Raw genomic sequence first — 115,343 nt, forward strand, 5'->3', positions numbered from 1 at the left:
TCATGATGATCAATATTTATTTGTTAAACATGACATCAATTTACAAACATTCAATAACTTTGGTTGCAGCTGTCCGCCGAATGGCGGATTTAGTTCAACTATGTGCACAAACAAAAAAGTTGATTTCAACGAAGAACTCCTTAAGAAAGAGTTTAATCAAGTTTCGAGTTTCAAAATACCGGAATATTTTCAAACAAAATTTCCATCGAACTGGTTCGAACGGAATAAAGATATAATTTTACGTTACAACCCATCTTTCAAAATAGCCAATTTTGATTCGCTTGAATATCTTCTTGTTCCATCAATGAATATTCCGGTTGAGGCTTTGGAAAACTACAACGGGAATCTATTTAGCTACTTAAACACAGGGAAACTAGCAGTCAACAATAGTGAACTTCTTGTTTTTGAAAATGATGCTATGCTTATTCGGTTTACTGTCAGAGACGGGTATGGGGTTGGAAGAGATGGAATTTCTATATCTGATAATCATGAATATTTAAAAAATATCAATAGAAACATTTTAATAAATGCGAACTTGTATTTCAAAATTACACTGACTCAAAACACAGCAATTTTTCCAATTCCCGGAATAATTTTTGAAAAGAATAATAAATTTAAAGTGCTTGCTTCCAATGGAAAAGTATTTCCTGTCAGCGAAATCTATAAATTACTGTTTTCTTCTCAGAAAGATTTTGATCACTATATCAATAATATCGTGGAATTTTCTATACATTAACACTTCGCTCTCAGCACGCTTTTGTGAGAGTTGCAAATAATGCACAAAGCTCATCATTGAAGGGGTGAAGATAAATCAATTTAGAAAGAAACCTAAAACACAACTTTCAAAAACAAGCTTGGAGTCATTGGTATGGCCTCTGAAGAAAGCCAATCGTTCCTATTCATTATTGGTATTTGTATTCCGTAAGTTGCTGTTAATAAGAATTCTGGTTTTTAGGAAATAAAAACACTGACAAAAAAATCCGACCTGTAAAAGATCGGATTGTATTATTCTTGGATTGAAACAATTGAGGTCTCCTAAAAAACCGCCTCAACAATTTTTCGTGCATTGTCGGAAACACCGTAAGTGTACATATGCAAGCTGGGTACATTGTGCGCTACCAAATCTTTCGATTGGTGAATGGCCCATTCAGTACCTACAATTTTGGCATCGTCGTTATTCTTGCATTTTGCCAGCTCGGTTGACAACTCCTGAGGAAGATCGATTGAAAATATTTTTGGTAATACGGTCAACTGGTTTTTCGTGTTGATGGGTTTAACTCCCGGAATAATTGGCACTGTAATTCCATTTGCACGGCATTTTTCTACAAAGTTGTAATACACCTGATTATCGAAAAACATTTGAGTAACAATGTAATCAGCACCAGCATCCACTTTTTGTTTCAGGCGATCCATGTCTGTATCAAAGTTGGGTGATTCAAAATGCTTTTCGGGGTAGCCAGCAACTCCAATGCAAAAATCGAGTGGTGAATTATTCTTTAAATCCGGCTCTAAATATTTACCTTCGCGAAGGTTTACAATCTGCTCCACCAGTTCGTTGGCATTTCCATTACCATCAGGATTTGGACGAAAAATATGGTCTGTTTTTAAGCCGTCGCCACGCAAAGCCAACACATTATTAATTCCCATAAAGTTCAGGTCAATCAGCACGTGTTCGGTTTCGCTTTTCGAAAAACCACCGCACAAAATATGTGGCACGACCGGAATCCCGTATTTATGCTGAATAGCCGCTGCAATAGCCACTGTTCCGGGGCGTTTACGAACCGTTCGCTTTTCAATCGTTCCATCCGCCAATTCCTTAAAAACCATCTCATCGCGGTGTGTCGTAATGTTGATATACTTTGGATCGTAATCAATCAGACTTTCAATTGTCCTGTAAATATTACTTGCATCATTTCCCTTAAGGGGAGGGAGCAGCTCAAACGAAAAAACCGTTTTATCGCTGTTGTTGATGATGTCGCTAACTTTCATTTTGCCTACTTTTTAAACAGATTTTCTATTTTCTTTCCAGCCTTATTGGTTTCTCTTTCCAGTTGTTTTTCAACCGAGTTGTTGAAGTGAAAAACCATATCGAGCACAAACATAAACACCATTCCTATAACAAAAGCAATAAATGCCTTCTTTGCTGAATTATTCACTATCTTTTAATTTTTATACTCCTTTATAATTCAAGTTAACCGGTAAAAACTGCTCTACCAAATCAACTGAAACATCTTTGCGCGTAGCGTAATCTTCCACCTGATCTTTTCCAATCTTTTCCAAACTGAAATAACGTGATTCGGGATGTGCAAAGAACTGTCCGCACACAGCTGCCGTAGGATACATGGCGTAATGCTCTGAAAGCGTAATGCCTATTTTTTGAGCTCCGAGCACCTCAAACAGGTTTTCTTTTTCGTGGTGCTCCGGACAGGCCGGATAGCCCATCGCCGGGCGAATTCCCTGATAACGAACCTTCAGAATATCATCCCAACTCAACTCCTCTTCCGGCTTATATCCCCAGTATTCGCGGCGTACTTTTTCGTGCAACACTTCGGCAAAAGCTTCGGCCAGTCGATCAGCCAGTGCTTCGAGCATGATTGCGTTGTAATCGTCGTGGTCTGCCTTAAACTCAGCCATCCACTTTTCAATACCAATACCGGCAGTTACCGCAAAAGCGCCACAATAATCCGTTTTATCAATTTCCTTGGGAGCTACAAAATCTGCTAAACAGAAATTAGGCGAACCTTCGCGTTTCTTTTCCTGCTGTCGCAAATGATAGAATCTGCCCAGTTCCTTTTCACGTGCTTCATCATCAAACAAAACAATGTCGTCGCCTTCGGAATGAGCCGGCCAAATGCCATAAATTCCGTTTGCCTGAATCATTTTCTTTTCGATGATCTCATCCAACATTTTCTGAGCGTCTTCATAGACTTTTCGAGCTTGCTCTCCCTGGCGTTCATCTTCCAGTATATCAGGAAATTTGCCTCGCAATTCCCATACAAAGAAGAAGAAATTCCAATCGATGTACTTGCGCAATTCTTCAATCGGAAAATCGATCAACTCGAAAATACCGGTTTGTTTGGGTTTGTATATTTCATCTCTACTCCAATCAATCTGAAATTTATTGGCTCGAGCTTCATCCAAAGTCAGGTATTCCCTTTTCTTTTTTTGACTGTGGAACTCCCGTATTTTCGCGTATTCATCTTTTACCGACTGAATATATTCCTCATTATTCGCCAGTAAATTCGCTACAACATTCACCGTGCGGCTGGCATCTTTCACGTGAATAACCGGATGAGAATAGTTCGGTTCAATTTTTACTGCCGTATGAATTTTAGAGGTAGTAGCACCACCAACCAACAGCGGGAGATGAAAATTCTGACGCTCCATTTCGGTTGCTACACTGGCCATGATCTCAAGTGAGGGCGTAATCAATCCACTCAATCCAATAATATCAACATTTTCCTTTTTGGCAGTTTCCAGTATTTTTTGGGTTGGAACCATCACACCCAAATCAATGACTTCGTAGTTGTTACAACCCAGCACCACGCCCACAATATTTTTACCAATATCGTGCACATCACCTTTTACAGTGGCCATAAGTACTTTTTTCTGGCGACTTTGCTGGTTCTTATATTTTGCTTTGTCAGCCTCAACGTAAGGCAACAGAAAAGCCACTGCTTTTTTCATCACACGAGCCGATTTGATCACCTGTGGCAAGAACATTTTACCGGAACCAAACAGGTCGCCCACCACGTTCATGCCATCCATCAGCGGACCTTCAATGATATTCAATGTTGGCTGATATTGGGGCAATGCTTCGGCCAGATCCTGCTCAATAAACTCGGGCAATCCTTTTACCAGCGAGTGCTCCAAGCGCTTTTCAAGAGGCAGTTCGCGCCATTCATCTTTCCGGACAACTTTATTCGGATCCGCTTTCAAATCCTGCGCAAATTCCAGTAAACGCTCCGTGGCATCAGGACGTCGGTTCATCACCAAGTCCTCAACATACTCAAGAAGATCTCTGGGAATTTCATCGTAAATCTGCAACATACCCGGGTTCACGATTCCCATGTCCAGGCCGGCTTTGATGGCATGAAACAGAAACACCGAATGAATGGCTTCGCGTACCAGATTGTTTCCACGGAACGAAAACGACACATTACTGACACCACCACTGGTTTTGGCATGTGGCAGGTTATTTTTGATCCAGTTAATCGCCTTGATAAAATCAACCGCATAATTGTTATGCTCCTCCATTCCCGTACCAATAGTCAAAATATTGGGATCGAAAATGATATCTTCAGCAGGAAAGTTGATCTTTTCAGTCAGTAATTTGTAGGCACGTTCACAAATTTCAATGCGTCGCTCAAAGTTGTCGGCCTGTCCTTTTTCATCAAAAGCCATGACGACTACTGCCGCACCATAGCGTTTAACTTTGCGGGCTTGCTCCAGAAACTGCTCCTCGCCTTCTTTCATACTGATGGAGTTCACTATCGCCTTTCCCTGTAAGCATTTCAATCCGGCTTCAATCACTTCCCATTTCGACGAATCGACCATCACCGGTAATTTGGCAATATCAGGTTCCGCCATCAACAAGTTCAGAAAGGTGACCATTTCCTTTTTGGCATCCAACATCGCATCATCCAGATTCACATCAATCACCTGGGCACCATCTTCTACCTGAGCACGAGCTACCGCCAGTGCCTCTTCATATTTTTCGTCACGAATTAAGCGCGCAAACTTACGTGATCCAGAAACATTACATCGCTCACCAATATTCATAAAATTGGTGTTTTCGGTAATCGTAACAGGCTCCAGTCCACTGAATCGTGTTAACTCGTCATTCTTTTGTTTGATATGTGGTTCGGCCGCAGCAGCAATGCCGGCAAACTTGCGAATATGATCAGGCGTTGTGCCGCAACATCCGCCAATAATATTGACAAAATGGTTATCCAGAAAGTCTTTCACCTGCGTAGCCATTTCCTCGGGTGTTTCGTCGTACTCTCCAAATTGGTTCGGCAATCCGGCATTCGGATAAGCACTGATGTAAAACGGTGCCTTTTTCGACATTTCCTCTAAATAAGGACGCATATCTTTGGCTCCCAACGAACAGTTCAAGCCGATACTCAACAGGTCGATGTGCCTCATTGAATTCAGGAAAGCTTCCACCGTCTGCCCGGAAAGAGTCCGTCCACTGGCATCGGTAATTGTTCCGGAAACCATTACCGGAAGGCGAATTCCTCGTTTTTCCAATTCTTCTTCAACGGCAAACAGAGCAGCTTTGGCATTCAGCGTATCAAAAATGGTTTCGATCAACAACAAGTCAACGCCCCCATCCAGCAATCCTTCAAGCTGCTCGCGGTAAGCTTCTTTCACACTATCGAAAGAGGCAGCACGGTAGCCCGGATCATTCACATCGGGCGACAACGACAACGTTTTATTGGTTGGCCCCAAGGCACCAGCCACATAACGCGGTTTCGAGGGGTCTTTCTGCGTGTATTCATCAGCCACTGCTTTAGCAACTTCAGCCGACGCTTTATTCATTTTGTACACCCAATTCTCGGTGTGATAATCAGCCTGCGAAATGCGGTTGGCATTAAAGGTATTGGTTTCCAAAATGTCAGATCCGGCATCCAAAAACTCAGCATGAATACCACGAATAATCTCCGGATGAGTTAATGAAAGCATATCGTTATTTCCGAACATTTCATTGGTCAATTCAGCCATATCAGCTGTTCGAAAATCGTTCTCTTCCAGTTTGTATTTCTGAATCATGGTTCCCATGGCACCATCCAGCACCAACACCCTGTTTTTTAGTTCTTCGCGTATGTCGTTTTTCTTTGTCATCTTATTTTTTTTGGGCGGGTTTTAGTGAGCGGGTGACTCAGGGTCACCCGCTCACTTTGCCTCATTTTTCAACTTAAAAGTTTTATTTCAAATTCACCTCGAATGCCGATCTGATCATCGCAGATCAGCACAGCCGAGATAATTTCCTCAAAGCGTTCCGTGCGTTTTAATACTTTCTCCACATCGGCTGGCTTTTTAATCAGGTTACCAAACCCAGTGGTAAATGCATCAGCCAGTGCTGTTTCTTTACAAGCAATTATGACTGCATCGGCCTTTCCAAAATTCATTGGGCTTTGCCCTGTCTGAGCAAAAGTACAAATACCCAGTGGAGTTTGTTCAGCATCAATTTCTAACCCTACCATTCCCGACAGTGGCGATTCGCCTGCAAAAACAGTCATTACCAGCGAATTTTGAAGTTTCATGTAGGTATCACCTCCGTTGACAACAACCAATTCGTTGATTGAGAAGTTTTCCAAAAGCTCCCTACCGATCAACTCGCTAAACATGCCAGACACCGCAGCCATTGGACCAACGCCTGCTTTTTCAGCAGCCTGAGCCATCAACCTGACAAAATCTGGCGCATTTTCCTGTACGTCACAAGGTTTCAAACTTTTTTTAAAAAAACCGTCCCTAGCAATGTAAACTTCCAGTTCGTTCTGAATAGCCGTGAGTTTATTCAAAGCCACTTCACTCATCTCTTCTTTATCGGAAGCAGGATCAACTCCAATCCATAAATCGGAATCATTGCAGGTAATTACAAACGACTGAAAGCGTTCTTTCGAAAAACTGTTACGATATGTTCTGGGTTCAAAAATCATTTTTCTCTTTATGTTAGTCTTGTCTCTATTTAGCTTAGCCCTGATGATTTGAAATCAATCTGCCAAGCTATTTTGTAGATAACGGAAATATATGGCGCTGATCAACGCATACATCGGTTCGAAAAATGCATGAAGCTCAACAGGAAATGGAAGTTCGATTGTATTTTCACTCTTTTAAATTTTAGTTTCAATTATAATTCCGTTACCGGCTGGGTTTTGGCACCGTTCCCGTTGTTTAACAGAGGGTTGCCAGAGTTTCACAGAGCCCGTTCTCTCCACTCTTCTTTATAACCACAAATTCCCAATCACAGGGAACATTTAATAAATCGATGCAAATGTAGTGTCAAAAGTGATAATTATCAAGGAATAAGTAGGCTTAAGATTGGAATTGGCAGTACATCAAGCTGCAAAATGGATAAATAGCCCGACAGGCTAGTCCGAAAAAATCAGCTACTTTTGCACCCATGATAACCAAAATCAGCATCGGTGATTATTTTGCTCAGGAGCACCCACAGCCTCTGATTGATGTTCGTTCGCCCGGCGAATATGACAAAGGCCATATTCCGGGAGCGACCAACATTGCTCTATTTTCGAATGAAGAACGAGCAGATGTAGGAACGGTTTACGTGCAACAGTCGCGCGAAAAAGCGATTGAACTGGGTTATAAATACGTTACGCCGAAGCTGGATTTTTTTATTACCGAAAGCAGAAGAGTTGCGGGGAAATCAGCCATTGCCGTTCATTGCTGGCGGGGCGGCATGCGTAGCCAGGCATTTGCCGAACACTTGCACAGCAATGGTTTTGATGAAGTATACGTAATTACCGGAGGCTATAAAGCCTATCGCAATTATGTGCTGAACTTTTTTGACCAACCCTTTCGACTTCGGGTACTTGGAGGTTACACGGGTAGCGGAAAAACACAACTGCTTCACAAAATAAAAGAGATGGGACAACAGGTGATCAACCTGGAAGGATTGGCTCACCACAAAGGATCGGCTTTTGGTGCAATTGGCGAGGTCGCTCAACCAACTGTCGAGCAATTTGAAAACAAGCTACACCGAGAATTCAGTCAACTTAGTTTAAACAAAGCTATTTGGGTTGAAGACGAAAGTCATAGCATTGGGCGAGTAAAAATTCCCATTATGCTCTTTCTTCAAATTCGCGAACAGGTGGTTTATTTTATTGATATCCCCAAAGCTGAACGCGCAAAATTTCTAGTTGGTGACTACGCCTCCTATGGAAATGAGTTGCTGGCTTCGGCGATTGAAGGCATTAGCAAAAGGCTGGGCGGGCAAAACGTAAAACTCGCACATGATTACCTGGCTGAAAATAATCATTTTGAAGTAGCAAAGATTGCGCTTCAATACTACGACAAAGCGTACAACAAAGGGGTTGAACATCGCAAACCAACAAAGGTACATCGAATAAAGCTTTCGAAAATTGATACGCAGAAAAATGCTCAAATCCTCATAAAATTTGTAGAAGAATATGAACGAAATCAAGCTCACGCAATATAGCCATGGCGCCGGTTGTGGCTGTAAAATATCACCCAAAGTTTTAGGCACAATTTTACACAGCCAGTTGGCTACAGTCGACCATCCCAACTTACTTGTGGGAAATGATAGCCGCGATGATGCAGCCGTTTACGACATGCAAAACGGGACGGCCATTATTAGCACCACCGACTTTTTTATGCCCATTGTTGATGATCCGTTCACTTTTGGAAAAATTGCGGCAGCCAATGCCATCAGCGACGTGTACGCCATGGGTGGAAAGCCATTGCTGGCCATTGCAATTCTGGGCTGGCCGGTTAATAAACTAGCTCCGGAAATTGCTCAACAGGTATTGGATGGAGGTCGTCAATCATGTATCGAAGCGGGCATTCCGTTGGCAGGGGGCCACAGTATTGACAGCCCCGAGCCTATCTTTGGATTGGCGGTAACCGGACAAGTATCCATCAACGAGTTAAAGCGAAACGACACCGCTACCGAAGGTTGCCACTTGCTTTTAACCAAGCCACTTGGTGTTGGCATTCTGACCACTGCTCAAAAAAATGGCAAGCTTAAAGCTCAACACAGCCAGATTGCACCTGACTCGATGATGAAACTAAATAAAGTTGGAGCCGAACTAGCCACAATACCCGGTTTAAAAGCAATGACCGATGTGACCGGATTTGGACTGTTGGGGCACTTAACGGAGTTGTGTGAGGGAAGCAAATTGTCAACAGAAATTGAGCTGGACAAAATTCCACGCTTTGCTGAAGTGGCCGAATACATAGCGCAAGACTGCATACCCGGTGGTACTCATCGCAATTGGGACAGTTATGGTTGCCGCGTAAAGTTAAAGTCGGAAGATGACAAGTTGCTACTTTGCGATCCTCAAACTTCTGGCGGGCTATTACTTGCGGTAGAGGAAAGTTCATTGGATGAAGTGAAAGCCATCCTGGAACAAAACGAACTCAACACATCCGTTTTTGGCTACTTAACCAAGCAAAAAGAGGAGTTGATCAAGGTGATTTAATAATAATCCCCTAGTCCCGCCGGGATAATTTCGAAAGTCATGATTTGCTGAGTCTGTGCATCTTCTATTTCAGAATATTGAATTTCTCCACTCAGTAATTTTTCAACTACTTCCAGCTTTTGTGCATCCAATTCAATGGGTAAAGTTGCCGGCCGACGTTCAACAACAACTTCACTATCTTCATTTAGATAAATGGTCTGAAAATCGTTTAATCCGGTTGCCTGTGGAAAAATCTGGCTAACATGGTATTCAATAAATAAAGGCAATTGCAACGATTTTACCGCCTGCAGTTGTCCTTCGTGAAAGTCGAGCCGATTAATGGACGAACTAAAAGCCATTTTTCCTTCAGCCAATTCATTTTCAAATTGTTTCTGAATTGAATGATGATCATCAGCTTTCACTTTAACAAAGAGATTTCGGATGAACCCATTTCCGGTGATTTCTTCCCAGGAGTATTTTACGATGGAAGCATGTTTTTGACGATTGGCCGACTTTTGATGCCTGTTTTTATAAACAAACGAACAGTAGTTGATCGGCAGATCAATGCCTTCATCCAACGAAAAACGGATCAATCGCAACGCTGTCAATTCAGAATCCATCACGGTTACTTTTTCACCATGCGAGTAGGTATAATCGTGTTCAATCAGTTTATTAAAATTGTAGGGAGTCAGCCGCATTTGATGAAAATTCAGGTGATTCACGCCTAAATCCTTCAACTCTCGTATTTTTTGCTTCAGCAATTCTTCTTCGTGCGGAACAGCCGGTATTTCAACGGTCACTACGGGAATTCGCCCAACAGCTAACTTCAGTTGGTCAGTCTTGTAATCGGTAGCACCAATATCGAAACGAATTTCATTTAACCCGGCACTTTTTAATGCCTCTACTTTTTCCGGAGTTAACAAAATCCCATTGGTATACATCCAAACGTAAACTTCATCGGCAAAGGCGTTTTTAACTGCTGCCACAAACGACAGGCTCTTTTCGAATGAAATCAGCGGCTCGCCACCAGAAATACTCACGCCTTTAAAACCAAATTCACGAATATAATCGACATAGGTTTGCGGATCATCAAATAGGAGTGTGTTCGTCTCCGGCTGGCCCATATCAGACTGTTGCGTAGGACAATAAAAACATTTCCCGTTACACAAATTATTGATAAAGAGGCAAGACCATTGTCCTTCTCCACAAAGCTGACAACCTTTCGAAAGCTTCGAAACATCGACTTTGCTTTTATGAAATCCCCACTTGACCCTGCTTTCAATAACCGACAAAATTGCTTGTCGTTCTTGCATAGCAGTCGCTGCTTCTTCCGGTGACGGGAATTTCAAATAGTTGTATTTCACCTGGTACTCCTCCTGATTCTTCGTAAGGAGCCGCTCTTTTAAAGGCGTTAACCTATTCATTCAAAACATCAAATAACTGGCCGCAAATATAGGTGCAATTTTGAATGAAAAAACAAAGCCACTCATTTTTTCATTTCCCTGAAAATCAGCAAAACCATCACTCAAACAAATCAGGATTCTATAGAATCAAACAAACTTAACGGTTCGCGTGTCGTAGTAGTTGAAACTAATGAATACAATTGCTATGAAATATCGAATTGAAAAAGATACACTTGGCGAAGTAAACGTACCAGCTGATAAATATTGGGGAGCACAAACCCAACGTTCTGTTCAGAATTTCCCAATTGGACCGGCAGCCAGTATGCCCATTGAAATTATTCATGCCTTTGGCTACCTGAAAAAGGCAGCAGTCATCACCAACGAAAAGCTAGGTGTTTTACCCCAAGAAAAAAGTCACTTGATCCAACAAGTGTGTGATGAAATTATCACCGGTAAATTAGATGATGAGTTTCCGCTGGTGGTTTGGCAAACCGGATCAGGAACTCAAAGCAATATGAACGTGAATGAAGTCGTTTCTAACCGAGCGCATGTTTTGGCCGGTAACAAATTAGGCGAGGGTGACCGATTCATTCACCCCAATGACGACGTCAATAAATCGCAATCGTCAAACGACACCTTTCCAACAGCCATGCATATTGCTGCCTATAAAAAGCTAGTGGAACACACCATCCCCAACATTGAACTTTTGCGAGATATTCTAAAAGAGAAATCGGTCCAAATGATGGAGGTCGTAAAAATTGGCCGCACCCACTGGATGGATGCCACTCCCCTCACCCTTGGGCAAGAATTTTCGGGCTATGTTTCGCAACTCAATCATGGCTTGAAAGCCCTGAAAAATACGCTCCCACACCTGTCAGAATTGGCCTTGGGAGGAACTGCCGTAGGAACCGGGCTCAATACTCCTGATGGTTATGCCGAAGAAGTAGCGAAATCGATTGCTGATTTAACCGGACTACCCTTTATAACGGCCAAAAACAAGTTCGAATCGCTGGCCGCACACGATGCCATTGTCGAATCGCATGGGGCGTTAAAACAACTCGCCGTCAGCTTAATGAAAATTGCTAACGACATTCGCTTGCTGGCATCCGGTCCTCGCTCGGGAATTGGCGAAATCACCATCCCGGCCAACGAACCTGGCTCATCCATCATGCCTGGGAAAGTCAACCCTACGCAAGTGGAAGCATTGACTATGGTCTGCGCTCAAGTGATGGGAAACGATACCACCATTACAATCGCTGGCTCAAACGGACAATTCGAGCTGAATGTTTTTAAGCCCGTCATGATCAACGCTTTTCTACAATCAGCTACTTTGCTGGGCGATGCCTGCCAGGCTTTTAACGACAACTGCGCGGTTGGAATTGAGCCCAATCAATCCCGAATTGAAGAGCATTTAAATAACTCATTGATGTTGGTAACAGCACTGAACACACACATCGGTTATGAGAATGCTGCTAAAATTGCCAAAAAAGCTTATGCCGAAAATAAAACTTTAAAGGAAACGGCTGTAGAATTGGGATTATTGACAACCGAACAATTTGATAAGTGGGTTGATCCGAAAAAAATGGTCGGAAAATTAAATGATTAATAAGCTATTCCAAGAGTTGCTGTATGGCGTTCAGGGCACAGCCGTTCAGGAGAAATTTTCTACCTTTGCACAAATTTCTGGAATCAATGGAAAATCAGCTACAGATTTACAATACATTATCACGCAAAAAGGAAGTTTTTGAACCTCTTCATCCCGGTAAGGTTGGCTTGTATGTTTGCGGACCAACCGTTTACGGCAAGGCTCACTTAGGACATGCACGCCCTGCTGTTACTTACGATTTATTGTTTCGCTACCTGAAACACATTGGCTATAAAGTTCGCTATGTACGCAACATTACCGATGTGGGACACCTGGCCAACGATGCGGATGAAGGGGAAGATAAGATTGCAAAAAAGGCCCGACTGGATGAGTTGGAGCCGATGGAGGTTGTTCAAATTTACACGAACGACTACCACAAAAATATGCAGATGCTGAATGCCTTGCCACCAAGCATTGAACCTCGTGCAACCGGTCACATCATTGAACAAATACAAACTGTTGAGCAAATATTGGCTGCAGGCTATGCCTACGAAAGCAATGGATCGGTTTATTTCGATGTAGCAAAGTATGCCAAAGACTATCCTTACGGCGAGTTATCGGGTCGCAAGATTGAAGATCTGCAATGCAACACGCGAGTGTTAGATGGACAGGATGAAAAACGTTCGTCCTTGGATTTTGCCATTTGGAAAAAAGCTTCACCCGAACATATCATGCGTTGGCCTTCAAAATGGAGCGATGGTTTTCCGGGATGGCACCTCGAATGTACTGCCATGAGTTGTAAATATTTAGGTGAAACCTTTGATATTCATGGTGGTGGAATGGACTTGACTTTTCCTCACCACGAAGCGGAAATTGCCCAGGCAAAAGCTGCCCATGGGAAAGATGCCGTGCGTTATTGGATGCATAACAACATGATTACGCTCAACGGTCAAAAAATGGGAAAATCGTTGGGCAACGCCATTTCGCTGGAAGAATTTTTCACCGGAGAGCATCCGTTATTGGAAAAAGCATATAATCCAATGACCATCCGCTTTTTTATGCTGATGGCACACTATCGCAGCACGCTTGATTTTTCGAATGAAGCCTTGCAAGCTGCCGAGAAAGGAATGGAACGCCTGCTTAAGGCGGTTGAAACTTTGGATAAGCTGGAAGCAAAAGCGGAATCAACAGTTGACGTAAAAAGCTTGAGAAATAAATGCTACGAGGCAATGAATGATGATCTAAACAGTCCGATTGCCATTGCCCATTTGTTTGATGGGGTGAAAATGATCAATTCCATTGCTGATGGAAAAGCCAGCATTTCAGCTGACGATTTGGAACAACTTAAAAGCTTATACAGCACCTTTGTTTTCGACTTATTCGGTTTAAAAAAGGCTGAAGAACAAAGCAGCTCAAATAACGAAGCTTATGAGCATGCCATCGATTTATTGTTACAGTTACGCATGGAAGCAAAAGCCAATAAAGATTGGGCCACCTCAGATAAAATTCGCGATGAACTGGCCAAATTAGGCTTTGAAGTGAAAGACACCAAAGACGGCTTTAGTTGGGAATTGAAGTAAAAAACAATACTTTTCAAGAAAAAGCCCACTTTCATGAAAGTGGGCTTTTTCTTTCAATGGTTTTAATTTTTTAAACCACTTTGATATCAGCTTGTTCTATTGGTATAATTTTAAATGATTATACCATGAAAAGATCAATTATTCTAGTGCTATTTCTTAGCCTTATTACCTTCAACCTAAAAAGTTATGCCCATTGCGAAATTCCTTGTGGAATCTATGGCGACTCTCTCCGTATCGAACAAATTTCGGAGCACATCACAACCCTCGAAAAATCGATGAACCAGATTAACGAGCTGTCAAAAGCCGGCGACGAAAATTACAACCAGCTGGTGCGTTGGGTGGTGAACAAAGAAGAGCATGCTACGAAAATTCAGGACATTGTAAGTCAATATTTCTTACACCAACGAATTAAACCGGTCGATCCTACTGATGTTGAAGCGTATGCAAAATACACCAATCAACTGGCTTTGTTACATCATTTACTTGTGTTTTCGATGAAAGCCAAGCAAAGCACCGATTTGGAAGTGATTGAAAAGCTTAGAAGTACATTAGTGAAGTTTTCGCACAGCTACTTTCATGAACATGAACACTAAACATATAGTGATTAAAGCAGTAAACATTCACATTTTATAATAAACAAGGAGGTTTCCTGAAAAGAAAACCTCCTTGTTTATTTAATTGAACGCTTGACATCTACCTTTTTGAAAGATTATATCCAATATTTAACTCTATAATAGGCACAATACCAGAATTTCCTTTGAAATCGAAATAGAAGTATGGACCAACATCGAACAAAAGGTGAATCCGATTAAAAGAACGCTGTATTCCCCAAACCGGAGCAATAGCATAATCAACTTCTGTCGTTCTATAAAATGATTTACTCCTTGCTATCGCTGGTCCTCTCCCTAAAAAACGCATACCAATAAAATTAGCTGAGTTATAGCGAGTATTTTTATTTTGGGCAGCACGCTTCTTGAGGTTATAATAGTTACGAATTTGCATATCATAAAAAGGAGATAATAATATTGTATATCCAGGTTCAATACTTGTTAAATTTTTATATGATCCACCAACGCCTATGCCAACGTTTAGATCAATAGAAGATGACTTCGAAATTGGAAATTCATAATCAAATCCAGGATTAACGAAATTAATACGACTGCTGGTGGTAACTTTAACTTCTTCTTTTTGAGCTAAAGCTATAATACTTGTTCCCATCAATAACAATAATAGTATTTTTTTCATGATCATTTATATTTGTTAATTCTTAACTATTTCAGTTCTCCTTAATAACCCGGATCCCTTTCCATTCTGAACCAAGTCGTGCACACCCATATACCTCTCCCGTTTGAATATCAACATCAAAATTTAAAGCAGTCTGTTGTTGAGCTAACTTAAGAGCATAGCTCTTAAGAGAAGAGGGAAGAATAGCATCAGGCGTAAAGTTGTAATTCGCATTAAAAGCAGTCGTGAAAACGTGATTTAGTTGTTCAATATTCTGCCCAACTTTCTCATCAGAAACAAAGTAATATTCAATTTCTCCACCTCTATAGTTTTTTATAACTTCAATGTCTTTGTTTAATCCTTTACCAAGATCCTTAATTAAGTCCAATGCTGCTTTTGTTACATCATTGAATTGATCTGTTACGTCCCACTCCCAAAGTTCTACCATCCTCCAGAGCTTTGTATCATTTCCTGGAACGTAGTCATCAAGTACTCTACCGACTACCTTGGGTGGGTTTTCTGGGTAGGTTGCTCTTATTTCTATTGGTGGAGTAACTACTAGCTTTACATTGCGCCACCCTACTCTCAATTCATCAGCTCTACTATTGTCCCATCCAAACCAATTTCTCTTCTGAAAGGTACTCGTAACTCCGCATTCCTTATATCCCATATAATTATAATTATAAAAATTTACCTTTATACGTCTCCTACCTGAAGCAAATTCAACTTTTTCACCTTTGTTTCTTCCAAATATTGATTCAAAGAAACTCCCGAACCATGTTTGTGCTCCATAACTAAAGGTTCTAAAGCTATCATAATTTGGCTCGGTTGGCGTAGTTCCACTACCACCACTACCGCCACCACTACCACCGCCACCTGGATCTTCTGGAGGATAATACTGTAATTGATATGATGAAAATGTATCGTATCTGTAAATGTCGTCTTCAATTGAGTATGTCCGATCGCTAACCAAGGTTCCCAGAGGAGCTTCTTTATCTGAAGCTGACTTTAGGCTCTGATCTCCAGAGTTAGATTCAGGATATATCTGATAAAACCGTTCCCTTCGAGATTTAGGAAAATAGTAAGTTCCAAATGGCGTGATCTTATACACGGTATCAGACACCATGAATTCTCCTTTTGAGTTAAGCAATCTAGCAAATTCTCTATTAGGAACTAGCGTATCAAACCCTTCTGTTATATACACATCAATTTCTGCGGACTTGAGCAAGTCAGTATTTTTTACAAGAGCTCTAAAGTTTGCATTTTGCAATTCACTCATAAAACAAGATGATTCAATCTGCTTTTCTTCATTCAAGAAAGTATTAACAACATACTTTACTTCTTCTTTAGAAGAGAATGACAACATTTGATCTTCAACAAGAAAAGAACTCGTCTCTTTAATCTCTAATCCCTTGTCATCTAGCAACTTACCCTTCTGGCAAGCACTAAAGATTAACAAAACTAGCACCACATAGGCTAACAATCTAAAAATTTTCATAATTTTAAAATTTCTGGGAGGATGAGTTGCTTCTCAGCTCCCAATTATTATTAATACTTAATTAGCTAGATTCTTTCAAAAGAATCTAGCTTTTATCTCAATATTATTTATTATAATAATGCAAGAATACCTTTTTATATTCAAAACATAAAATATACTTGTTAAAACATAATCATTCTAAATAACATAAGTAATACTAATTAACCATCATAAACACGACAAATACCTACTTACTGGAAAAAGTAAGCTGTTTTTTAAAACTCTACTTCTAAAAGCACCATCCGTAAAATAATATAGCGTATAATAGCCTTGAAGTATTGAGTCGATTTAATTATCCGAAACATTTCAATTTTCGCTGTAATTATTTAGATAAAACTAAAAGCAAAACTTTTAAAAACTCAGTTTTCAAGAGAGAAGATCGCTGATGAGAAACAAAAACCACTCATATTTTACAATCAATCATTGCCGACAACACATGAGATTGAACGAGCTTCAAACATGACATTCATTCTATATTTTCCCTTCAAATTGCACTAACTTGCTAGGCAAAATCAAGGGATTATTTATGAAAGCAATCGTAAAAAGTAAACCCGAACGTGGTCTTTGGATGGAAGAGGTTCCGATGCCTAAAGTTGGTCACAACGATGTCTTAATCAAAATAAAGAAGGCTGCTGTTTGTGGCACTGATCTTCATATTTATAAATGGGATAAATGGGCACAAAACACAATTAAACCACCGGTAATCATTGGCCACGAATATATGGGCGAAGTCGTTGAAACAGGCTCAGAAGTTGATCGTGTTCACGTGGGTGAACGAGTCACTGTTGAAGGTCATATTTCCTGTGGATTTTGCCGTAATTGTCGTCGGGGTCGTCAGCATATTTGTGATCATACACTTGGAATTGGAGTTCAACGCGATGGCGGTTTTGCTGAATACATTTCCGTACCGGACAAAAACGTATTGAAAGTGGATCCTTCCATTCCTGACGAAATCATGGCCATTATGGACCCGTTGGGCAATGCAACACACACAGCTCTCTCCTTCCCTCTTTTAGGCGAAGATGTGCTAATAACCGGCATTGGAGGCCCTATTGGAGCAATGGCAACTGCGGTGAGCAAATTCGCCGGGGCCCGAAATATTGTTGGTACCGACCTGAGCAGTTACCGCCGTGATCTAGCCCGAAAAATGGGCGCCACCAAAGTTATCGATCCAACTAAAGAAAGTATTCACAATGCCATGGGCAGTCTGGGAATGGTGGCCGGTTTCGATATCGGCTTGGAATGCAGTGGCTCTCCCATCGCTTTTAAAGATATGGTAGAAAACATGTACAATGGCGGAAAAATTTCATTGCTTGGGCTACTTCCTGAAAATACCCAAATCAACTGGAGCAAACTTATTTTTAAAGGGCTGACGCTGAAAGGTATCTACGGTCGCGAAATGTATGAAACCTGGTACCACATGGAAATGATGCTGACATCGGGCTTAAACATTATGCCTGTAATTACCCACCGGATGAAAGCCGATGATTTCCAAAACGCATTTGACATTATGGAAGATGGAAGCTGTGGAAAAATTATTTTAGATTGGGAATAAGCAATTTATTTAACTTTTTGATAAAGTTTACGCATTTTTCAAAAGGCAACTAAGAGCCATATTGAATTGATTTCAGCATATTTTATGAAACCTTATTCGAAATTAAAACTGTTACTGAAACGAGTTCAGTACGACTGTGACCAGCACCCTTCAACTAAATTCGTCCTGTTTCCACGTGAAACATTTCATCGCTAAACATCCAGTTCAAGCCAAACCGGACAATGGTCTGAATGAACAACCTGCGCCAGTATTCCAGCATTTAAAATAGTGCTTTTCAGAGGTTCGGTTAGCATATGATAATCAATCCGCCAGCCCTTATTTCGTGCCCGCGATCCGGCCCGATAACTCCACCACGAGTATTGATGGGGCTCTTGAACAATCTCACGAAAACTATCACAATAACCATCATCAACAAATTGTTGAAACCATTCCCTTTCTTCGGGCAGAAAGCCGGATGTGTTGTGCTGCTTTTCAGGGTTATGAATGTCAATCCACAATCGACAAATATTGTAATCGCCTGAAATAACCAAATTTGGACGTGTTTTCCTCAGTTCATTTAAATAAGCATGAAAATCGGCCAGAAAATCCATTTTATAAGCCTGTCTGGGGCCTCCGGTAGTTCCCGACGGGAAATACGCACTTATCACGCTTAAATCGCCAAAATCGGCTCTAATCACCCTTCCTTCTGTATCATACTTTTCGTTTCCTATTCCGTACTCCACATGATCCGGTTTTTCCTTACAAAGAATGGCAACGCCACTATATCCTTTCTTTACGGCCGAATGAGCATAAATCTGATAACCCATTTCCGCAAAAGCCTCCTCACTCATTTGAACAGGTTGAGCTTTAGTTTCCTGCAAACAAATAATATCCGGATCTTCGTTCTTTAACCACCCCATAAAATCCTTTTTTATGGCTGCCCGAATGCCATTCACATTGTAGCTTAAAATACGTTTCACAATTTTTCTTAATTTTGAATTATCTTACAGATCGAAAGATAAACATTCTTCACTATAAAAATCGCAGAAATTGAATAAAGGAATTGTCATAAAATCGACAGGCAGCTGGTACACCGTACAATCAGAAAACGGTGAGAAAGTGGAATGCAAAATCAAAGGAAACTTCCGGTTGAAAGGGATTAAAAGTACCAATCCGATTGCAGTGGGCGACCATGTTGAATACAAAATGGTTGAAGAACAATCAGAAGACAACAAAAACATAATCAATGGTCTGATTACTACAATAGTAGAAAGAAAAAACTATATTATTCGTAAATCGCCTAACCTTTCGAAACAATCGCATATTATTGCTGCTAATATTGATCAAGCATTCCTTGTGATAACTATTAATTATCCGGTAACAACCACTACGTTCATTGACCGGTTTTTAGCTTCTGCAGAAGCTTATCGTATTCCCTGCACTTTGATTTTTAACAAAATTGACCGTTACCACATTGATCAGACCAAGCATTTGGATGAATTGATCGAGTTGTACCAAAATATTGGTTACCGTTGTTTAAAAACGTCAACCAAAAAGAATATTGGTATGGATACGCTAAAAAGTTGGATGGAAAATAAAACCAACGTTTTCGCCGGTCATTCCGGTGTTGGAAAATCAACCTTGATTAATACCGTTGAACCCAAACTAAATTTAAAAACCCGCGAAATCTCAAACTATCATCAAACAGGGAAACACACAACTACTTTTTCTGAAATGTTTGAATTGAGTTTTGGAGGTTACATTATTGACACACCAGGAATAAAAGGTTTTGGTTTGCTGGAAATGGAAAAAGAAGAAATCTCTCATTATTTTCCAGAAATTTTTAAGTTGCTCGAAAAATGTCAATACTACAATTGCACCCATACTCACGAACCGGGTTGCGAAGTCAAAAAATATGTTCAGGAAGGTGAAATTGCTGAAAGTCGGTACTATTCTTACCTCGGACTATTAAATGAAGACGAAAAGTACAGAAATTGATCTAGATTGATTTCAAAACGGGTATCGCTTTTTTGGGGACATTTAAAGAATACAAATTTCTATTTCAGCGCTTTAGCTTAAAATAATTGAATATTTTAACGGCCTTAGAATCGCCTATTTCCTTGGCAACTGTATCATAGGGTTGATTTTTTAAATTCTCAAGGCTTTTAAACTGCCTCAAAAGTGACTGAACGGTCTTATCCCCAATCCCGGGAATTTCTTCCAGTTCCGATTTAATAAAATTCTTCGAACGCAATTGACGATGAAAAGTAATTCCAAAACGGTGAGCTTCATCCCGAGCAAATTGAATCACTTTTAAACTTTCCGAACTTTTATCTAAATATAGCGGAACGGAATCTCCCGGGAAAAATATTTCTTCCAATTTCTTCGCAATTCCGATTATTGAAATCTTTCCTCTTAAATTTAATTGTTCTAGGGCATTCAGTGCCATTCCCAATTGCCCTTTTCCTCCATCAATAATAATTAGTTGCGGCAATGATTTTTCCTCGTCAATCAATCGCTTGTAGCGGCGGTAAACAATTTCCTGCATTGATGCAAAATCGTCTGGCCCTTCCACCGTCTTTACGTGAAAATGGCGATACTCCTTTTTTGCAGGCTTGCCATTTTTAAAAACCACACAAGCAGCAACCGGATTCGATCCTTGTAAATTCGAATTATCGAAACACTCAATATGAACCGGCAATTCTTTCAATTGCAAATCCTTTTTAATTGTTTCCAGAATACGCTTGGTGTTATCTTTAGGCTTGGCTAAAATTTGCTGCTTCTCTTTTTCGAGTCTAAAATACTTCGCATTTCGAAGTGATAAATCCAGTAACTTCTTCTTATCTCCTCTTACCGGAACTTTAAAATTGACGTTTTCCATTTCAAATTCAGGCTGAAATGGAACTAACAATTCTTTGGCATTTGAAAATATTTTTTGTCGGATATCGACAATTGCATACTCCAACAGCTCCTCTTTTGACTCGTCCAGCGCCTTTTTTATTTCAGTCGTATAGGTTTGCACAATGGCACCGTTAATCACTTTTAGGTAATTTACAAACGCAGCTTTCTCCACCACATCAATTGAAAAAACATCCACATCAGTAATTGTTGAACTAACAACGGTTGATCTATTCTGAAATTTCTCTAAAATATGCAGCTTCTCCTTAACCTCATTCGCCTCTTCAAACTTAAAATTCTCAGCATATCGCTGCATCAACTCTCGCAAATAGTTGATCACGATCGCAATATTTCCTTTCAAAATATCGCGAATTTCGTCGATATATTTTTTGTAATCTTCTTCCGCTTGATATCCTTCACACGGTCCTAAACAATTTCCAATGTGATATTCCAGACACACTTTTAGTTTTCCACTATTGATATTTTCCTTTGAAAGATTGTATTTACAGGTGCGAAGTTTATATAGCTTTCTGAAAAGTTCAAGTAATGTTCGGACAGTCATTACCGAAGTGTACGGACCAAAATATTGTGACCCGTCGCGAATAACATTTCGGGTTTGAAAAACGCGTGGAAACGGCTCATTTTTGATTACAATCCAGGGATAGGTTTTATCATCTTTTAACCGGATATTATACCGCGGCTGGTATTTTTTGATGAGGTTATTTTCCAACAAAAGGGCATCTTGCTCCGTCTCTACTACCAAATGTTTAATGTCAGCAATTGCCCGAACAAGCAATGCTGTTTTTCTATTTTCATGATTTTTTGAAAAATAAGACGAGACTCTTTTCTTGAGGCTTTTCGCTTTGCCTACATAAATAATCTTCCCCGTATTGTCGAAATATTGGTAAATTCCAGGCTTATCGGGAAGCACCGAAACCTGCTTTTTCAGCTCTTCAATATTTCTATTTACGGATGAATATTTCACTTCACAAAGAAATTTTAATACTCAACCAGGGTATGAGTTTCGTAATTTGAAAGTAGCTTTTTCTTTCCGTTGGCAATAAATTTCAAATCGCAAATAAAGGAAAAATAGACTTTTTTCACATTCATTTTTTGCACCAAATTCAGAGCTGCCAAAGCAGTTCCTCCGGTAGCCAAAAGATCGTCGTGAATCAAAACAACATCATCTTCATTCAAGGCATCAGCATGCATCTCAATCACATCAGAACCATATTCCAGCTCATAGGATTCTTGTATTGTTTCGGCGGGTAATTTTCCCTTTTTACGCACCGGAACAAAACCAGCTTTCAGCAAATAAGCTACTGCCCCACCCACGATAAATCCACGAGATTCCAATGAAACAATCTTGGTAATTCCCTTATTTTTGAAGTTCTCATGCACTTGATCAACGACATAATTAAAAGCTTCTGGCTCTTTCAACATGGTCGTAATATCCTTAAAATTAATCCCCTTTTCCGGATAATCAGGAATATCCCTGATGGTTTCTTTTAAATTCATAAGTTGATTTTATCTTTTTGTTCCACGTGGAACATTAGCGTCCTAGCATGACTAAAAGCACATTGATATCCGATGGATTCACCCCGGAAATCCGACTGGCCTGCCCAATAGTCTGTGGCTTAATCCGAGTCAGTTTCTGCCGTGCCTCTGTTGATATTGTGTGAATACTTTCGTAGTCAAATTTATCCTCAATGTTGATATTTTCGAGCCGTTTGAACTTCTCAGCCATTAATTTTTCACGTTCTATATAGCCTGAATATTTAATCAAAATCTCAGCTGATTCCACGATTTCCTCATATCGATTTTCGGGAATAACTTGAAGCATTTTTTTGAACGGTGTGACCGGTTCTATCACATCAAAAATAGAAATTTGAGGCCGCGAAATGATATCTTTTAGTTTCACTCCCTGTTTCAAAGGGGAGGTGTTTTTCGCCTCCAAAACCTCATTTATAAATTGTGGTTTAATCGAAAAATTAGAAACAAATTCTATAATCTCATCGCGCAATCTGATTTTTTCAGTCAGCAAATCCAACCGCTCTTTTGAAGCTAATCCGAGTTGAAATGCTTTTGGAGTTAACCTTACATCAGCATCATCTTGTCGCAATAAGATTCGATATTCAGCTCTCGAAGTAAACATACGATAAGGCTCGTCGACTCCTTTTGTAACCAAATCATCGATCAACACGCCAATGTAAGCCTCGTTCCTGCCTAATGTAAATTCGGGCTTATTATGCGCCTTTAAATGAGCATTAATCCCAGACATAATTCCTTGCGCCGCCGCTTCTTCATATCCTGTAGTGCCATTAATCTGACCACCAAAATACAAATTCGTGATATACTTTGTTTCCAAAGTATGGTACAACTGTGTTGGATCAAAATAGTCGTATTCGATGGCGTATCCCGGGCGGTAAATTTTCGCATTTTCAAAACCTTCTATCAAGCGCAACGCTTTATACTGTACCTGCCATGGTAACGACGACGAAAAGCCGTTTAAATAGAACTCATGCGTTGTTTCACCTTCCGGCTCAAGAAACAATTGATGTTGTTGCTTTGCTGCAAAAGTTACCAATTTCGATTCAATACTCGGACAATAACGAGGACCTGTACTTTGAATAGTACCGTCATACATAGGAGAATCTTCAAATCCTTCTTCCAACGCCTTATGAACTTCCGGAGATGTATAAGTAATCCAGCAACTACGCTTCTTCAACTTCGATTTTATTTCAGGAAAATAGGAAAATTTATAATATCCCTCGTCTCCTTCCTGCTCGGTAAGCTTTGAAAAATCAATAGAGCGTCCATCAATTCGAACTGGTGTTCCGGTTTTCAATCGTCCGGTTTTAAAGCCGGCTTCCCGCAGCTGATCACTAATAAAATAAGCTGCAGACTCTCCTATCCGACCACCTTCCATCTTCGCTTGGCCAATATGCATCAAACCATTTAAGAAGGTTCCGTTAGTCAAAATCACTGTCTTGGATTGAAACTCAACACCAATTTTAGTTTGGACACCTTTTACGACGCCGTCCTCAATTACAAGATGAATGACCGCATCCTGCCACAAATCTAAATTATCCGTATTTTCTAATATATTTCTCCAGTATTCGGAAAAGCGAAACCGATCGCTTTGCACGCGAGGACTCCACATAGCAGGTCCCTTTGACCGATTCAACATTCGAAACTGAATGGATGACATATCAGCTACAATTCCGGTTTGTCCTCCCAAGGCATCAATTTCCCGAACAATTTGGCCTTTAGCAATACCTCCAATTGCAGGATTACAGGACATTTGAGCATATTTACCCATGTCCATGGTTATGAGCAATGTTTTCGATCCCAAATTTGCTGCTGCCGTTGCGGCTTCGCATCCGGCATGCCCACCTCCCACTACTATTACGTCATAAAATGGTAACATCATAAAAAAATTTAGACGGCAAAATTAATAGAAAAGCTTGAATATGAAAAGACTAAAACTTCTGAAGATAATAATCCTCTTTACCGGTCATTACCTCTTTTTGCTTTGAATCTTTGTCTTTATATCCAAGTAAGTGTAAAACACCGTGAATGATGATTCTGTTTAGCTCATTTTCAAAGCTGACCTTAAAAACATCGGCGTTCTCTTTAACGCGATCTATACTGATAAAAACATCGCCGGATATCAAATTGCCTTCCACGTAATCGAAGGTAATGATATCCGTATAATAATCGTGATCCAGGTACTGACGATTAATGTCCAATAAATAGTCATCACTACAAAACACAAAGCTGATTTCTCCGCTTTGTTTTCCTTCATTTAAAATGGTATTTTTAATCCAATCCCCGGATTTTGGTAAGTCTAGTTGAAACTCTTCAACATCCTCAAAGTAAAAGTTGATGCTCACTGCTCAGTTTAAATTTAATTTTCACTAACGATCCATTATTCTCGAATCTAACTTCGTCGGCTAAATTACGAATAATGAAGATTCCCCGTCCCCGTTCATTTTTTAAATTTTTCACTTCTGTCGGATCCTGAATACTATCTACGTCAAACCCATCTCCCTGGTCTTCTATTTCAATCTTCAATTCCTGTTCGCAACACTCTAACCTAATATCAACTTTTTTATTAATATCATGCCGATTTCCGTGAGTAATGGCATTATTCACTGATTCGCAAACACTCAAAACGATCGAACCATATTGTATATCAGACAGACCTGCTTCTTTAATGAAAGTTTGCAGAAAAGTCTCCACATCATACAAATAGGTTAAATGAGATGGTATACTATGCGCTCGCTTCAATTTTCCTCGATTAGTTTGTTTAGATAGTCCTTATACTTTTTGTCGTAAAAAATCCGCAACTGAAAATTATTACGCTGAATATCATCAATAAACTCCTTATCCTGTTTTTTATACTCAAAAAATTCAATTGGGTTACTATAAAAACTCTCATCAACTGTCTTCGACTCCCTTTCATCATCTACATCTCTCTCCATTTCAGCTTTTTCAGCTTTCAACAACTTATTTAAAATCATATTCTGCCTGTTGATCATTGAAGTCGTAATATTTTTGTTCGCCAAATCAATATTATTCATCTCTAATAACTGGTTAATTTGCTTTAACTGTTCTTTGGCTGCGCTCCCTACATCAGAGTTCATCATCAAATCGCGAATCATTTGCTGCATCATCTCCTGCTGAGCTAAGGTTTGTCCCATTTCCTTGCTCATATTTCCCGACTGACCACTTTTCATTTGCTCAATCATTTGCTGCAATTGCTGTTTCAAGTTTTGTTGCGATTGCTTGAGCATATTTAAATTTTCCCCTTTCCCGGAACCTGGTTTATCACACTGTTGATCTCCGGGCATTGAATTAGCCATTTGCTTTTGAAGATTCTCAAGTGCCTCGTTTAAGAACAACGCCATATTGTTAGCTGCTGTAATTGCCATTTGCTGATTTCGGAGAGCGGTGCTCAACCGACTTTCTTCGAGCTCGTCTACAGCCTTACTCATGGCCAGTTCCAGGCTCACCAATTCCTTGCTTACAACACTACTTATTTCAGGTGTTCGCGCAGCTAATGCATACAAAGAATCTTTAACCACCTTGCTCTGACCAATCAACCGATCTTGTTCTATTCTTACCGTTGAGAGACGCGGATCGCTTTCATCAATCACACGAATTTCGTCATGTAATTGCTCCTGATGTAAAGATAAATAGATCAGGTTATCGAGAATTTGTTGAAGATCGCGTATATTCTCCATACTTTGTTTCTGCTGATTCACCGCCAACATCTGATTAAGCATAAAGGAAGCACTCTCAAAACTTTGTGAATTATTTTTTATTTCCTCCACAGCTTTGCTTTTTCGCTTACGATCCAAGTTCTCTCCTATTTCATCATAGTTCGTATTAATATCGTCAAACTCCCGGTCCATCGAGTGTAAATTCATCGGCTTATCCAATGTTTCATTCAGCTCGAGCGCCTTCTCTAAATCTTCACTAATCCGCTCTAACTGTTCTTGGTTATCATTCTCTTTTGACAAGGTTTCTTCAAAATTCCGTTGCTCGTCCAATTGCTGAGCATTTTCCTTTTCCTTTTGCCCCAGCTCTGTTAATGTTTCTATCACATCTTCAACTTTCTGCTCAACCTTCATGCGCTTCAGCATCTGCAAGTTTCTTTCCAACTGCTTCGAAAGATCATCCATCGACATCTCTGATTTATTAGAAAGCTCATCAAACTTCGATTGGTCAAACTCCTCAGCTAACTTATTAAATTCTTCAAATAGTTCTTTTAGCTCATCGTTGAAAACATCTTCCAGTAATTCTTCAATTTGCTTTTGCTTTTCAACCATTTCAGCTTTCTCATCCGAGAATGAATTTTTCATATTATTCATCTCTTTATTCTTTTGCTGAACCTGATTCAAAACATCTTCCAATCGCTTTTTCTTATTTAAAATTTCGGATACTAATTGCTGCTTTTCCCAATTGGAAGATTTCTCGCTCAAGCTTTTAAACTTCAATTCCTGAATTGACTGCTGAATTTCATTACTCAACTTAAAGCTCTCTTCCATTAGGCTTTCCATGTCCTCAAAATTTTGATCATCCATCTTGTCCAATTCATTCTCAGAAGGGAAAACAAATTGAAAAATTTCAGAACTGGTTTCTTTGTAATTATGAAAGTAATCGTTGTCCGAAACCGAAAAATAATAATCTACGTGATCGGCCTGTTGAGCTAAATCACTAAAATCGTATGTATAATAAAAATCTTGTTTGCTTAAATTTTTTACAATTGGTAGCTCAATAATGCTGTCATTTTCATGAATCACCAAATGATAATTCAACGCATGAAAGCCATAATCATCGCCAATATTTCCTTTAAAATAGAAACGAGTAAAATCAGTTGAATCTCTTAATTGAACGACTTTAATTTCGGGATATAAATCAGGGATCACCTCTATTGAAAAGCTCAGCAAATCCTGATAATTAAAATACTCGTTTTTAAGCGATATCGAGTAATTTGCCTTATCCCGAACCTGGTATTCAAACTCATAATTCTGACCAACCAACTGTGCTTTGTGAGATTCACCATTCACCGTAAAAAATAAGGAATCAGTATCAGCGGTATTAAACTTCCAAGTTATAGTTGAACCATAAGGCACCTCCAAATCCCCCAGCATATTTTCTTCGGTTACTTCATACCCGGTATATGCCGGTGGTTCAATCTGAACGGTATAATTTGAAATCAAAGGAGCAGGCAACACTTCTATTGAATAGTCGCCAGACCGAAAATTTAAATCAGTAAAATAAATTGGAAAACTATTGTTGACGTGTTCGAACTCATAAGAAAACACTTGTTCATTCTTACTCATCATAAAATTAGAACCTGCTATATTCACGTACATCACTTCAGGCAACTCCCTCCCTTTGCACTCCACCTTAATGGTTAACCGATCTCCCTTTTTAACCTGAAGACTATCGTTAAGTACTTCAAAATCAAAAGGTGATGGTTTTACAAATTCTCGATTATAGGCAATTAAACGCTCTGAGGTTTCAATATATAATCCCGGAAATACACTTGCTAATAAAAAAGCGATTGTCAATGTTGAAACAAACACTGCAATAATTTTTCTGACCCCTTTATAAGAAATAGCATCAGAAAAACGGACTGAATTAATTTTCCCTATTTTTTCATCAATACTCGCCCAAACCAATTTTTGATCGGTCTCCTCTCCTATTTCTTCCAGCTCTATAATATTTAGTAACCGGTCTTGTATTTCCGGAAAATACTGTGAAATATATACTGAAGCTTGCTTATGACTAATTCCTTTTAGTAAGCCAATCAACCGAAATAAAGGGATGATAAAAAATAAAACGGCGATTCCCACCAACAACAAACAAGTAAAAAAGAAGATGAATGTGCGTACTGCTGACGACAAATAGCTAAAATACTCCACCACTGAAATAACGGTATAGTAACTGATTATCAATATTATAAAGTAAATTAATCCTTTTAAAAATTGATAAAAGTTATACTTTTTGATGTAAGAATTGAGCTTATCAACAAGCTGTTTGTAGCTTTCGGTCATAAATATTAAAGCGTTAATATTAAGTCTGTTAAATTTACCAAAGATTGTTAATTACTTTTCAGTTCTTGTTAATTGATAACAAACAAAAAAGCAAAATTATATTTTTAAATCAGGAATCTAATTTCGCTTATCATTTTTTACCTCCCATACAAGATTTCTTTTTGAGATTCGATCCTCAAATTATGAACAAGTTTAAGTCCATGTTAACCGAATAAGAATTCAATATAAACTGCTATTAACGATTGTTAATTAAATCTGTATAAATTTGATTATCAAAGCTAATTTATGTGTAAAGATGGTGGATAACTCTACAACAACAATCGCTTTCGATATGAAACAAGCATTCGCCTCAAAAATTATACATGTAATCAACAGCCTATTATTATAATCATCTTCTTTTTAAACTTTAAATATTTAATATTAATAGAATGGTTAACCAATTCTTCAGAAAAAACGGGTTTCCTTTTGTCTAATTTAAGGATTAACTTTACAGAGCTTAAATAAATATTTGATGGAGGAGAAACTTTCAATATTGCTTGTAGAGGATAATGTGCTTAATCAGAGGATTGTAACTTTTAGTTTGAAAAAATACAAACACGATGTTACAATCGCGAATAATGGATTGGAAGCTATTGATAAATTCAGAGAAGGCAAGTACGACGTTGTTTTGATGGATATTATGATGCCAGTAATGGATGGATTAGAAGCCACGGTCAAAATAAGGGAACTGGAAAATGAGATGAAGGCAGACACGCGAACACCAATTATTGCACTTACAGCGAATACCATGGACAATGATCGTGAAAAATGTATTTCCTATGGTATGGATGATTTTATGGCGAAACCGTTTGACATTGAAAAGCTAAATCAAATTTTTCAGGAACTCGAAATTGTAAAATAAGCTTGATCTTCCTACTCTTCATGAAATAAAGCTATATTTGTTCGTTTAGAAAATCGTAGTTTTATGTCCGATCCCATTGATCTTCACGACGAATCTTTTCCAGAGAAAGATTTTGATTTGGATAAGCGTTTGCGTCCATTGACTTTTGATGATTTTAAAGGTCAGAAGAAAATTGTAGAAAATCTGAAGGTTTTTGTACAAGCCGCAAAAATGCGTGGTGAAGCTTTGGATCATGTTTTACTACACGGACCACCCGGATTAGGAAAAACGACTTTATCGAATATTATTTCCAATGAATTAGGAGTAGGTTTAAAGCTAACTTCGGGACCAGTTTTAGATAAACCAGGTGATTTGGCCGGGCTTTTGACTAATTTGGAGGAGAGTGATGTGCTGTTTATCGACGAAATACACCGTTTAAGCCCCATTGTTGAAGAATATTTGTATTCGGCTATGGAGGACTACAAAATTGATATACTCATTGATAAAGGCCCTAGTGCACGTTCAATTCAATTGGAGTTAAACCCATTTACGCTTATTGGAGCTACTACCCGATCCGGATTATTGACAAGTCCGCTACGAGCACGCTTTGGAATTAACTCGCATTTTGAATATTACGATTTGAGTATTTTAACGGGGATTGTAAAACGATCGGCCAAAATATTGAATGTAGAAATCAATGAAAAAGCTGCGCTAGAAATAGCGGGCAGAAGTCGTGGTACTCCCCGTATCGTCAATGCTTTGCTTCGTCGTGTGCGAGATTTTGCTCAGGTGAAAGGCAATGGTAAAATTGATTTGGAAATTACACGTTTCTCGCTCGAAGCTTTAAATATCGATAAGCATGGATTGGATGAAATGGATAATAGAATTTTGACAACTATTATCGATAAATTTAAAGGTGGACCGGTTGGTATTTCCACGATATCGACAGCTGTGGGCGAAGATTCGGGAACGATTGAGGAGGTTTACGAACCTTTTTTAATTAAGGAAGGATTCATCAAACGAACACCTCGTGGACGTGAAGTAACTGAACGTGCCTACAAGCATCTAGGAAAAGTCAATTACGGAAATAGCGATTCGCCTAGTCTTTTTTAACAAGTTTAACTTCGAAAAGCTTTGGCCAAAGCTTGCCGGTAATATACATTTTTCCATTATCAGGATGAATGGCTATGCCGTTCAATACATCAACATCTGAATTAACAAGGACTGATAATAAACCTTCAAAATTGATATTAGCCAGTACTTTACCTGTTTTAGGATCGATTTTTACCGCTTTGTTAGTTGTCCAAATATTGGCGTAAAGCTCTCCGTTATGAAACTCCAATTCATTTAAATATTTCACAGGTCCTTTGTTATCGAAAACCTGAATTTTTTTTACAACTTCAAATGTTTCCGGATCCATAAAATGAAGAAATTCTGAGCCATCTGTTTTAATCAAATAGGTATTATCATGGGTTAATCCCCAACCTTCCGAAGTGTTGTAAATAAAGGAATCGACACGCGCAAAAGAATTTAAATCGTAAACGAATCCTTTTTGAGCTTTATAGGTGAGCTGGTAAATTTTATCTTTTAAAATGGTAATTCCTTCACCGAAGTATTGATCTTCCATGTGAAATGATTTTAACACATTTCCAGTTTTTAAGTCAAACTGAAAAATACCTGATTTTCCATTTTCCCCTGTACTCTCGTAAAATTTGTTGTCGTGAATTTCGAGTCCCTGTGTAAAATGTTCGATGTTATGAGGATAAGTTTTTACTACTTCGTAACCGTAATTTTCAGGAACAATATCGGAAACCACTTCAAAGGTTTTAAAGGTAACACCTTCTACTCCATCGGTTTTGGTAGCCAATACTTTGATGTTATGTTTCCCAAGCTCATTCAGCTCAGTAATTGAATATGAAAAATCCAGTTGTTTACTGGTTGTAATCAGTTCATTGTCAATATAAAGCTTTGAATCTTTCAGCTCGCCATCTTTGTTTTTAATACTGATTGAAATTGTAATAGAGTCACCATAAACATGCTTATTGGCTCTGGGTTGAATGGTAATTTTAGCTACAGGTTTTCGCGACCTTTTTGGTGTATTGGAGCACGAAGTACAACCGATAAAAAGTGTCGTTATTAGTGTTAAAAGAAAAAATTTCAACTTCATTTTATGTGAGCTTTAAGTAGTGCGAATAATTTAATGTCATATTTCGAGTCTTTAACAATTTGTGATAGAAGCGAAACCGAGAATATCAAATAGGTCCGTGACCTTATTTTGAGTTTTTAAAAATACATAAAGTTTGAAAGAACTCAGATCAAACAAAATCTTTTTGAATGAAAAAAAACATTTATGAATCTCTATCTTTGAAAAAATTTGTTCGATTTGAATTCATTTAAAAAACTTGCCGGAGAAACTGCTATTTACGGAATGAGCAGTATTGTTGGCCGCTTTATCAATTGGTGGCTGGTTCCTTATTATTCGCATGTTTTCCTGACCGATCAATTTGGTATTGTTACCAATTTGTATGCATACATGGCTTTTTTGCTGGTTATTTTAACTTACGGAATGGAAACAGGTTTTTTCCGATATGCTTCCGATAAAAAGAACAAAGAGCAAGTTTATTCCAATACATTGGTTTCGCTTTTCCTTACTTCAGCATCTTTTTTATTGGTTGTTCTAACCTTTTCTGATACGATTGCGCAGTGGATGGATTATCAAAACCATCCCGAATACATTCAGTGGATTGCCATTATTTTGGCCTTGGATGCCTTTACATCCATCCCGTTTGCCAAACTTCGAATTGAATCGAAAGCAATTAAGTTTGCCTCGTTGAAGCTGATTAATATTTTCTTCAATGTCTTCTTTAATATCTTCTTTTTAAGTATTTGTCCCAATTTATTAGAAAGCAATCCAGCTAGTTGGGTAAACCTAGTTTATTCTCCTGAAATTGGTGTTGGATATGTTATTATTTCCAACCTGATAGCTTCAGCAATAAACTTCGTATTGCTAATACCTGAAATGTGGATTAAACTTCGGCTTGATGCTAAGTTGCTGAAGGAAATGATTTGGTACTCTTTCCCTATTTTAATTGTTGGTGTTGCGGGAATGATCAATCAGAATATCGATAAAATTTTGCTTCCGAAGCTACTACCCGCAGAACAAGATCCCATGTCGCAACTCGGAATTTATGGTGCCAACTACAAAATGGCAGTATTGATGAATATGTTCATCCAGGCATTTAGATATGCTTTTGAACCATTCTTTTTTTCGCAGGTGAAATCCGAAGATAATAAGCGGGGTTATGCCATTGTAATGAAGTACTTTGTAATTTTTGGATTACTGATTTTTCTGGGTATCTGTTTGTACATTGATGTGGTAAAATTAATCATTGACAAGGAGTATCATTCAGGCTTAAATGTTGTTCCCATTGTTTTGATGGCGAATTTATTTTTGGGAATTTACTATACCCTGTCGTTGTGGTATAAGTTAACTGATAAAACACGCTTTGGAGCCTATTTTGCTGGTGTTGGTGCAGTAATAACGCTTGTTTTAAATTTCGTTTTTATACCTCAATATGGTTATGTGGCTTCGGCTTGGGCCGTGTTAATTTGTTTTGTTGTAATGACTGGGCTTTCCTACTTTTTTGGGCAAAGGTATTTTCCGGTCAACTACCCGCTCAAACGAATTGGACTTTATTTTTTTGTTGCATTAGCTATTTATTCGGCTGCCAAAATATTAAATATTTCTACGTCCTTTGCAATGTATGCGGTTCATACAGGACTCATGCTTAGTTTTGTAGGTTTGATTTTTAGCATCGAAAAAAAAGAAATTTTAAAGTTTCTTAAATAAGAATTCCAAATAAATACTTTTAAGTATTATTTTTGATTATTTTTAGTGAAAATGAATAAATTAAAGATTGCGTTATCGTCAGACCATGCTGGCTATGAAAGAAAACAGGTGGTGTTGAATTTTCTGAAAGAACAAGGGGTAATTTGTCAGGATTTTGGTGCTTTTTCGGCTGAAAGTTCTGACTATCCGGATTGGGCACATCCCATGGCAGAAGCTATTGAAAATAAGGAGTTTGATCTTGGAATTTCGCTTTGTGGAAGTGGAAATGGCATAAACATGACAGCCAATAAGCATCAGGATATTCGGTCGGCCATTTGTTGGAAACCTGAAATTGCAGCGTTGGCGCGGCTTCATAACAATGCTAATGTGTGTGCTTTACCAGCTCGTTTTGTCACTGACGACGAAGCGATTATGATTGTTAAAACTTTTCTTTCAACTGATTTTGAAGGCGGACGACATTTACGACGAATTAATAAAATGCCACTAAGCTAAGTATGTCAAAGGAAAAAGGACATTTCATAAAAGATTCTGAAAATATTGCTTTCGATAAGCGACATCGGGCGACAATTAAATTTAATATGTCGAAATATGATGCTGCCGTTGATCGTGGTAAAAAGCGATACAGCAACTTAGATCTTGCCAAAGAGCGGGCATCATATATTAAGTCAAAGGTCATCAATAATTTAGCTGATTATTTAATTGAATTTGAAAAAAATAGTCAGGCCAACGGAACAGAAGTGATTTGGGCTGAAGATGCCAACGAAGCCATTCTGTCGGTTCAGCAAATTTTGAAAGATAATGAAGCGAAGTTATTGGTGAAAAGTAAATCGATGACCACCGAGGAAATTGATTTAAATGAGCATGTTGAAGCTGTTGGTGTGGAGTCGTTGGAAACGGATTTGGGCGAATACATTGTGCAAATTGCCGGCGAAAAACCTTATCACATTGTAACTCCGGCCATGCACAAGTCGAAAGAAGATATCGCTGATCTTTTTCATGAAAAGTTTGACACTCCCGAAAAAAGCACTCCCGAATATTTAACTGGTTTTGTGCGTGGTTTGCTTCGAAATAAGTTTACAAAAGCCGATATTGGTGTTACAGGAGCCAATTTTTTAATTGCCGATAAAGGAGCAATTGCATTAACCGAGAATGAAGGAAATGCAATGATGACCTTTTCATTTCCAAAAATTCATATTGTAATTGCCGGGATTGAAAAAGTGGTGCCGAGTATGACGGATTTAGGATTGATGTGGCCTTTGTTGGCAGCACATGGTACTGGTCAGCAGATAACCGTGTATAATTCGATTGTGTCAGGACCAAGAAGGCAGGAAGAGCAAGATGGACCAGAAAAAATGTATGTGATTTTGCTGGATAATAAACGAACGGAATTGTACCAGCAAGATGACCAGTTTGAAGCGTTGAAATGTATTCGTTGTGGAGCATGTTTAAATGCCTGCCCAATCTATCGAAATGTTGGTGGATACACTTATGACGCTACTTATAGTGGTCCGATCGGCTCAATCATTACGCCCTTTTTAAAAGGTTTTTCCGAGTATAATCATTTAAGTTCAGCTTGCTCGGTTTGTGGTAAATGTACCGAAGTTTGCCCGGTAAAAATACCACTTCACAACATGTTGCTATACAACCGGCGCGATGCAGTAAAAAATGGCGACTCCCCCCTATCCTGGAATATTGGCATGAAGGCTTTTGAATATGCTTTTATGAAGCGGAAACGATTAGATCTGGTAAACGGAACTACGAAAAATAAACTTGGCAACTTAAACAAAGATGCAATGGGGGATAAAAAATCTCTGCCAACATTTGCCAGAGAGTCTTTTAGTCAACAATGGAAAAACAAACGATAATATTATGCTGTCTAATACTTGTAAATATGCGATCCGGGCATTAATCTATCTCGGAAAATTTAGTGATGGTGAAGGAACTAAAATTGGAATTAAAAAGATTTCAAATGATTTAAGTATTCCGACTCCCTTTTTAGGAAAAATTCTGCAAAATCTCGTCAAACAGAAAGTGTTGGTTTCTACCAAAGGTCCAAACGGTGGTTTTGGTTTGGGAAAAGAAAAAAGTGATATTTCATTGTATGAAATTGTGAGCATCATTGATGGAGAGGACTTTTTCAAAAACTGTTTAATCAGTATGGAGCCATGCTCCACACATCATGAGCAAGGTCAACCTTGCCCGGTTCACAAGAGTTTTTCAGAGGTTCGTGAAAAGCTGTCAATTTTTTATAGCGAAACAACGCTTGAAAGGATTATTGATGATATGGCTGGTCACGAAGATCTCATTAAAATGTAAGCCAAACTTCCGGCAGGCCGTCGGAGAAAGAAAAGGAAAGACTGCTTTATGGCCGGAATTTACATTCATATTCCATTTTGCAAGACCAAGTGTCATTATTGTGATTTTTACAAAACAACTGATTTTGGAGCGAAAGTTGATTTTTTATCCGCACTGAAACAGGAAATAGAATGGCGTAAAAGTGAGCTTGAACACGAAGAAATAGGCAGCATATATTTTGGAGGAGGAACCCCATCAGTTTTGAAAATTGCTGAGATTAATGAAATTTTAGCTTTAATTGATCAGCTTTATAAGCTATCAACTGACGTAGAGATTACCTTAGAAGCCAATCCCGATGACCTAACTCCAGCGTTTTTAAACGGAGTAAAAGAAACATCAGTCAATCGATTAAGTATTGGCACACAGTCATTTAATGATCATGACCTGAAAAGCATGAATCGAAGACACAACAGTCAGCAAGCGTTAACATCCATTCGAGCAGCTCAAGAAGCTGGAATTACCAATATCAGCATCGATTTAATTTACGGCTTACCCAATCAAACACTTGAAGATTGGACGGACAATATTGAAAAGGCACTTTTATTGAATGTGCAGCATATCTCGGCTTATCACCTCACTTATCATGAAGGAACGGTTTTCTATGATTACCTGAAAACGGGCAAAATTAAAGAGTTACCTGACGAGTTGAGTCTTCAACAATTTAAACTGTTATTAAACCGACTACAACAAGCTGGTTTCGAGCAATACGAAATATCAAATTTTGCGCGTAATCAGCTGTACTCAAAGCACAACAAAGCCTACTGGGAACGAAAAAAATACCTGGGTTTTGGGCCATCAGCTCATTCATACGATCATCAAACACGGCGATGGAATGTGTCGAGTTTAAAAAAATATCTTCAAGCAATTGAAACGAATAGCGATTTTTTCGAACAGGAAGTACTTTCGGAGCAAGATCAGTACAACGACTACATGATTACTTCGCTTCGAACCAAATGGGGCATTTCAAGTATCTACCTGGAAGAGAACTTTGGAGAAAAATTTGTTGAGTATTTTAAAAATGAAGCGGAAAAATACCTGGATAGTAAACATCTTCGTTTGGATAATGGCAGTTATACCTTGTCAACCGAAGGGCTGTTTATTTCGGACCGAATAATGGAAGAACTGTTCTTTATCGAATAGGTTTAAAATTTGTTAATGGCGGAAAGTCTCAATGTAGCTTACGATATTTAGCTATCTTTGCAGATTGTAAAAAAGCAACTTATGGAAGTAAAAATAGTTAATCAATCAAAAAATGAATTGCCGGCATACAGCACAGCATTGTCAGCAGGTATGGATTTGAGAGCAAATTTAGATGAACCAATCGTTTTAAAACCGCTGGAACGCACGCTGGTTCCTACTGGTTTGTTTATTGAGTTGCCGGTTGGACACGAAGCGCAAATCAGACCCCGTAGTGGTTTGGCAATTAAAAAAGGGGTTACCGTTTTAAATACTCCCGGAACAATTGATGCTGATTATCGTGGCGAAATTAAGATCATTCTGGTTAATTTGTCAAACGAAGAATTTGTAATTAATCATGGAGAGCGCATTTGCCAAATGGTGATTGCAAAACACGAAACTGTAGCCTGGAAACCTGTTGAACTGTTGGAGGAAACAGAACGTGGAGCAGGAGGTTTTGGGCATACAGGAAAAAATTAAAGATTGAAATGACATTAAAAAAACTGACATATTTTTTGTTGTCGGGCATCGTTTTGGTTTCTTGTTCTACTACTCAAAAACAAGTGGTTAGCAGCGCAAAGGCAGAAACCGTTGAAGAGAAGAAAGAAGAAGACACACTATCGGAAGATCAGCAAAATGAATTTGAATATTTATTTATTGAAGGCTTAAAGCAGAAAAAGCTTGGGAATATTCAAAATGCTGTTTCTATTTTTTCACGCTGCCTCGAAATAGACCCAAATTCAGATGTGGCCATGTACGAAATGGCCAATATTCATTTTGCCAATAAAGACTTAACGAGTGCTTCGCTCCTGCTCGAAAAGGCGATCAGCTTAAATTCGAAAAACAAGTGGTACAAATTGTTGCTGGCCGAAATTTATCGTCAGCGTCAGCAATTTAGTGAAGCGGCTAAACTTTATACGGAGCTGAGTAATAAGGAACCTGATAACCTGGAATATTTATACTCCAAAGCAGTATTGTTAGCAATGGCTGAGAACTATGCTGAAGCAATTGCGGCCTACGATAAGTTGGAGAAGGAAACAGGTTTAAATGAACAGATATCGGTAGCTAAACAGCAACTTTATGTCGCGTGGGAAAAACCGGATAAAGCGTTTGAAGAGATTAATAAACTCATTCAATCCGATCCGGAAGATACGCAATATTATGGCTTGCTGGCGGAATTGTATCAGCAACAAGGCGATTCGACAAATGCCCTCAAATATTTCAATAAAATATTGGAAATGGATCCGGAAAATGGCTTCGTTCATTTTTCGTTGGCTAGTTATTACATCGAACAAAATAGTAAAGAAGAGGCCTTTAATCATATCAAAAAAGCCTTTGCCAGTGAAGAGCTGGATGCTGAAACAAAAATGCAGTATTACATGCTGCAAACAAATGATGCAGATAGCTCGGATTGGAGCAATGAACAAATTGAGGAGTTGCTGGATATTTTACAAAAAACACACCCGGATGATAACCGACTGTATACCATTTATGCCGAGCACCTAATGAGACAAGGCAAAATTGATGAATCTCGAAGCTACCTAAGGCAATACCTTGAAACCGACAAAGACAATTTCGTGATCTGGCAACAACTGCTGTTTATGGATAACGATTTGATGGACTTTGAAAGCCTGTATAATGAAAGCAAACAAGCGATCGAATTGTTTCCAAATCAAGCTGTTTTGTATGCTTTAAACGCGGTGGCCTCGCTGCAATTGAAAAAGTATGAAGAAGCGTTGCAGGTTTTGGATGAAGGCCAGATTTACGTGTTGGATAATCAATCGCTCAAAGTGCAATTTGAGCTTTATCGAGCAGAAGCCAGTTACAACCTCAATTATGTTGAAGATGCATTTGAAGCGTTCGATAAAGTGCTGAAAATGGATCCCGATAACTACATGGCGATCAATAATTACGCTTATTATCTTTCAGAACGAGGAGAACAACTTGAAAAAGCGGAGCGAATGAGTGGACGGGTTGTACAAGAAAATCCTGAAAATCCTACTTTTCTCGATACTTATGCGTGGGTGTTATTTAAGCGAAAAGATTACCAATTAGCCAAATTTTATATCGAATCAGCAATAAATAATGGCGGAGGTGAAAACCCGGTTTTATTGGAGCATTATGGCGATATTTTGTTTAAACTGGGGGAGAAAGACAGGGCAATGGAGCAATGGAAAAAGGCCAAATCATTTGGAGAAGGAACAGACGTTCTGGAACAAAAAATTGAAGAATCACGATTTATTGAAAGTTTAGTCCCTTGAAAACACAACCCTTAAAGCAATACACAACAATCATCGTTTTACTGGTTTTTGCTTTTACATCTTGTAAAACAACTAAGCTGGTAACCATTGAAAAAGTAAAGCCAATCAGTACCAATCGGCTAATAAAAAAGATTGAAGATAATTCCTTTGACTATGATATGATGGCTATTAAACGAATAGCCTGCCAATATGAGGGGCCAAATGATAAAACCTCATTCAGGGCAAATCTGAAGTCGGAAAAGGACAAACGAATGCTGCTCACCTTGAGTAAAATCAATGTTCCGATCGCACGTCTGTATTTGACTCCCGATAGTGTTAAGATGGTCAACTATTTGGATAAGAGTTATTTGAGAGAGGATTACGATTATTTAAGTGATTTTGTGAATGCTGACCTGGATTTTGAAATGATACAATCGATTATCAGTAACGAAGCATTTTCGTATCGTGATAGCGAACGGGATAATGATTTTAAGGATTTTGTTTCGTACATCGATTCGGGTAGATATGTCTTACAATCGTTAAAAAACCGGAAGCTCAACAAGATTCTCCGTAAAGGAAAGGAAGATAAAATAGATCGATATCTTAAAAAGTTGGATGAAGATGATTTTGTAATCCAACGATTATTTGTTGATCCGAAAACGTTTAAAATTCAAAAGATTGAGTTGGATGATCAATCTAACAATCGAAAGGTAACCGTAGATTTTTCTGAGTTTGAAAAGGTAAATCGGCAATTATATCCCGGCGATATCGATATTTATTTTGCAAGTCCCAAAAAAGAGTTGTCGATCAAGATTAAACTCAGTAAATTCTCGACCGATAAAGACCAGTCATTTAATTTTAATATTCCCGACAGATACGATCGGGTAAAGCGGCCTTGATTTTTTGGATTCAATTTGAACTGGGGAAATAATCATCAGTAAATACCGGAAGATTAAATGGCGGACGACATCACAACTACAAAAAACGCTATAAGCCTATGAAAGGTGTTTTTTTAAGCTTGTTACTCCTTCTTAATGGATTGGGCTCGATCGGACAGTCGCTTACCGATTTGCGCACTAAAAAGGCAAATACTGAGCAGGTGATAAAATATACGTCTTCACTGCTTCAGGAAGCCCAAAAAAATGAAAAAGTAAGCTTGAATAAGTTGAAATTGCTCAATTCTCAGATTGAAAATCGAAATCAACTGATTCGGGCGATTGGCTCTGAGATTGATGCGCTTAATAATTACATTGCTGAAAATTCGGAAGTATCAGAGATGCTTCAAACTGATTTGAAAGATTTGAAAAAAGAGTATGCTGCGATGATCCGGTTTGCTCAGAAGAATAAAAACAGCTACGACATGCTTATCTTTCTGTTATCAGCAGAGAATTTAAACCAGGCATACAAGCGCATGCTTTATTTGAAACAATACGCCAGATACCGGAAATCACAGGTTGAAGTTATTGAGGCCCTGCAGCAAATTGTGGAAGAGAAAGTCGCAAAGCTTAAAACACAAAAACGACAAAAAGCGGAATTGTTGACTAGCCAGCAGACCGAAACAGATCAGCTACTGAGTGAAAAAAATCAGCAAAATCAGCAGGTTCAGGATCTCCAAAGACAGCAACGGCAGCTCCGGAAAAAGCTTCGTGAACAACAAAAGGAGCAAGAGGAGTTAAACCGAGAAATAGAACGCTTAATAGAAGAAGAAGCTCGTAAAGCCCGCGAAAAAGGCCAGTTTGAGATGACACCTGATCAAAAGCTATTGGCAGCTAATTTTCAAGAAAACAAAGGACGTATTCCCTGGCCGGTTGAACGGGGAATAATCACCGAACATTTTGGGGTGCATACCCATGCGGTGCTAAAGAATGTTCAGGTGAAGAGCAATGGAATCGAAATAAGCACAACTCCCGGTTCCGATGCGCTCGCTGTGTTTAATGGCATTGTAAGCAAGGTATTTGCTATTTCAGGTGGTAATATGGCGGTCATTATTCGCCACGGAAGTTTTTTAAGCGTTTATTCTAACCTGAAAGAAGTGGTTGTAAAAGCTGGTCAGCAGGTTAAAACCAGGCAAAAAGTTGGAACAATTTACTCCGATTCGGCCGATGGCGACAAAACGATACTCAAATTTCAGGTTTGGCAGGAAAACCAAAAAATGAACCCGGAAGATTGGATAAGCAAATAAATGCCAGCTTCTAAATCCGGGTCGAAATATGACGGTGAGAAGAATTTTAAGGCCAGTATTATAAACCAGCTACCCGAGTTAACGCCTTAATATCCAATAGTTTTATCTTTCTACCTTGTAAATCAATTAAGTTGTCGTGTTTAAATTCCGAAAGCAAACGAATCACACTTTCAGTAGCCGTACCCACAATATTGGCCAGTTCTTCGCGCGTAAGCGAAATCTGTAAGGTATTGGTATTGTCCAAATCAAAACTTTCTTTCAATAATAACAATACTTCAGCCAAACGCTCGCGTACAGTTTTTTGGGCTATATCAGTGATATAATCGTTTGCTTCGCGTAATTCCTTACATACGATTTGCAGCATATGATGTGAAAATTGCCAGTTACTTTTAATCAGAAACTGTAAGGTTTGATAAGGAATATGGCACAATACGGCTTCGTCAATCACTTTAGCAGTTGTACAGGCCGCTTCTTCACTTAGTAAAGATCGATAGGCAATAATTTCCCCCCTTTTTGCAAAGCGAATGATTTGCTCTTTCCCGTCAATGCCTGTTTTGAATATCTTTATAATGCCCTTTGTAACGCAATAAAAACCAGTTAATCGGCTACCTTCTCTATAAATAATACTTCCTTTTTTATACAAAGAGCAAGTTTTATCATAATTAAGTTGAGCAAATTCTTGTTCTGTAAGCTTTTTAAACAACTGAAATCCTGAAAGTTCACACTCTTCTTCAGTTGGTCGGTTAATTGAACTTCTCATGAACCTTAATTTATAATGAATTGATTAATAAATCCTAAATTAAATTTAAATATACAATGAACATTTATATTTGTAAAACTATTTATTTAGATAGTTTCATGTTTTAATCTAGTGTTGATAATAACACAATTTGTATCTATAATTGTTTAAAATTACATTTTTATGAAACATTTTATTGATCTGGCCTGGAAAGGAAATATGGCCTTTGAAACGGATATGGATGGACACCAAGTAACGATTGACGCTGGAAAAGAGAGCGGAGGTGATGATTTAGGACCACGACCAAAAAAGCTGATGCTAACAGCTTTAGCAGGTTGCTCCGGAATTGATGTCATTTCAATTTTGAAGAAGATGAAAGTTGTTCCTGAAAGTTTTCGCGTTGTTGTTGAAGGAGATGTGACTGATGATCACCCCAAAAGGTATCAGGAAATCAAGGTAGTTTACGAGTTTAAGGGGAAAGATTTACCCTTGGAAAAACTGCAGAAAGCAGTAGACCTGTCAGAGGAAAAATACTGCGGTGTAAGTGCTGTTTACAAAAAAGCAATGAATATGAGTAGCGAAATACGTGTGGTTGAATGACGAGTAATAACCTTTTTGATGACAGCGAAGATCGGATTTTCACGATCATGAAAATCTGTGAGCTTGGAGACGAGGAGCGGCAGGAAAACCAATTACCTCATCTTCATGATTTTTATTCGATCATTTGGATTCAAGATGGTCAGGCGGTTCATGCCACCGATTTTGTTGAGTATGTGCTCGAAAAGGACTCCATCCTTTTTGTTCCTCCGGGATTAAAACATCGCTTGGTTTTAGATCAAATGGCAGGTGGCTATTCCATTCTTTTTAATGAGGAGTTCGTGCGTTATAATCGAAAAGACTATACTCCGCTGAAGGAATATGATTTATTTAATAATCCCGAGTTTAAAAGCATTGTAAAGATTGAAGAAAGCTCGGATAAAGAAAAGCTTTCGAATCTTATAAACCTTATGCTTGAAGAATTTCAGCGAACGGACGATTATAGCCAGGATGTCGTTTTAAACCTGCTACATTTGTTTTTATTGAAATCTATCCGACTATTCGAAACCCAGTATAATCCGCTGGACACTAAGGAGGAGGATACCGACAATTTTTCAATTATTCGATTTAAAAAGCTGATAGAGGATAACTATAGAACTGAAAAAAGTGTTTCATCTTATGCTGATATGTTGAGTATGAATCCAACTTGTTTGAATGAGATTGCCAAAAAGACAACAGGAATTACTGCCGGTGAAATGATTCGTAACCGAGTTATTGAAGAAGCGAAGCAGAAATTATTTGGTACTGATTTAAATGGAAAGGAGATTGCTTATTCGCTCGGATTTGATGATCCATCCTATTTTAGCCGCTTCTTTAAAAAGTATACTGGGTTTACTATCAAGGACTTTAGAGATACTAGTCGAAAAAAGTACCATAAAATTTAGTTTTAGTCCATTTTCTATGCCTGTTAAGCTCTGTATTTTTGTAGATGAATAATTACAAACAAAAAACAGATAGACATGAAAACAATGAATTTAAAAAAATGGACGATTTTAGGTATAGCTTTAATTTTTAGCTCCGCAGTTATTGCCGGAAATTATGTTATAGATACCAGTTCAAGTAATGTTGATTGGTTCGGTAAAAAAGTTACAGGCGAACATAATGGTTCAATTAATATTAAAGAAGGATCATTAGAAGTAGCTGGTGGAGCAATCAAAGGTGGAACTGTAGTTATTGATATGCAGTCAATTATCAATGAAGATATTGAAGATGCAGATTATAAAGCAAAGCTGGAAGGTCACCTGAAGTCGGAGGATTTCTTCTCAGTAGAGAAATTTCCGATAGCAAAATTGGTTTTAACAGATGTTGAAAAATCTGGTGATGAATACTCATTCACTGGCGACTTGACAATCAAAGGAATTACGAAACCGGTTTCGTTTAAAGGAAAGTCTTTAGCTGATGGTGACCATGTAAAAGTGGAAGGTGCCATAACAATTGACCGATCAGATTATGATGTGAAATACGGATCATCATCATTCTTCGATAATTTGGGTGATAAGATGATTTATGACGACTTCACTTTAAATTATGTATTAGTAGCAAATAAGTAAGAAAGGAGAGAACAATGAATGTTGTTCTATATCGATCAGACAGTAGGGGAGCAGCCGATCATGGCTGGCTAAAAAGCAGACACACCTTTAGTTTTGCAAATTACTATTGCCCTTCGAGGTTAAACTTTGGTGTACTGCGGGTACTCAATGATGACCTTGTAGAGCCTAAAATGGGATTTGGTACTCATCCGCACGACAATATGGAAATTGTTTCGATTGTGCTTGATGGGGAGCTGGAACACAAAGATAGCATGGGAACAGGTTCCATTATTAAAAAGGGCGAGGTGCAGGTGATGTCAGCTGGTTCCGGAGTTACGCACTCCGAATTTAATCCTTCGGAAGATAAACCGGTTAGTTTTTTTCAAATCTGGCTGTTTCCGAAGAAGGAAAATGTTGAACCTCGTTATGGACAGGCTTATTTTGATGAAGCCGACGTAGCCAATAAGTGGCAGATGGTTGTTTCTCCTGATGGCGAAAATAAGTCACTCTGGATTCATCAGGATGCCCGGATATACAGAGGCGATTTTGAAGCCGGGAAGTCGATTGATTACATCATGAATAATTCGGACAATGGCCTGTTTTTAATGGTGATTGAGGGCAAGGTGGAAGTAGATGATTATACCTTATCAAGGCGCGATGCAGCCGGGCTAACCCACGTTGGTGATAAAATCAGTGTCAGTATCAAAAAGAAGAGCCAGTTACTTTTATTGGAAGTTCCAATGACAAGATAATCATTAGTGAAAGAAAAATTCTTGAGCCTGGGTAAATACCCGGGCTTTTTTATGGCCAAATTTCTGAAACATTTGCAGGTAAAGCGTCAAGCCTGATCAGGTGGATATCAAAATCAGTTCGATTTTCACCTTTTACTTCAAATACAGCCTTGAAATTTTTGCTGTCAAGGAACTGAATTTTTGTTTCGAACGCTTTCATTTTAGTTTCATCGGTAAAATATTTGGTAAGAGCCATATTCCCGATATCTCTGTCGCACAGAAAAAATAATACACATCGTCCATCCGGAAGCTCGAAATAGGAAACGGTCGCATATTCGTAACTTAAATATGAAGTCGAGCGATTGTTAAACGCGAATGTTGAGTCAGCAACCTGATAGTTTAAAACAGACTCTTCAATATTGTAGATCAAACCCAATTTTTCAACTGTTTTTTTAAGATCCTGAAGTGTTTTAAAGGAACCAATGAAAATCAGATTTTCATCTCTAAAATCTTCCAGTTTTACCCGGGACGAAAAATCCATTTCGATGTTTTGATGCTTACCGCCAACTAGTTGCAGAAGATTAAATAAACCCATAGGGGCTTGATTATTAACATAGGTGATATCGTTTTTTTCCACCTGATCGATTAACTCCGGATGTTGTTTCACAAAATTGTCAAACTCAGCATCCGAATTAATTCTGCTGTCCCGCATACTTCCAAACTGTCCTGATGGAACAGTTCCTCGGTAAAAATAATGATCACCCAGCACAATTCGGGTTGTAAAATCAGTCGAAAAAAACGGTTTCCAAAATTCGATTTTCACCGGTTTCGAAGGAAAAAAAACATGAAAAAGCAGCACTCCGGCAAGAATGAAAACACTGAAAAGAAATAATACCGGCGTAAAGCGATTGACATTTTTTTTCATGGCTTTAATCGGTAAATGCTTAAAATCGATGGTATATTGCCCCTTTGGCAATTCAAAAATCAAATCATCATCCTGACCCTCTTGCTCGTAATATTCTTTCAGTTTCTTTCTCAAATTATGGACATAAACCCTTACGTTGATTTCCTTCTCAGGATTATACTTTTTCCCAAATACATCAGCTGCAATTTGGAATTCTTTCGGTTTCTCACCTTTGAATGAAGACTGAACCAAGTATTTTAAGAGCTCTCTGTTAACCGGAGATTTTGAAAAAACATGACTTTCAATAATTTTTTTCAGGTAAATATCGATATGGCTCTTTGATTTTGTCAAGTTGTTAGTTTTCAGTTTTGTAAAACACTTTTTTAACGTAGACTTTACTGCTTTTATAGGTTATCTTTTTCAAAAATAACAAGAACCAGATATATTCAGTATAGAAATCCTAAATAATTCGTAACCAAATACGATAGTAATCACAATAAAATTAAATCTTACTACTTATGATGAAGTCAAAAAATTTAAATCGACGACATTTTTTGGGAGCTGCCGGAACTTTAACTGCCGGAGCCCTTTTGACCAATCCAGTTCAATCAATGGCGCGGCCTGCCTCGTCAAAAACAAAACTTGCTTTAGTGGGAACAGGAGTTCGGGGAACAAGTTTCTGGGGTAAAAATATCGTGGACAATTACTCAAATGAGGCTGAGTTTGTTGGACTTTGTGACATTAATCCCGGGAGGCTCCAATTTGCGCTGGATTATATGGGAGTAGATTGTCCTGTTTTTACTGATTTTGAAGAAATGGTAAACAAAACTAAGCCTGAAATAGTGATTGTTACCACAATGGATTCTACGCACGATAAATACATCGTAAAAGCCCTGGAAATGGGTTGCGATGTAATCACGGAGAAACCCATGACAACTGATGAAGTTAAATGTCAATCAATTTTGGATGCGGAACGCAAAACCGGCAGAAAGGTAATCGTTGGGTTTAATTATCGGTACGGACATCAGTTTTCAAAACTGAAGGAATTGTTGACGAAAAAGGAAGTTGGCAAAATTACTTCGGTCGATTTTCACTGGTACTTAAATACTTATCATGGTGCTTCTTATTTCCGTCGTTGGCACGGCGAACGAGACAAAGGAGGAACCTTGCTGGTACACAAATCCACTCATCATTTCGATTTGCTCAATTGGTGGATTGATTCAGACCCATTGGAAGTGACTGCTTATGGCGAGTTGGAGCACTATGGTAGCAACAACGAATTTCGCGGTGCGAACTGCCGTTCTTGTGCGTATACCGATAAATGTAAGTTTTATTGGGATATCATGGAAAATGATCGTTACGTGGATTTGTATGTAAAAAATGAAAAATATGATGGTTATATCCGCGACAATTGCTTGTGGCGCCACGATGTTGATATTTACGATAAAATGGCTGTTCAGATAAAATATGCCAACGATGTGCAGGTAAGTTACTCCTTAACAACCTATTCTCCTTACGAAGGTTGGCGAATCGCTTTTAATGGTATGGATGGCCGTATCGATTCGTGGGAAGGTATTCCTTGGCGTGCAGATGAGCGCGTAAATCAAGCTCAACTGCATGCTCAGGAAATGAACCAAAATGCGGAGGAAAATAATTCAGCCTATGATGAAATAATGGTGATGAAAAACTGGGAAACTGAATATGATTTGGTGAAAGTACCCCGCATTCGTGGTGGACACGGTGGAGGAGATGTTCGCTTGCAAGATAAGATCTTTAAAGATCCAAACATGGCCGATCCGTATAAACACTCGGCTGGAACTCGCGATGGTGCGATGTCAATTCTTATCGGTATTGCAGCCCGAAAAAGTATTGAGGAACAACGACCTGTCAAGATTTCAGAACTAACCGATATACCGATTAGTGCAAATCGCGGATAGTTGACATTTTTAGCATTGATTTATTTGGGGCTTTCTATTAAGAAAGCCCTTTTTATATCTCAATTTCTGCGGATTATTGTAATTTAGCTTCCTAAATTTTAAAGTACTATTACAATGTTTACCACTAAATCAATAATCATTTCACTATTACTTTTTCTATTTATGGCAAAAGTTGACGCTACGAATAATTCCGTAAAACCCGATCCAATTGACGTAAAAGTTGATTCACTATTAAAGCTGATGACGCTTCAGGAAAAAATTGGCCAGTTAAATCAGTATACTAGTCAGTGGGAAATGACTGGTCCGGCTCCCGCAGCAGAGGATATGCAAAATCAGTTGGAGCAAATTAAAACCGGCATGGTCGGATCAATGCTAAATGTAACCGGAGCCGAAGCCACAAGAGAAGCCCAGAAACTGGCCGTTGAAAACAGTAGACTTGGTATTCCCTTGGTTTTTGGTTACGATGTCATTCATGGCTACCGAACCCTCTTTCCAATTCCATTGGCCGAAGCGGCAAGCTGGGAACCGGCGCTTGCAAAAAAATCAGCTTCAATTGCTGCTAAAGAGGCTTCTGCTGCAGGTATTCACTGGACCTTTGCACCCATGGTAGATATCTCTCGCGATGCCCGTTGGGGGCGAGTTATGGAAGGAGCAGGAGAAGATCCTTACTTGGGATCCTTGTTTGCCGCTGCTCGTGTAAAAGGCTTTCAAGGCGATGATTTGTCCAGTACAAGCACTGTTGCAGCTTGCGCCAAGCATTTTGCCGCCTATGGTTTTATCGAAGCCGGGCGTGATTATAATACTGTTGACATTAGCGACAATACGCTGCACAACACGGTGCTACCTCCATTTAAAGCTGCTGCCGATGCTGGTGCGGCTTCGTTCATGAATGCCTTCAATGTGATTGGTGGCATACCTGCTACCATGAATACCTACCTGCTGCGCGATATTTTAAAAGGCGAATGGGGATATGATGGCATGGTGGTTTCTGACTGGAACTCAGTTGGTGAGATTGTCAATCATGGAGTTGCCCCAAATAAAAAGGAAGCAGCAAAACTTGCCATTATTGGTGGTTGCGATATGGATATGGAAGGTCGCTGTTATGTCGATCATTTGGAAGAATTGGTTGCTGAAGGAACTATTGATGAAGCCTTGATTAATGATGCTGCCGGACGAGTATTAAAGATGAAATTTGAATTGGGTTTATTTGATGATCCTTATCAATACAGCAATGTCGAACGTGAAAAAGAGGTCATTCTTTCTGCTGAGAATTTGGCTGTAGCGCGAGATGCTGCCCGTAAGTCAATTGTTTTATTGAAGAATGAAGGAGAGGTTTTACCTTTAGCTAAAAATGGTTTATCCATTGCAGTAATGGGTGAATTGGCCGAAGATAAAGATAGTCCGATTGGAAGTTGGAGAGCCAGTGCAATACCCAATTCGGCGGTTTCGCTTATTGAAGGAATCAAAGCCAATAAAGAACAAAAAAATGACATTCAGTTTACTCAAGGCGTTCGATTAATCGATGGTGAGAAAAGCTTTGTGAAAGAGCTCAATTTCAATATAACCGATCGTAGTGGTTTCGAAGAGGCAAAGGTGTTGGCGCAAAAATCAGATGTTGTTGTCATGGCTTTGGGTGAGAATTGCTTTCAGACAGGCGAGGGGAGAAGCCAGACTGATATCAGGCTGAAAGGATTGCAAATGGAGTTTTTCAACGAGATTTATGCTGTCAATCCAAATATAGTTGTTGTGTTGATGAATGGACGTCCGGTAGTATTAGGCGAAATTGCCGAAAAAGCCAAAGCGATACTTGAAGTTTGGCACTTGGGACTAGAGTCAGGAAACGCCATAGCTGACGTTTTGTTTGGCGATTTTGCGCCTTCAGGAAAATTGCCGGTGTCTTTTCCGGTAGTAACCGGACAAGCACCAATTTATTACAATCATCTGAGCACTGGTCGGCCCGACAATGGCGAAGGAAATGTATTTTGGTCACATTATACTGATGCGCCTAAAGTGCCACTTTATCCTTTTGGTTACGGACTGACCTACACCAATTTTGAATACTCCGATATCTCACTCGATAAAGATCAGATTTCATTCGATGAGTTGGTAAAAGTAACTGTTCAGGTAAAAAATACAGGAAAAAGGGAGGGAACAGAAGTCGTTCAACTTTATATTCATGATTTATTTGCATCGGTAGCACGCCCTGTTAAGGAATTGAAAGCTTTTAAAAAGGTGACAATTCCGGTTGGAGAATCAAAAGAAGTGACATTCAGTTTAACACCGCAGGATTTGGCTTTTTATAATATTGATAAAAAATGGACGGCAGAACCGGGAGATTTCAAAGTTTTTGTAGGAACAAACTCAAGAGACGTTAAAGAAAGTCAGTTTAAGTTAGTTGATTAAGCTAAAAATGATAACAAATACGAAAAGGGCTTTTCTTGAAAAGCCCTTTTTTTATGCTTAAATTTAATGGACAAAAGTTGATGAGATTAGAAATAGTCCTTAACGACTGCGTTTTCAACATTAAGTCATTTAGCTATCGGCAATTATCAGATTTTCAAAAAAACAGAAATGCTATGAAATCAATAAATCCATTCACAAATAAAATAATTGAGAATTATAAAGAACACACTGGCTCAGAAGCCAAACACATTATCAAAGAGGTCGATGTAGCCTTTCAATCGTGGAAAAAGACCACATTTGAGGAACGAAAAAACTATTTGCTGGAACTGGTTAATCAGCTTACAGAGCAGAAAGAATCACTTTCGAACCTGATTATGTATGAAATGGGGAAGGTGAAAAAAGAAGCTGTAAGCGAAATTGAAAAGTGCGCTTGGGTTTGCCGATTTTACGCCGAAAATGGTGCTCAGTTTCTCGATAGTGAAGTTATTGAGTCCGATGCTTCCGAGTCATTTGTCAGCTTTCAACCCTTGGGAACTGTATTGGCTGTGATGCCCTGGAACTTTCCCTTTTGGCAGGTTTTCCGGTTTTTGGCACCGGCACTGATGGCTGGTAATACCGGTGTACTAAAACATGCCAGTAATGTTCAGGGATGCTCACTGGCCATCGAAAAGCTGGTTCGCGATGCCGGGTTGCCCGAAAATGTCTTTCGCAGTCTGCTAATTCGCGGAAGCGCCGTAAAGCAGGTTCTAGAGAACCCTAAAATAAAGGCAGTTACTTTAACCGGAAGTACTCCGGCGGGTAAGTCGGTAGCAGCAATTGCCGGATCCGTGTTAAAAAAATCGGTACTTGAGCTGGGAGGGAGCGATCCCTATTTAATTTTGGAGGATGCCGATATTGAAGAAGCTGCTAAGCTTTGTGCTTCAGCTCGTTTGCTAAATGCCGGACAAAGTTGTATTGGAGCCAAACGGTTTATTGTTGTTGAAAGCGTTTATGATCAGTTTAGAGAGGCATTTGTAAAGGAAATGCAAACCGCAAAATATGGTAATCCTGAAGATGCGGATACAAAGATTGGGCCGATGGCACGGCATGATTTAAGGGATGAATTACATGGCCAGGTGAGCGCTTCGGTGGCTAAAGGAGCCAACATAATTTGTGGCGGTTTTATCCCCAATGATGATGATTCGTTTTATCCGCCTACAGTTCTGGAGAATGTTGAACCTGGAATGCCGGCTTACGAAGAGGAACTTTTTGGTCCGGTGGCTTCTTTATTCAAAGTAAAAACCGAAGAAGAGGGAATTAAAATTGCAAACGACACGGTTTTCGGATTGGGCGCCGGGGTGTTTACCGCTGATTTGGAACGGGGAAAGAAAATAGCGGAGAAAGGACTCGAAGCAGGATGTGTGTTTGTAAACGACTTTGTGAAATCAGATCCTCGATTACCTTTTGGTGGAATAAAAGAAAGTGGCTATGGTCGGGAGTTGTCTCTTCTGGGTATTCGCGAGTTCGTCAATATCAAAACAATATCAATTAAATGAGTCTTGTTTATCAGTGATTTTATGGGTGGTTTTGTTGATTTAGGTGTAGTTCTTCAGATACCAAATAAAGGCGATCATTATAATGGCCATTGCTGCAAGTACTATTCGTTCATACCGTTTGCGTTTAGTTGTTTGTAGGCTTATTTTATTCAGAAATCGGCCTTTTGTTTCACGTGAAACCTTTTTAAAATAAAGATTCCGGTGTTTTTCTTTTAGCACAATCGGATCTTCGGTGTTGAAATAAGCTTTCTTTTTTCTCAGGGACCGATTGTTTTTCATCCTTGAGATCATATCGGCAACATGTCCGGCACTGGATAGTAGCATCGTTTAATAATTAGAGTGCATCCACCAAATCATCATCTTTTACTTGCCATTTCTTGAATCGATTTCGATACTGATTGAAAAAGGTTGGCAGCGCTTGGTGGTGTTTGGAAAGGATTGCTAAACGTTCTTGAATACCGACATGCTCTTTGGCTGCTTTCTTGTGCTTTAAAAGCCTACCGTTGTTGAGATTTTTGAAGTTAATCTCCGGATGGCTCTCCATCGTTTTTGGTTTCCAAGCTGGATTTTGTTCTAAAAACTGATCAAGTTCTTTTATTTTGGGCACTAAGTTCCAGGACTGAATCGATAAAGATTTTTCCGGTGATTTGCTGATTAATCAGTTTTGCTTCTTCGTAGTTTGTTGCAGATAAAGCTTCGTAGCAGGGAGGGGTAAAAATAGTTGACGAAAATCCTGGAGATAATTCCTTGCGGGCAATGCTCTCCTGATTTCTCTTTTCTCCATTTCTGGGCAAGCCAATTGGCATATCAATCAGGCAGCAGATCGCATCAGAATGCTGATGAAGAATTTGATTCCGCGTGGAAAAAATTTCAATGGAATAGTTTATCCCATCGTAAACCGCCACGCACCAGCCGGTTTTGCAACCATCGATACCCAATACTTTATTCTCTTGGTTTCCCAACATGGTGGTGGTATAGTAAGTCAATTACTTGCTCTGAATAGTCTTGATTTCAGTTAAAATTTTCTCAGCCTGTACATAGTATTTTTCAGCTTCTTTCCGATTGACTTTTGAGATCTCGTGATAGTCTTTCATCAATTTGTTATATTTCGCCTGAAGCTTTTCTATTGGTGATTTTCGTTTAAATAATCCAAACATGACTTGCTATTTTTTTAAGTAATTAATGAGATAATTGTACCGGTATGCGAAAATATGTTCAAGTTGGCCTTGAACAAACAAGTGATGAGCCAGATGACCAAGTGCTCCAAAAGGTAACTTGTAGCTCACTTTATCGGTTATTAATGTTCCATCTGCTATTTCCTGAAATAGGTGTTCGTGATGCCACATTTTGTAGGGCCCGAAACGTTGTTCATCAACAAAAAAATGCTTTTCCTTTACCTGCGTAATTTCGGTAACCCAGTGGGTTGTGTATCCCGGAAACGGTGAAACATGATAAGTAATTATTTGGCCGGGATACATCGGAACGATTTCTCCTGAGGTAATTTTGAAATGCATACTTGGCGGCGTAATCTTCTCAAGATTTTCCGGATTAGAAAAAAACTCCCAAGCATCATTTAAGCTAATCGGGAGTTTTTGTTCAGCGTGTAAAGTGTAAATTCCGGCGTGTTTCTTAATTGTTTTCATGGCATTGATTCAGTATCCCTAACATACTATTGCTTCAAAAACAACAAAAAACCTATTTTTGTTCAGATAATTGATTAAAACTTTAAACAAAATTAGATTGTAATCTGGTTATTAGTTTGTTATTCTCTCGTATTTTCCCACTTGGCAAAATTGATTGATGAGAAATAGCCCAGAAGCATTCCATCAAATATTTTTACCGCTTGCAGACGTGTTGAAGCGTAATTAATTTTCTTCTTCTCAGTTTGAACCTGCTGTGTTCGTCTGCTTAAAAACTCTTTAAAATCAGTTATTGCCAGGTCCGGATTATTGATCCGGTCTTTCTCAGGATTAAAAGAAAGTGCACTTTGTATCATGATATCTGTCCAGTCAATATCCTTGGTGTAAGTAGTTAAAAGCGCTTCAGCATTGGTTGGTAGCGACTCTTGCCATTTGATTATTGGTTTAATTAATGAAAACAACTCTTTGCGTTTAATCCGATCACCGGATTGCTCCAATTTGCTGAGCTCATCAGTTTGATCATTAACAATCGTTTCCAGTTCATTCCAGGCTTCTTCCAGTTCCTTGAAGCGACTAATATCCTTAATAACTTCATCACTGGGAGTTCCTTTAAAGTATAGATCTGTCGCGTTTGTTGGGGTTTCAGCTTCTATCTTTCGCACCTGAGTTTCCAATTCACGCATTAAGTTTTGCAAATTCCGTATTTCTCCCTGAACTGAGGCAAAGTCAAAGCTGGTAAGCAAATCTTCAATTGTATCGTATGAGCTTTGAATTCCATTTAATTTTTCTTCTATCGAATTACTTTTGTAACCGGATGCTTTTATATTGGGTGTTGCAAACCATTCATTTTCATTTCCAATGATATCCAGATGGATAATTGCATCGGCTTTGTTTTCTTCTAATCGTGTTGTATTTCCATCGGTAAATTGCCAGGTTGAAACAATCGTCACTTTAATGTACGATTTTTCGATGTTGCCCGCCGGAATGTTCACTTCAACCATATGCCTATTCGCTAGTTCCTGCAACATGTCCAGCTTGATTTTATTGTCCGATTCAAATTCAATGTTTTCACTTAATAGTTCCCAGGTCTTTTCTTGGTCGCCTTCCTGATAAACTATTTTTTTGTTACCCCTGCTGACAATTTTTGCATCGGAGCTAAAATCAAAGTAAGTGTCAGGATACCAAACAAAATCTGAGCGACCACCTTTTAGTTGTGCCAGAAGTGTGAATTGATCGCCTTTGTTAACTTCGAAATCGGAACCGCTTTCCATCAGCTTTCCATCAATAAACAGTTGAATAAATGGTTCTCGAAATGGCTCTGCGGCACTAGTTTGAGCAAGAATAGAACCTAAAAGGAGACACAATACAGCAATTCTTTTCATAGCGATTCTTTTTAAGTAGTGCGAATAATTTAGTGTCATGTTTCGAGTCTTTAACAATTTGTGATAGAAGCGAAACCGAAAATATCAAATAGGTTCGTGACCTTAACCTCTTGTTGTTGTGGAATAAAATTAGTCAAATAGATTTGGCTATCAAATAATCTTAAACATGTCCACTATAGTCATTCGTCTTTTTCGCTCAACCTTATTGTAAAAGCTGGATTTTGGCGTTTCATTGGCTGCTGTAAATGTCAGTATATAAGCCGATTCATTGAATTGCTGAGTTCCTTGTCATTTTCCTCCGTGGATTGAGTATAAATTGACCGCTTGTAAGCTAGCAGATTGGTTAAGCCTCGAATTTGATCTGTTAACTTCTTACAAACTTTTGGTCATAATGAACTTTTCTGATACGTCTGTTGTTTTTGATGTTAAGTTCGATGTTCAAAAAGGGAAAGAACAAATTTGGGGACGAAGTAAGCTTGATGTTGAATGGGACGAAGAGAACATCGAACTTCAAACATCGAAATAAAAAATATTTAAACGAATAAAGATTTAGTTTTAGGTTTAGTTGGTTTATTAGTTTGAAAAGGGTACGCGGTTGCGGCCCTTTTTTTTGAGGAAAAACCGCCTTTGCGTACAAAAGCGGTTTCAGTTATATGTAGAGTAAGTTACCGATCTGCAGAGCAGTACGGCAACTTACGGAAGCGCTGCCAACAAGAGTTGGCAACGACTGTCTTGATTTCTTATCTTACTTCCGATCCGTTTTTAACCGAGCTTTCAGGAGATACAAACTTCAAGGTTCCATCGGCATCTTCAGCCATCAGAATCATTCCTTGCGATTCGATACCACGCAGTTTTCGGGGTTCCAGATTCACCAAAACCGATACCTGCTTACCGATGATTTCTTCTGCTTTGTAATATTCGGCAATTCCGGAAACCACAGTGCGTTTATCGATTCCGGTATCTACTAAAATCTTCATCAGTTTCTTGGTTTTAGCAACCGGCTCAGCTTCTAAAATGGTCGCTGTGCGAATGTCCATTTTCATGAAATCGTCAAACGAGCAATTTTCTTTCGCCGGTTTTGCCACAGCTTCAGCTACTTCGTTTGCTTTTTTAGTGTCCAGCAATTTTTGAACCTGTGCTTCGATGGTGGCATCTTCAATTTTTTCGAACAACAACTCCGGCTTGTTGGTTTGGTGTCCGGCAGGCAGTAGATCTGTTCGGCCCAGCTCGCTCCAATCCAGTTTATCAAAGTTGATAAAGCCACAAAGCTTATCCATGCTGAAAGGTAGAAACGGCTTTAGCATGATGGTCAGGTTGGCGGTAATTTGTAAACAGATATTCATTACCGTTTTTACACGTTCCGGATCGGTTTTAAACACTTTCCAAGGCTCTTCGTCTGCCAGGTATTTGTTCCCCAATCGAGCCAAATCCATGGCCAATTTCAGTGCTTCGCGGAAACGGTAGTTGTCCAGGCTTTTTTCAACTTCAGTTTTAAGGTTGCCAATTTCGGCTAACGTGGCTTGATCCACTTCATTCAACTCTCCAAGAGCGGGAACAACACCTTCGTAATATTTTTGAGTGAGTACCAGTGCGCGGTTTACAAAGTTACCAAGTACAGCCACCAGTTCGTTGTTGTTGCGAGCCTGAAAATCTTTCCAGGTAAAGTCATTGTCTTTGGTTTCCGGGGCGTTGGCAGTCAAGGTGTATTTCAATACATCTTCTTTTCCGGGGAATTCTTCCAGGTATTCGTGCAACCAAACGGCCCAGTTGCGTGAGGTCGAAATCTTATCGCCTTCAAGGTTCAGAAATTCGTTGGCTGGCACATTCTCCGGTAAAATGTAGCTTCCTTCGGCTTTCAGCATGGTTGGGAAAATAATACAGTGGAAAACAATGTTGTCTTTTCCGATGAAATGCAGCATTTTGGTTTCTTCATCTTTCCACCATTTTTCCCAATCGGGTGTCAGCTCTTTGGTGGCCGAAATATAGCCAATCGGTGCATCAAACCACACGTACAGCACTTTTCCTTCGGCTTCGTCAATAGGCACAGGCACGCCCCAATTCAGGTCGCGGGTTACGGCACGCGGGTTCAGTCCACTGTCGATCCAGCTTTTGCATTGCCCGTATACATTCGACTTCCATTCTTTGTGACCTTCCAGTATCCATTCTTTTAACCACGGTTCGTACTGGTCGAGCGGCAGGTACCAGTGTTTTGTTTCTTTCAATACGGGGGTATTTCCGCTGATCATCGATTTCGGGTTGATCAGTTCGGTTGGGCTCAACGATGTTCCGCAGCTCTCGCATTGGTCGCCATAAGCGTTGTCGAACGAACATTTTGGACAGGTTCCCACGATGTAGCGGTCGGCCAAAAACTGCTTGTTTTCTTCGTCGTAATATTGTTCGCTGGTTTGCTCTGCAAACTTACCATCGTCGTACAACTTCTTGAAAAAACCGGCTGCTGTTTCATGATGAATTTTGGAACTGGTCCGTGAATACACATCAAACGAAATGCCGAAGCGCTCAAACGAATCTTTAATCATTCCGTGGTATTTGTCCACGATATCTTGCGGAGTAACACCTTCGTTTTTTGCTTTCAGGGTAATAGGAACACCGTGTTCATCCGAGCCACCAATGAGCAAAACCTCTTCGTTTTTCAGTCGGAGGTAGCGCGCATAAATATCAGCCGGAACATAAACCCCCGCCAGGTGACCAATGTGTACGGGCCCATTAGCATAAGGCAGGGCAGAAGTAATTAAAGTACGTTTGTATGATGTCATGTCAACGTGATTTTTTTATTGTCGTGAAAACCAATTCTGTTTAAGGGCTACAAAGATAGTTGTTTTTTTGAAGTAGGAATTCCATAAGAATTCACTTTTCAAAGTATTTCCGGGACCGATGATTTCCAATGCGATCCAAAAAAAATCGTACCTTTGTTTTAGCTAAAAAAGTTTGATGTTTAAAATTAAAATGGATTTGGTAAAGTAAATAACCTTTGGGATTCACCCAAGGTTATCCCTTAATTAAACTCAGGCAAATTCTTGCCGGAGTTATTTTCATGTCTACACATAATTAGTCGTTTGAACCATGGCGAAGAAAGCATCGTATGCTAATGCCATACGTTCAGCAATATTAAATTCAACATGATGAATAGTTTATCATTATATGGTTGGAGCGAATCGTTGTTTCAACAAAAGCAAGCATCAATTTTCAAGGATCATCTGCACGGGCGGGTTTCAGTTACCCATAAAACCTGCTATGAGGTTGTTTCGGAAGAAGGTTTCTACATCTGTGAGCTGACCGGAAATATGCTTTATGGAAGGGAACATGTCGAATATCCCTGCACTGGAGATTGGGTCATTTTTCAGTTGGTTGATTCAAATAGAGGAATCATCCACGAATTGTTACCCAGAAAAAAAACGCTTTACCGTTTAAAAAGTGGATCGGTATCTGAAAAACAAGCGATTGCCTCGTATGTAGATAAGGCATTTATCGTGCAAAGTATTGACGATAATTTCAATGCACGACGTACTGAACGCTTTATGCTACAAATTGCTGATGAAGATATACAACCTGTGTTAGTGCTGACAAAGTCGGACTTAGCATTTGACAAGGATGAGATCGAAAATGCATTAAAGCACCTATCCGATAAAGCAGCTGTTTTCTTTACCAGCATTTATTCACCGGATAGTATTGAACAATTGCGTGAATTGATATCGCCGGGTGAGACAGCTGTATTTATCGGTTCTTCCGGTGTCGGAAAAAGTACACTGATCAATGCATTATGCGGGCAGGAAATTCTGCAAACAGCAGCTATTAGTGGCTCTACCGGAAAAGGAAAACATACTTCAACGCGTCGCGAGATGATACTAATGGAAGGATCAGGAGTGTTAATAGACACGCCGGGAGTAAAAGTTTTTGGTGTTACAAATGACGATGCCGATACCTTGTCGGAAGTGTTGGATATCGGTCGTTTTGAAGGGCAGTGTCGTTTTCGTGATTGTCAACATATCAACCAAAAAGGTTGCGCTGTGATCGAAGCCATAGAAAATGGCGATATTGACAATGGGGTGTATGAAAATTACCTCAAACTACGAAGAGAAGCATGGCATTATACCACTTCAGTGCAGGAAAAGAGGAAACAAGAGAGATCATTTTCAAAAATGGTTAAAAAAGTAAAAAACAATCCTTTTAGGAAGTACTGATCTTCGTTGAAAGCAAGTAATATTGAGCCTCTGGGTGAAACCACCCGGGGGCTTTGTTGGTTCGCTTACCCATTCTAAAAGAAACGTTCTTTCGTTTTCGGTCTTACTTCTTTTTTCCGATAAATGTTTAGAGTTATAAACAAAACCACCCCGTCAACCGCTTTGCGATTGCCACCCCTCCTCGGCGAGGATGGGAAATTGGCCTGTGGTTAATTTCCGGCAACAAAATAGTCAAGCAAGCTTCGTAGATCTGTCCTCATTTCTCCTCATTTTCAAGGAGGAGTCCGGGCTTTAGTCCGGGAGGTGGTTGTTTTTATTGCTTATTTTTAACTTTCAGAATTTCCTCCACGATATCCTGTGGGTATTCGTATACCCAACGATTTTCAAAGTGGATCACCTGAATTCCTTGGTGGTTAAGAAATGAATCCCTTTCGCGGTCTTTTTCTTCGGAATAGGTACCGGAATGTACTTCTCCATCCAATTCGATGGCGAGTTGCAATTGAGGACAATAAAAGTCAAGAATGTAGTTTCCAATTGAATGCTGCCTTCTGAATTTTAAACCCCCAACTTGTTTGTTTCTAAGAAGCTTCCATAATGTTGCTTCAGCAGCGGTGGAGTGGTTGCGCAGGTTTTTACGATAGCTTCTAAGGGAAGGACGGTTATTGAGCTTGGGCATTTTTTTGATTCAATTTCTGAAAAATTGAAGGAATAAACAAAACCACTCCGTCAACCGCTTTGCGATTGCCACCCCTCCTCGGCCAGAATGGGAAATTGGCCTGTGGTTAATTACCGGCAATAAAATAGTCAAGCAAGCTTCGTGGATCTGTCTCCATTTCTCCTCATTTTCAAGGAGGAGTCCGGACTGTAGTCCGGGAGGTGGTTGTTTTTAATCCGGGCGATTGTTATTTTGAATGAAATTAAATTATAGTCACTAGTATTGCTTGCCTCCCAAAATTGCTAACTTGGGACAGTTAAAAGTAAAATACACGAGTAATGAGCCGAAACGCCACTCCCGCAGAACAACGTTCTGCTCTCCCTCAGGGAAGGCAGAAGTGGAAAAAGCGGGCTGAAGAGTAGGAGGGACAAGTTAGCTTTGGTCGGGACATAGACAAAGGAAAAACGTTAGTGATAGTGATTATTTATGAGCATGAAAGAGTTTAAAGTGAAGTCATTTTCAGAACTGATTCAGATATTTGAACGATTTAAAAATTCGAATACATATGTTTTTAGGGGACAAGCAGATTCCTCATGGAAACTATTACCAAAATCTGGGAGACCTGAGTTTCATAAAAAGTACAGTAAGACACTTCCGGAGAAAGGATTATTTGAGTCTTGGAAACGCTATGCTAAACACTTTTTGACCAAAGAGCCTATAACAGACTGGGATTGGTTGGCTCTTGCTCAGCATTATGGTTTGGCGACAAGGCTTCTTGATTGGACAAAGAATCCTCTAATTGCGGTATATTTTGCGGTGATGGAGAAAGAGGATAAAGATGCGTCCATATTCTGTTACAAGCTTAGAGATAGTAATAATCCAGTTGAAACTAGTCCATTTGACTATTCAGCATTTGGTGTTTTTTTTCCTAGCGGGTTATCTGCTCGAATTTTAAGTCAAAGGGGAATTTTTACTATAAGTGGTACTCCTAATATACCACTTGACAAGGCATTGGAGAATGAGTTAGAAAAGATCGTTGTTAAGAAAGAGTCAAAGGAAGAGATTTTAAGTTCTTTGGACTTCTTTGGGATAAATAGGCTAAGCATTTTTCAAGACTTGACAAGCTTATCCGACTACCTTAATGACTATTTGATATCAGCAGATAAGAAAAGTCTAAAGAGAAATATCGAATTGGAATTATTTTCAAATAATCAGGCACCTATGGGATAATATACAACCGGCGTTCTTCTTGATATGCCCTAACGTAAGCTGCAGTTGGATCGGATTTGGTGCGGAACCGGAAGTGCAAGGTACCTGTCCGCGGGATGATTGTTTTCCGGGCTGAAGATTATCTTTATAGTTCGGCTAGAGATTATACCGGAGAGAAAGGATTTGTATCCACCTACCCCTTGTCTTAGCGCCAGCGGTGACGAGGGGTTATTAGCCAGTCGTTTGTGACGACAATAAACAGACCTATTGCATTGAAGCATTTCTTAATATCTTCCAATCAAAAAATGTCTGCTGATAGCTATTTCATTACCCATCAGAATGGCGTTTATTTTTTGACCTTTATTGTATAATCCTTTACCAATTATAGAATCAGCAAGCCATTTTTTCGCAATCGCATCATGGGTTTGCTATTCCAGAATAAGATAAAATCTTCGTTGGTTTGGGCTTCAAAGCTTGTCTGAAGTTCGTCGAATGTTGGCAGCGTTTCATTTTCAACAGATAGTTTTGGAAGTTGGCCGAAAAGCCATTTCCCTTCCGGTTCTTTGAGCTGGATGGTTAATGCTGCTTTTTTATTCTGAAAGGTCAGCTCTGCCATGGGGTAAACCTGGCTTTTTTTCTTTTTGCTGAAGTAGTTTATGGTAGGTTTTCCTCCCAGCCATAACACAGAAGCGGACGAACTTGTCGGCAGATACTCCTGCGATTCGATGGCTTGTTCAATAAAATTAGGTTTTACAGTGGTGCGTGGCACTTTAAAATCGAACCACGTTTGAAGCGGCATCTCAAAGCCAATCGCATGCATGTAGTTGAACAGCGATTTTTTAAGGCCTTCACTAAAAAGTTCGTGCTTACAACCTGTCGGATCATCGTGAATCAGGTCGTTGTTGGCAAATGAGCCAGCAGTTGTATTTTTGATTTTCACCTTGAACTTTTCGGGATGAAGGCCAACCGGACTGTGAGCGGTCATGGCAAATTGGTGCCAAAAGCCGGATTGAATGACACCTGCCTCGAACAACTGGCGAACCACGTCGAGCGAATCGATCGTTTCCTGCGCTGTTTGCGTTGGGAAACCATACATCAGGTAGGCATGAACCATTATTCCTGCCTGGGTGAAATTATCAGTAACCTTGGCTACTTTACTCAGACTTACTCCTTTGTTAATCATTCCCAGTAGTCGGTCGGAAGCAACTTCCAGCCCACCGGAAACGGCAATGCAGCCTGACTCTTTCAGCAGCAAGCACAGGTCGTAGGTAAAACTTTTCTCGAAACGAATGTTTGTCCACCAAACCACGCTTAACTTTCTGCGAATAATTTCGAGTGCCAGCGCACGCATTAAAGCGGGGGGTGCGGCTTCGTCAACAAAATGAAAGCCAATTTGCCCGGTTTGCTCAATGAGCTGTTCAATGCGGTCGCACAGTGATTTTACGCTGCTGGGCTCGTAGCGCCGGATGTAGTCGAGCGACGTGTCGCAAAAAGTACATCGGCCCCAGTAGCAACCATGAGCCAGCGTTAGCTTGTTCCAGCGTCCATCGCTCCACAGGCGGTGCATGGGGTTCACAATTTCAATCACCGAAAGATAGTTGTCAAGTGGCAGACCGGAATAGTCGGGAGCACCCACATCGGCCTGAAAAATGTCGTTTTCAGTAGCTTCATCGCAATAAATCACCGTGCCACTTTCACACCTGAACGTACGTTTTAACTGATTGGCTTCTCGCTTTCCATCCAAATATTCAAGGAGCAAAAGGGTAGGGGCTTCGCCATCGTCAAGCGTAATAAAGTCGAGGTAATCGAATACGCGCGGATCAGAAATTGAGCGCAATTCGGTATTTGGAAAACCTCCACCCATCACAATTTTAATTTCCGGATAATGCTTTTTAAGCCATTGTCCGCTTTTTAGGGCACTGTATAAATTTCCGGGAAAAGGCACCGAAAAGGCCACAACAGTTGGTTGATATTGTTCTATTTTTTGCTGAAGTAAAGTGGCCAGCAACTGGTCGATAAAACTATCCGGAGCCTGAAGTGATTCGTGCAGTTCGTCAAAGGTATTGGCCGATCGGCCCAGTCGTTCGGCATAACGGCTGAAACCAAAATGAGAATCAACGGCTTCAACAATTAGATCCGACAAGTCTTCGAGGTAAAGGGTTGCCAAATGCTTGGCTTTATCGTGTAAGCCCATGGTTCCAAAAGCCCAGTCGAGGTCTTCGGTATTTGCAAAGCGCGATGCCTCGGGGAGGTAGCATCCATCGCAAATAATATGAGCCAGGGTACTGTTTTTATTCTGAAGCAAGGCAATCACCGGGTCAATTGTTCGGATATATTCAGCACGCATGTCAAAAATACGCTGGCTGTTTTCCGACAACACAGGCTTTTTAGCCTCAATTTTCTGAAAAAGAGCGGTTAACCCTGCACCAGAGAACAACGCTAAAATGACTTCAATTCCTAAATCACATTGATTGGAGTCGATGGAACGAGTATTTAAAAATCCTTTCAAATAAGCTGTTGCAGGATACGGCGTATTCAGCTGTGTAAAAGGCGGTGTGATGAAAAGTATTTTTTGGCTCACTTTCAATAATTATATCGTAAAAGTAATATAAACCATCGAAAGATGAATTTGATGACCCCAAGAGCAACTCAGGCTTATTTATTCTGAAGGGGTGTAAAAGAAGAACTCATCGGTTGATTCTACTTCAATGCTCCCATCCCAGCCATCATCGGCCCAGCCAAATCGTGAAGGGCCACTTCCTCCGCTTCGGCCGTCAGAGCCGTCAGGATTACCATCGCCACCGTCTCCTCGGCGGCCGCCATCACCACCATCACCATTTTTTCCTCCCGGTCCGCCGTTGCTGGATGCACTAATCAGATTTTGATAGGGGCGGGCATCGTCAGTAAAAAATAAGGAAATATGGCCACCATAGCCACCGCCACCGGCAAAACCACCGGCACCTCCCCAGCCGCCATCGCCACCATCTTCACCAGGCCCCTGATGCCTGATTTTAATCTCAAATTCTTCTTCGACGTCTTTATAAACGATCACTTCAATTTCCTTTTCAACTTCAACCTCTTCTTGTTCTCCATCGCTATTGGTAATTGTTTTGGTTTCGGTTACAGTGCGTTTTTCGGTAAATGGCTTGCTAACGGTTCTTTTTTCTATGCGTTTTTCAAACCATATTTCTCCGTCGCGGCCATCGCCACCGTCCCCACCATCACCGCCATCCCCACCATCGCCTCCCCGTCCGCCTGTTGAGCTTACGGAAAGCCGTCCACCATCAGGATTAATCAAATAGCGATAATCCTTCCCGGTCCAGAGGTTTTCGGCATACACATAAAGTAGCGGTTCATTTAAAATTGAATCATGATAAAGGTCGACCCAAACACCAATATCGGGGCCGTTTTCGCCGTACTCACCATTCCTTCCATTTCCACCATAACCGCCATGATAACCTGCTGACCCGTCGGAACCATCACTTCCATTATGCCCGGAATAGCCAGATCGTCCATACAAATTTAATCTGTAGTCGTGTTTGTAATCCAGCAAGATTGAAAAGGTATCGGATACGGCTTGGTTCGTTTTTGAATTCACAACTAAACCAACCCGGTGATTATTGATGTTTCGAAAATCGGGGTCGATTGTGAATTTCCCATTATCCCAATCACCACCCTGGGGGATAAATAAGAAATTATCGGCTTCCTTTTTTCTTCTCAACTTGTCATAAATTTGAACCACTTTGTTGTTGAATAGCGAAACGACTTCTCCATCAAATCGACATCCGGGTGCTTTGTCAAAAGAAGTTGTAGGTTGAAAAGCAATAGCTGTTTCATAATTGAGCGGAACGAACACTTTCCTTTTTAGCTTGGGCTGTCGTCGTGGGTAGGCTTCAATACTGATGTATTTTCCTATCGATGGTTTGAGTTGTTCGTTAACCGTTATTCGTCCACCAAAATCAGTTCCTCCAACAACCTCAACTTTATATTTCCACCAGAGTGTGCGACCTCCGGGCATGCCAAATGTTTTCCGAATTTTTCCGTTTCGTTTATAGGCAATTATGCCTATTTTGAATGTTTCGCCAGGAAGGATGAGTTGATCTTGATCAATTACTAGTTGAATGGAATCTAGTCTAGCTGCTAAAGCCGGGTGCTTTTGGGCTGTAAAAAAGCAGATAAGCAAGAATAGTATGAAGAACCAGTTTTTCATAGGGCTGGGGCTTTAAAGTGTCATTACTCAGCATTTCAAAAACCGTTCCCTTTTTAACGATCGTTCAGAAAGATATTGTTAAACATAGATCGAGAGAGTGACTGCTATTTTCATTTCTGTTGGAACCGTCAAAAAAGCGTTGTAATTTGGGGTGCAGTAAATTTTAAAAATTATGATTGGATTTGATAACGGTGTTTTTAGAGAGTTAGCAGAAATCAGTATTCCCATTACGAGTCTTTCGATTAATCGCAGCTATGGCGCTTTTGAGTTTTTAGAGGTGATTAACGGGAAGCCTTTTTATGGTGATCGACATCTCAAGCGTTTTTTAAAAACAATGGCAATATTAAAGTTGACCACCAAGTTTGATGATCAATTGAAATGGATATTAGATGAATTAATTGAACGAAATAAGCTGACTAGTAGTTTTGTAAAGCTGTTTGTTTTACCTCATGAAGTAAAATTCGACGGAATTTGCCAGGCGGCACTCTATGTTTTCCCAACTCAAATGCCGGATTATCCAACTTCATTTTATACTGATGGGGTTCGTTTGGTGATGAAACAATATCATCGTTTTCTACCGGAAGCAAAATCGACCAACTATTTAGCCGGGCAGTATTGGATGAATGAGCAAACCGATCAACGGGTGACCGATATCTTATTTCACAATGGAGAAACCGTGCAGGAAACTTCGCGCGGCAATGTGTTTGCCGTTAAAAATGGCAACGTTATTACACCCTCAAAAAATGTATTGGATGGTGTTACCCGCCGTGTGGTGATTGAACTGCTGAAGGAACAAGGTATTCCTTTTAAGGAAACTGAACTCCCCATTGAGACACTGTTGACAGCGGATGAAGTGTTTTTGGCAAGCACCACCAAGCACATCATGCCTGTTACAACGATTGATGACCGTACGATTGCGGATGGCAAACCGGGTAAGTTTACTCAAAAAGTGATGCAGGCGTTTCAGCATCACTTTAGGAATTATGGGATGCATGGCTAGCTATTTTCCAGGTTCTCCAGCACTTCCTTTTTGTAGCTGCGACTAATGGGAATAACCTTTCGACCAATATTGATATACTGGGTTTTCTTCATTTTGTAAAACCCTGCTGACATACTGTTGTCACTTGCTGCCGTTTTCTTTGTGGAAGTAAACATGAATAATTTTCAGAAATCATGAAACGACAAGTGTCTATTCGTATTCTACTTCTCGTTTCTTTTTATTAATCAATCCTCAAATGCCATGGAGAAAAAAACGATCGAAAAGCAAACTGTACTGATGTATTCAACGACAACAACACTAGCAACACTTATGAGTGATGCGGGAGAAATTCCAACGGAAATTGAATCGAAAGCTCGTGAATTGGGACTTGAAATTACTGCACCCCCGGTTTGGCAGTATGTTGGCGTAGACGGAAAACCGGATACCCGATTTAACATGGATATCTGTTTGCCGGTAAATGGAGCGAAGGGAAATGCGGGCAAGTTTCGTTTTGTAGAGCTTCCTGAAATCAACTGCATTTCCGAAATCCATAAAGGTAGTTGGTATAAATTGGGCAACACTTATAATCAGGTTTTTGGTGAGATGAGTCGCAAAGGAATTGTTCCAGCCGGAGCAAGTAGGGAAGTGTATCATGCCTGCGATTTTGAAAATGAAGCCAATAATGTAACGGAAATTCAGGTGATTATTCAATGAGAATTGTTTAGTCGATGAACCGTCTTTGCGAGTGAAACGAAGCAATCTGTAGAAATGATTATCAACAGATTGCTTCGTCATACCTTCTCGTAATGGCGGTTTTGTTTTTGTAACTTAGTGCAACTTTTAAATCCACGAGACATGAACACTTTATCACAAGCCAATCTTCAGTTGGTTTCCAAATGCGGGCTGTATTGCGGAAACTGCAAAAAGTATATGAGTAACAAATGCGGTGGTTGCGAAGCCAATGAAAAGGCAAGTTGGTGTAAAGTCCGCGCTTGCTGTATGGAAAATGGCTATGATTCCTGTGCCGATTGCACCACAACCAATCCACGCGAGTGCAAGAAGTTTAACAATTTTATCTCCTCATTTTTCGAGCTTTTCTTTCGCTCCGATCGCAAGGCCTCCATCGAATTCATCCGGGAAAATGGGCGCAAATCGTTCATCCATTTAATGATTGATGAGAAACGGATGGCCATTAAAAAATAGAAGCTATAAGTTGCAAGCTTCAAGCCTCAGGCGGGCAAGTAGTCTTTGCCATTTCCTTGTATCTTGAAGCTTTTTACTATTTTGCACTCGTGTACTTCGAACTTATGAACTTTGTACTTATTGAACCATGAACCGCACCGATCGTCTCAATGCCATATTGATTCAGCTGCAAAGCAAGCGTGTTGTAAAGGCGCAGGAAATTGCTGGCCGCTTTGAGATTAGCTTGCGAACCGTGTATCGCGATATTCGTGCGTTGGAGGAAGCGGGTGTTCCTATTGGAGCCGAAGCCGGAGTGGGGTACTTTTTACAGGAGAGTTATCATTTGCCTCCGGTCATGTTTACCAGCGATGAAGCTTCTGCCTTGTTGTTTGGCGAAAAGCTGGTTGGGAAAATGAGTGATGAAAAGATTAAGTCAGATTTCTGCTCAGCGCTATACAAGGTAAAGGCTATTCTGAAGCCTTCGGAAAAGGATTACCTTGAGAAACTGCACGAGCACGTGGAAGTTTATAATTACCATTCGATGGGCGACCGTTTTCGTTTACTTTATCTGAACGAGATTCAGCAAGCACTGGTAAATAAGCAAGTGCTTCAAATTAAGTATGAATCGAAGCATGCCGAAGAAGCGGTTTTGCGCAGAGTAGAACCCATTGGCTTGTGCAATTACAGCTCGCGCTGGCATTTGCTGGCCTGGTGCCAGTTGCGAAAAGACTACCGCGACTTTCGGCTCGACCGTATTGCAGACTTGCGATTGACTTCAGAAAACTTCAAAGGGAAACAACACGTAAGCATTAGTCAGTACATGGCGCAAAATGCTATGATCACATCCGAAGCTAATATTACGCTGTTAGTTTCCAAGTCCAGGCAAAAGTTGATTGATGAGTCGAAATACTGGTATGGATTTCTTGCCGAAGAAGATTTAGGAGATCGGGTTCGCATGCAATTTTCAAACAGCGATTTGCGTGGATTTGCTATTTGGATGCTGAATACCGGGAGCCATGCCCAGGTGGAATTTCCATTGGAATTGCAGGAAATCGTCACCGGTTACGTGAATGATATGATTAAAACGTACAGAAAAGATTGATTTTTTAGTTTAAGTTAGCTTTACCATTTGCTTGGCAACTATTTGTTAACTAGTGTTTAAGGTTGTTGATTTTAAATCATTTTTGTAATAGCCCTTCAATTTTCCTATCTTAACGGTTAATCCAAAGAGAAACGATCTTCTGATAACGTAAATTTAAAAACTTCAACATGGCAGAAAAAGAAGAAGAGTACGAGATCAATCCTGAGTTAAAATCCACCAAAAAATATTTTGATGTTGACGGCCCTGTTTTTTGGCCATCGGCTATTGTCGTTGTTCTCTTTATTGCTGTTACTCTAATTGTAGGAGAACCGATGGCAGAAATCTTTAGTACGATTCAAAATTCAATCTCGGAGGGCGGTGGTTGGTTTTTTGTGTTGGCTGTAAATTTCTTTCTGGTATTTGTGCTCTACATTGCTTTTAGCAAGTACGGTAAAATTAAACTGGGTGGTCGACAAGCCAAGCCTGAGTTTTCCAAAGGAGCCTGGTTCGCTATGCTATTCAGTGCCGGAATGGGTATTGGTATTTTGTTCTGGAGTGTGGGTGAACCCATGAATCATTTTATCAATTCTCCTACTTCAGAAGACCAAACCGTTGAGGCTGCCCGTACGGCCATGGAATTGACCTTTTTGCATTGGGGACTGCATGCCTGGGGAATTTATGCTTTAGTAGGAATGGCCTTGGCTTTCTTTACCTTTAATCGCGGATTGCCACTCACCATTAGCTCCGTTTTTTATCCGCTGCTTGGTAAAAGAGTAAACGGACCGATTGGTAAAATCATCAATGTGATGGCGGTAGTTGCTACCTTATTCGGATTAGCCACCTCACTCGGAATGGGAGTTCAACAAGTGAGTGCCGGATTGGCTCACCTGTTCAACCTGCCTGATACCATCAACACCCAGGTGATTTTAATTACGCTGATTACGCTTGCTGCAACAGGTTCGGTTGTTGCGGGCTTGAGCTCCGGGGTGAAGCGCCTGAGTGAAATTAATATTGTATTGGCAGGATTATTTCTGGTATTCATCATTATTGTCGGACCAACTTTATTCATCGTCGACTCGTTTGTGCAAAACCTTGGAAGTTACGTACAAAACTTTTTTGAGCTAAGCTTTTGGACGGAAACCTATCAGCAGTCAGATTGGCAAAATAGTTGGACCGTTTTCTACTGGGCGTGGTGGGTGAGCTGGTCGCCCTTTGTAGGGATGTTTATTGCCCGTATTTCGCGTGGTCGTAGCTTAAAAGAATTTGTACTAGGCGTTCTCATTGTACCCACCTTGCTGACCTTTTTATGGTTGTCAGCTTTTGGTGGAAGTGCCATGTTTTTGGAACTAAACGGGCTTGCCGATATTGCCGGAGCTGCAAAAGAAAATGTGGCAACTTCGCTGTACGTGCTTTTGGAGCAATTTCCGATTTCATCGGTGACCTCATTGGTGGGAGTCATTCTGGTGACCAGCTTTTTTGTTACCAGTTCCGACTCCGGTTCTCTGGTTGTCGACAGCTTGACGGCGGGAGGAAAGTTGGATGCACCGGTAGCTCAACGCATATTTTGGGCGCTAACCGAAGGAGCTATTGCTGCTGTGTTGTTGTTGGGCGGAGGATTGCAAGCATTGCAAACAGCTGCTATTACAACAGGCTTACCTTTTGCCATCATTCTCATTATTATTGCCTGGAGTTTACTAAAAGGGCTGCGTGGCGAGCATCTTGAAATGATGGAGCGAGTGCGGGAACGGGAGCATAAGGATTATCAGAAGATTGTTGCTGACATTCTGAAAAAAAGAGAATCGAAATAAAGTTCACCATAAAACAAAATACAATGGATAAATTAGATAACATTATGGTTTGCATGGACCTGACGGAAATGGATGATTTCTTGATCAGCTATGCCAGTTACCTGGTTGAACAAACCGACGCAAAAAAGATATATTTCCTTCACTTGTTGCAAAATTACGATTTGCCAGCAGAAATTTTGAGTGAATTTCCTGATCTGAAACGGCCAATCAGCAAGGTGTTACAGGAAGAATTGGAGGAAAACGTAGCCAAGAATTTTTCGCATCAAGAAAGTATTGAAACAGAGGTGGTGGTAGAAGAAGGCATCAAATCGGACACCTTGCTGCAATTTACCCGCGAGCACAAAATCAACCTCACAGTGTTTGGAAAAAAAGTGGGTTATCAGGGGTCAGGTGCTTTGCCTCGCCGGGTGATGCCTTTAACGCCTTCGTCGATAATACTGGTCAGTGAAACAGTGTTTCCCAAGATTGAGAAGATTCTGGTGCGGATCGATTTTTCCAAGATGTCGGAAATTGCTATGAAGACAGCTATTCAGCTTTCTGAATATACCGGGGCACAGTTAATTGCGCTTCATGCCTACAGAATTCCAATCAGCCATTTTCCACAGTATTCACACGATGACGAAAAGCGCCTGCAGCAAAAAATGACTAAACATAGTGAGAAAGAATACGAAAAATTCATGAAAAAACTGAAGCTCGATCCGAAAGCCATTCCCTGTGCATTTCTGTATGACCGGAATTACCAGGAGGCGCAGTTGCTTTATCACTATGGCTTGAAAAATCATGCTGACCTGATTATGATCGGATCCAAAATTAAGTCGGAACTGGCCAACGTGATTCTTGACCGAACGTCGGAAGAATTGGCAGAGGTAGAAAAAAATATCCCCGTACTGATCGTGAAGGATCGTAAGCAAACTCTTGGATTTCTGGAAGCTTTATTTGATTAACCGAAAAAAACCAAATGTATGATCCGTAAAACAAAGAATAGTCTTATCGCATGCTGTGTGTTGTTAATGTTGGCTGCTTGTACTTCGCAATCAGGCAATCAAAAGAGTGAAGACCTGACAGTAAAACTGGTTTATACTGACTGGTCGGAAGCGGTGGCTTTAACGAACCTGGCGAAAATTTTACTTGAAGAACAGATGGATATCGAGGTTGAAGCGAAACTCACAGACGTGGAAGAAGCCTATGCAGAAGTGGCCAGTGGAAAATCCGATGTGTTTGCCGATGCCTGGTTACCCGAAACTCATCGTGGCTATCTGGAAACGTATACCGGAAAGATTGAAATGCTGGGAATTATTTATCCGCATGCCCGAACAGGTCTGGTTGTTCCGGACTATAGCCAATACCAATCGATTAATGATTTGAAAGGTACTAGCGTATCAATCATTGGAATTGATTCCGGAGCTGGTATCATGGCTCAGGCACGCCACGCGATTGAGCAATATGAACTGGAGGGTGTTGAGCTGAAAGACTTGTCGGAGCAGGAAATGACAGATCAATTTGCGGAGGCTTTTAAGCGCCGCGAAGAGATAGTCATTACGGGGTGGGAGCCTCATTGGTTGTTTGATCGTTTCGAGGTGCGCTTTCTGAATGATCCGCGGTCGGTATTCGGTATTCAGGAGAATATCTATGCGATCGGAACCAGCGGGCTCGAGGAGCGATTACCTCATGTGGTGCGCTTTTTCGAACGTATGCAGCTTTCTGAACAGCAAATCAACAGTCTCATCTATTATATGAATAGTGAAGCAGATCCGGAAGATGGCGTGCGCGAATGGATGCACAAAAATGAATACATCGTCAATCAATGGGTGAAAGATTTAAAACCCGAACGCAAAAAGATTATGTAATGGCTTGAAAATCGTGGATGAGCACATACCTTTGCTCAAAAACGGATGAAAACATTTAAAAATATATTACTTCAGTTTACCAAGTGGGGTATGGGGTCAGGCGGTGCTGAACTAGGACTTTTGCTGGTTAAGAATTACCTCACCCTATTAAACGAAGAAGAGGTTTTGCCCAAGGTAATGGTGTTTTACAATGAAGGAGTGAAGCTTATCTGTTCTGACTCTCCCGTTGTTGAACAGCTTCAGTTATTGGAAATGCGTGGTGTAAAATTATTGGCGTGCAAAACCTGCTTAAATCATTTTGGACTTTTGGACAAAATGGAAGTCGGTATTGCGGGTACCATGATGGATATTATTGAATTGCAGAAAGCGGCTGATAAAGTGATTACCTTATAAAGGGTTTGAAGAGCCTTCTTTGGTGCGCGAGGATCCGATCTTTTTGACAGATTCCCTCACACAGCGAAGTTCCGGTTTATAAAGATGACCTGATAGTTTAGAAAAATAGCTGCTCATTTTGTTCTGTACCTGTTTTGTTAATACTTTCGTCATAAAGCTGCTTGTTTGTGTTGTTATTGTTTTTTGTCAATTACAAAAATAACATTTTAACCAGCTTTCCTCATCTTTAAAACTTCTGAATCCCACGAAAATACTCACTCTATAGAACTATTCCTTCCAATTTTTGGGAGATGGTCAATTCATTTTAAGCGCTTTAATTCAAATTGTACTGTTGCCAAATAATTTTTTACTTTTGCGTTGTTGTGGTGGTTAGCTTTCCGATTATCGGGAAGTGCCTTAATAAGGGAATCCGGTGTAAATCCGGAGCAGTCCCCGCTGCTGTAAGCCTTGCAAAATCTTTTTGAACCGCAGCCACTGTCTGCTATTGACGGACGGGAAGGCATCAAAAAGGGAGGTGAGCCAGAAGACCTGCCAGCAACAGTTTGTTTAACCGGATCTTCGGGAAAAAAAGATCGTCGGGAACGCTGTTCCTGCCAATTCAATTTCTCTGAGGCTAAATAATTAGCTGTAATGAATGTATTTTTCTCATGGAGTGGGGGTAAGGATTGTATGTTAGCCTTACACCGCACACTTCAAAATGGTGAACACCGTTTGCTTGCTTTACTTAACATGTGTGATCGCGACACCAATTTTTCAAGGTCGCATGGACTGAAAAAAGAGCTGCTTCAGCGACAAGCCGAAGCGATGAATGTTCGTCTGGTTCAGAGAGGTACCAGCCGTGGCGAGTCCGAAAGAGACTTTAAACTTGCGATTGCAGAGTTGAAAAAAGAAGGCCTTGAAGCCGGAGTATTTGGCGACATCTACCTGATGGAACACCGCAGCTGGATTGAACGTGTTTGTTCGGAGATGGGTATTCAAGCCATCTTCCCGCTATGGGGCGATTCGACCGATCTGCTGGCTACTGAATTGGTCGATGCTGGGTTTGAACCGCTGGTCGTCTCTGTTCATGCCGATCATCTGGAACAGAATTTTTTAGGCCGCACCTTCAACCACGAAATGGTTAACGATTTACAACAACTGGATGGCATTGATATTTGTGCTGAAAATGGAGAATTTCACAGTTTTGTTGTCAATGGACCGGTTTTTAAACACCCGGTCGCCTATGAAAAAGGTGAGGTGTATTTTAAAGATAAACATTGGTTTCTGGAATTAAACTAGCACACAAATGAAAAAAAGAATACTAAGTTCCCTGTTATTTATTTTGGTGGTTTTCAGCGTTTCGGCGCAGACACCTCAGCGCATTATTTCATTGGCACCGTCGCTCACCAAAAACCTGTATCTATTGGATGCTGAAGACCTGTTGGTTGGCTGTACCAGCTATTGCACCTTACAAAGTGGAACCGATGCCGAGGTGGTAGCATCGGCTGTTCAGGTAAATTACGAAAAGGCAGTCATGCTAAAACCAGATATGGTAATCACCACATCGCTGACCAAGCCAAAAACAATTGACACCTTCCGAAAGCTGGGGGTTAAAGTGCTTGAATTTCCAACCCCAAAGTCGTTTAGTGAAATTTGCGATCAGTTTATTGAGTTGGGTGCAACAATTGGGAAGAAATCGTTGGCAGAAGAAATCATTACCAATGCCAAGAGTCGGATGAAAACGATTCAGGCAAAAGTTCCTGCGGGTCAGTACAAACAGAAAATTTTCATCCAAATTGGAGCCAACCCGCTGTTTGGTGTTGTTCCGAATACCTTTATGAATGACTTTGTGCGCTTTTCGGGAACGGAGAATATCGCTTCGGATATGACGGTTGGCAGTATTAATCGCGAAACTGTTTTGGTGCGCAATCCTGATGTGATTATTGTGGTGCTGATGGGCTCGCTGGGAGCTGAAGAAAAGGATCGTTGGGAGGAGTTTAGCTCATTAAGCGCAGTAAAGAAAAAACAGGTTTTTGTAGTGAATGCCGATAAAACCTGTAGCCCAACACCCTTATCTTTTGTTGAGGCACTGGATGAAATCATCACCTTAATTTACAAGTAATGAAACGAGGACTAGTACATATTTATACTGGCACCGGCAAGGGCAAAACAACGGCTTCGGTAGGATTGGCGACACGAGCATTGGGGCAGGGATTAAAAGTGGTTTATGCACATTTTATGAAACGACCTGAGTTGTATGGCTATCACGAAATTGACAGTCTGAAAAAGTTAGGCGCAACCGTACTTGGCTTTACCGATGGACATCCGAACTTCAACAAAGAAGTGACTCCCGAACAGCTGAAGGAGCAGGTTGCTGAGGCCTTGGTATTTTTAACAGGGCTTTGTCAGTCGTCAGCATTCGACCTGATGATTCTGGATGAAATCATCATTTGTGTTCGCGATGGATTTTTGGATGAGCAGGATCTGATTAACTTTATCGATTCGAAACCGGAAACAATGGAGTTGGTGTTGACTGGGCGTGGTGTAACTCCCGGATTGATTGAAAAGGCCAATTATGTGTCAGAAATTAACAAGATAAAACATCCTTTTGATGAGGGAATTCCCAGTCGGAAAGGGATCGAATTTTAAAAGAAGTGCGTAAGTACAAAGTGGAAATTCCGGACTTATGTACCTGATGAACGAAATAGAATAAACATTGCTTGCTCAAACAAAATATATAAAATGGACCATCGCGTTGGCTGCAATGCTGGTTATTCTGCTGGTTTCAGCTGGCATTGGCTTATCGGTTGGTGAGTTGAAGCTTGGTTTGATGGATGTTTTTCGTTTGCTGGCTAAAGGGGCTGACGACGGAAGTATGGAATACATGCTGATCTCCAAAATCAGGTTGCCTCGTGTAATCCTTGGGATAGCTGTTGGCGGAGCATTGAGTCTGGCGGGAGTCATTCTACAGGGAATTTATCGCAACCCGTTGGTGGAGCCTTTTACGTTGGGGATTTCCGGCGGTGCGTCCTTGGGTGTGGCTTTTACCATTGTGTTTGGCTTGCACATTTCATTGGGCTCATTCATGCTACCACTATCTGGTTTTGTTGGTGCTTTTGTCATTATCTTTTTGGTGTACACACTGAGTTCACGCAATGGGAATATCAACATCCAAAATATGCTGCTGACCGGAGTAATGGTTAGTTTTATAGCTTCATCCGCAATGATGTTTTTAATGGCAACGACCAGCTCCGACAATTTGCATGGCATCGTTTTTTGGATTATGGGTTCGTTGGATGAGCCGGATACCGGATTGATCAAACTGACCTTGTTTGCCAGCCTGCTGGTATTGGTTATTTCCTACCTGTTTGTACAACCGCTAAATGCCCTTCGTTTGGGCGAAGAAAAAGCCATGCACCTGGGATTTAATACCAATGTGGTCATTCGGGTGTTGTTTGTAATGGCTTCGTTGCTGGCGGGTATTTGTGTGTCGGTAGCGGGTGTCATTGGCTTTGTGGGCTTAATTATTCCACATGTATTGCGTCTGCTGTTTGGCTCCGATTACCGGTTTCTGTTGGTCGGATCATTTTTACTTGGCGGCATCTTTCTGGTGCTGTCAGATGTCGTTGCCCGTACCATTATTTCACCCAATGAGTTGCCAATTGGTGTGATTACCGGAATTATTGGCGGCGTGGTTTTCTTGTTGTTAATGAGTCAGAACCGAAAGAAAAGCTAGCATGAGCGAATCCTTTTTCCATATCGATAATTTTTCATGCGGCTATCCCTCATTTAAGCTGAGTGGAATTAGCTTGAGCCTGGAGAAAGGGTCGTTCAGTGGGATCATTGGGCCCAATGGGTCGGGTAAAACCACCTTGTTTCGGGGAGTAACCAGTTCTATTGCAACCTTGGAAGGCTCGGTTTATCTGAAAGGGAAAAACCTCCAAAAGCTTTCGCTAAAAGAGCGAGCCCAAAACATCGCCATCGTTAGTCAGTTTGTTGATCTCGATCAAATGAGTGTGGAGGACTATGTGTTGATGGGCCGCATGCCGTATCAGAACCGTTTTCAGTTTTTCGAATCGAAAGACGATTTAGAAAAGGCACGCAATTACATGCAGCTTACCGATGTGCTGAAGCATAAAGACAAACTGATAACTGAATTGAGTGGAGGCGAGCAGCAACGGGCAGCTATTGCCCGAGCTTTAACACAAGAGCCCGAACTGCTCCTGTTGGATGAGCCAACTTCGCATTTGGACATCACGCATCAGGTGCGCATTTTGGATCTGCTGCATCGGTTGAATCAGGAAATGGGACTGACCGTTCTGATGGTGATTCATGATCTCAACCTGGCTTCGGAATATTGCGATCAATTGATTCTGTTCAAAGAAGGACAACTATTCACTCAAGGCACACCAGAGGAAGTGCTGACTTTTGATACGATTGAAAAAGTTTACAACACGCCGGTAATCACTCGCACAAACCCCTACTCCAATAAACCGGTTATCTTTTTGGTGAGCGAAAAGATGATGAAGAAATCCAAGCAATGATCAAAATTGCATGATCAACTGTTTCAATTGCAAACGAAGGTGTATGCGATTATTTTTATTTTCTTTCCTATTAACTTCACTGACATCGGTGAATACCTATGCGATACCAAATGTGAAAGCTGAGCAAGAAGAAGGAGATACGACATTAGTCAACCAGTTTTTTGGGTTGTTTGACGCCGAAGAAGGTGCCGATATCCCCGAAGCTCAGCGATCGAAACGCAAACAGGTAGATGAGTTGTTAAAGGTACTTACGAAGCGGGATGGTCAGCTTCAGTTCAACGGAGTGGCAACCGCTAGTTTTCAAGTAGAACCGCAGTCGCATGCGAATTACCAGGCCGTTGGTTCGTTTGACATTTTTGCGTTCACAAGCTTTGGGCAACATACGATTTTGTTTTTCGATCTCGAAGCCATCGGTGGTGATGGGCCGGATCAATTAATTCCGAATTTAAGCGGATTAAATGCTGATGCGGGATCAACACAAAGTTCGGAAGGGATCGACCAATTGGTGGTGCTGGAAGCCTGGGCCGAGTTTCGGGCATTGAAAGACATATTTACAATCAATGTTGGAAAAATTGATGTGACGAACTACTTCGACAATAACCTACATGCTAACGACGAAACATCTCAATTCTTAAGTGGCGCATTTGTCAACAGCGCTGCCTTGCCTGCCCCAATAAATGCTCCGGGTATTCGTTTCCGAACTTCGTTTGTCAATCGCTTTTACCTACAATTAGCCTTGAGTAGCCTGGATAATTCGGGTGACGATTTGATGCGTGATCATTTTAAGATTGCAGAGACCGGCTTCAAGCTTTTTCCACAAACAGGCTGGGAAGCCAATTTTCGGTTTTATGGTTTCGAACATCCGGCAGCAGGCCATAGCCGAGGATTTGGGCTCTCTTTTGATGAACTGATTGCAGGCCGGTTTACGGTCTTTGGGCGCTATGCAAAAAACGAAAAAAGACTTTCCGATTGGTTTGGCATTGAACAGGCCTGGAGTGCCGGAGTTGGGTTTAAACAGTTATTCCTGAATCGTGAGTTTAAAGTTGGTTTAGCTTTTGGAGAAACCAAACCATTTGCACAGGAAGAACAGGAAAAATTAGCCGAATTGTACATCAGCAACCAGTTTAATCAGTGGGTTTTTATTTCGCCTCATTTGCAATGGATTGATCCCTTATTTGCAGATCAGGATGAACATTTATTGGCCGGACTGCGAATTAATTTTAGCTATTGATTTTTTCAAATTGCCTTTTCCCAACCAAAATTATTTCTACATTTGTCACGGATTTGGTTCCAACGATCGTTCCGCGATCAGGATCAAAATGGGAATCCGGTTAGAATCCGGAGCTGTACCCGCAGCTGTAAGCCTTAATAACGCTTTCTGAAACTCCAGCCACTATCTCGTTTATCGGGGTGGGAAGGCCTCAGAAAGTAAGGTGAGCCAGAAGACCTGCCAAAATCTGTTTTGAGTATTAACAAAAGCTTCGGGAAAAAAGCTAGTGAATAATAATCGCATATTTTTCACAATCTTATCCTAAGCTCATTCTACTAAATTAGAAATGAGAAGGTTTATTTTATCAGGGCTATTGGCTCTTAGTGTGTGTGGTGTGTTTGCGCAACATCAAAGTATCTCCGATACTATTTTGCTGGAGGAAGTGAATTCATATGCACCTTTCAGAAAGTATCAGGCAGGAACTAAGGTTGAAACGATCTCAACCGAACAGTTGGAAATTGCCCAGGCAGCAGGGCTCGATCAGCTACTGATGCGTTTTAGCCCAATTTATCTCAAATCCAATGCGGGAGGTTTATCGACTATTCGCATTCGTGGAACTGCTCCCGATCATACTTCCGTGAACTTCGGGGGAATTAATATCAATTCGCTTACTTTAGGGCAAACCAATATGTCGTCGGTTCCAATCTATCTGTTTGATGGTGTTGACTTGCAATATGGTTCTTCTTCGGCAGTGAATGGATCGGGTTCTATTGGAGGAGCCTTATATCTTGGCCTAAAAAACAACTGGACCAATGGAGGACGGATAAAAGTAACAGTAGCCGCAGGATCATTTGGCGAACAGCTGTACGGTACTAAAGTGTATCTCGGAAATGGCAAGTTTGAGTCAGTTTCGCGAGCTTATTATTTCAAAAGGAAGAATGATTTTCCGTTTACAAATCCAGATGATAACAAACGTTATACCCAGCGTGGGGCAGTGATTGAAAACATGGGAGTGATTCAAGAATTGAATTATCGCTTTAGTGAAAAAGAGTGGCTGAAATCTGCCCTTTGGATGGAGCACGACTGGCATCAGGTTCAGTTGGTTATGGGGCAGGTTAACACTGCAAGCCCGAGTACCTTGGATAATAAACACATTCGATTCTGGTCCGAGTACGAAAATCGCAAACAGATAATAAATTACAAAGCCGGTATTGGCTATGTCTACGACAATCAAGTTTCGGGCGGTGCTAAAAATCAAAAGATAGCGACTAATCGGCTGATTGCTGAACTAGAAGCGAACAAAGATTTTAGTCAAAAGGCAGGATATAAATTGGGACTTAAGTATAAATACATTAAACCTGATGTCTATTCTTATTCATCGGATGTGATCGACAAGGAGCAGCACGTCGATTTATACTTAATGGGTTTTTACTCGGTTTGGAATAAGCTAAAGTTTACACTCAATCTTCGACAACAGTTTGTTACCAATTTTGAAGCCCCATTTACCCCCGCTATTGGAGCCGAATATCGGTTATTTGTCTATGAATTTTCAGTTTTTAAATTGAATGGAAATATTGCTCGTAGTTACCGGGTTCCAACTTTTAATGACCGGTTTTGGGGAACCCAGGGAAATCCAGACTTGAATCCTGAAGACGGAATTAACTATGAAGCAGGTCTGCAATATCTATATTGTTCCGATGACTTTCAAACCGATGTGAAACTGAATGGATTTTACATGGATGTGAACGATTGGATCGAATGGCGCCCGGGAACCATTGATTGGGAAGCTGAAAATCGTTCTCGAGTTATTAGCAAAGGAATTGAGTTTCAGTCGAACAGCGATATTTTCTTGAATAAAACTTCATTCAATTTTAGGATAAACTACAGTTTTAATCCAACAACTGTTAAAGAAGACCTGATTGCCACGTTGGTAGATCAACAGCTGATTTATGTGCCTAAACATACTGGAAATGTGTACCTAATGGGTAAACATGGAAAGTGGTCAGCTTTTGCCGATGCCTCCTATACCGGAGAGCGTTTGGCTGATCATAGTGGAAGTGCCAGATTTCCAGATGGAACTGTATTGGATGACTATGTACTTATAAATATGGGGTTTGGTTATAAAATGAATGTGCTGGATGAGGTTTTTCAATTGAGTTTTGCAGTCAATAATCTATTGAATAAAAACTATCAGAATCAATTATATTATGCCATGCCTGGGCGAAACTTCCGTTTTACGCTTTCAACAGATTTAAATTTCAATAAAAACTAAATAATAAATGCATCATGAAAAAATTGTTTAAACTTTTACCATTTCTGCTCGCAGCAGCGACTCTTTTAGTCTCTTGTAACGATGACGACGACATTGATCAGGATTTAAGCAGTGAGACGAAAGGCGCTTATATTCTTAATTATGGAGGTTATGAGGCCGGAACTTCATCCATCACCAAATATGACTATGATACAGATGAGCTTACAGAGTTCTATTTCCAGAATCAAAATGGTTTTTCTAAGATCAATTCTGCTCCGCAGTATGCCTATCATTACGAAGGGCATATTTACTTTATGAATAACTCCCCGGATAATATTTTAGTGACCGATGAATTGTTCGTTGCTCAGGATACGATTACTGCCGACATTGTAAAACCCCGGAACTGTGTAGGATATGGCGATTACCTTTATGTTGCATGTTGGGGTGGCGATGTGTGGACAGATATTTCAATTTCGTATATCGCAAAGATTAATCTTAAAACAAATACTGTTGAAAAAAAGATTGCATTACCGGGTGGTTCTGAAAGTGTTCAGATCGCAAATGGAAAGTTATATGCAGCATTGGGCTACAAGCACGCTGTTGCAGTAATGGATCTTTCAACAGAGGAAATTAGCTACATCACAACAACCGAAAATTGTTCCTACCTCCTGAAAGATAAAAACGATAATTTGTATGTATCGTTGGTTAGCTATGAATCAGGTGATGGTACTGGCTTGGCATATATTAATACGACTACAGATGAAATCACATTTTATCCCCTGAAAAACGTGAGCAGTGCTTATGCATCAGTATTTGCTTTGAGCAAGGATGAATCGGAAATATATGTGATTGCTTCAGTCGGTTATCCTGCAGTAGGAGGAGTTAAAGTTTTTGATACCGAATCTAAAGAGTTTGAAGAGGAACCTTTTGTTGATGGTATTACAGGAATTAATGGTGTTTCGGTCAATCCTGTTGACGGTAAAATTTACTTATTCATAAGTAATGGTGCTACTACAGATGGCGAAATGAAAATTTATTCGGCAGAAGGCGTTGAAGAAACAGTAAAGCCCCTTGGTGCAGCACCAGCTTGGGCACTTTTCCTAGATTGATTTCATATATGTGAAACTAGTTAAGAAAATCAGATAGTTTTTTAGTGAGAGGTAGCCGGTTATTCGGTGTACCTCTTGCTTTATTTAGAACAAATCCCAATTTCAACTAATTATTGGCCTTATGAAACGAGCATGGAAGAGTCTTTCCACAAAAAGGAGGATGATTATAAGCGAGTTCCATATGATACCTTTAAAAACAAACAATTATAACCCTATGAAAAATATTTATATCAGTTTAGTTCTGGTATTTTTAGTCAGTTTAGCTTCGGCAAAGCCAACAATAGGAGGCGCGAAAACCAAGCAAGTAACCGTCGAAATTAACTTTGGAGAAGTAAAGGATGCCAAATCGGTTACTATTGATTGCGACAAGAAGCTGACAGCATTGGAAGCTTTACAACTGGCGGCTGATGTGGAAACTCATCCGGTAGGCAACTATGTTTTTGTAACAGCGATTGATGAGGTGGTTTCAACGCGAGGAAAGATGGCTTGGTATTACAAGATCAATGGCGAAAGCTCAACAAAACTGGCGATCAGTCAATCCGTAAAAGCAGGCGATGTTATTATCTGGCGCTATGTGAAAGATGTTTGCTCGTGTACGGTTGACGGCAAAGAAAAGTAAACAGTCACAGTTCCAGTTGGCAGTAAATGAACTCAAAACCTGGAACTCAAAACCCGAAACTCAAAACTAATCGTATGGCAAGCATTACATTTATAACAGGAGGAGCCCGGTCGGGGAAAAGCAGTTTTGCACAACGATTGGCTGAGCAGCAGTCGGATAATCCCGTTTACCTGGCAACTGCTCGTATTTGGGATGAAGATTTTGCACAACGCGTGAAACGCCACCAGGATGATCGCGATGATCGATGGCAAACCGTGGAGGAAGAGAAAGAGCTTTCGAAGCACGATTTCACAGGACAAACCGTGTTGATGGATTGTGTGACCCTTTGGCTCACCAACTTTTTTCATGATAACGACTATAAAATTGATGGTGCTCTTGAAGCAGCCAAAGCTGAGTGGGAGCGATTTGCCAAACAGGATATGAACTTGATTGTGGTCAGTAACGAGCTGGGAATGGGTGTTCACCCCGAAAATGAACTGGCCCGTAAATTTGCTGATTTGCAAGGCTGGATGAACCAGTTTATCGCTCAGCAAGCCGATACGGTTTTCCTGATGGTTTCCGGTATCGAAGTGAAGATAAAAGGATAGCAGTTTCTGGTTTCGGGTTCAACGTTTCAAATTGAGCAGACTCCAACGACAGTAGAACGACCAATAATAACGATAAACAACGATAAAATGACTTCATTAAAAGACCAACTTCAACACAAGATCGACTTAAAAACCAAACCACTGGGAGCACTCGGGCAGCTGGAGGAAATTGCTCTTCAGCTCGGTATGATTCAAAATACTTTGTCGCCCAAACTCGAAAATCCGAGCCTGATTGTTTTTGCGGCTGACCATGGTATTGCTGATGCGGGAGTGAGTCCGTACCCGAAAGAGGTGACCTGGCAAATGGTCATGAATTTTTGTGGTAATGGTGCTTCCATCAATGTATTTTGCAAGCAAAACGGGATCGGCCTTAAAGTTGTTGATGCGGGGGTCGACTATGTTTTTCCGTCAGATCTTCCGATTATCAATGCGAAGGTGGCTCGCGGCACAAAAAATATGCTGAATGAACCGGCCATGACTGCCGACGAATGCCAGCTGGCGATGCAGCGAGGGGCCGAACTTGTGCAAAAGGAAGCCGAGTCGGGTTGCAATACCATTGGCTTTGGCGAAATGGGCATTGGAAATACCTCATCCTCGTCGCTGTTAATGCATCGTTTTTTAAACCTGCCTATTGAGGCGTGCACTGGCAAAGGTGCCGGCATGGTGGGAGAGCGATTGGACTATAAAACATCGGTATTAAAAGAAGTTTCAGAAAAATACGATCCACAAACGCCTGAAAAGACATTAGCGACTTTTGGAGGACTGGAAATTGCTATGATGGTTGGCGCCATTTTGGAAGCCCGGAAACTGAATATGGTGATTCTGATTGATGGCTTTATTGCAACAGCAGCCACCTTGACTGCTATTCAGTTTGACGAATCGGTGCGCGATAATTGCATCTTCTGCCATGCATCCGAAGAAAAAGGACACCAACTGATGTTGAACCATTTGCAAGCGAAACCGGTGTTGAGTCTGGGCATGCGACTGGGTGAAGGATCGGGAGCAGCCGTGGCCTACCCTGTAATTAAAGCAGCGGCCACTTTTTTAAACGAAATGGCTAGCTTTGAAGAAGCCGGAGTTTCGAATAAGGAAGAAGAAAGTACCGAAGTTTCACGTTCATAAGTACATCAGTTTTACAAAAACTGAAACAAGCTCAGGATGGTGATTGGCGATTATAGTTTTGCTATCCTGGTTCATGGTTCTAATATCTTGGCTCTATTATGATGAATCAAATCAACTTATTTTTAACAGCACTGATGTTTTACACCCGTATTCCGGTTCCGCGTTCGCTGGCTTTTTCCAATGAGCGCTTGAATCGATCTACCCGCTATTTCACCTTTATTGGATGGATTGTTGGCGGTATTGGTGCAGCGGTTTTTTATGGGTTGAATTATATACTGACGGTTGAGGTGGCTGTTTTTTTAAGTATGCTGGCTACTGTTTTTGCTACCGGATCTTTTCACGAAGATGGCTTTGCCGACTTTTGCGATGGTTTTGGCGGCGGCTACACCCGCGAAAAGATTTTCACCATCATGAAAGATAGCCGCATTGGAACCTACGGAACAGTGGGACTAATTGGCATGTTGGGAACTAGATTCCTTGCTTTACAAGCGTTGCCGGCGTTGTTTATTCCACTGGTTCTGGTAGCGGGACATGCATTTAGCCGAACCATGCCGGTGATCATCATTTTTACAAGCTGGTACTCACGCGAAGACGAATTGAGCAAAACCAAACCGATTGGAAAGAAGAGTAAAAACTCAGATCTGATTGTTGCATTAATTCTCGGTTTGTTGCCAGCTGCTTTCCTGCCGTGGCAATTGATGGCTGCTGCTTTGCCAATAGCACTTTTCATCACCTTTCTGTTTAAAAAATACATCGAACGAAAAATTGGTGGTTACACGGGAGATTGTTTGGGCGCTTTGCAACAAATTATTGAGGTGGTGTTTTACCTGACTTTACTGGGTGTATCATGAAACTTTATTGTATTCGACATACGAAAGTAGATGTGCCCGCTGGTATTTGTTATGGGCAAAGCGATGTTGGACTGGCCGAAAGTTATCCCACGGAGCGAATCGCGGTTTTACAACAGATTCCATCGGTTATTTTTGATCGGGTTTATAGCAGTCCATTATCGCGATGCCGAACGCTTGCTCACGATTTATTCCCGGAGTATGAAATCACCTACGACGACCGACTTCGCGAACTTCATTTTGGCAATTGGGAGTTGCAACATTGGGATGATATCAGCCAAACTGATGAGGCGAAAGCCTGGTTCGACGATTTTGTGCAGGTGCGATGCCCCGGAGGAGAGTCTTTTATGGATCAGATCGAACGAACGCAATCATTTTTGAATGATCTGAAAGCAAAATCAGTTGATCAGGTTCTGGTGGTCAGTCATGGAGGAATTTTGCGATCGCTGGATTGCCTGCTATGCGGGACCGAGCCGCTGGATGCTTTCCGGAAAAAGCTCGCTTATGGTGACCTGGTTCAATTCAACCTTTAATTCAATAGGATGGTATTGACTGGTTTATTTCATCATCATCTTCGGTTAAAAATGATAGCGTCGTTTGTGGTGGCGCTGCTTGATGCTGCGATACTCGTAGGGTTGCATGTGTTGGTAAGCCTGAAAAAACTGCGAAAAACTGCTTGGCGAGAAACCGAGGATACGTCCGATTTCCTTGAACGGGAGTTTGGTCTGGGCCAGCAAATCGCAGGCAACCAGGCGCAAATACTCGGTGATCCAATCGTGCACGCTCAGTCCAGACATGCAGCGGATGGCTCCATCGAAATGGCGTACATCGGCTCCCATGAGCCTGGCATAGAAAGATACCCGGCGCTTACCATAGTGGCGAACCTGCCTGGCAAACAGGTCCATGTAGCTGTTGCCGCTCGGAAGATTATCAAGCGTCACAGTAGAAAAACGGTTGCTTTGCTCGGTGTCGATTGCTGCGAGGCCGCCGTAAACGGTCTGAGGCGTAATGGGAGGGTACTGAACAGGTTCCATGAGAATCATCTTGAGGTGTTTACCCGTCAAGTTAACATTTTATTTAATGAAATTCAATATATTTATAAAATCTATTCCGTTTTATTTAATGAAAATGCCCAAAGTATTAAAATCTAATGCGTGAGTTTTAATTAAAGTGCGCAAAGTGCTAAAATCTAACGTGCTGGTTTTAATGAAAATAGTGTAGTTCCTAAAATGTTTTTCATAAGATTTTAGGAAAATATATAAATTAATTAAATCTGAATCCTTTGAAACGATCACATGAGTCAAAAAGATCATATACGACACAACCCAAATGACATCCCCGGGCTTGACTGGGGGCTTCGAAAACAAATTCAGGATAAGCTGGACAATAAAGCAAAGCCTGTCGGATCACTCGGGAAGCTGGAATCACTGGCGATGCGGGTCGCGATGATTCAACGGACGCTCACTCCTGCCTTAACCAATCCGGTCATGCTAACAGTAGCCGCTGATCATGGCATTACGGCAGAAGGAGTGAGTGCCTGCCCGGTGGAAATCACCTGGCAGCAGGTACTCAATTTTTTGAACGGAGGAGGAGGTATTGGTCTTTTCTCGCGCTTGTATGGATTGGATCTTTGGGTGGTTGATGCCGGTGTAAATTTCGATTTCCCGGATCATCCTAAATTGATAAACGCAAAGGTCTCTAAGGGCTCCAATAACTTTTTGTACGAACCGGCAATGAGCATGGAGCAGTGCATGAAAGCCTTTAACAACGGATGCCATATTGTGGCTGATTTTCACGAGCAGGGAACAAACATCATCGGATTTGGAGAAATGGGCATTGGCAACACAACGCCGGCTTCGGCTCTCATGTCGATTCTTTGTGGTATTCCGGTTGCCGAATGTGTTGGTCCGGGTGCCGGTCTTGATGGTGAAGGTGTTTCGCACAAAACACGAGTTATTGAGCAGGCGATAAGCAAACAAGGAATTTCCGGTTCTGCGTTCGATATTCTTGCCCGGTATGGAGGTTACGAAATCGCCACAATTGCCGGAGGAATGATGGAAGCTGCTGCACGGCGTATGGTTATTTTAGTTGATGGATTTATTACGACATCGGCTATGTTGGTGGCGCAAGCCATGAACAAGCGAGTACTCGACTATAGCATCTTTTGTCATGTTTCGAATGAACAGGGACACCGAAAAATGCTGGAGTATTTGCAGGTTGATCCGTTACTGAGTTTCGATTTGCGCTTAGGTGAAGGAACCGGAGCAGCCATGGCTTATCCGATGTTGCAAGGAGCAGTGGCAGTCCTTTCGGAGATGACTTCATTTGACGAGGCGCAGGTGATCAACACCAGCCACATTCGGATGGAGATACCAGCGAATGACTGATTTTTTTAATGGACAAATAGATAGCCGGTTGAAAGTGCTTTTGAACTTTAAAAATGGAAACAATTCAATATGAATAATAATAACCAAAACCCGAAACTCAAACCCATCCTGTTTGTCGGAACCGGGTCTGATGTGGGAAAGTCGGTCATCAATGCTGCCTTTTGTCGAATTTTCAAGCAGGATGGTTATTCGCCGGCACCTTTTAAGGCGCAGAACATGTCGCTGAATTCTTTTGCCAGCGAAGAAGGGTTGGAGCTGGGGAGAGCACAGGCTGTACAGGCTGAAGCTTGCGGCATTCCCTGTGTTAGTGCCATGAATCCGATTCTGTTGAAACCAACGAGCCATAAAAGTGCCCAGATTGTGTTAAATGGCAAACCCATGGGAGATCAATCGGCCAGAGAGTATTTCCTGAATACTGATCGCGATTTTCTTTTTGCTGAAGCGATGAAAGCCTGGCGTTCCTTGGATGAAAAGTACAATCCCATTGTAATGGAGGGAGCCGGAAGCATTTCCGAAGTGAACCTCTGGGACAAAGATATTACCAATATGCGGGTGGCGCTGGAAACCGGCTCGCCAACGATCCTGATTGCCGATATCGACCGGGGTGGAGTGTTTGGAAGCGTGTATGGCACAATCAAATTGTTGCCCGAAGCTGAACGAAAACTCATCAAAGGCATTCTCATCAATAAATTTCGTGGCGATATCAGCTTATTTGAAGAAGGACGAAAAACGCTGGAGGAGTTAACCGGAATACCTGTTGTTGGCGTAGTTCCGTATTTCACCGATATTCATATTGAACAGGAAGACAGCGTGGTGATCGATTATAAACGGGGAAGCACTGAAGTCGGTAAAATTAATGTGGCGGTAGTGTTGCTGCGGCACATGAGCAATTTTACCGATTTCAATATGTTGGAGCGGATGCCTGATATCAACCTGTATTATTCAGCCAACCCATTGGAAATTGCAAAAGCCGATGTTGTGCTGGTTCCGGGGTCTAAGAATACCATTTCAGACTTAGTGCATTTGCGCGAAAGAGGACTGGCCAAAGCCATTCTGCAAGCTTCGGAAGCAGGAAAGGGAGTTTATGGCATTTGCGGAGGTTACCAAATTATGGGGGAAGAAATTCGAGATCCTGACGGTGTTGAGGGTGATATTGATGTTATGGCTGGCTTAGGCTTGCTTCCGGTTGTCACTACCTTGAGCAAAGAGAAACGGACGGTACAAACCAGGTTTCATTTTGCCAATCGAAGTGAAATTTGCTCGGGCTATGAGATTCATATGGGAAAAACCAAGCTGATGAATGCAAAGGCTCTTTGCGAATTGGAAGACGGAACTAAGGATGGTTGTCGGGTTTCGCCTAAACTTTGGGGTACATATTTGCATGGCATATTGGATAATAAGGCGGTAGTAGAAGAAATATTGCAAGCCAACAAATTGCAGGCTGATGTTGCTGAGTTTGATTATGAAGCTTTCAAGGAAGAGCAATACAATAAGCTGGCCGATCACCTGCGAGCTTGTGTGGATATGGAGTATGTGTATTCGGTGATGAAAGAAAAATAAACAGGAAAGATGAAAGTCATTCCGAACTTGTTTGGGAATCTGTCAGCGATTTGAAGCAGATTCTGAAATAAGCTCAGGATGATAAGATAGCTCAACATTATGGATAATTTCAACCTCATCATATTACCACTTTTAATTGGGTTTGTACTCGATTGTGTTTTGGGCGATCCTCGCTGGCTGCCTCATCCAATCCGGTTGTTTGGGTTGATGATCGCGCAGCTTGATCATGCATTTAACCGGGGCAGACGTCGCAAGTTAAAAGGTGTGCTGGTTGCTGGGGGTTTGGTTGGTTTTACCTGGTTTATTTTCTATTTGTTGTTCACGCAATTGGAGCTTCATCCGCACGTTTACATCGTTTGGGCAAGTATTGGTGTATTATACGGGCTGGCTAATCGTAGCTTGATTTACGAATCGTGGTTGGTCATGCAGGCATTACAAAGTGAAGGAGTCGAAGCCGGACGTAAACAACTCTCTTTTATTGTTGGCCGTGACACCTCTAAGCTCGATGAGCAGCAAATTCGCACTGCTGTGTTGGAAACGATGGCCGAAAACCTAAGCGATGGTGTGATTGCCCCGCTGTTCTATTATGCAATTGGAGGTATTCCGGCACTTTTTGCCTTTAAAATGGCCAGCACCCTCGACTCGATGATTGCATACAAAGATGCCCGCTATAAAAACTTTGGTTGGTTTGCTGCCCGCCTCGATGATCTGCTGAATCTAATTCCAGCCCGCTTAACTGCTTTATTGATGGTGGTGGTTAGCTTGAGTTGGAGCGGAGTGCAACACATCTTTCGCTACGGGCATCAGCATGCCAGCCCCAATGCCGGATATCCCGAAGCAGCGCTGGCCGGCATCCTGAAATGCCGGTTCGGTGGACCAAACGTTTATCATGGTAAATTGGTTGATAAACCCAATATCGGTGATCATGAGAAAACAATTACTATCCGCGATTTTTGGTTTGCAGCCTATGTGAATACAAGCTCTGCTGTGGTGATGGTCGGGGGGATTATTGTATTATATGAGCTTATACTTTGATTGATATCATTGTTTCAACAGGAGTGTAAATATCTATTTGAGTCGAATCAGTATGTAAGGATACTACTAGCGAATACCTGCACTCTTTCTCCATGCATTTTTCACTTTTTCGGGTTTTCCACCAACCTCCCACCGGATAGACAACTATGTTATTACAATCAGCCAATTCAACTCCAGACAGATTTATTGAGTCCGACTGTACGGTTCCTTTACTTCTGAAAGTAGGGCCAATTTTCCATCTTTCTCCAATACCACTATATTCTGGTTTATCCTTTTCTCCTTCTCTGGCTTGTTTGTTTATACGCTTTTTAAAGCTATCAATATTAACTGCTTCTTCTGGTGAGTTTAAGTCAAATCGTAATCCGTGAGATGAATAAGTATAACGATTTTGAGTTTGTAATTCTCCTGGTGATGGCTCTATGAAATAGGAAAGCGTTATCTTGAGCGTGACTAGCTGTTCACCTAATTCATACAATGCTTCGCGGGGCCATGGTAATTCATAAAAATGCATTTCATTTGTGCTTCCGTCTTTATTGAACGGTTGTATCGATTCTTGAGCTATTAGTGTTAGGTAGTTTGTCGCACAAGATGAAGCTTTATCTAAATCAGGAACTCCATAACCTGCTATTCTTAATAATTTACCAATATCTCCCTTTTTCTTCAAATCAATCCGAAATTGCTCTGTTAGTTGTGGAGTCCATTCCGCGGAATGAACCAATAAAGCGCGAATTGTTTCTGGCCAAGCACTTGGTAGTAAGCATTGAATTTGCGCGGCAATCCAGGAAGCTTCGGCAGTCGCTGCGCTAGTAGCATCAAATAATTCAAACTGTTTTACAATCGGTTTCGATGAAATCGTTAGTATAGAGAGATCATCGGATGAATCTATGTTATTGTCTGGAGACTTTAGAAGATTACCTCCCTCTAAAATAATATCTGGTTTGTTCGGCCAGCGTTTTGTATCCCATTTTAAGGAGGTTGTGCTGTGAGGTGAAAGCTCACCGTGTTGTGCGAAGGGGATGTATTCTTGATATTTAGGATCAGAGATTCTAGTCTTTTCAGTAAATGCGCCTATTGTTAATGCATTCCATGATTGTGCTGGATTTTGGATTGGCAACTTGCAGTTGACATTTGGATAATCCAGTAATTCCATCTTACTTTCTGAAATTAGATTGGATGTATTGCCGGCGCTTATGAGAAATAAGCGTTGAGTACCATTCTCATCTCCAAAGGCCAACTTGTCTATTTCTGCTGACCAAGAAGATGGGCGACCATAATCTGTTTCGTAACTTGTAGTTACAGCTAGGCAATATTGCAGATTACGATCAGGTATCTTAATTTCACACTTGCTAACAGTTTGATTTGTAATGTCGCCGTATAATATCTTATTGTTATCTGGAAAATTTGAAGGAGGAAGAATTTTTCCTGAAAATAATCTGTGATTAATAGTAATTGTATCTCTTGATTCTATCGCTTTCTGAAGATCTCCGAATAGGCTTACTCCAGCCATTTGAGTACCATGTCCCTTTTGGTCTGAGGGACTCCATTCCGGATGATAGGTTTCTCTTTCATTGTCAGAGCAAATGTTTTGAAGTAAACGATGTCCGTTATTGATACCACTATCTAGAATGCAAATACTTACTCCTTTATCGTCATAAGATATTCGCGTTAAAAGCTCATCAACTGCATCTTTTTGCTCATAATTGGGCATTGATGACCAGAATGAAACGGGTTCTTTAGTCAAGCGAAGCTCGGCAAGATTGTCGCTCTGAGCAAACAACTCCTGCAATTGCTCTTGATTAGCTCGGATAACGATAACTGAACGCTCTGGAAAGTCTAAACGTTCTTGATTTATCTCGATACCAATATTTCGGCATATTTCATGCGTCGTTCTAACTATCTCATCTGCTTTTTCGTCTTCAATACGGAGCCAAAGCTCACACCATACTTGTGTTTCCTTTGGGAAGTCTTCGATTGGATCTTGCCATAGATTTTCCAGCAGGGCGAGGTTTATGTCTTCAATGCTAGCAACTAGATTTCTGTTTTTAGGCTGTTCATTTTTATCCTTTTCAGGATTAGAATATTCACTAATCTTTTCTAAAAGTTTTTGTTCTTCTCCAGATGGAATATAGATGATTGCTTGTGTTTCATCAACATCATTTTTAGAAACAGTTATTAAACGGATCCCATTTTTACTTCTTCTGTTTTCTAGGCTATTGGCAATAAGTTCATATCCCGCTTGTCCGCTGATTTTAAGATAGCAGCCGTTACGTGATGGTAACGCCTGAGCTTGACGATTTTGGCGGAATGCAGCTAGTTTTGTCTGTGCTTCATCAAATCTTGTATTTAAATATTTCGCATGTGCAATTCTATTGCGAGTTGGGAGTTTTGTGCCACCGCCGCCTCCTTGCGTTGTTGTAAAAGATTCTGATTGAGCAATGTTGTTTAGGAATAGGATTGGTTTGTCCATTTAGAGTTGTTTTGAGTGGATGTGATGGCGATCCTGAATCATTGCAAGAAGTGTTTTTTTATTAACGACTGATTGATCTTTCAAGATGGCATCTTTAATTGCATCAATGCAGCCAAGGCTGATTTCAGCATGACTCAATCCTTCAATTTCGTTAGAAATTGATTCCGGACTGATTGAACCAATAAAAGAGCCTAAAAGATTTTTTAATAAAAGAATTACTTCTGTTTTATCAGGATTTCTAAAATAAATCACATCATCAAAACGCCGAAACAATGCTGGATCCAATACTGAAAGATTATTGGTTGCTGCAATAATCAAACTTTCAGAAAAATCATTCTCTATGAATTGAAGAAAAGCATTTAACACACGTCGCATTTCACCTACTTCATTTTCGTTTCCCCGTTCAGCTCCAATGGCGTCAAATTCATCAAAGAGGTAAATACCATTCCGTTCTTTAATCGCGTCAAAAATTAGTCGAAGCTTAGCACCGGTTTCCCCCATGTATTTGGTAACCATTTTATCCATTGAAACAATGAAAAGGGGTAATTTCATTTCACTTGCTAATACCGATGTGGTCATTGTTTTACCAGTTCCGGGAGATCCCGCAAGTAATATTTTTCTTCGATGAGAAAGACCAAACTTTTGAAGCTTGTGTCTTTGTTTGTATTCAGTAAGTATTCTCTGGAGTCTATTCTCAATGTTTTGTGATACAACCAATTCATTAAGCTTCTTATTCGGGATTGATTCAATAATCAAACCTTGCAGATCTTTTTGAAATGGGTTAAGTTTGAACGTCTTTGGTTTTGATTGATCAACTACACGTTTAATTTCTTCAGCAACATTTGTTCTTCCTGAACGCGCTTCATGTGCAGCAATTTGTAACGCAATGGTTGCAAAACGTTCATCACTCCCACTAAAATGAGAATTTATCAATGATTTTATTTGTTCTGCGGTTGCCATTTGGTTGGAAAATATACAACAAATATACTCTTTCTTGTATGAATTTAATAAAATATTGTGAGAGACAAATTTAGTCAATTGCTCGTTTGTTTCTCAAAGTTGTTTATTCCTTCTTCAATTTCTTTCCGACCTCAATAATTTCTTTTGCTAATTCCTCATTGGATGCGTACAAAATTCCCTCATGGTTCATAAAGGTTGAATCCTTGCGATTTAAATCCAGTGGTTCGCCGTACATGTTGCTGGCCCAAGCTCCGGCTTCAGAATAAATACATGCACTGGCTGCATAATCCCACAGGCTGCCGCCACCTTGTTTCTTTTTTGGGTACTTGAAATAGCAGGCAGGAGCCTTTTCCAGCACCCAGCATGCGTTAAGCGCTGCGCCTCCTTTAAACTGTGTTTCGAATCCGTTATAGCCCAAATCCTTACTAATTGCTTTAAGCTCCGAAATTGATTCGTTAAACAAGGGATGATCCTGAAAACTGGAGTCGCTGACAAGATAAAGCGGAGCGTCTGCAGCTGGTTGTACAGTCCATTTGCGTCCATTACGAAAAGCTCCCTGACCTTTTACAGCCTTATAAAGGATCTTTTCCAGTGGATCAAAAATAACGCCAATAACCGGCTCTCCGGATTTTGACACCAAGCCAATGGAAACCGCATAGCCATGTTGTTGATTAATGAAAGCCAGTGTGCCATCGATGGGATCGATACACCAAAAGTAGTTTTTCTCAAAGCGCTCATGGTTGTCGGGGCTTTCTTCTCCCAGCGTGCCCAGATCGAATAGTTTCGAGTATTTGTCCAGCATTTCAAGAATAAGCTCCTGCGCCATTAGGTCGACCTCGGTAACCACTTGCGATGCCAGGCTATCGGCACCTCCTTTGTTTTCAACGTTCAACTTTTTTGAGCTGTATGACGAAATTAACTCTCCGGCTTTTAAGGCTGCCGAAGTTGCTGCTTCACCCAATGCGGCTAAATCCTGATCTGATAATTGCATGCGTTTTCTTTTAGTTCTGTAACTGATTAACAACTTTGCGAGCCAGACGTTCGCTGTAACTATTAATTTTCCAATGACCAGGACTCCAGCCTTTCAGAAAGCGGTGAAAGTCGGTCCAGGCAATGGGAAACATTTCCCGCCAATTGGCTTCCAACGCATTGAAATCAATTTCTTTTTGCTGTTTGTTCAAGGCCTGTTTGAGTGCTTCGAAGTATAGGTTCAACAATTGGTCCTCCATTTTCTCGCAGTCGTCTTCATATAAACAACTGCCAATAAAATAGGCGACATCTTTCATGCCGCAACCACCCCCAACGTACTGAAAATCGACAGCTGAAACCTGATTTCCGTTCGATGAGAAGCAGAAATTAGCCAACTTCGCATCGCCATGAACGAAGGTTTGGAAAGGACTTTCCTGTAGTTTCTGATCGATCTTTTTGGCTGCGTGTTTAAGGGGTAAGTCGGTCAATACTTGCAACTCATCGGGTCGGGTATTCAAATGCCAGTAAGTCCCAACAGGCCATAAGCCGGTCGGCTTTTCACCCATAAAAGTGGCGTGAAAATTTGCAAGCCATTCCAGACAAGCTTTAATTTCCTCCCAGTTTACGGCTGTTCTTCTTTCCGAAAAACCAGTAGCATCCAGATCTTCCAACACCATCAATACTTCGTCGCCTTGGGTTTCAATAGCCAGACATTTCGGAATGCGGCAGGAGTCATCACACAAATGGCTCCAATTCTGATACCAGGCAGTTTCAACCTGATAGGAATGCAGTTTTCGCTGATGAGACAAATCGGTGTTCCAGCCTCGTGGATGTTTTCCTGATTCAGGAAAACGGACGTGTTTTACGACGACTGAAGAATATTTAGAGCCTTTCAGGTTGAAGCGGATAATACTTCCGTAGCCACTCCACAAGCTTTGAATTTGTTCCAATTCAAAAAAATCGCGCGAGCCGGTAGCTATTTTTATCGCTTTCAGGAACTGGTCATTCATGTTAAATCTCTCTTCCATTGATTCGCGAAGATAATTAAACATCAGCTTGAACTATGCAGCGATTGGCCGTTGCGAGCGAACTTAATTTTTTAGTAACTATTATATGTCGCTTTGGGATAGAAAATGTCGTTATTTTGCGCACTAAATACAGAGACTATGACCACGTTCACTCACCTTATTTTCGACCTTGACGGAACACTGATTAACTCCAAAATTGGATTACATAATTCGCTGAACTACATGCTTGAACAAATGAACATTGATTTGGATAGCGTGGGAATTATTGATCAGTTAATTGGTCCACCTATTCAGGATGGACTTAAAAAGGCACTTGGGTTTGATGATAAACAAGTTGAGCTGGGCGTGAAGCTTTTTCGCGAGTACTACAGTCAGCAAGGTTTATACGAAGGGGAACTGTATCCGGGCGTGTTGGAATTGCTGGAAGAATTGTTCCAACAGGGCAAACAGCTTTATGTGGCGACTTCGAAAAGGGATGAGTTTGCCCATGAAGTTTTGCGGAGCTTCGAGCTGGATCGTTACCTGATAGATGTGCAGGGTGCCGGTGATGGAGGACGACATACCAAGGCCGAATTAATTACCACATTGATGGATCGGAATCAGATCCTCTCATCGGGGCAGGTCGTGATGATTGGAGATACCAAATTCGATCTAATTGGTGGACAAGCCAATGAAATAAGCACCATTGCTGTTGGCTATGGTTTCGGAAATAGCGAGGAACTTCAAGATTTAAACCCCACTTACTTTGTTGAGGAAGTGGAGGACTTGTATGAGTTGTTGGTGTGAAAAATGTAATTGTTTGCCCTGAACTTGTTGCAGGTTCAGGGTAGAACGTACCTTTCCTTGGCAGACAAAGATCCCGAAACAAGTTTGGGATGACTTTCTATTTTGAATGTTGTAATTATGGTGATTTTCAGTTTACTATAAAATAAATTGAAAAAAGTCCATTTTCAGTTTTCAGAGGTAAAAGTGAATCCCTATTTTTATCAGAAACTATGTAAAATGGATCGACTAAAGTTATCTTCAGGACTAATTGCTTTCGGAGGGGAAAAGGGCATTGGCAAAACACGTTTCGCTCTTAAGCTGGGAAATCATCTTGCACGAGCAGAAAAGGTATTGTTCTTAAGTTATCAGGATTACAGCGAAAAGCTGATCACAGATATTCGTGAAATGGATGGTTTTATCAGCGACAATCTGGAAGTCAATACTTCAATGGACTACTATGGAGTTGGTAGCTTTCTAGAAATTATCAAATACGTTGAAGCGGGTGATTTTAGAACGGTGATAATAGATGACCTATTTAGTTTTAACAGAGATCAATTTTATGAATTTGATGACCATGGGAGAGATGCAGCTGTTGATGCTTTACTTTATCTAGTCACTCAACTAAAAATTCGACTTGTCTTTAATATTGATATCCATTCATCTCATCAAAATCATACTCCAAGGATCAGGGATTTCAACTGGTCGAGAAAAATAGTTAACAATTGCTCTCAAATTCTGGCGCTTTATCGACCAGCACATTTTGGAATTACTGAAGATGAAAATGGGAATTCTCTGGAGGATCTGATAGAGATTTATGATCTTAAAAATGAAGAGAACAGAGAGAATTTAATTCAATTAGATAGTAAAAAACTAAATATTTTATACTCACGAACCTATTAAACCCTATAACATGTATTCAAAAGAATTTAAAGGATTATTGGAAAAGTCTGTTGATGATGGTCAGTATGTTGGATTAGGAAATCCTAATTCAAAAATATTATTCATTGGAAAAGAAGCTGGGATTGAAAATCATAATAAAAGAGAAATGGAATCTTTTTCTGACAATGCAAAAATTTGGTTAGGAAATAGCGATCTTTATTCTAAGCCTTTTTGTCCGGAAAGGGATTCTTCTTTAAGAAACTATAGACACACATGGCAGAAATATCAAAAATTACACGATTTCATTTTTGAGCGAGAAAGTCCTGAAAGTTATTGTATTAATTTTGTAGAAAATATTTTTACCACGGAATTGAGCAACCTTCCCTATCCAAATACAAATGGAGCAAAACAGCAAAACAAGTTTAGAGAAGAGTTGCAAAAAAGAAAAAATGGATTCTTCGAAAATAAATATTTCAAAGATCAGTTCTCAATCGTTGTCATTTTAGCATTGGACGGACACTATATTTCAAATTATGGAGAAGGGGAGACAAGAGAGATTGATAATATATTTGAAGTGGAATTTTTTAAACAAGTTGAATGTAGCAGTTCGAAAGATAAATTTTGGCTGCATCATGCAAAAGACAAGAATAAGCCTAGATTATTAATTCATTCTAGACAATTGACAAACGGGGCTTCAATTGAATTGTTAGAGACAATTGCTGAAGAGATAAAAACTTTCAGTAAAAAACAATCTATTGATTTAATGCCGTTTAATAGTTATTGATAATTTGGTTCTGAGTCCTGTTGATAGACGCTTATCTTTTCCTGCTTTATAGCCATCCCGAACAAGTTCGGGATAACTTTTCAAAGGTCGCTGCGACTAATACGCTGAGTCAAACTGCCTCAAGAAGCGCACATCATTTTCAAAGAAGTGGCGAATATCTTTGATACCGTATTTTAGCATGGTCATGCGTTCGATTCCCATTCCGAAAGCAAAGCCGGTGTATTTTTTCGAGTCGATTCCACACAAGTCGAGTACATTGGGGTCGACCATTCCACATCCCAAAATCTCCAACCATCCGGTATATTTACAAACGTTACAACCTTTTCCACCACAAATTGAGCAGCTGACATCCATTTCGGCTGATGGCTCGGTGAATGGGAAATAGGATGGGCGCAGTCGAATTTCAGTTTGCTCACCAAACAGCTCGCGCGAGAAATAAAGTAAGGTTTGTTTCAGGTCGGCAAACGAAACATTTTCATCAACATATAAACCTTCAACCTGATGGAAAATACAATGTGCACGAGCCGAAATGGCTTCGTTACGAAACACTCGTCCCGGGAAAATTGCCCGAATGGGCGGTTGTGTTTTTTCCATCACCCGAGCCTGCACGCTCGATGTGTGTGTGCGCAACAGCACATCCGGATCTTTCTGAATAAAGAAGGTATCCTGCATGTCGCGCGCCGGATGCTCCGGTGGAAAGTTCAGGGCCGAAAACACATGCCAATCGTCTTCAATTTCAGGGCCTTCGGCAACTGTAAAACCGAGTCGTCCGAATATTTCAATAATCTCATTACGAACAATGGCCAGTGGGTGGCGTGTTCCCAATCGCATGGGCTCGCCCGGCATACTTAAATCGGTACCGCCAGCTCCCAGGTCAGCATTTTCAAAGCTTTCCTTCAGCTCATTGATTTTATTTAGAGCATTGTTCTTTAGTTCGTTGATGGCTTGTCCAACAGCTTTTTTCTGTTCGGCAGGTACCGTTTTAAAGTCAGCAAACAATTGGCTTACCAATCCTTTTTTACTGATGTATTTGATACGAAGTTCTTCTACTTCTTCTTTTGTTGAAGCTTTTAGTGCTTCAATCTCTTCCTGTAACTGCTTAATTTTGTTTAACATCTTCTTATGCTGTTGAAATGGATCGACAAAGATAATCAAACGATATGAAATCGTAAACCTGCTGCCAAGAAATACGGGGAGTTAGTCCAGAATGGTAATTTTTTTAACGCGTATATCTTTTAGCGGGCGGAAATCATCGTCAGTTTTTACTTTTACAATTTGGTCGGCTACATCCATTCCACTGACTACTTGTCCGAAAATTGTGTAAGTTCCATCGAGATGAGGAGCACCGCCTTCAATTTTGTATGCCCGGCGTTGCTCGGCAGTAAAATGATGTCCGGTTTCCTTTTCAATGTCATCCAGTTCCGAGTCGGAATAAACGCGTCCGGTAACAATATAATATTGAGAGCCGTCCGACCGGCGTTTGCTGTTCTTTCTATCAGGCTTTCGGGGAGAGCCGATCATTCCCCGTTTATGGAAATATTTCGGAACCACATGGGCCGGCAGGCTGTATCCTGGTCCCTTCCATCCTACTACATCGTCAGGTCCGGCATAGCGGGTGTCTGCAGCACCGCTCTGAATACCAAAGCTTTTGATTACCCGATGAACCAACAAACTGTCGTAATAATTTTCGCGCACCAGCCTGATAAAGTTATCGCGATAGGCCGGAGTTTCATTAAAAAGTTTGATCTGAATATTGCCATAGTCTGTTTCAATGAGTAAGCCTTTAATTTTGCTATTGGCCTGGCTCACCAGCTTGCTGGTTTTTGTTTGCAGATTGACTAACTTTTTCGGCGTTGCAACCTTCTTTTTCAGTAAATCGGAAATGTATATTGAAGGAATGACCATGTTTTGATTTTCATAGGTCACCACCTCGGAAAAGCCCAATCCAATACTTTGGTAGTTTGAAACAAAAACAGGCGTACCGTTTGATTTAGATCGAAACTGGTTATCAACCCGATATAATTTTGATCCGGAAATCGTGGTGTATTCCAGCACCTTACCCTTGTGTAACGGCAATGTATTGTTTTGAGGTTTGGTTAAGTAGATGCTTTTGGCCGTATTGGGAGCCACATCGGGATAAAGAGAAATGGGCTTGCGTTGAATCCCTTCAGCTCTTAATAAAACCAGGTTGTTGATCCGGTCAACCGCGACATAACCAGCAATCGCATACGTTTTATCTTCATCGAAAGGAGTTATTTTTGCTTCCGTAGCATTTTCCAGGAAGGAAAGCCGGCAAACAATGGTTTGGGAGTCGACAAAGAATGCGGTTTCGCTTTCCAGAAAACGTCCGCTGTCAAAGCTTTCAATTTTTACGATTGAAGGGATGAACTGTAAAAAGGATTGGTCGTCATTCGTATCTGCGGATTCGGTTTTTTCAGCATTTGGTTGATCTGCTTTTTTTTGTGTTGAAGACGAGCAGCCAGCCAGTTGCAGTCCAATCCAAACAACAATTGATATTTGTGTTAGTCGTTTCATCTAATTATAATCGTTTGCTTTTTATAGCTGTCATACGGAACGCGCGCACAGTCATCCTCCTTTGTTTGAGAGTTTTACATGCTCGTTTTATTCAATCACATTGACCTCAATCACCACATCTTTTAGCGGGCGATTATTCTCATCAACTTTTAAAGTTGCAATTTTATCAATCACGTCGAGTCCGGCGATGCATTCTCCGAATACGGTGTATTTCCCATCCAGATCAGGATAGCCTCCAATTGTTGTATATGCTTTGCGCTGTGCCTCGGAGAATTCCAAGGTGTTCGGATTTAGCTCGTAGCGCGAAGCGATGTCATTTTTTACGCGGGCGGCAATTTCCCGAAACTCGTCTACTTTTTCCTCTTCCTTCAGTTTTTTTAGTTTTTGCCGAATTTCAGGGGTGTAGATTTGTTTGGTAATCTTCTTCTTGATTGGTCGGTTCACCACCATCTCTAGGGTGTCCAATTGACCTTCGGTAAAAACTTGTCCTTTTACAACGTAAAATTGCGAAATATCCGATTGTTTGAACGGATTAACCTCATCGGGTTGGCGGGGGGCACACAGGGCTCCTTTCTTATGAAAATGGTGTTCGATAATTTCATCATCTACCGTATGCTCCGGGTCGCCATAACCAATACGCTTTCCGGCAGGCGCATTTCGCGACGATTTGGAGCCTCCCTGAATCAGGAAATCGTGTATGACACGATAAAATAAAGTCCGGTCGTAATAACCATTGTTGGCCAGTTGAATAAAAGCATCGCGATGTTTTGGCGTGTCGTTATAAAGTTTAAACTTCATCGTCCCCAGGTTGGTTTTTACTTCAACAATTCTGTTTTGGGCAAATGAGGCTCCATTCAATCCAGTAATTAGTAGCAGTATGAGTGTTAATTGCTTCATCAATCTATAACTTTCACTTTCATTTTTATGTCTTCGTTGGGTCGGTCGTATTGATCGGTTTCAACACCGGCAATCTTATCCAACACATCCAGACCTTCAACAATCTCGCCAAAAATAGTGTATTCATTATCGAGTGATGGATATCCTCCACTAGTTGTGTAAATCTCACGTCGTTCGGGCGAAATTTTGAGTGGTGGTAGCTTGCTGATTTCCTGATTGGCCTGTTCACGTATTTCGGCAACCCGAATATTTAGCTGATCCTGATCTCCCGCTTGCTTCAGTTGGTTTAACTCTTGTTGAGCACCCTGAAAATACTTCTGCATAACCGATCGCTGACGCTGCATGTTCATCTTCATTTCCATGGTATCTATGGCACCTTCAGTAAAAACAGTTCCTTGCACAATGTAAAATTGCGAACCGGATGATCGTTTTTCGGGATTGCCAGGTCCACCACGACGTGCTGCTGCCAACACGCCTTTTTTGTGGAATAGTGACGAATCAATCTCAGCCGGAATTGTGTAGCCCGGATCTCCACCACCAAGACGCTTGCCTGCTTCTGCGTTTTTTGAGTCCGGGTCACCGCCCTGAATCATAAAACCGTTGATAACCCGATGAAATAGTAAGCCATCGTAAAACCCTTCGTTGGCTAGTTTAATAAAATTATCACGATGCTGAGGAGTTTGATTATATAGTTTTACGATCAGATCTCCGTATTCCGTTTCAATTTTAACCTTTGTTTCCTTCGATGTTTTTTTAGTCGCATTACCACATGACGTTTGGATAAAAAAGGTGGCAATTAAAAAGGCGAATAATAGCTGTTTCATCGTTGTTTGTTTATTGCTTTCTGTAGTTTTTTAGCTTCAGCACAAATATAATTAATAATGGCACTGGCACGAAATTGTTATGTTTTGAACTAATAAACTTAAATTTGAAAAATTTAGTATTTAAACGTTATTATGGAGAGGCTGATCGTAAACTCTAAAATAGAACTGGAACCTTTGAAATTTTCTCATGCTTTTCAGGTTTTTCAAGCCATTGATCGCAACCGCAAATTTTTGGAGCCGTGGTTGCCATTTGTGCAGGATACCGAAACACAGGAAGACACCGAAAACTTTATTCAGTCTGTTACTTCGCCAAATTCGGGCGATCGGGATGAGGTTTATGTAATTTGGTTTGAGAATCGCTTTGCCGGTTTGGTTGGGCTAAAGGATACCGACCGGGTTAATATGAAGACCGAGATTGGTTATTGGATTACCGAACAAATGATAGGACAGGGCGTTGTGACCCTGTCAACAAAGCGATTGATAGAGTATGTATTTTCAAGTTCAGGAATGAATAGGATCGTTATCAGATGTGGCGTGGGAAACAAAAAAAGTGCTGCTATTCCTAAGCGATTGGGATTCACGTTTGAGGGAATTGAACGTGAAGGAGAGAAGCATCGACGGAAATTCATCGATTTAGAAGTTTACAGTCTATTAAAAGCGGAATATAATTTATTGGTATCGTGTTGATATTCATGCATAATGAGAAGGATTTTGTTGTGTTTTTTTTTTAACCTTATTTTTTTAATCTTTGAATCGTTTAATGATTTGTTCGATTTTTTTATATCTCAAAACAGATTAATGTCCAAAAAGCCAGAAAACAATATGGACAGGAAACAAACTAGACAAGCATGGAAAACAAGACAATTAGAAGAACTTTGTACAGAGTTCTAAGGAAAACAGGCGTGCCTCGAAAAGAGATTGAGTTAGACGCCGCATTTAATGACGATCTGAATTTTGATCAGGTAGATTGGGCTTTATTCCTTTTCTACCTGGAAGACTTTTTTAAGATTGACGTGAAAGATGAAGAAATATCAAGAATGCATGTGGTAAAAGATACCTTAAGTTTGGTAGAGCACATGGCATAACGGATCCGTTAATTTTAAATTATGAAACGAAGACGTTCTTACATAGAGCGTCTTTTTTAGTTCGTCATATTTCGAACAAGATTAGTAAATTGGATGTTAAAATGCTGTATTAACTTAAAATCATAATTATGGAATATTTCGACGGAGCTTCTGAATGGATATCTGAAATGATTGTTGTCTACGGGATAAAATTGGTTGCGGCCTTAATTACATTAGTCGTTGGTCTTTGGATTATTAAATTAATCACCAATGCCATGTCGAAAATGATGGATAAAAAGAATATTGATCCTTCATTGCGTGGATTTTTGAAAAGCATTCTTGGGATTACTTTAAAAATTCTGCTGGTTGTTTCTGTTATTGGTATGATGGGCATTGAGATGACTTCCTTTATCGCCATTCTGGGTGCAGCAGGTTTGGCTGTTGGTTTGGCTTTGTCCGGTACCTTGCAAAACTTTGCAGGAGGTGTTGTCATTTTAATTATTAAACCTTTTAAGGTGGGCGATTATATTGAAGCTCAGGGGTATGCCGGTTCTGTTCGTGAAATTCAGATTTTCAATACTGTTTTGAAAACGCCGGATAATGTAACAATTGTGATCCCCAATGGAGGGTTGTCAACAGGCTCAATTAAAAATTACTCAGCCGAGGAGCAACGCCGTGTCGATTTTGTTTTTGGTATTGCCTATGGTGACGATTACGATAAGGCAAAGGCGGTCATCACAAAATTGATTGAGGCTGATTCTCGTTCATTGAAAGATCCTGCTCCTTTTATTGTTCTTGGTGAGCTGGCTGACAGTTCGGTGAATATCACTGTCCGTGTATGGACAAAAGCTTCGGATTATTGGGGATTCAAGTTTGATATGACCGAAAGGGTTTATAAGGAGTTCCCAAAAGAAAACCTGAATATTCCGTTTCCACAATTGGATGTTCACGTTCAGAAGTAATCAGAATTTTAGAATCAAAATTAATCTATGAAACGTTTTTTTATTCTCTTATTATTTTTGCCGCTTGTCGGTTTTTCTCAGTCAAACAACGATACAACAAAAGTATGGACATTTGGAGGAGATGCATCAATCAACTTTTCTCAAGTTTCACTTTCAAATTGGTCTGCGGGAGGTAAAAGTTCAGCTTCAGGAACATTCCTTTTTAATGCTTTTGCCAATTATTCGAAAGATAAAGTCAGTTGGGAAAATTCGTTGAATTTGGGGTATGGTCTGATGAAGGAAGAAGACAGTCAATCGGTGAAAACTGACGACAAAATTGACTTTAGCTCCAAGTATGGACTCAAAGGAAAGGGTAAGATATATTACACGCTTCTGTTTAACTTTCGTACTCAAATGACTGATGGATACAAGTATCCGGATCGGGATAATGCCATTTCAACGTTTATGGCTCCGGGATATTTGACATTGGCCTTGGGTGCTGACTATAAGCCGAACGATAAGTTTTCACTTTTTGTTTCTCCTTTAACAGGCAAAATGACTGTGGTTTCGGATGATGATCTTTCGGATCAAGGAGCATTTGGAGTTGATCCGGGGAAAAAGAGCCGTACCGAATTAGGAGCTTTTCTGAAAACTCAGTTTAAAACAACCGTGGTTGAAAACGTGAGTTTAGAAACCAAACTCGATCTTTTTTCAAATTACCTGGATAAGCCTGAGAATATAGATATTCACTGGGATGTGTTGATTAATATGAAAATCAACGATTATCTTTCGGCAAACCTGATTACAAATCTAATTTACGATGACGATGTCGACATCGCTGTTGATTCCAATAATAATGGAGTGATTGATAGTGCTGATGATAGAAGTCCACGCGTACAATTTAAAGAGTTGTTTGGCGTTGGACTAAACTTTAAGTTCTAACATATGTCTAAGTATCCAGCAAATTTAGCTAGCCTTATTAACAATAAATATTCGTTTATGTGATAAATTGGACCGTTTTTGCACCAAAACGATCAGTTCATCTAATGGAGTAGGAAAAGCTTGATTTATTGGTAGCATATGATGTACTTTTGAAAGAGCAAATAGAGATTAAGCGAGGTTAGCTTTTTTTCTTTCATTCACTCTTAAGCGCACAAGCAATCAAAAGCCGATGAGTCCTTCATCGGCTTTTTTCTATTTTATTTCTACTGTTTCATCTTCAAATTCGATAACATCACCCTTTCGAAGTTTGGCTCGTTTTCGATATTCTGTTTCTCCGTTTAGCAGAACCAGGCCATCTTCAACTACAGTTTTTGCCATTCCTCCCGATTCAACCAACCGCAGTAATTTTAGAAGTTTGATTAGTTCGATGTATTCTGTTTTCAATTCAAATTCGGTCATAAATTTTGAGTTAAAGTTTTGCCAATTCAGCTTGTTGTTTTTTTGGTAGTTTTTCAACAATCAACTTGTATGAATTATCAATCCAATTCAGAATAAGTTGATTGGGAACAGATCCGTCGACCAATATTGTGTTCCATTGTTGTTTGTTCATGTGGTAACCCGGTAGCACGCATGAATAGCGTTCGCGAAGCTCAATCGCTTTTTCCGGATCACACTTTAGGCTGATACGCAAATCTCCTTCCAGGTTGGTTAAGGCAAACATCTTCCCCATCACTTTAAAAACCAGTGTCGTTTCATTAAACGGAAACCCTTCGGACACTCCTTTTTTGGAGATGCAGTAATTTCTTAGCTCTTCGATATTCATCAAATCATATTTAACGATTCAAAAATACGGAAATATTCAGAGGTTTCAGGCTGTTGGATAAAAAGCATCTTTTATATGTTCCAACTCAAAGTTTTGTCCGTAAAATACAATAGAGATCACATCAAAACGAGTATCACAGTGGCTGTTTTTTTCAAAAATATACGCTTCGGCAGCATTCACCAAAAAACGAATTTTCTTATTGCTTACGGCTTCCGAAGGGTGTTCATAGCTATCATTACTTCGTGTCTTTACTTCTACGATTACCAACTCATCTTTGTCTTGGGCAATAATATCGATTTCATAATAATGAGCACGCCAATTGGTTTCCAAAATCTGGTACCCCAATGAGCGTAAATGCTCTTGCGCGATTGCTTCACCTTTGTTTCCAATTTCTTTTTGCTGACTCATGTTATTGTTTATTGATGTAACAAGATAGCTCAATGGATAGTAAGTACAAAATTTGTACTTTATTACATCAAACAATTTTAGTTTTTATTTGTATACTAATAAACATTTGTTCCCTTAATCAACTTCCTTTTGCTATGATGAAATATTTCGTGTTTTTATTTGTCTTATATGCAGGAGTCTCCGGCGCACAAGAAAACATGCTACTCCTTCAACAAGCGGTTGACTCAGCTTTACAAAACAATCCTGATCTGAATCAAGCAAATGCTATCTTGAAGCAGAAAGAAAGTGAATGGCGAACACTTACCGGAATTGAAGCACCCGAAATTAGCTATTTTGAAGAAGGAGTCAATCCGGATGTGCCCACCCCCTTCGAAGAAAGACGATGGACCATTTCTCAATCAGTCGATTTCCCATTAACCACTATTTACCGACTAAAAGCGGTTAAAGAGGAAGCCAAAGCGGTAGGATTTCGAATAAAGGCGATGGAAAATGAAATTAAGTCGCAGGTTAAATCGCGCTACATCGAAGTGTTGTATGCACTTCATTTGAAAGAAGTAGGAGAACGTCAGAAAAAATTGGCTGATGAACTTTACAATGCAGCCTACACCCGGTTTGAAACCGGAATGGGCAACGGCATCGATTTGTTAAATGCTGAGTTGCAAGTCTCAGAGGCCGAAAATGTACTGAGCGAAGCGGAGCGCTTGTTGCACATGGCTCGGTACAGTTTGTTTTACCTGATGGGGCTTGAAGTTTCGGAGATTAATTATAGCATCCAGTTTTCAGATTCGCTAAGAAGTCGGCCCGTTGAGATTAATCAAATACAGGCTTTGGCCAAGTTGCAGGAGCAGCCCAATTACATGGCAGCCTTATGTGATTATAACGCTTCAAGCAATAAGCTGAAAGAAGCGAAAAGCAATATCTTGCCAGATATTCGTCTCAATTTATACAAGCAAAATTACGGTGGAGGATTTAGTTATACTGGATTTGAAGTTGGACTGAGTATTCCGATTTGGCTGCCTTTTGAGCAAAAAGGGAAAATTGAGATGGCGCAAGCCCGGCAAACCGAAATTGAATGGCAGCAAAAGTCCATTGAATTGGATATGAAGCAGCAGATTGAACATGCCTGGCACAGCTATAAAAGCAGCAAGCAGATTATCGACCGATATAATGAAACGATGAGCACAAAATCGCAAAAGTTACAGCAGTTGAGTTTGAAAGCTTACCAGTTGGGTGAGAGCGATTTGTTGAACCTGATTAATGCCCAGCAGACGTATTTGTTGAATCAAAAACGATACCTCACAGCCTTGCGCGATTATTACTTACAGCTAGCACAATTGGAAAAATTTCTCGATCAAGAATTAGTCTATTAAAATTCATCATCATGATACAATTCAAACATTATTTATTGTTCATCTTAATCGGCGGACTGCCGTTGTTTTTGGTATCCTGCTCAGGCGATAAAGTTGCAAACGAACCTGCGGCCGAAATATCGGAAACACCGCCATCAATATCAGGTGATTCAGGAGGAAAGTTGGTGATTCATCTTTCGGATAAAGAAAAAGGCGAATTGAAAATAGAAACTGCAAAGGTTTCGAGCAATGTCCAAAATTATAGTTTACTGGCACCGGGAGTTGTTTTTCCGGCTTCGGGGCATGTCAGTATTATTAGTACTCCAATCGATGGACGAATTAGTGCAGTGATGGTTCGGGAAGGTGAACTCATCAGGCAGGGGCAGGAGCTATTTAAAATTGAAAGCCTTGTGTTTGGAAACTTGGTAGCCGAGTATTTACAAGCTATTGCCGAAGAAAAATTTCAGACCACCCGTTTAGAGCGCATGAAGCAATTGGTAGAGCAAACCATCAGTTCTAAATCAGAATTAGATCGAGCCATGTCAGACTATCAGCGGGCAACGGCTGCTTCTATTGCGGCTTTTGCCAAGTTGAAAGCCATTGGTGTTCCAAATCACGAGATTGAAGCCTTGAAAAGTGCCGAGAAAATTGATCCAACCCTAAAAATTCATGCACCCATTTCAGGCAGTTTAGACCAGCGAATGGTTGAACTGGGGCAGTCGGTCAATGCTCTCGAAAAGTTGGGTCGGATCATTGACCTGAAAAAAGTGTTGATCCGCGGCTATCTGAGTCCGGAAGATGCACGTTTCATTGTTGCCGGCGATTCGGTAAAAATTACCCGTCGTGAGAACGAAAACGACAGATTGACTTCGGTTGTGACTTCGGTGAATCCGGGCTTGGATGAAGATAACCGATCGGTTGTTGTTAACATCGAAGTCAATTCGAGTAATGGATGGCCAAAACCGGGCGAAAATGTTCGGCTGGAAATTTCTACGAGTTCGTTGGGCGAAGTTTTTGCAGTTCCTTTGAAAGCGGTGACTTATGATGGCAATCGGGCAGTTGTTTTTGTGCAGAAAGATGGGAATACATTTGAAAAGAGATTTATTGAAATTGCCGAAATCCGGGATCAGTTTGCCATCGTTAGTGGAGGCATGCAAGCTGACGAAGAACTAGCGGTTTCGCAGGTTTTTAGTTTAAAAGCACTTTCGCGTTACGAATTAATTGCTGAATAATAACCAAAACGACTTCAATCATGCTCAATAAAATCATCGAATTTTCAGTAAGACAAAAGTTTGTAGCACTGTCGTTGGTTGTGCTAATGGCCGCAGCGGGAGTCTATTCTCTGTTGAGGATTCCCATTAACTCGCTACCCGATGTTACGCCGGTGCAGGTGTTGGTTATTACAAAGGCCGGGCGTTATTCTCCTTACGATGTCGAAAAGCTGGTTAGCTACCCAATTGAAACCGCTATGAATGGCCTGCCCGATGTGAAAGAAGTGCGTTCTATTTCGCAATTCGGATTGTCGGCAGTTACAGTTGAATTTCAGGAAAGTACCGATATTTATTTTGCTCGTCAGATGGTTAGCCAGCGTCTACAGTCGATTGCCGATGAGTTGCCACCCGATGTATCAGCCCCGCAACTAGGACCAATTTCAACAGCCCTTGGCGAAATTTATCAATACGAAGTAAAAGGTGAAAACTACTCGCTTACCGAACTGCGTGAAATACAGGATTGGCTGATTGCCCCGCAGTTGAAAGTGGTTAAGGGAGTAACCGAAATTAACTCTTTTGGAGGATTTGTTAAGCAGTACGATGTCATTATTCAGCCTGGTAAAATGCGAAATTATGGGGTGGGCATTCAGGATATTATCAGTGCCATTGAGCAAAATAACAGTGTGTCGGGTGGAAACTATCTGGAACACAACCGCGAGCAATACATTGTGCGTGGATTTGGTCAAATTAACAAGAAAGAAGACATCCTGAATATTGTTGTGACCAAACTGGACAACAAGCCTGTTTTTATTAAAGATTTAGCCGAGGTAGAATTGGGGACACAAATTAGGCAAGGTGGAGTAACCCGCGACGGTAAAGGCGAAGTAGTCACCGGAATTGTGATGATGCTACGGGGAGGAAACGGGCGCGAAGTCATTGCAGGGATTGACGAGAAAATAACCTCTATCAATCAGAGTTTACCAGAAGGAGTAGAAATTGAAAAGTTTTACGATCAATCCGATTTAATTAAACGTACAACAGGAACCATTACCACCAACCTGATAGAAGGTGGTTTTTTGGTGATCGTCGTTTTGCTGTTAATGCTTGGAGAGATCTCAGGAGCGATTATCGTGGCAATGGTTATCCCGTTTTCCATGCTATTTGCTTTTATTGGTATGCGCGAGTTTGGCTTGGCTGCGAACTTAATGAGTTTAGGAGCGATTGATTTTGGGATGGTGGTTGATGGTTCGGTGGTGATGGTTGAAAATATCATTCGCCGATTACACGATAGTAAGAAAGGCCAATCTACCGATGAGACGATCGTTTCGGCGGCAAAACAAGTAGCCCGGCCCATCTTTTTTGGGGTGCTGATTATCCTGATGGTCTACGTTCCCATTATGACTTTTAGTGGAATGGAAGGTATTTTATATCGTCCCATGGCAATTACCGTTGCAGCTGCGGTTCTGGGGTCACTATTGTTAGCCTTGGTTTTTATTCCTTCAATTTCTGCCTTGGTTTTCAGGCGGGGAGTAAAACCACGAAAAAATTGGCTGGTTAATTGGTTGCAGCCAATTTATCAGCGATTTCTGGAACGGAATATTCAAAAGCGCGTGGTCGTGCTTAGCATTGCTTTGGCAGTTTTCGGATTGTCCATGGTGGTCATGTTTCGGCTCGGAAGTGAGTTTTTACCGGAATTGGAAGAGGGCTCCATATTGGTTGAGCAGGTGCGGATGCCTTCTGTAACATTGGAAGAGTCTATCGAAAATGCCAACTGGCTTGCCGGACAGCTGATGAACGATATTCCGGAGATTAAAACCGTGGTTCCCAAAACCGGTCGATCGGACTTGGCAAACGACTGGATGGGCGTGCACCAAACCGATGTGTGGGTGGTTTTAAAAAACCCTGATGAATGGAGGGAGGGAATATCAAAACCAGACATTATTGCTCAAATTGAGCCCTACCTGAAAACAGAGCCGGGCTTAGCATACAACTTTACCCAGCCTATTGCAATGCGTGTTGATGAGTTGACAAGTGGCGTTAAATCCGACTTGGCGGTAAAAATTTATGGTGAAGATTTGGATGAATTAAATCGCATTGGAGAAGCCGTTTCGAAAGTTGTTGCAGGTATGGAAGGAACGGATAATTTCTTTGTGGAACAGCCTATTGGGCAACCCTACCTGACCATTGAAATTGATCGTGAAGCAGTTGCTTCATTTGGCTTGAATGTAGATGAAGTGCAGCAAGTGATTGAAGCCGGAATTGGCGGACAAGTGGCCGGACAAGTTTACGAGGGACAACGGCGGTTTGATATTCAGGTGCGCTATCCGGAAGATATTCGAAAACAGTTACAACAGATTCAGGAAATTCCGGTGCATTTGGCCAACGGGCAGTTTATTCCATTGAAACGGGTAAGCAAAATTATAGCGCAGGAAGGACCTCGCGAGATTCAGCGCGAAAATGGCTGGAGGCGATTGATTGTGGGAGTCAACATTCAAGATATTGATATTGGAACCTATGTTTCCAATTTGCAGCAGGGTATAAATAATCAAGCCAACGTTCCGTCCGGCTATTTTCTCGAGTATGGGGGTACTTTTGAGAATCAGCGTCGGGCGATGAATCATTTGTTATTGGTTGTGCCTTTATCGTTGTTTATAATCATTGGCTTGCTGTACCTCAATTTTGGAAATATGCGTTATGCTATGATTATTTTGCTGAACCTTCCTTTTGCATTATCCGGGGGCGTTTTTCTGCTTTGGATGCGCGGAATGTATTTGTCGGTTTCAGCTAGTATTGGTTTTGTAGCCTTGTTTGGAGTGGCTGTGCTGAACGGAATTGTATTGCTGGATCACATCAATGAATTACGAAAGGAAAGCAAACTATCGCTGAAGAAAACAGTGATCAGCGGAGCAGCCGACCGCTTGCGACCGGTTTTGATGACTGCTTTGGTAGCCAGTTTGGGTTTCATTCCAATGGCGTTTAACTCGGGGCCGGGTTCTGAAGTTCAGCGACCCTTGGCAACGGTGGTTATTGGTGGTTTGATTACCTCTACTTTGCTAACCCTTTTGGTGTTGCCAACCATTTATTTGTGGGTTGAAAAGCGGAGAAAGAAACCGGAAGCGATTCAATAGGAACAAGTTGCGAAAAAGGTATTAGAAGGAGAACGTGTCAGCAGGTTCTCCTTTTTATTTTTTTATGATCTACTTAGTTGTGCCTTTTCTTCGGTAACCGTTAAAACATAATCATCTCCTAAAATCAAGGGTAAATTGCGTGCAATGTGCCCGGCTGGAAAATCAAAGCAAACCGGGTAGTCATAGTCTTTCACGGCATCACGAATAATCTCCAGTTCCGTTTGTCCAAATGGCGAATCATTGTCTTTCATGTCGGTAAATCCACCAACGAGCAGTCCGCGAAGTTTGGCGAGTTTCCCCGACAATTTAAGGCTGTGCATTATTCGATCGAGATGATACAGGTATTCAGCCAAATCTTCAATAAACAGGATCTTTCCATCAGTTTGAGGTTCCAAAGGCGTTCCCAATAAGCTGTAAACGATCGACAGATTACCCCCAATTACCTGGGCAGACGTATTTCCATTTCGGTTAAATTCGTGAGGAGGAACAAGCACATCCGAACTTTTGCCTTTTAGCAAGTTTATCAATTCGGTAAAACTTTCGGAAGGTTGATTTTCTTTTAAAAAGAAAGCTGGCATTGCTCCATGAATACTGCAAAATCCTTCTTTTTGAAAAAGAGCATGCAAAACGGTGATATCGCTGAAGCCAACCAACCATTTCGGATGTTTCCGAAAATTTGAAAGGTTAAGTTTATCTGCAATACGGATAGCGCCATAACCTCCACGTGCGCAGATAATGGCTTTGCAATCCGGATCGTCAAAAGCCAATTGTAAATCGTTTAAACGTTCTTCATCTTTTGCAGCAAATTGAAAATGATTGCCGAAAGTATGGGGTGCTACCAGAACTTCAAATCCTTGTTTCTGAAGCAAATTGATGCCTGGAACGATTTTATCTTTTTGCACTTTTCCGGATGGAGAAACAATTCGTATTCGATCGCCTGATTGTAAAAAGTCTGGTTTTTGCATTCCTGTTCATTTTAGGTGGATGAAGTTACAAATCTTCCGGATGGCTGAAAACCATATTTCGAATTAATTCGTATTACTACAAACAGTTCAGGTAATTATTGTTTATTCTAAATAAGATGAGAAAACGAGTTGGTATAATTGGTTCAGGAGACGTTGGCCGAGCGTTGGCTGATGGCTTCTTAAAATATGGTTTTGAAGTGAAAATTGGCACCCGAAATCCGGATCGGCTTGTTGATTGGCTAAAAAAGGCTGGTGAAAAAGCTACCGTCTGTAGTTTCGAGGAAGCAGCGCATTTTGGCGATTTGGTTGTGCTGGCCGTAAAAGGTAATGCCGCGGAGTTTGCGCTCGACATGGCCGGAGCAGCTACTTTGCATGAGAAAACAGTGATCGATACGTGCAATCCGATAAGTGAAGAGCCCTTGGTAAATGGAGTTCTGAACTTTTTTACCAAATCCAACTCTTCATTGATGGAACATCTGCAAGCGAAGTATTCTCGTATCCATTTTGTGAAGGCGTTCAATAGTGTTGGCAGTGCCTTAATGGTCGATCCGCAGTTTGAAGAAGGCAGACCAACCATGTTTATTTGTGGAAACAGTGACAAAGCGAAAGGGGATGTTCAAGAAGTTTTGGACTTGTTTGGTTGGGATGTCGCAGATCTGGGTAAAGTTGAAGCGGCTCGTGCCATTGAGCCCTTGTGCATGCTGTGGTGCATTCCGGGCTTTCTGAACAACGAATGGAATCATGCTTTTAAGCTGTTAAAAAAATAAGCTTGATTCAAGATCTTGAATCAAGCTTACCTCAGTAAAAACAAGTATTTATTCTGTTTTCGAATTGATTGATTGTAACAAATGTAAAGAATATTCGAATTAATTGTTCTTTTAATCCAAATAAATTTGACTTTATCTTAAAAACTTTTCATTGTTGGAATATGGTAGTTATTTCTGTTTTAATTTAACAGTGAAATGTCTCATAATTGGAGCTTCCTCCACAATCTGAAATCCCGATTGAATACTATTCCTTCGCTCAAAAATATTTATTAAGCCAGTTGCCACTACATCCATGTGATTGTTGGTGTAGGTTCGGCGCGGAATCGCCAGTCGCAAAAATTCCAGTTTTGGATAGCGATTTTGCTTTGTTGCTGGATCGCGATCGGCTAGCAATGTGCCAACTTCCACTCCTCGAACTCCCGCTTCTAAATACAGCTCAATGGCTAAGGTTTGAGCAACATATTCTTCTTTCGGAACCCGGGGTAAAAAGCTCTTCGCATCAACAAATACGGCATGTCCGCCCAATGGTTTTTGGACAGGAATTCCGGCATCAATCAGTTGGTTGCCGAGGTAATGAACCTGCCTGATTCTATTCTCCAGATAATCACCGCTTGTGACTTCATCAAGTCCAACGGCCAGCGCATTCATATCGCGGCCAGCCATACCTCCATAGGTGTTAAAACCTTCGTACATAATATTGAAAACCATGGCTTGTTTATACCAATTCTCATTGCGCATTGCCAGTATTCCACCAATATTAACAATTCCATCTTTTTTGCTACTCATGGTCATTCCATCGGCATATTGATACATTTCAGCAACGATTTCTCTGATGCTTTTATCGGCGTACCCTTCTTCTCGGCTCTGAATAAACCACGCGTTTTCAGCAAAACGAGCTGAATCAAAGATTACGGGGATGCCATATTGGTCGGCAGTTTCTCTTACTTGTCTCAGGTTTTGCATTGAGACCGGTTGGCCGCCCGAACTATTGCAAGTTAGGGTGACGATAATGAAGGGAACTTGCTCTTTGGTATGACTTTCCAAGACCTTGGTCAGCTTTTCGATGTCGATATTTCCTTTAAAAGGATGACCACCATTAGTGTCAAATGCTTCATCAATAGTGCAGTCAATCGCTTTTGCTTTTCGAAATTCGATATGTCCTTTGGTGGTGTCGAAATGTGAGTTGCCGGGAACTACCTGTCCTTCTTTTACTAATACTGAAAACAGCACATTTTCAGCAGCTCTTCCCTGATGAACAGGTAAAAAATAATCGAACCCGAATATCTCCTTAACTTTATCTTTTAAATGATGAAAAGATGATGATCCGGCATAGCTTTCATCTCCGGTCATTAATGCGCCCCACTGGCGGTCGCTCATTGCTCCGGTTCCACTGTCGGTTAGCAGGTCGATAAAAACTTGATCGCTACGTAAATTGAATAAATTGTAATGCGCTTCGTCTATCCATTTTTCCCTTTGTTCGCGGGTACTTTGGTAGATCTGCTCTACCATTTTTATTTTATAATTTTCTGCAAAAGGTAAATCCATTCCTTGCTTATTTTAGGTGAAAAAATAATCAAACTACAATCTCAGTTTAGAGTGCAGGAATGGGAAAAGCATCGCGGTTTTTGATGTTTTTGAGTGTAAATTTTATGGTTGTTTGAATATCCATAATCCAAATGTGATAACCCGACAAAAGTAAGCTCTTTACTTCAGGAAAAGTATTAAAAATGTCAGTTCTGCCTAATTATTCTTCAATTCCAGAAACCATTTTAAGGTGGCAAAGCCGAATGGTAGAATCGCCGATTTATGATTGACGTCAGGAAGTATAGTCAGCTGAACTTGTTGGGATATATTTAGTGCATCAAAATCAGCCTTCAGCTTTTGAGATACTTCTACCGGCACGAAGGTGTCATTAGCACCATGGTACAAATGAACAGGTGTGGTAATATCCCAGGCAGTAACGCTATTGGCTGAAAAAGCTTGCCTGATTGGCTCATAGGCAACACTGTCTTGATACCCTAAAATATAATCAGCTTGCAGAAGATCGTCAACTTGTGTGGTTAGTTGGGCGTTTATTTGCTCTCCCGACTGTACGCCATCAAAAAGCCCGGGAATTTTTGATGCATATTCATCAGCAAAAATTTCATCCAGTTCATTTGTAAACTGCTCATGGACATTGTAAGCATGCATCAAATAAGCAAAAAAGTAAGGCATGGGATAAGTTTCCTGATTCAAAATCAATGAGGT

General features: G+C 40.5%; 107 protein-coding genes and 3 riboswitches (1 of these 110 running past the window's edge). Of the genes, 64 read left to right on the forward strand and 43 right to left on the reverse strand.

From position 1 onward, the window contains the following. Positions 1–304: 304 nt before the first annotated feature. Complete coding sequence (locus ACTB00_RS04245; protein ID WP_463298700.1) at positions 305–736, forward strand: cysteine peptidase family C39 domain-containing protein; 432 nt, start codon at positions 305–307, stop codon at positions 734–736. 299 nt (positions 737–1,035) lie between these two features. Here the strand turns inward: ACTB00_RS04245 and metF are convergent, their stop codons facing one another. The 4 genes from metF to ACTB00_RS04265 all read right to left on the reverse strand — a co-directional run bounded on the left by metF (position 1,036) and on the right by ACTB00_RS04265 (position 6,665). Next, positions 1,036–1,989 carry a methylenetetrahydrofolate reductase [NAD(P)H] gene (gene metF / locus ACTB00_RS04250; protein WP_463298701.1) on the reverse strand — a complete coding sequence of 318 codons (954 nt, stop codon included), beginning with the start codon at positions 1,987–1,989 and terminating at the stop codon, positions 1,036–1,038. A 5-nt stretch (positions 1,990–1,994) separates the two neighbouring features. Next, entirely contained in the window at positions 1,995–2,156 is a 162-nt protein-coding gene (locus tag ACTB00_RS04255) for a hypothetical protein (protein ID WP_463298702.1), read from the reverse strand. Between the two features lie 13 nt (positions 2,157–2,169). After that, positions 2,170–5,847 carry a methionine synthase gene (gene metH / locus ACTB00_RS04260; RefSeq protein WP_463298703.1) on the reverse strand — a complete coding sequence of 1,226 codons (3,678 nt, stop codon included), beginning with the start codon at positions 5,845–5,847 and terminating at the stop codon, positions 2,170–2,172. A gap of 68 nt (positions 5,848–5,915) precedes the next feature. Continuing rightward, positions 5,916–6,665 carry a UPF0280 family protein gene (locus ACTB00_RS04265; RefSeq protein WP_463298704.1) on the reverse strand — a complete coding sequence of 250 codons (750 nt, stop codon included), beginning with the start codon at positions 6,663–6,665 and terminating at the stop codon, positions 5,916–5,918. 188 nt (positions 6,666–6,853) lie between these two features. Next, positions 6,854–6,959: riboswitch (SAM riboswitch) on the reverse strand. A gap of 170 nt (positions 6,960–7,129) precedes the next feature. Between ACTB00_RS04265 and mnmH the strand changes: the two genes are divergently transcribed. Both mnmH and selD read left to right on the forward strand, forming a co-directional pair. Further along, entirely contained in the window at positions 7,130–8,182 is a 1,053-nt protein-coding gene (mnmH, locus tag ACTB00_RS04270; protein ID WP_463298705.1) for a tRNA 2-selenouridine(34) synthase MnmH, read from the forward strand. After that, a complete protein-coding gene (gene selD / locus ACTB00_RS04275) occupies positions 8,154–9,185 on the forward strand; it encodes a selenide, water dikinase SelD (protein WP_463298707.1) in 1,032 nt (343 codons plus the stop codon). Before mnmH ends, selD begins: the two co-directional genes overlap by 29 nt. On the opposite strand, the gene ACTB00_RS04280 is transcribed toward selD, so the two are convergent. Beyond that, positions 9,182–10,588 carry a radical SAM protein gene (locus tag ACTB00_RS04280; RefSeq protein ID WP_463298708.1) on the reverse strand — a complete coding sequence of 469 codons (1,407 nt, stop codon included), beginning with the start codon at positions 10,586–10,588 and terminating at the stop codon, positions 9,182–9,184. The genes selD and ACTB00_RS04280 overlap by 4 nt on opposite strands. Before the next feature lie 184 nt (positions 10,589–10,772). Between ACTB00_RS04280 and fumC the strand changes: the two genes are divergently transcribed. From fumC to ACTB00_RS04295, 3 genes are all read left to right on the forward strand, one after another. Next, positions 10,773–12,173 (forward strand): class II fumarate hydratase, encoded by a 1,401-nt coding sequence (gene fumC, locus ACTB00_RS04285; RefSeq protein ID WP_463298709.1) that lies wholly within the window; start codon positions 10,773–10,775, stop codon positions 12,171–12,173. An 86-nt stretch (positions 12,174–12,259) separates the two neighbouring features. After that, the gene (gene cysS, locus ACTB00_RS04290) at positions 12,260–13,732 is read left to right on the forward strand and encodes a cysteine--tRNA ligase (RefSeq protein ID WP_463298710.1); all 1,473 of its coding nucleotides are present in this window, start codon (positions 12,260–12,262) and stop codon (positions 13,730–13,732) included. Between the two features lie 125 nt (positions 13,733–13,857). Continuing rightward, positions 13,858–14,325 (forward strand): superoxide dismutase [Ni], encoded by a 468-nt coding sequence (locus ACTB00_RS04295; protein WP_463298711.1) that lies wholly within the window; start codon positions 13,858–13,860, stop codon positions 14,323–14,325. 100 nt (positions 14,326–14,425) lie between these two features. On the opposite strand, the gene ACTB00_RS04300 is transcribed toward ACTB00_RS04295, so the two are convergent. Together ACTB00_RS04300 and ACTB00_RS04305 are read right to left on the reverse strand one after the other, a co-directional pair. Next, a complete protein-coding gene (locus ACTB00_RS04300) occupies positions 14,426–14,977 on the reverse strand; it encodes a hypothetical protein (protein ID WP_463298712.1) in 552 nt (183 codons plus the stop codon). 31 nt (positions 14,978–15,008) lie between these two features. After that, the gene (locus ACTB00_RS04305; protein ID WP_463298713.1) at positions 15,009–16,454 is read right to left on the reverse strand and encodes a hypothetical protein; all 1,446 of its coding nucleotides are present in this window, start codon (positions 16,452–16,454) and stop codon (positions 15,009–15,011) included. A 565-nt stretch (positions 16,455–17,019) separates the two neighbouring features. Between ACTB00_RS04305 and tdh the strand changes: the two genes are divergently transcribed. Then, positions 17,020–18,048 (forward strand): L-threonine 3-dehydrogenase, encoded by a 1,029-nt coding sequence (tdh, locus tag ACTB00_RS04310; RefSeq protein WP_463298714.1) that lies wholly within the window; start codon positions 17,020–17,022, stop codon positions 18,046–18,048. 191 nt (positions 18,049–18,239) lie between these two features. On the opposite strand, the gene ACTB00_RS04315 is transcribed toward tdh, so the two are convergent. Then, positions 18,240–19,007, reverse strand: coding sequence for an exodeoxyribonuclease III (locus ACTB00_RS04315; RefSeq protein ID WP_463298715.1), 768 nt, complete (start codon positions 19,005–19,007; stop codon positions 18,240–18,242). Between the two features lie 70 nt (positions 19,008–19,077). On the opposite strand from ACTB00_RS04315, the gene rsgA (ACTB00_RS04320) reads away from it, so the two are divergent. Continuing rightward, positions 19,078–20,025: a ribosome small subunit-dependent GTPase A gene (gene rsgA, locus ACTB00_RS04320; RefSeq protein ID WP_463298716.1), complete on the forward strand. Its 948-nt coding sequence runs from the start codon at positions 19,078–19,080 to the stop codon at positions 20,023–20,025. Positions 20,026–20,089: 64 nt separating this feature from the next. Here the strand turns inward: rsgA (ACTB00_RS04320) and uvrC are convergent, their stop codons facing one another. The 6 genes from uvrC to ACTB00_RS04350 are packed head-to-tail and all read right to left on the reverse strand — an operon-like array spanning position 20,090 to position 28,496. After that, positions 20,090–21,910: an excinuclease ABC subunit UvrC gene (gene uvrC / locus ACTB00_RS04325; protein ID WP_463298717.1), complete on the reverse strand. Its 1,821-nt coding sequence runs from the start codon at positions 21,908–21,910 to the stop codon at positions 20,090–20,092. Between the two features lie 14 nt (positions 21,911–21,924). Beyond that, a complete protein-coding gene (locus tag ACTB00_RS04330) occupies positions 21,925–22,443 on the reverse strand; it encodes an adenine phosphoribosyltransferase (protein WP_463298718.1) in 519 nt (172 codons plus the stop codon). Between the two features lie 34 nt (positions 22,444–22,477). Then, positions 22,478–24,358, reverse strand: a complete 1,881-nt coding sequence (mnmG, locus tag ACTB00_RS04335) for a tRNA uridine-5-carboxymethylaminomethyl(34) synthesis enzyme MnmG (RefSeq protein ID WP_463298719.1) — start codon at positions 24,356–24,358, stop codon at positions 22,478–22,480. A 49-nt stretch (positions 24,359–24,407) separates the two neighbouring features. After that, positions 24,408–24,821: an rRNA maturation RNase YbeY gene (ybeY, locus tag ACTB00_RS04340; RefSeq protein WP_463298720.1), complete on the reverse strand. Its 414-nt coding sequence runs from the start codon at positions 24,819–24,821 to the stop codon at positions 24,408–24,410. Continuing rightward, positions 24,799–25,218, reverse strand: a complete 420-nt coding sequence (locus tag ACTB00_RS04345; RefSeq protein WP_463298721.1) for an ATP-binding protein — start codon at positions 25,216–25,218, stop codon at positions 24,799–24,801. The genes ybeY and ACTB00_RS04345 overlap by 23 nt, the downstream gene beginning before the upstream one ends. Further along, a complete protein-coding gene (locus tag ACTB00_RS04350; protein WP_463298722.1) occupies positions 25,215–28,496 on the reverse strand; it encodes a DUF4175 family protein in 3,282 nt (1,093 codons plus the stop codon). The genes ACTB00_RS04345 and ACTB00_RS04350 overlap by 4 nt, the downstream gene beginning before the upstream one ends. Positions 28,497–29,007: 511 nt before the next feature. Between ACTB00_RS04350 and ACTB00_RS04355 the strand changes: the two genes are divergently transcribed. Together ACTB00_RS04355 and ruvB are read left to right on the forward strand one after the other, a co-directional pair. Beyond that, on the forward strand, positions 29,008–29,397 hold the full coding sequence (locus ACTB00_RS04355) for a response regulator (protein WP_463298723.1): 390 nt from the start codon (positions 29,008–29,010) through the stop codon (positions 29,395–29,397). A 63-nt stretch (positions 29,398–29,460) separates the two neighbouring features. Next, a complete protein-coding gene (gene ruvB / locus ACTB00_RS04360) occupies positions 29,461–30,489 on the forward strand; it encodes a Holliday junction branch migration DNA helicase RuvB (protein WP_159521237.1) in 1,029 nt (342 codons plus the stop codon). On the opposite strand, the gene ACTB00_RS04365 is transcribed toward ruvB, so the two are convergent. Next, positions 30,476–31,543 carry a glutaminyl-peptide cyclotransferase gene (locus ACTB00_RS04365; protein WP_463298724.1) on the reverse strand — a complete coding sequence of 356 codons (1,068 nt, stop codon included), beginning with the start codon at positions 31,541–31,543 and terminating at the stop codon, positions 30,476–30,478. The two genes, ruvB and ACTB00_RS04365, sit on opposite strands and share 14 nt — an antisense overlap. 216 nt (positions 31,544–31,759) lie before the next feature. Between ACTB00_RS04365 and ACTB00_RS04370 the strand changes: the two genes are divergently transcribed. The 9 genes from ACTB00_RS04370 to ACTB00_RS04410 all read left to right on the forward strand — a co-directional run bounded on the left by ACTB00_RS04370 (position 31,760) and on the right by ACTB00_RS04410 (position 41,179). Continuing rightward, the gene (locus ACTB00_RS04370; RefSeq protein WP_463298725.1) at positions 31,760–33,226 is read left to right on the forward strand and encodes a lipopolysaccharide biosynthesis protein; all 1,467 of its coding nucleotides are present in this window, start codon (positions 31,760–31,762) and stop codon (positions 33,224–33,226) included. A 51-nt stretch (positions 33,227–33,277) separates the two neighbouring features. Continuing rightward, entirely contained in the window at positions 33,278–33,718 is a 441-nt protein-coding gene (rpiB, locus tag ACTB00_RS04375) for a ribose 5-phosphate isomerase B (protein ID WP_463298726.1), read from the forward strand. 2 nt (positions 33,719–33,720) lie between these two features. Next, the gene (locus ACTB00_RS04380) at positions 33,721–35,091 is read left to right on the forward strand and encodes a lactate utilization protein B (RefSeq protein ID WP_463298727.1); all 1,371 of its coding nucleotides are present in this window, start codon (positions 33,721–33,723) and stop codon (positions 35,089–35,091) included. Between the two features lie 4 nt (positions 35,092–35,095). Next, the gene (locus ACTB00_RS04385) at positions 35,096–35,542 is read left to right on the forward strand and encodes an RrF2 family transcriptional regulator (RefSeq protein ID WP_463298728.1); all 447 of its coding nucleotides are present in this window, start codon (positions 35,096–35,098) and stop codon (positions 35,540–35,542) included. Positions 35,543–35,590: 48 nt separating this feature from the next. Beyond that, positions 35,591–36,721, forward strand: a complete 1,131-nt coding sequence (gene hemW, locus ACTB00_RS04390; RefSeq protein ID WP_463298729.1) for a radical SAM family heme chaperone HemW — start codon at positions 35,591–35,593, stop codon at positions 36,719–36,721. An 81-nt stretch (positions 36,722–36,802) separates the two neighbouring features. Beyond that, positions 36,803–37,237 (forward strand): dUTP diphosphatase, encoded by a 435-nt coding sequence (gene dut, locus ACTB00_RS04395; protein ID WP_159521251.1) that lies wholly within the window; start codon positions 36,803–36,805, stop codon positions 37,235–37,237. An 8-nt stretch (positions 37,238–37,245) separates the two neighbouring features. Then, positions 37,246–39,018, forward strand: a complete 1,773-nt coding sequence (locus ACTB00_RS04400) for a tetratricopeptide repeat protein (protein WP_463298730.1) — start codon at positions 37,246–37,248, stop codon at positions 39,016–39,018. After that, the gene (lolB1, locus tag ACTB00_RS04405; protein ID WP_463298731.1) at positions 39,015–39,896 is read left to right on the forward strand and encodes a lipoprotein insertase outer membrane protein LolB1; all 882 of its coding nucleotides are present in this window, start codon (positions 39,015–39,017) and stop codon (positions 39,894–39,896) included. Before ACTB00_RS04400 ends, lolB1 begins: the two co-directional genes overlap by 4 nt. A 98-nt stretch (positions 39,897–39,994) precedes the next feature. Next, positions 39,995–41,179: a murein hydrolase activator EnvC family protein gene (locus ACTB00_RS04410; RefSeq protein WP_463298732.1), complete on the forward strand. Its 1,185-nt coding sequence runs from the start codon at positions 39,995–39,997 to the stop codon at positions 41,177–41,179. Between the two features lie 58 nt (positions 41,180–41,237). Here the strand turns inward: ACTB00_RS04410 and ACTB00_RS04415 are convergent, their stop codons facing one another. Next, positions 41,238–41,939: a Crp/Fnr family transcriptional regulator gene (locus tag ACTB00_RS04415; RefSeq protein WP_321286637.1), complete on the reverse strand. Its 702-nt coding sequence runs from the start codon at positions 41,937–41,939 to the stop codon at positions 41,238–41,240. 162 nt (positions 41,940–42,101) lie between these two features. Here ACTB00_RS04415 and ACTB00_RS04420 point away from each other — a divergent pair, with 162 nt between their 5' ends. From ACTB00_RS04420 to ACTB00_RS04435, 4 genes are all read left to right on the forward strand, one after another. After that, entirely contained in the window at positions 42,102–42,518 is a 417-nt protein-coding gene (locus ACTB00_RS04420; protein WP_463298733.1) for an OsmC family protein, read from the forward strand. After that, positions 42,515–43,399, forward strand: a complete 885-nt coding sequence (locus ACTB00_RS04425) for a helix-turn-helix domain-containing protein (RefSeq protein WP_463298734.1) — start codon at positions 42,515–42,517, stop codon at positions 43,397–43,399. Before ACTB00_RS04420 ends, ACTB00_RS04425 begins: the two co-directional genes overlap by 4 nt. A gap of 75 nt (positions 43,400–43,474) precedes the next feature. After that, complete coding sequence (locus ACTB00_RS04430; RefSeq protein ID WP_463298735.1) at positions 43,475–44,065, forward strand: YceI family protein; 591 nt, start codon at positions 43,475–43,477, stop codon at positions 44,063–44,065. Positions 44,066–44,079: 14 nt separating this feature from the next. After that, positions 44,080–44,796 (forward strand): pirin family protein, encoded by a 717-nt coding sequence (locus ACTB00_RS04435; RefSeq protein WP_463298736.1) that lies wholly within the window; start codon positions 44,080–44,082, stop codon positions 44,794–44,796. Positions 44,797–44,845: 49 nt separating this feature from the next. Here the strand turns inward: ACTB00_RS04435 and ACTB00_RS04440 are convergent, their stop codons facing one another. Next, complete coding sequence (locus ACTB00_RS04440; RefSeq protein WP_463298737.1) at positions 44,846–46,030, reverse strand: hypothetical protein; 1,185 nt, start codon at positions 46,028–46,030, stop codon at positions 44,846–44,848. A gap of 167 nt (positions 46,031–46,197) precedes the next feature. Between ACTB00_RS04440 and ACTB00_RS04445 the strand changes: the two genes are divergently transcribed. From ACTB00_RS04445 to ACTB00_RS04455, 3 genes are all read left to right on the forward strand, one after another. Then, entirely contained in the window at positions 46,198–47,616 is a 1,419-nt protein-coding gene (locus ACTB00_RS04445) for a Gfo/Idh/MocA family protein (RefSeq protein WP_463298738.1), read from the forward strand. Positions 47,617–47,730: 114 nt separating this feature from the next. Beyond that, positions 47,731–50,019, forward strand: a complete 2,289-nt coding sequence (bglX, locus tag ACTB00_RS04450) for a beta-glucosidase BglX (protein ID WP_463298739.1) — start codon at positions 47,731–47,733, stop codon at positions 50,017–50,019. A 173-nt stretch (positions 50,020–50,192) separates the two neighbouring features. Continuing rightward, a complete protein-coding gene (locus tag ACTB00_RS04455) occupies positions 50,193–51,554 on the forward strand; it encodes an NAD-dependent succinate-semialdehyde dehydrogenase (protein WP_463298740.1) in 1,362 nt (453 codons plus the stop codon). A 39-nt stretch (positions 51,555–51,593) separates the two neighbouring features. On the opposite strand, the gene ACTB00_RS04460 is transcribed toward ACTB00_RS04455, so the two are convergent. From ACTB00_RS04460 to ACTB00_RS04485, 6 genes are all read right to left on the reverse strand, one after another. Then, on the reverse strand, positions 51,594–51,878 hold the full coding sequence (locus tag ACTB00_RS04460) for a hypothetical protein (protein WP_463298741.1): 285 nt from the start codon (positions 51,876–51,878) through the stop codon (positions 51,594–51,596). Between the two features lie 10 nt (positions 51,879–51,888). Continuing rightward, a complete protein-coding gene (locus tag ACTB00_RS04465; RefSeq protein ID WP_463298742.1) occupies positions 51,889–52,161 on the reverse strand; it encodes a DUF429 domain-containing protein in 273 nt (90 codons plus the stop codon). Further along, a complete protein-coding gene (locus ACTB00_RS04470) occupies positions 52,139–52,540 on the reverse strand; it encodes a DUF429 domain-containing protein (RefSeq protein ID WP_463298743.1) in 402 nt (133 codons plus the stop codon). The genes ACTB00_RS04465 and ACTB00_RS04470 overlap by 23 nt, the downstream gene beginning before the upstream one ends. Further along, complete coding sequence (locus ACTB00_RS04475) at positions 52,541–52,711, reverse strand: Lacal_2735 family protein (protein WP_463298744.1); 171 nt, start codon at positions 52,709–52,711, stop codon at positions 52,541–52,543. Positions 52,712–52,717: 6 nt separating this feature from the next. Continuing rightward, positions 52,718–53,197 (reverse strand): SRPBCC family protein, encoded by a 480-nt coding sequence (locus ACTB00_RS04480; protein ID WP_463298745.1) that lies wholly within the window; start codon positions 53,195–53,197, stop codon positions 52,718–52,720. Positions 53,198–53,316: 119 nt separating this feature from the next. Next, positions 53,317–54,576 (reverse strand): hypothetical protein, encoded by a 1,260-nt coding sequence (locus ACTB00_RS04485; RefSeq protein WP_463298746.1) that lies wholly within the window; start codon positions 54,574–54,576, stop codon positions 53,317–53,319. Between the two features lie 391 nt (positions 54,577–54,967). Here ACTB00_RS04485 and ACTB00_RS04490 point away from each other — a divergent pair, with 391 nt between their 5' ends. Continuing rightward, positions 54,968–55,102 (forward strand): hypothetical protein, encoded by a 135-nt coding sequence (locus tag ACTB00_RS04490; RefSeq protein WP_463298747.1) that lies wholly within the window; start codon positions 54,968–54,970, stop codon positions 55,100–55,102. 214 nt (positions 55,103–55,316) lie between these two features. Here the strand turns inward: ACTB00_RS04490 and metG are convergent, their stop codons facing one another. Further along, on the reverse strand, positions 55,317–57,350 hold the full coding sequence (metG, locus tag ACTB00_RS04495; protein WP_463298748.1) for a methionine--tRNA ligase: 2,034 nt from the start codon (positions 57,348–57,350) through the stop codon (positions 55,317–55,319). Between the two features lie 363 nt (positions 57,351–57,713). On the opposite strand from metG, the gene rsgA (ACTB00_RS04500) reads away from it, so the two are divergent. Then, entirely contained in the window at positions 57,714–58,775 is a 1,062-nt protein-coding gene (gene rsgA, locus ACTB00_RS04500) for a ribosome small subunit-dependent GTPase A (protein ID WP_463298749.1), read from the forward strand. A 313-nt stretch (positions 58,776–59,088) separates the two neighbouring features. Here the strand turns inward: rsgA (ACTB00_RS04500) and ACTB00_RS04505 are convergent, their stop codons facing one another. Further along, entirely contained in the window at positions 59,089–59,451 is a 363-nt protein-coding gene (locus tag ACTB00_RS04505; protein WP_463298750.1) for an endonuclease domain-containing protein, read from the reverse strand. Positions 59,452–59,922: 471 nt separating this feature from the next. Here ACTB00_RS04505 and ACTB00_RS04510 point away from each other — a divergent pair, with 471 nt between their 5' ends. Continuing rightward, a complete protein-coding gene (locus ACTB00_RS04510) occupies positions 59,923–60,660 on the forward strand; it encodes an FRG domain-containing protein (RefSeq protein WP_463298751.1) in 738 nt (245 codons plus the stop codon). Between the two features lie 361 nt (positions 60,661–61,021). On the opposite strand, the gene ACTB00_RS04515 is transcribed toward ACTB00_RS04510, so the two are convergent. Together ACTB00_RS04515 and ACTB00_RS04520 are read right to left on the reverse strand one after the other, a co-directional pair. Further along, entirely contained in the window at positions 61,022–63,220 is a 2,199-nt protein-coding gene (locus ACTB00_RS04515) for a B12-binding domain-containing radical SAM protein (RefSeq protein ID WP_463298752.1), read from the reverse strand. 78 nt (positions 63,221–63,298) lie between these two features. Next, positions 63,299–64,849, reverse strand: coding sequence for a hypothetical protein (locus tag ACTB00_RS04520; RefSeq protein ID WP_463298753.1), 1,551 nt, complete (start codon positions 64,847–64,849; stop codon positions 63,299–63,301). A 172-nt stretch (positions 64,850–65,021) separates the two neighbouring features. On the opposite strand from ACTB00_RS04520, the gene ACTB00_RS04525 reads away from it, so the two are divergent. Continuing rightward, on the forward strand, positions 65,022–65,849 hold the full coding sequence (locus ACTB00_RS04525) for an aminotransferase class IV (RefSeq protein WP_463298754.1): 828 nt from the start codon (positions 65,022–65,024) through the stop codon (positions 65,847–65,849). On the opposite strand, the gene ACTB00_RS04530 is transcribed toward ACTB00_RS04525, so the two are convergent. After that, a complete protein-coding gene (locus tag ACTB00_RS04530) occupies positions 65,846–66,004 on the reverse strand; it encodes a hypothetical protein (protein ID WP_463298755.1) in 159 nt (52 codons plus the stop codon). The genes ACTB00_RS04525 and ACTB00_RS04530 overlap by 4 nt on opposite strands. Positions 66,005–66,089: 85 nt before the next feature. Here ACTB00_RS04530 and ACTB00_RS04535 point away from each other — a divergent pair, with 85 nt between their 5' ends. The 20 genes from ACTB00_RS04535 to cobC all read left to right on the forward strand — a co-directional run bounded on the left by ACTB00_RS04535 (position 66,090) and on the right by cobC (position 84,941). After that, positions 66,090–66,542, forward strand: a complete 453-nt coding sequence (locus tag ACTB00_RS04535; protein ID WP_463298756.1) for a GyrI-like domain-containing protein — start codon at positions 66,090–66,092, stop codon at positions 66,540–66,542. A gap of 141 nt (positions 66,543–66,683) precedes the next feature. Next, positions 66,684–67,031: a DUF3795 domain-containing protein gene (locus ACTB00_RS04540; protein ID WP_463298757.1), complete on the forward strand. Its 348-nt coding sequence runs from the start codon at positions 66,684–66,686 to the stop codon at positions 67,029–67,031. Between the two features lie 127 nt (positions 67,032–67,158). Then, entirely contained in the window at positions 67,159–68,112 is a 954-nt protein-coding gene (locus ACTB00_RS04545; protein WP_463298758.1) for a helix-turn-helix transcriptional regulator, read from the forward strand. Between the two features lie 167 nt (positions 68,113–68,279). Then, a complete protein-coding gene (locus tag ACTB00_RS04550; protein ID WP_463298759.1) occupies positions 68,280–69,899 on the forward strand; it encodes a BCCT family transporter in 1,620 nt (539 codons plus the stop codon). Positions 69,900–69,922: 23 nt separating this feature from the next. After that, the gene (locus tag ACTB00_RS04555; protein WP_463298760.1) at positions 69,923–70,843 is read left to right on the forward strand and encodes a universal stress protein; all 921 of its coding nucleotides are present in this window, start codon (positions 69,923–69,925) and stop codon (positions 70,841–70,843) included. A gap of 18 nt (positions 70,844–70,861) precedes the next feature. Continuing rightward, complete coding sequence (locus tag ACTB00_RS04560; protein WP_463298761.1) at positions 70,862–71,746, forward strand: glycine betaine ABC transporter substrate-binding protein; 885 nt, start codon at positions 70,862–70,864, stop codon at positions 71,744–71,746. 45 nt (positions 71,747–71,791) lie between these two features. Further along, positions 71,792–72,139, forward strand: coding sequence for a DsrE family protein (locus ACTB00_RS04565; protein WP_463298762.1), 348 nt, complete (start codon positions 71,792–71,794; stop codon positions 72,137–72,139). 349 nt (positions 72,140–72,488) lie between these two features. Next, positions 72,489–72,689: riboswitch (cobalamin riboswitch) on the forward strand. A gap of 80 nt (positions 72,690–72,769) precedes the next feature. Continuing rightward, a complete protein-coding gene (locus tag ACTB00_RS04570) occupies positions 72,770–73,417 on the forward strand; it encodes a Dph6-related ATP pyrophosphatase (protein ID WP_463298763.1) in 648 nt (215 codons plus the stop codon). A 7-nt stretch (positions 73,418–73,424) separates the two neighbouring features. Further along, entirely contained in the window at positions 73,425–74,240 is an 816-nt protein-coding gene (locus tag ACTB00_RS04575; RefSeq protein ID WP_463298764.1) for an ABC transporter substrate-binding protein, read from the forward strand. Then, a complete protein-coding gene (locus ACTB00_RS04580) occupies positions 74,240–74,767 on the forward strand; it encodes a cob(I)yrinic acid a,c-diamide adenosyltransferase (protein ID WP_463298765.1) in 528 nt (175 codons plus the stop codon). The genes ACTB00_RS04575 and ACTB00_RS04580 overlap by 1 nt, the downstream gene beginning before the upstream one ends. Before the next feature lie 67 nt (positions 74,768–74,834). Then, positions 74,835–75,854: a FecCD family ABC transporter permease gene (locus ACTB00_RS04585; RefSeq protein ID WP_463298766.1), complete on the forward strand. Its 1,020-nt coding sequence runs from the start codon at positions 74,835–74,837 to the stop codon at positions 75,852–75,854. Position 75,855: 1 nt separating this feature from the next. Further along, positions 75,856–76,662 carry an ABC transporter ATP-binding protein gene (locus ACTB00_RS04590; RefSeq protein WP_463298767.1) on the forward strand — a complete coding sequence of 269 codons (807 nt, stop codon included), beginning with the start codon at positions 75,856–75,858 and terminating at the stop codon, positions 76,660–76,662. A 43-nt stretch (positions 76,663–76,705) separates the two neighbouring features. Beyond that, complete coding sequence (locus tag ACTB00_RS04595; protein WP_463298768.1) at positions 76,706–77,893, forward strand: hypothetical protein; 1,188 nt, start codon at positions 76,706–76,708, stop codon at positions 77,891–77,893. A gap of 37 nt (positions 77,894–77,930) precedes the next feature. Further along, a riboswitch (cobalamin riboswitch) is annotated at positions 77,931–78,132 on the forward strand. 86 nt (positions 78,133–78,218) lie between these two features. Then, the gene (locus tag ACTB00_RS04600; protein WP_463298769.1) at positions 78,219–80,144 is read left to right on the forward strand and encodes a TonB-dependent receptor; all 1,926 of its coding nucleotides are present in this window, start codon (positions 78,219–78,221) and stop codon (positions 80,142–80,144) included. Between the two features lie 14 nt (positions 80,145–80,158). Then, entirely contained in the window at positions 80,159–81,232 is a 1,074-nt protein-coding gene (locus tag ACTB00_RS04605; RefSeq protein WP_463298770.1) for a DUF5074 domain-containing protein, read from the forward strand. 214 nt (positions 81,233–81,446) lie between these two features. After that, positions 81,447–81,851 (forward strand): DUF4430 domain-containing protein, encoded by a 405-nt coding sequence (locus ACTB00_RS04610; protein WP_463298771.1) that lies wholly within the window; start codon positions 81,447–81,449, stop codon positions 81,849–81,851. Between the two features lie 74 nt (positions 81,852–81,925). Continuing rightward, positions 81,926–82,438: a bifunctional adenosylcobinamide kinase/adenosylcobinamide-phosphate guanylyltransferase gene (gene cobU, locus ACTB00_RS04615; RefSeq protein WP_463298772.1), complete on the forward strand. Its 513-nt coding sequence runs from the start codon at positions 81,926–81,928 to the stop codon at positions 82,436–82,438. 87 nt (positions 82,439–82,525) lie between these two features. Further along, a complete protein-coding gene (cobT, locus tag ACTB00_RS04620) occupies positions 82,526–83,560 on the forward strand; it encodes a nicotinate-nucleotide--dimethylbenzimidazole phosphoribosyltransferase (protein WP_463298773.1) in 1,035 nt (344 codons plus the stop codon). A gap of 98 nt (positions 83,561–83,658) precedes the next feature. Next, entirely contained in the window at positions 83,659–84,411 is a 753-nt protein-coding gene (locus ACTB00_RS04625; protein WP_463298774.1) for an adenosylcobinamide-GDP ribazoletransferase, read from the forward strand. After that, positions 84,408–84,941, forward strand: coding sequence for an alpha-ribazole phosphatase (cobC, locus tag ACTB00_RS04630; RefSeq protein ID WP_463298775.1), 534 nt, complete (start codon positions 84,408–84,410; stop codon positions 84,939–84,941). The genes ACTB00_RS04625 and cobC overlap by 4 nt, the downstream gene beginning before the upstream one ends. Positions 84,942–84,986: 45 nt before the next feature. On the opposite strand, the gene ACTB00_RS04635 is transcribed toward cobC, so the two are convergent. After that, the gene (locus ACTB00_RS04635; protein WP_463298776.1) at positions 84,987–85,451 is read right to left on the reverse strand and encodes a helix-turn-helix domain-containing protein; all 465 of its coding nucleotides are present in this window, start codon (positions 85,449–85,451) and stop codon (positions 84,987–84,989) included. A gap of 252 nt (positions 85,452–85,703) precedes the next feature. On the opposite strand from ACTB00_RS04635, the gene cobT (ACTB00_RS04640) reads away from it, so the two are divergent. From cobT (ACTB00_RS04640) to cbiB, 3 genes are all read left to right on the forward strand, one after another. Next, positions 85,704–86,795: a nicotinate-nucleotide--dimethylbenzimidazole phosphoribosyltransferase gene (gene cobT / locus ACTB00_RS04640; protein ID WP_463298777.1), complete on the forward strand. Its 1,092-nt coding sequence runs from the start codon at positions 85,704–85,706 to the stop codon at positions 86,793–86,795. Between the two features lie 69 nt (positions 86,796–86,864). Then, entirely contained in the window at positions 86,865–88,355 is a 1,491-nt protein-coding gene (locus tag ACTB00_RS04645; protein ID WP_463298778.1) for a cobyric acid synthase, read from the forward strand. Positions 88,356–88,454: 99 nt separating this feature from the next. After that, on the forward strand, positions 88,455–89,390 hold the full coding sequence (gene cbiB, locus ACTB00_RS04650; RefSeq protein WP_463298779.1) for an adenosylcobinamide-phosphate synthase CbiB: 936 nt from the start codon (positions 88,455–88,457) through the stop codon (positions 89,388–89,390). On the opposite strand, the gene ACTB00_RS04655 is transcribed toward cbiB, so the two are convergent. The 4 genes from ACTB00_RS04655 to ACTB00_RS04670 form a co-directional block, all read right to left on the reverse strand. Further along, a complete protein-coding gene (locus ACTB00_RS04655) occupies positions 89,380–91,857 on the reverse strand; it encodes a S8 family peptidase (RefSeq protein WP_463298780.1) in 2,478 nt (825 codons plus the stop codon). The genes cbiB and ACTB00_RS04655 overlap by 11 nt on opposite strands. Continuing rightward, positions 91,858–92,817, reverse strand: coding sequence for an AAA family ATPase (locus ACTB00_RS04660; protein ID WP_463298781.1), 960 nt, complete (start codon positions 92,815–92,817; stop codon positions 91,858–91,860). A gap of 103 nt (positions 92,818–92,920) precedes the next feature. After that, positions 92,921–93,808, reverse strand: coding sequence for a 3'(2'),5'-bisphosphate nucleotidase CysQ family protein (locus tag ACTB00_RS04665; RefSeq protein WP_463298782.1), 888 nt, complete (start codon positions 93,806–93,808; stop codon positions 92,921–92,923). A 10-nt stretch (positions 93,809–93,818) separates the two neighbouring features. Beyond that, on the reverse strand, positions 93,819–94,814 hold the full coding sequence (locus ACTB00_RS04670; protein ID WP_463298783.1) for an oxidoreductase family protein: 996 nt from the start codon (positions 94,812–94,814) through the stop codon (positions 93,819–93,821). Positions 94,815–94,952: 138 nt separating this feature from the next. On the opposite strand from ACTB00_RS04670, the gene ACTB00_RS04675 reads away from it, so the two are divergent. From ACTB00_RS04675 to ACTB00_RS04685, 3 genes are all read left to right on the forward strand, one after another. Further along, positions 94,953–95,600: an HAD hydrolase-like protein gene (locus ACTB00_RS04675; RefSeq protein ID WP_463298784.1), complete on the forward strand. Its 648-nt coding sequence runs from the start codon at positions 94,953–94,955 to the stop codon at positions 95,598–95,600. Between the two features lie 216 nt (positions 95,601–95,816). Then, a complete protein-coding gene (locus ACTB00_RS04680; RefSeq protein ID WP_463298785.1) occupies positions 95,817–96,479 on the forward strand; it encodes a hypothetical protein in 663 nt (220 codons plus the stop codon). Positions 96,480–96,489: 10 nt separating this feature from the next. After that, entirely contained in the window at positions 96,490–97,242 is a 753-nt protein-coding gene (locus ACTB00_RS04685) for a hypothetical protein (protein WP_463298786.1), read from the forward strand. A 96-nt stretch (positions 97,243–97,338) separates the two neighbouring features. Here the strand turns inward: ACTB00_RS04685 and pheS are convergent, their stop codons facing one another. The 4 genes from pheS to ACTB00_RS04705 form a co-directional block, all read right to left on the reverse strand. Continuing rightward, positions 97,339–98,358 (reverse strand): phenylalanine--tRNA ligase subunit alpha, encoded by a 1,020-nt coding sequence (gene pheS / locus ACTB00_RS04690; protein ID WP_463298787.1) that lies wholly within the window; start codon positions 98,356–98,358, stop codon positions 97,339–97,341. Positions 98,359–98,439: 81 nt separating this feature from the next. Next, entirely contained in the window at positions 98,440–99,777 is a 1,338-nt protein-coding gene (locus ACTB00_RS04695; RefSeq protein WP_463298788.1) for a peptidylprolyl isomerase, read from the reverse strand. A gap of 87 nt (positions 99,778–99,864) precedes the next feature. After that, a complete protein-coding gene (locus ACTB00_RS04700; RefSeq protein ID WP_463298789.1) occupies positions 99,865–100,674 on the reverse strand; it encodes a peptidylprolyl isomerase in 810 nt (269 codons plus the stop codon). Then, entirely contained in the window at positions 100,674–101,498 is an 825-nt protein-coding gene (locus ACTB00_RS04705; protein WP_463298790.1) for a peptidylprolyl isomerase, read from the reverse strand. Before ACTB00_RS04705 ends, ACTB00_RS04700 begins: the two co-directional genes overlap by 1 nt. A 132-nt stretch (positions 101,499–101,630) precedes the next feature. Between ACTB00_RS04705 and ACTB00_RS04710 the strand changes: the two genes are divergently transcribed. The 4 genes from ACTB00_RS04710 (at position 101,631) to ACTB00_RS04725 (ending at position 104,445) form a co-directional block, all read left to right on the forward strand. Then, positions 101,631–102,185 (forward strand): GNAT family N-acetyltransferase, encoded by a 555-nt coding sequence (locus ACTB00_RS04710; protein ID WP_463298791.1) that lies wholly within the window; start codon positions 101,631–101,633, stop codon positions 102,183–102,185. 161 nt (positions 102,186–102,346) lie between these two features. After that, on the forward strand, positions 102,347–102,583 hold the full coding sequence (locus ACTB00_RS04715) for an acyl carrier protein (RefSeq protein ID WP_159521358.1): 237 nt from the start codon (positions 102,347–102,349) through the stop codon (positions 102,581–102,583). A gap of 128 nt (positions 102,584–102,711) precedes the next feature. Continuing rightward, positions 102,712–103,524 (forward strand): mechanosensitive ion channel family protein, encoded by an 813-nt coding sequence (locus tag ACTB00_RS04720; RefSeq protein WP_463298792.1) that lies wholly within the window; start codon positions 102,712–102,714, stop codon positions 103,522–103,524. Positions 103,525–103,551: 27 nt separating this feature from the next. Further along, complete coding sequence (locus ACTB00_RS04725; protein WP_463298793.1) at positions 103,552–104,445, forward strand: DUF3078 domain-containing protein; 894 nt, start codon at positions 103,552–103,554, stop codon at positions 104,443–104,445. Between the two features lie 252 nt (positions 104,446–104,697). Here the strand turns inward: ACTB00_RS04725 and ACTB00_RS04730 are convergent, their stop codons facing one another. The 3 genes from ACTB00_RS04730 to ACTB00_RS04740 are packed head-to-tail and all read right to left on the reverse strand — an operon-like array spanning position 104,698 to position 105,676. Further along, positions 104,698–104,904: an RNA-binding S4 domain-containing protein gene (locus ACTB00_RS04730; protein WP_463298794.1), complete on the reverse strand. Its 207-nt coding sequence runs from the start codon at positions 104,902–104,904 to the stop codon at positions 104,698–104,700. A gap of 10 nt (positions 104,905–104,914) precedes the next feature. Then, positions 104,915–105,268: an MmcQ/YjbR family DNA-binding protein gene (locus ACTB00_RS04735; RefSeq protein WP_463298795.1), complete on the reverse strand. Its 354-nt coding sequence runs from the start codon at positions 105,266–105,268 to the stop codon at positions 104,915–104,917. A gap of 45 nt (positions 105,269–105,313) precedes the next feature. Next, positions 105,314–105,676: a YraN family protein gene (locus ACTB00_RS04740; RefSeq protein ID WP_463298796.1), complete on the reverse strand. Its 363-nt coding sequence runs from the start codon at positions 105,674–105,676 to the stop codon at positions 105,314–105,316. A gap of 134 nt (positions 105,677–105,810) precedes the next feature. Here ACTB00_RS04740 and ACTB00_RS04745 point away from each other — a divergent pair, with 134 nt between their 5' ends. The 3 genes from ACTB00_RS04745 to ACTB00_RS04755 are packed head-to-tail and all read left to right on the forward strand — an operon-like array spanning position 105,811 to position 111,364. Then, the gene (locus ACTB00_RS04745) at positions 105,811–107,046 is read left to right on the forward strand and encodes a TolC family protein (RefSeq protein ID WP_463298797.1); all 1,236 of its coding nucleotides are present in this window, start codon (positions 105,811–105,813) and stop codon (positions 107,044–107,046) included. Positions 107,047–107,057: 11 nt separating this feature from the next. Beyond that, positions 107,058–108,257, forward strand: coding sequence for an efflux RND transporter periplasmic adaptor subunit (locus tag ACTB00_RS04750; RefSeq protein WP_463298798.1), 1,200 nt, complete (start codon positions 107,058–107,060; stop codon positions 108,255–108,257). Positions 108,258–108,277: 20 nt separating this feature from the next. Then, positions 108,278–111,364, forward strand: coding sequence for an efflux RND transporter permease subunit (locus ACTB00_RS04755; protein WP_463298799.1), 3,087 nt, complete (start codon positions 108,278–108,280; stop codon positions 111,362–111,364). Positions 111,365–111,426: 62 nt separating this feature from the next. Here ACTB00_RS04755 and ACTB00_RS04760 read toward each other — a convergent pair whose 3' ends face one another. Beyond that, positions 111,427–112,329 (reverse strand): S66 peptidase family protein, encoded by a 903-nt coding sequence (locus tag ACTB00_RS04760; RefSeq protein WP_463298800.1) that lies wholly within the window; start codon positions 112,327–112,329, stop codon positions 111,427–111,429. A 116-nt stretch (positions 112,330–112,445) separates the two neighbouring features. Between ACTB00_RS04760 and ACTB00_RS04765 the strand changes: the two genes are divergently transcribed. After that, positions 112,446–113,096: an NADPH-dependent F420 reductase gene (locus ACTB00_RS04765; protein ID WP_463298801.1), complete on the forward strand. Its 651-nt coding sequence runs from the start codon at positions 112,446–112,448 to the stop codon at positions 113,094–113,096. A gap of 168 nt (positions 113,097–113,264) precedes the next feature. Here ACTB00_RS04765 and ACTB00_RS04770 read toward each other — a convergent pair whose 3' ends face one another. Continuing rightward, a complete protein-coding gene (locus ACTB00_RS04770) occupies positions 113,265–114,641 on the reverse strand; it encodes a tryptophanase (protein ID WP_463298802.1) in 1,377 nt (458 codons plus the stop codon). Between the two features lie 195 nt (positions 114,642–114,836). Then, positions 114,837–115,343 carry the end of an alpha/beta hydrolase family protein gene (locus tag ACTB00_RS04775; RefSeq protein WP_463298803.1) on the reverse strand. The gene runs 726 nt beyond the window's last position, so 507 of the gene's 1,233 nt are visible here — the last part of the coding sequence; its start codon lies beyond the right edge, outside the window — the gene reads right to left on this strand; the stop codon is at positions 114,837–114,839.

Source organism: Sunxiuqinia sp., assembly GCF_055140945.1.

Excerpts from the sequence above, each read along its gene's own strand:
- ACTB00_RS04660 (WP_463298781.1), bottom strand. The coding sequence starts at position 92,817 with ATGGCAACCGCAGAACAAATAAAATCATTGATAAATTCTCATTTTAGT.
- ACTB00_RS04400 (WP_463298730.1), top strand. The coding sequence starts at position 37,246 with ATGACATTAAAAAAACTGACATATTTTTTGTTGTCGGGCATCGTTTTG.
- ACTB00_RS04570 (WP_463298763.1), top strand. The coding sequence starts at position 72,770 with ATGAATGTATTTTTCTCATGGAGTGGGGGTAAGGATTGTATGTTAGCC.
- ACTB00_RS04475 (WP_463298744.1), bottom strand. The coding sequence starts at position 52,711 with ATGTTTGGATTATTTAAACGAAAATCACCAATAGAAAAGCTTCAGGCG.
- ACTB00_RS04510 (WP_463298751.1), top strand. The coding sequence starts at position 59,923 with ATGAAAGAGTTTAAAGTGAAGTCATTTTCAGAACTGATTCAGATATTT.
- ACTB00_RS04760 (WP_463298800.1), bottom strand. The coding sequence starts at position 112,329 with ATGCAAAAACCAGACTTTTTACAATCAGGCGATCGAATACGAATTGTT.
- hemW (WP_463298729.1), top strand. The coding sequence starts at position 35,591 with ATGGCCGGAATTTACATTCATATTCCATTTTGCAAGACCAAGTGTCAT.
- ACTB00_RS04600 (WP_463298769.1), top strand. The coding sequence starts at position 78,219 with ATGAGAAGGTTTATTTTATCAGGGCTATTGGCTCTTAGTGTGTGTGGT.
- ACTB00_RS04695 (WP_463298788.1), bottom strand. The coding sequence starts at position 99,777 with ATGAAACGACTAACACAAATATCAATTGTTGTTTGGATTGGACTGCAA.
- ACTB00_RS04525 (WP_463298754.1), top strand. The coding sequence starts at position 65,022 with ATGATTGGATTTGATAACGGTGTTTTTAGAGAGTTAGCAGAAATCAGT.
- cysS (WP_463298710.1), top strand. The coding sequence starts at position 12,260 with ATGGAAAATCAGCTACAGATTTACAATACATTATCACGCAAAAAGGAA.
- cobC (WP_463298775.1), top strand. The coding sequence starts at position 84,408 with ATGAAACTTTATTGTATTCGACATACGAAAGTAGATGTGCCCGCTGGT.
- rpiB (WP_463298726.1), top strand. The coding sequence starts at position 33,278 with ATGAATAAATTAAAGATTGCGTTATCGTCAGACCATGCTGGCTATGAA.
- metG (WP_463298748.1), bottom strand. The coding sequence starts at position 57,350 with ATGACATCATACAAACGTACTTTAATTACTTCTGCCCTGCCTTATGCT.
- ACTB00_RS04380 (WP_463298727.1), top strand. The coding sequence starts at position 33,721 with ATGTCAAAGGAAAAAGGACATTTCATAAAAGATTCTGAAAATATTGCT.
- metF (WP_463298701.1), bottom strand. The coding sequence starts at position 1,989 with ATGAAAGTTAGCGACATCATCAACAACAGCGATAAAACGGTTTTTTCG.
- ACTB00_RS04420 (WP_463298733.1), top strand. The coding sequence starts at position 42,102 with ATGAAACATTTTATTGATCTGGCCTGGAAAGGAAATATGGCCTTTGAA.
- ACTB00_RS04725 (WP_463298793.1), top strand. The coding sequence starts at position 103,552 with ATGAAACGTTTTTTTATTCTCTTATTATTTTTGCCGCTTGTCGGTTTT.
- ACTB00_RS04350 (WP_463298722.1), bottom strand. The coding sequence starts at position 28,496 with ATGACCGAAAGCTACAAACAGCTTGTTGATAAGCTCAATTCTTACATC.
- ACTB00_RS04705 (WP_463298790.1), bottom strand. The coding sequence starts at position 101,498 with ATGAAACAGCTATTATTCGCCTTTTTAATTGCCACCTTTTTTATCCAA.
- ACTB00_RS04385 (WP_463298728.1), top strand. The coding sequence starts at position 35,096 with ATGCTGTCTAATACTTGTAAATATGCGATCCGGGCATTAATCTATCTC.
- ACTB00_RS04765 (WP_463298801.1), top strand. The coding sequence starts at position 112,446 with ATGAGAAAACGAGTTGGTATAATTGGTTCAGGAGACGTTGGCCGAGCG.
- ACTB00_RS04300 (WP_463298712.1), bottom strand. The coding sequence starts at position 14,977 with ATGAAAAAAATACTATTATTGTTATTGATGGGAACAAGTATTATAGCT.
- ACTB00_RS04265 (WP_463298704.1), bottom strand. The coding sequence starts at position 6,665 with ATGATTTTTGAACCCAGAACATATCGTAACAGTTTTTCGAAAGAACGC.
- ACTB00_RS04755 (WP_463298799.1), top strand. The coding sequence starts at position 108,278 with ATGCTCAATAAAATCATCGAATTTTCAGTAAGACAAAAGTTTGTAGCA.
- ACTB00_RS04545 (WP_463298758.1), top strand. The coding sequence starts at position 67,159 with ATGAACCGCACCGATCGTCTCAATGCCATATTGATTCAGCTGCAAAGC.
- mnmH (WP_463298705.1), top strand. The coding sequence starts at position 7,130 with ATGATAACCAAAATCAGCATCGGTGATTATTTTGCTCAGGAGCACCCA.
- ACTB00_RS04770 (WP_463298802.1), bottom strand. The coding sequence starts at position 114,641 with ATGGATTTACCTTTTGCAGAAAATTATAAAATAAAAATGGTAGAGCAG.
- cobT (WP_463298777.1), top strand. The coding sequence starts at position 85,704 with ATGAGTCAAAAAGATCATATACGACACAACCCAAATGACATCCCCGGG.
- ACTB00_RS04555 (WP_463298760.1), top strand. The coding sequence starts at position 69,923 with ATGGATAAATTAGATAACATTATGGTTTGCATGGACCTGACGGAAATG.
- selD (WP_463298707.1), top strand. The coding sequence starts at position 8,154 with ATGAACGAAATCAAGCTCACGCAATATAGCCATGGCGCCGGTTGTGGC.
- ACTB00_RS04610 (WP_463298771.1), top strand. The coding sequence starts at position 81,447 with ATGAAAAATATTTATATCAGTTTAGTTCTGGTATTTTTAGTCAGTTTA.
- ACTB00_RS04530 (WP_463298755.1), bottom strand. The coding sequence starts at position 66,004 with ATGTTTACTTCCACAAAGAAAACGGCAGCAAGTGACAACAGTATGTCA.
- ACTB00_RS04410 (WP_463298732.1), top strand. The coding sequence starts at position 39,995 with ATGAAAGGTGTTTTTTTAAGCTTGTTACTCCTTCTTAATGGATTGGGC.
- ACTB00_RS04520 (WP_463298753.1), bottom strand. The coding sequence starts at position 64,849 with ATGAAAAACTGGTTCTTCATACTATTCTTGCTTATCTGCTTTTTTACA.
- ACTB00_RS04490 (WP_463298747.1), top strand. The coding sequence starts at position 54,968 with ATGAACTTTTCTGATACGTCTGTTGTTTTTGATGTTAAGTTCGATGTT.
- ACTB00_RS04625 (WP_463298774.1), top strand. The coding sequence starts at position 83,659 with ATGATGAATCAAATCAACTTATTTTTAACAGCACTGATGTTTTACACC.
- ACTB00_RS04505 (WP_463298750.1), bottom strand. The coding sequence starts at position 59,451 with ATGCCCAAGCTCAATAACCGTCCTTCCCTTAGAAGCTATCGTAAAAAC.
- ACTB00_RS04535 (WP_463298756.1), top strand. The coding sequence starts at position 66,090 with ATGGAGAAAAAAACGATCGAAAAGCAAACTGTACTGATGTATTCAACG.
- bglX (WP_463298739.1), top strand. The coding sequence starts at position 47,731 with ATGTTTACCACTAAATCAATAATCATTTCACTATTACTTTTTCTATTT.
- ACTB00_RS04565 (WP_463298762.1), top strand. The coding sequence starts at position 71,792 with ATGAAAACATTTAAAAATATATTACTTCAGTTTACCAAGTGGGGTATG.
- fumC (WP_463298709.1), top strand. The coding sequence starts at position 10,773 with ATGAAATATCGAATTGAAAAAGATACACTTGGCGAAGTAAACGTACCA.
- ACTB00_RS04430 (WP_463298735.1), top strand. The coding sequence starts at position 43,475 with ATGAAAACAATGAATTTAAAAAAATGGACGATTTTAGGTATAGCTTTA.
- ACTB00_RS04665 (WP_463298782.1), bottom strand. The coding sequence starts at position 93,808 with ATGCAATTATCAGATCAGGATTTAGCCGCATTGGGTGAAGCAGCAACT.
- cbiB (WP_463298779.1), top strand. The coding sequence starts at position 88,455 with ATGGATAATTTCAACCTCATCATATTACCACTTTTAATTGGGTTTGTA.
- tdh (WP_463298714.1), top strand. The coding sequence starts at position 17,020 with ATGAAAGCAATCGTAAAAAGTAAACCCGAACGTGGTCTTTGGATGGAA.
- ACTB00_RS04365 (WP_463298724.1), bottom strand. The coding sequence starts at position 31,543 with ATGAAGTTGAAATTTTTTCTTTTAACACTAATAACGACACTTTTTATC.
- ACTB00_RS04295 (WP_463298711.1), top strand. The coding sequence starts at position 13,858 with ATGAAAAGATCAATTATTCTAGTGCTATTTCTTAGCCTTATTACCTTC.
- ACTB00_RS04645 (WP_463298778.1), top strand. The coding sequence starts at position 86,865 with ATGAATAATAATAACCAAAACCCGAAACTCAAACCCATCCTGTTTGTC.
- ACTB00_RS04280 (WP_463298708.1), bottom strand. The coding sequence starts at position 10,588 with ATGAATAGGTTAACGCCTTTAAAAGAGCGGCTCCTTACGAAGAATCAG.
- metH (WP_463298703.1), bottom strand. The coding sequence starts at position 5,847 with ATGACAAAGAAAAACGACATACGCGAAGAACTAAAAAACAGGGTGTTG.
- mnmG (WP_463298719.1), bottom strand. The coding sequence starts at position 24,358 with ATGATGTTACCATTTTATGACGTAATAGTAGTGGGAGGTGGGCATGCC.
- ACTB00_RS04480 (WP_463298745.1), bottom strand. The coding sequence starts at position 53,197 with ATGAAAACAATTAAGAAACACGCCGGAATTTACACTTTACACGCTGAA.
- ACTB00_RS04540 (WP_463298757.1), top strand. The coding sequence starts at position 66,684 with ATGAACACTTTATCACAAGCCAATCTTCAGTTGGTTTCCAAATGCGGG.
- ACTB00_RS04680 (WP_463298785.1), top strand. The coding sequence starts at position 95,817 with ATGGATCGACTAAAGTTATCTTCAGGACTAATTGCTTTCGGAGGGGAA.
- ACTB00_RS04445 (WP_463298738.1), top strand. The coding sequence starts at position 46,198 with ATGATGAAGTCAAAAAATTTAAATCGACGACATTTTTTGGGAGCTGCC.
- ACTB00_RS04655 (WP_463298780.1), bottom strand. The coding sequence starts at position 91,857 with ATGGACAAACCAATCCTATTCCTAAACAACATTGCTCAATCAGAATCT.
- ACTB00_RS04590 (WP_463298767.1), top strand. The coding sequence starts at position 75,856 with ATGAGCGAATCCTTTTTCCATATCGATAATTTTTCATGCGGCTATCCC.
- ACTB00_RS04425 (WP_463298734.1), top strand. The coding sequence starts at position 42,515 with ATGACGAGTAATAACCTTTTTGATGACAGCGAAGATCGGATTTTCACG.
- ACTB00_RS04745 (WP_463298797.1), top strand. The coding sequence starts at position 105,811 with ATGATGAAATATTTCGTGTTTTTATTTGTCTTATATGCAGGAGTCTCC.
- ACTB00_RS04605 (WP_463298770.1), top strand. The coding sequence starts at position 80,159 with ATGAAAAAATTGTTTAAACTTTTACCATTTCTGCTCGCAGCAGCGACT.
- ACTB00_RS04435 (WP_463298736.1), top strand. The coding sequence starts at position 44,080 with ATGAATGTTGTTCTATATCGATCAGACAGTAGGGGAGCAGCCGATCAT.
- ACTB00_RS04670 (WP_463298783.1), bottom strand. The coding sequence starts at position 94,814 with ATGGAAGAGAGATTTAACATGAATGACCAGTTCCTGAAAGCGATAAAA.
- ACTB00_RS04485 (WP_463298746.1), bottom strand. The coding sequence starts at position 54,576 with ATGAAAAGAATTGCTGTATTGTGTCTCCTTTTAGGTTCTATTCTTGCT.
- cobT (WP_463298773.1), top strand. The coding sequence starts at position 82,526 with ATGACTTCATTAAAAGACCAACTTCAACACAAGATCGACTTAAAAACC.
- ACTB00_RS04750 (WP_463298798.1), top strand. The coding sequence starts at position 107,058 with ATGATACAATTCAAACATTATTTATTGTTCATCTTAATCGGCGGACTG.
- ACTB00_RS04580 (WP_463298765.1), top strand. The coding sequence starts at position 74,240 with ATGAAACGAGGACTAGTACATATTTATACTGGCACCGGCAAGGGCAAA.
- ACTB00_RS04245 (WP_463298700.1), top strand. The coding sequence starts at position 305 with ATGAATATTCCGGTTGAGGCTTTGGAAAACTACAACGGGAATCTATTT.
- ACTB00_RS04355 (WP_463298723.1), top strand. The coding sequence starts at position 29,008 with ATGGAGGAGAAACTTTCAATATTGCTTGTAGAGGATAATGTGCTTAAT.
- ACTB00_RS04305 (WP_463298713.1), bottom strand. The coding sequence starts at position 16,454 with ATGAAAATTTTTAGATTGTTAGCCTATGTGGTGCTAGTTTTGTTAATC.
- ACTB00_RS04710 (WP_463298791.1), top strand. The coding sequence starts at position 101,631 with ATGGAGAGGCTGATCGTAAACTCTAAAATAGAACTGGAACCTTTGAAA.
- cobU (WP_463298772.1), top strand. The coding sequence starts at position 81,926 with ATGGCAAGCATTACATTTATAACAGGAGGAGCCCGGTCGGGGAAAAGC.
- ACTB00_RS04460 (WP_463298741.1), bottom strand. The coding sequence starts at position 51,878 with ATGCTACTATCCAGTGCCGGACATGTTGCCGATATGATCTCAAGGATG.
- ACTB00_RS04675 (WP_463298784.1), top strand. The coding sequence starts at position 94,953 with ATGACCACGTTCACTCACCTTATTTTCGACCTTGACGGAACACTGATT.
- ACTB00_RS04730 (WP_463298794.1), bottom strand. The coding sequence starts at position 104,904 with ATGACCGAATTTGAATTGAAAACAGAATACATCGAACTAATCAAACTT.
- ACTB00_RS04735 (WP_463298795.1), bottom strand. The coding sequence starts at position 105,268 with ATGAATATCGAAGAGCTAAGAAATTACTGCATCTCCAAAAAAGGAGTG.
- ACTB00_RS04700 (WP_463298789.1), bottom strand. The coding sequence starts at position 100,674 with ATGAAGCAATTAACACTCATACTGCTACTAATTACTGGATTGAATGGA.
- ACTB00_RS04455 (WP_463298740.1), top strand. The coding sequence starts at position 50,193 with ATGAAATCAATAAATCCATTCACAAATAAAATAATTGAGAATTATAAA.
- ACTB00_RS04740 (WP_463298796.1), bottom strand. The coding sequence starts at position 105,676 with ATGAGTCAGCAAAAAGAAATTGGAAACAAAGGTGAAGCAATCGCGCAA.
- ACTB00_RS04635 (WP_463298776.1), bottom strand. The coding sequence starts at position 85,451 with ATGATTCTCATGGAACCTGTTCAGTACCCTCCCATTACGCCTCAGACC.
- ACTB00_RS04550 (WP_463298759.1), top strand. The coding sequence starts at position 68,280 with ATGGCAGAAAAAGAAGAAGAGTACGAGATCAATCCTGAGTTAAAATCC.
- ACTB00_RS04720 (WP_463298792.1), top strand. The coding sequence starts at position 102,712 with ATGGAATATTTCGACGGAGCTTCTGAATGGATATCTGAAATGATTGTT.
- ruvB (WP_159521237.1), top strand. The coding sequence starts at position 29,461 with ATGTCCGATCCCATTGATCTTCACGACGAATCTTTTCCAGAGAAAGAT.
- pheS (WP_463298787.1), bottom strand. The coding sequence starts at position 98,358 with ATGTTAAACAAAATTAAGCAGTTACAGGAAGAGATTGAAGCACTAAAA.
- dut (WP_159521251.1), top strand. The coding sequence starts at position 36,803 with ATGGAAGTAAAAATAGTTAATCAATCAAAAAATGAATTGCCGGCATAC.
- ACTB00_RS04595 (WP_463298768.1), top strand. The coding sequence starts at position 76,706 with ATGCGATTATTTTTATTTTCTTTCCTATTAACTTCACTGACATCGGTG.
- ACTB00_RS04715 (WP_159521358.1), top strand. The coding sequence starts at position 102,347 with ATGGAAAACAAGACAATTAGAAGAACTTTGTACAGAGTTCTAAGGAAA.
- ACTB00_RS04685 (WP_463298786.1), top strand. The coding sequence starts at position 96,490 with ATGTATTCAAAAGAATTTAAAGGATTATTGGAAAAGTCTGTTGATGAT.
- ACTB00_RS04575 (WP_463298764.1), top strand. The coding sequence starts at position 73,425 with ATGAAAAAAAGAATACTAAGTTCCCTGTTATTTATTTTGGTGGTTTTC.
- ACTB00_RS04330 (WP_463298718.1), bottom strand. The coding sequence starts at position 22,443 with ATGAATTTAAAAGAAACCATCAGGGATATTCCTGATTATCCGGAAAAG.
- rsgA (WP_463298749.1), top strand. The coding sequence starts at position 57,714 with ATGATGAATAGTTTATCATTATATGGTTGGAGCGAATCGTTGTTTCAA.
- ACTB00_RS04560 (WP_463298761.1), top strand. The coding sequence starts at position 70,862 with ATGATCCGTAAAACAAAGAATAGTCTTATCGCATGCTGTGTGTTGTTA.
- ACTB00_RS04415 (WP_321286637.1), bottom strand. The coding sequence starts at position 41,939 with ATGAGAAGTTCAATTAACCGACCAACTGAAGAAGAGTGTGAACTTTCA.